The organism is Pelagibacterium sp. 26DY04, assembly GCF_031202305.1.
In the GTDB taxonomy this organism is placed as follows: Bacteria; Pseudomonadota; Alphaproteobacteria; order Rhizobiales; family Devosiaceae; genus Pelagibacterium.
In genome coordinates this window covers 3,007,938-3,121,504 of sequence record NZ_CP101731.1, presented here as the reverse complement: position 1 = coordinate 3,121,504, position 113,567 = coordinate 3,007,938, and the positions used below count along the sequence as shown (strand labels likewise).

Genomic DNA, 113,567 nt, shown 5'->3' with positions numbered 1-113,567 from the left:
AAATCTTCGCGTCCAAGCCCACCTTATGACCGCATCCGTTGATGCACCCTTACGGAGGTTGCGAGAATCCGAGCGATCGGCTCGGCGACGATGGGCGGTATCAACAGAAATGTTTTCGCTTTGTTCACTTTGTTCTTGGTAGGGTCACGTTCGTTGTTTACGCTGGGAGCATGTTGGACGTGGTGCGAATCATGGGGATCGATCCGGGGCTGCGGCGTACCGGGTGGGGCATTATCGAAGCCGAGGGCAATCGGCTGCGTTTTATCGCTTGTGGCGTGCTCACCCCTGCGGTCGATGAGGAACTGGCGTTGCGTCTTGTCCATCTTCATGAAGGATTGATGCGGCTGATCGCTGAGCATCATCCGGTCGAGGCGGCGGTGGAAGAAACCTTCGTCAATGCCGGCGCACGCTCGACCCTTCTTTTGGGCCAGGCGCGTGGCATCGCGGTGATGACCCCGGCCTCCATGGGGCTACCGGTGGGTGAATATTCGGCCAATCTGGTCAAGAAGTCGGTGGTGGGCACGGGGCATGCCGAGAAAAAGCAGATCGAATTGATGGTCAAGACATTGATGCCCGCCGCCAATTTCAAATCGGCCGATGCTGCCGATGCGCTCGCCATTGCCATCTGCCACGCCCACCACCGGCAACACCGCAAGCTGGCCAAGAGCGCATGATCGGAAAGCTCAAGGGGCTCGTCGAAACCATCGGCGAGGATTTCGCGCTCATCGACGTCAATGGCGTCTGCTACGAGGCCCACTGCTCGGGCCGTACACTTCAGGCACTGCCGCGGGTGGGCGAGGCGACGGTGCTGTTTATCGAGATGATCGTGCGCGAGGATCTGATCCGGCTTTACGGCTTTTCGAGCGAAACCGAAAAGCTCTGGTTCAAGCTGCTGATGACCGTGCAGGGTGTGGGTTCGCGCGTCGCGCTTGCCATTCTCTCCACTCTCTCGCCCTCCGACCTCTCCTCGGCTATCGCGCTGCAGGACAAGGCCATGGTTGGCCGCGCCCCCGGCGTGGGCCCCAAGCTCGCCCAACGCATTGTCTCCGAACTCAAGGGCAAGGTGCCGGCGCTTGGTTCGGCCGATGCCGGCGTCATCGGCCTGCAGGCCGCTCTCGGCGAAGGCGTTGCCGGCGGCAACGTTTCCGATGCCGTTTCGGCCCTGGTCAATCTCGGCTACCCCCAGGCCCAGGCCTCCGGCGCCGTTGCGCGTGTGGTGGCGAAAGAGGGTGAGGACACTGCGACCGAGAAGCTGATCCGGCTGGGGCTGCGGGAATTGAGTTCGTGAGTGCTGTCCTTGCGCGAGTGAAAATTCCTTACTATCTTGTGTGGGTAAGGAATAATTGGAGGTTGCTGTGAGCACGGCAACATTGACGTCGAAGGGGCAGATGACCTTGCCAAAGGACGTCCGGGATGCGCTGAACCTCAAGCCCGGCGACAAGGTCGAATTCGTGAAGGAAGACGGGCGGTATGTACTGCGGCCAAGAAATATTCGTGCTTCCGAAATCGCCGGTGTTCTGGGACGGTCTCCAAGGGGGCATGGCATGACGGTTGAAGAAATGGATGAAGCTGTGGCGCTGGTCCTCGAGGAAGACGACGAGCGTATCCGTGCTGGGCGTTGATACCAATGTGCTGGTGCGGTTCCTGGCCGATGACGATGATAGTCAGTCTCCCGCCGCACGCCGATTGCTGACACTCGCCAGCAATCATCCGATCTATGTGAGCATGCTTGTGCTGGCGGAAACTTATACCGTATTGACCCGCGTCAAGAAGTTTCCCGAAGCGCAGGTTCGCGAGGCCATTTGGATGCTGGTCAGCAGCAGCGATTTCGTCGTTGAAAACACGGAAATCGTGATCAGCGCGCTCGAAGACAGCGCGCGGGCCAATTGCGGGGTCGTGGATGCCATGATTGCCGCCCACAATGCCGCTGCCAATTGTACGACAACCGTGACTTTCGATCGTCACGCGCAACGATTGCCCGCCATGACTGCGGTGGGGGATAGAATTTGACCGATTTCACCGACGCCGCCGCCGGGCGTGACGACAACCTCGACGTTTCCCTTCGCCCATCGGGCTTTTCCGAGTTCATCGGGCAGGAAGCGGCGCGGGCCAATCTGCAGGTGTTCATCGAAGCCGCCAGGCAGCGCAAGGCGGCGCTCGATCACGTGCTGTTCGTCGGCCCTCCAGGGCTGGGCAAGACCACGCTGGCGCAGATCATTTCGCGCGAGCTTGGGGTTGGGTTTCGCGCCACGTCCGGCCCGGTGATCGCCAAGGCCGGCGATCTTGCGGCGCTGCTGACCAATCTCGAAGAGCGGGACGTGCTGTTCATCGACGAGATCCACCGGCTCAATCCGGCGGTGGAGGAAATCCTCTATCCGGCGATGGAGGACTTTCAGCTCGACCTCATCATCGGCGAGGGGCCGGCGGCGCGATCGGTGCGGATCGATCTGTCCAAATTCACCCTGGTTGGCGCCACCACGCGCGCCGGGCTGCTGACCACGCCGCTGCGCGACCGCTTCGGCATTCCCGTCCGGCTCAATTTCTATACGCCCGAAGAACTGGTCAGGATCGTCGAGCGCGGCTCGCGGCTGATGGGCATGACCATGACGCCCGATGGCGCCATGGAAGTGGCTCGCCGCTCCCGCGGAACGCCCCGCATCGCTGGGCGCCTGCTGCGCCGGGTCACCGATTTCGCGCTCGTCGAGGGGGCCTCGGAGATCAACCGCGAGATCGCCGACCGCGCGTTGCTGCGCCTCGATGTGGATGCCAAGGGCCTCGATCAGCTCGACCGGCGATATCTCAAGACCATCGCCGAATTCTACGGCGGCGGTCCGGTCGGCATCGAAACCATTTCCGCCGCGCTTTCCGAGCCGCGCGATGCGATCGAGGAGATCGTCGAGCCTTATCTCATTCAGCAAGGCTTCATCCAGCGCACCCCGCGCGGCCGCATGATGACGGCGCTCTCGTTCCAGCACATGGGCTATGCGGTCCCGCAGGGCTTTGTCGGCCTGCAGGCGAGCCTGTTCGAAGAGGACAATGGCGAATGAACGCGCCCAGGCAGATAATCAGCATCGATCTGGGCAGCGGGCGCTTCAATCTGCGCGCCGCCGCGATTGCCTTGCGCGAGGGTCGTGTCCTCGTGCACAGGGCGCAGTGGGACACCCATTGGACGCTGCCCGGCGGTCGTGTCGAAGTAGGCGAAGAAAGCGATGTGGCGCTGGCGCGCGAGATCGAGGAGGAGATGGGCGTTATCGCCCGGATCGGCGCCCTGCGGTTCGTGATGGAGAATTTCTTTTCCTACAACGGCATCTCGTTTCACGAGATGGGTCTTTATTACACCGTCACCTTGCCCGAGGCCTTCCCGTTTCGCGTCGATGGGGAGATCTGTCACGAATGCGTCGACGGAAATGCCCACCTGCAATTCAAATGGGTCGATGCGCGCGAACCGTCTTTGACCGAGATCGGCTTTCAGCCGGAGAGATTGCGCGGGAGGCTGCTCGGTTCGGACGCCGGGCTCACCCACATTACCCACAGGGAAGCGGAGCGGTGACCATTTTCGGCGGCGAGATCGGGTCCGATGGCGTGCATCGCTTTCCGGTGCGCGTCTATTTCGAGGACACCGACTTTTCGACCAATGTCTATCACGCTGCCTATCTCAAATATTTCGAGCGGGCGCGGACCGAATTTTTGCGCGCCCACGGCATTCATCACTCGGAATTGATCAAGGACGGTCTCGCCTTCGCGGTGCGCGAAATGACCATTTCCTACGATCGCCCCGCCCATATCGACGACCTGCTCGAGGTCGCAACCCATATGGCGGAGGCCGGCGGCGCCCGCTTTGTGCTCGAGCAGACGCTGACCCGCGCCGGTGAGGTGATCTGCCGCGCCCGCGTGGTGGCGGTGCTGCTCAACGCTGCCGGCCGCCCCGTGCGGCTGCCGGCGGGGCTCAAAGCCCTGCTGGGCCCGCGTTGAGCGGTTCTTAACCTTTTCTTGACCATAAATGGGGCAAGCGGCGCCGCTTCGCCGCAGCGACCCGATAGTCGGCATTTGTCTCTCACTTTTGACAAATTTGACCGCCAACGCTCGGGTCATTGCTGGCGGCGGGGCACCCATCGGCAAGGACGATTTTCCGAGGAAAGACTGATATGGAAGCAATGGACGCAGTGGGCAGCGCGGCCGCGCATACGGATTTTTCGCCCATCGGCCTGTTCATGATGGCCGACATCGTCGTCAAGTTCGTGATGCTGGGGCTCTTGGCCGCTTCGATCTGGTGCTGGGCCATCATCATCGACAAGTCGATGATGTTCACCCGTACCCGGCGCGACATGAACCAGTTCGAGCGCACCTTCTGGTCCGGCCAGTCGCTCGAGGAGCTTTACCAAACGCTCTCCCAGCGCCCCACCACCGGCCTTGCCTCGGTGTTCGTCGCGGCCATGAAGGAATGGAAGCGCAGCCACGAGCAGAACGCCTCGAGCTATGTGGGCGTACAGGCGCGGCTGGAAAAAGTGCTGGATGTCGCCATCTCGCGCGAAAGCGAAACGCTTGAAAAGCGCCTGTCCTTTTTGGCCACCGTCGGCTCTGCCGCCCCGTTCATCGGTCTGTTCGGAACCGTCTGGGGCATCATGAACGCCTTTTCCTCCATCGCGGCATCGCAAAGCGCCAGCCTGGGCGTCGTCGCCGGCCCCATTGCCGAGGCGCTGTTTGCCACCGCCATCGGCCTTGTCGCGGCCATTCCGGCGGTTATCGCCTACAACAAGCTTTCGGGCGATGCCAACAAGCTCATCGGCCGGCTCGAAGGGTTCGCCGATGAATTCTCGGCCATCCTGGGCCGCCAGCTCGAAGCGCGGAGCCGCAAGTAATGGGCATGGGTGTTGCAGGAGGCGGAGGCGGCGGACGCCGCCGTCGCGGCCAGCGCAATCGCATGATGAGCGAGATCAATGTCACCCCGTTCGTGGACGTGGTGCTGGTGCTTCTCATCGTCTTCATGGTTGCCGCCCCGATGATGACGGCAGGCGTCGCCATCGACCTGCCACAGACGGCGGCCGGAGAACTCGAAGCCACCCGTGAGCCGATCACCGTATCGGTCACCCCTGACGGCGCGGTCTATGTGGGCGAGGACCAGGTGGAAGCGGGCGGGCTCGTCGCCGCCGTGGAGGCTTTGGCCGAAAGCACCGAGGACCGCATCTATGTACGCGGCGACACGGCGGTCAACTATGGCGCCGTCATGCAGGTCATGGGGACGCTGTCGGGGGCAGGGTATACGCGCATCGGGCTGATCACCGAGCAGGCGAACACCGAAAATTCGGGACAATAGCCCATGCGGATCGGGACCACCGTATCGGTTGTCGGCCATGCCGCGGTTCTGGCGCTGACCCTCGTTTCGCTGTCGAGCGTCGAGCGCCTGGACCCCAATATGGACCGCGCCATCACGGTCGATCTGGTCCCGATCGACGAATTCTCCAACATCCGCGTCGGCGATCTCCAGAGCGAAGTGGTCGAAACCGAGACGCCTTCTGCGGTCGAAACCGAGGAACAGGCCGAACTCGCCGAGCGCACGGGCAATACCGAAGAGGACCAGCCCACCCCCGAGGTCACGCCCGAGGAATCACCGGCGCCCACCATCGAATCCGCTCCGGCGCCCGAGCCCGAAGCCGCGCCCGAACCTGAACCCGAGCCAGAGCCAGCTCCCGAGCCGGAGCCTGAACCGGCGCCCGAGCCCGAACCTCAGCCCGAACCGACCCCGCCGCCGGCGCCCACGCCGCGTCCGGAGCCCGAGCCCGCACCCGAACCCACGCCTGAGCCCGAGCCGGCCCCCGCTCCGGAACCGACCCCCGAGCCGGAACCCGAGCCTGAGCCCACCCCAGAACCGGTACCGGAGCCTGAACCGGAGCCCGAGCCCGAGCCGCAGCCGGTCGCACCCGTGCCGCCGCAGGTGACTGCGAGCGTCGAGCAGTTGCGCGAGCGCTTTGCCCAGCAGCAACAGGCGCAGGAGCAGGCCGAGCAGGAAGCTGCCGAGCAGCCGACGCCCCCGACCGACCAGCCGACTGATCCGCTCTCGGATGACCTTGCCGACCGCATCGCGGACCTCATCAACGAGGATACGTCGCGTGGCACCACCACGGGGCAGGGCGGCCAGCAAAGCCTGGGCGAGTCCACCGGAACCGCCGCGACGCTCACCCAGTCCGAGCAGGCGGCGCTGGCCGCCGCCATGCGCCGGTGCTGGACGCCGCCAATCGCGGCCCAGAACACGCCGGGCCTGACCGTGCGCCTCCTGGTCACCTTCAACCAGGATGGCTCTCTGGCCGCCACCCCGCAGATCCTTTCGGCGATGACCGACGATCTGGTGCGGGCCACCGCACTCTCGGCCCAGCGTGCCGTGCAGCAATGCGCGCCCTATACCATCCTGCCGCCCGAAAAATACCAGAGCTGGCGCGAGGTCGACGTCACGTTCGACCCGCGCGAGGTCTAGGAGGGGCGGATGGTGAGCGTGGCCAAAATGCCATATTTCGATGAAAACTCGCCCCTTATCGCCATTCGGTCACGTTTTGACGCTATTGGGCGCAACCTTGATTTCGCCTCTCCGGTTGGTGTCCGGATCGATGGCAACGGCAAACGCCGTGCAACATGGAGACTGACGTGCAGAACACTCTGATCAACCGCCGCGCGGCGCTCAAGCTGGGCTTATCCGGAGCCGCGATGCTTGCAGCGGGCCCGGCGCTCGCCCAGTTGCAGATCACCGTCACCGGCGGCAATTTCACGCCGATGCCGATCGCGGTTCCCAACTTCAATTCCGGCGATCCGGCCTTCGGCGCGGAGGTCGCGCAGGTGGTGCGCAACAATCTCACGGGTTCGGGCCTTTTCCGGCTGGTCGACCCGGCCGGCTATCCGCAGGCCGTGGGCGATCCCAATGCCACGCCGGATTTTGGCGCCTGGCGCACGACGGGCGCCGACGCGGTGGTGATGGCAGATGTCAACAACACCGGTCAGCTCCAGTCTAGCCTTCGCCTCTGGGACACTACGGCGGGCGCACAGGTCACCGGCAAGTCCTATGGCGCGGACGCCAATTCCTGGCGCCGCATCGCCCATATGGCGTCCGATGCCATCTATACCGGGCTCACCGGCGAGACTGGGTATTTCGACTCCCGCGCCGTCTTCGTGGCCGAAAGCGGCCCGCGCGCCAACCGTGTCCGGCGCCTGGCCATCATGGATCAGGACGGCGCCAATATCCGCTATCTCACCGACGGCAGCCAGCAGATCCTCACCCCGCGTCTTTCGCCCGATGGCCAGCTTTGCGCCTATATGGTGCTGGACGGTCCCAATTCCTCGGGCATCTTCATCCTCAACCTGGCGACCGGCCAGACCCAATCGCTGGGCCGGTTCGGCCAGATGAGCTTTGCGCCGCGCTTTTCGCCCGATGGGCGGCGGCTGGTGTTCTCGGTCACCAACGGCGCAGTCACCAACATCTATGGGCTCGATCTGGCGGGCGGGCAGCCCCTGCAGCTCACGACCGGCTCGGCCATCGATACTTCGCCGTCCTATTCGCCCGACGGCCAGCGCCTCACCTTTGAATCCGACCGTGGTGGCCGTCCCCAGATCTACGTCATGCCGGCCGGTGGTGGGGGTGCCGAGCGCATCTCTTATGGCGACGGCTCCTATTCGACCCCCGTCTGGTCGCCCAAGGGCGATCTCATCGCCTTCACGCGTCAGTCCGGCGGTCAGTTCTCGATCGGGATCATGAACCCGGACGGGTCGGGCGAGCGCATCCTTGCCACCTCCTACCATGCCGAAGGGCCGACCTGGGCGCCCAATGGGCGCGTGCTGATGTTCTTCCGCGATCCGGGCGGAAATGACGGCTCCCAGCTCTATTCCATCGACATCTGGGGCCGCAACGAGCGCCGCATTCCCACCGAAGGCTTTGCCTCCGACCCGGCCTGGGGGCCGCTGTTGTCATAGACGAGGTGCAAGGCTGCAACACATTGCAGGCGTCCCGTTGCGGGACGCCTTTTTGCCCGCCACATGCCCCATTTGCGCCCGATTGACGCAAGATTAACCATGCTCAGACACGCGCGATTAAGATAACGCGCTGTAAAACCGCTAACCACGTTTTTTCCGATTCTGGAGCGTTTCGCTATGGGTTCGACCATGCCCCTTCTTCGTTTTGGCAAAGGCCTCCTCATGGCGGTCTTGCTCGTTGCCGTCGCCGCCTGTGCCCGCACCCCGACCACTGGCGTCGGCAATATCGGCACGGGCCCCGGCGGGGTAGGGGGCGGTGGCGCTCCCGGCAGCCAGCAGGAATTCCTCGTCTCGGTCGGCGACCGCGTTTTCTTTGAAACCGATTCCTCGGTTCTGACCGCCGACGGCCAGGCAACGCTCGACAAGCAGGCACAGTGGCTGCAGCAATATCCGCAATACCGCATCGTCATCGAAGGCCATGCGGACGAACGCGGTACGCGTGAATACAACATCGCGCTGGGTGCCCGCCGCGCCACGGCCGTGGTTAACTACCTGGTTTCCCGCGGAATTCCGCAGGATCGGCTCTCGACGGTTTCCTACGGCAAGGAGCGCCCGGTCGCCATCTGCAACGACATTTCGTGCTGGAGCCAGAACCGCCGCGCGGTCACAGTCTTGACAAACTAGCAATCCAGTACGCGCTCGAGCGCTTCGGGAAAAGGTGGGGGGCCACCTTGCCCGGTGAAAGCGTCACGAATCTGGAGGCAATAGCGTCGGGGCCGCGTATATGGTCCCGGCGCTTCTTTTTTGCCAAAAACCTGCTTTAATTGCGCATCCTTAAAGGGTTGATCGCGTTCCCGTCGAAGACGGGACGCAAAAGGAGTAATTTGCCGTGTTAGGACTTTCCAGTGCGCCGGCGAGGCGGTGGCGGCAGGGTGCCGCGATCGCTGCGACAGCCGGACTGCTCACTTTCGCCATGACCGTTGCCGGCCAGGGGCAGGGCAACGATCTTGCCAGCCTGCAGGTGCGACTCAGCCAGCTCGAAGAGCAGCAGCGGGTCAATTCGGGTCAGATCGAAGGGCTTCAGTTCCAGCTCACCCAGCTCCAGAGCCTGCTTGAGCGCATGCAGGAAGATAATGAATTCCGCTTCCAGCAGCTGGAGGGCGGTGGCCTGGGGGAAACTGATGCGGTAACCCCCTCCGGCGGCGAGACGCCTGCCGATCGGTTACCGCAGGAAACGGCTCCGCAGGACCCCCAGACGCAAGGTGATGCCGAGGCGCCTACGGTCATCGATCCCCTAGTGGGCGATGCCGACCTGATGGACGGCACCGAGATGGGCAGCGAGGACAACCTATACGCCCGCGATGTGTTCGGCCCGCAAGGGCCGGAAGGGCAGTCCGAGGAGCCGTCGCAGGATCAGGCTCCGGCAGAAGAAGGCGTGGTCCTTGGTCCGCCGGAAGGTGAACTGGGAACGACCCCACCGTCGCAGCCGCTCGATCTGAGCTTCGACCCCGACGCCACCCCCCTCAACGAGGGTGATGCCAACGCCCAGTATCAAGCCGGCTACGATGCGGTTGTGCGGGGCGAATATGCGTTCGCCGAAAACCAGTTTCGCCAGTTCGTCGAGAGCTTCCCGGACAACCCGCAGGCCCCCGACGCCACCTATTGGCTGGGTGAAACGCTGATCCAGCGCGCCGCCTTCGGGGAAGCGGCCGAGGTGCTGCTGGAAGGGTTCGAGCGGTATCCGACCTCAACCCGGGCCCCCGACCTGCTGCTCAATCTGGGCGTGGCGCTCCACGGAGCGGGCGAATTCGATACCGCCTGCCGCACCTATGGCGAGGTGCTGCGCCGCTATCCCGATTCCACCCAGGCCTTCCGGGACCGGGTGACGGCCGAGCAGGCGCGGGCAGGGTGCTGACAGAGTGCTTCCAGCAAAAGTGGAATCCACTTTTGCTGGAAGCGCGACCAACCAAGGGATGCTGGAGCTTGGGCACCTCGATGACGAGCGAAATTGGCTCTGAGAGCTCCAGCGATCTCGACCCGGCGCGGCTTTTCGCGCCGGTCGCTCACGAAGAAACCATCGGCCTCGCCGTTTCGGGCGGGGCCGATTCACTGGCGCTGATGCTGCTCTATGCCGCCTGGACCGCGCCGGAAAAGCCCAAAGCCATCGTCTATACGCTCGATCACGGGTTAAGGCCCGAGGCGCGTGGCGAAGCCGAAATGGTGGCGCGCGAGGCGACCCGGTTGGGATTGCCCGCCCGGCTTTTGACCTGGGAAGGGCCCAAGCCTTTGTCGGGCAAACAGCAAGCCGCCCGTGCCGCGCGCTATCGCTTGATCGGAGAGGCGATGAAGGCCGATGGCGTGGCCCTGCTGCTCACTGCCCATCATCGCCGCGATCAGGCCGAAACCATGCTCATGCGCCTCGCCCATGGCAGCGGCGTGACCGGGCTCGGCGCCATGCGCAGCTTTTCCTGCGTCGAAGGCGTTGCTGTGTTCCGGCCGTTGCTCGAGATTTCCCCTGATGCGCTTGCCGCCTGTGTGGAGCAGGCCGGCCTTTCACCCGCCCTCGATCCGTCCAATGCCGATCCGGCCTATGAGCGTACGCGCTGGCGCGAGGCGCTGGCGCAGTTGGAGGCTCTGGGGCTGACGGAGGACGGTCTCGCCCGCGCCGCCCGGCGATTGCAGCGTATCGATGCCTTGGCTGACCGGATCACGGATGAATTTCTGGCTGCGCATGTGACACGGGATCGACTGGGTGTTCTTAGGCTCGCCCGCCCGGCGTTGGTAGAGGTCGACCGGGAGATTGCGATCCGGGCCTTGGCCCGCCTGCTTGCCGCCGCGTCGGGCAGCCGGTCCTATGCGCTTGCGCGTATCGAAGCCTTGGCCGAGCGGATCGGTTCGGGCGCAAACTTTGCCGCTACCCTGGGCGGCGCGCGATGCGAGGCCGGCAATGACACCGTGGTTTTCTACCGCGAAGCCGGACGCAAGCCGATTGCGCCGGTTCAACTCGCTCCCGGTGAAACCCATCTATGGGATGGCCGTTTCACCATCACAGCGTCAGTGCCGGCCCGGGTCGAGCCGGCCACGGCCATGACGCGGGAGCGGTTCAAGGCGCTGGCCGGAACGCCGCTGTGGTGCCCGGTTGCGGCCTTGCGCGCCGCCCCACTGATTTGTGATGACCATGGCACCGTTCTGGCGCTCGGTGCGTTGGTCATTCAACCGGGCGTTAGGGTCGGCCGGCCGCCGTTAACCGCTTCAAGCGCTAACTGCGGCAATCGGCCACCACAGTTGCCCGGCGCCCTTGTATCGCCCGAATGAGGGCCTTACATTCGGGCTCGACATTTCCGGCACATGTGTGCCGCGCGGGCTTAGCCGAGCCCGCTGCAACCCCGGGCCTCGGGCCCGACCAGGACAGGATTGATGAACGGCAATTTTCGCAACTTGGCCATCTGGCTGGTGATCCTTTTCATGCTCTTGGGGCTGTTCCAGGTCTTCCAGTCCTCGACCCGCACGGTTTCCACGGTGGAGCGGACCTATAGCCAGTTCGTTTCCGACGTCGACAACGGTCGTGTGCAGGAAGTCACCATCATCGACAACACCGTCCAGGGCCGCACCAATGAAGGCACGCGGTTCGAGGTGACCATCCCCGAAGGCGCCAATATCGTTGAGCGCCTCGAAAACCAGGGCGTGGCGATCACCGCCCGCGCGCCGGAAGGCTCGCCCTTCTGGTCCATCCTGCTTTCGAGCTGGCTGCCCTTCATCGTCCTGATCGCAGTGTGGTTCTTCTTCATCCGCCAGATGCAGGGCGGTGGCCGTGGCGGCGCCATGGGCTTTGGCAAGAGCCGCGCCAAGATGCTCACCGAAGCCTCGGGCAAGGTGACCTTCGAGGATGTGGCGGGCGTCGAAGAAGCCAAGCAGGACCTCGAAGAGATCGTCGAATTTCTCCGCGATCCGGGCAAGTTCCAGCGCCTTGGCGGCCGCATTCCGCGTGGCGTGTTGCTTGTGGGCCCTCCGGGCACCGGTAAGACGCTGCTGGCCCGCTCGGTGGCCGGCGAAGCCAATGTGCCGTTCTTCACCATTTCGGGTTCGGACTTCGTTGAAATGTTCGTTGGCGTCGGCGCTTCGCGCGTCCGCGACATGTTCGAGCAGGCCAAGAAGAACGCCCCGTGCATCATCTTCATCGACGAAATCGACGCCGTCGGCCGCCAGCGTGGCGCTGGCCTGGGCGGTGGCAATGACGAACGCGAGCAGACCCTCAACCAGCTCCTTGTCGAGATGGACGGCTTCGAGGCCAATGAAGGCATCATCCTGATCGCGGCGACCAACCGTCCCGACGTTCTCGATCCCGCCCTTCTGCGCCCCGGCCGCTTCGACCGTCAGGTGGTCGTCCCCAATCCGGACGTCGCCGGCCGCGAACGCATCCTCAAGGTCCACGTCCGCAAGGTGCCGCTGGCCCCCGATGTCGATCTCAAGGTCCTCGCCCGCGGTACGCCCGGTTTCTCGGGCGCCGACCTCATGAATCTCGTCAACGAGGCCGCGCTTCTGGCCGCCCGCCGCAACAAGCGGTTCGTCACCCATGCCGAGTTCGAGGACGCCAAGGACAAGATCCTCATGGGTGCCGAACGGCGCACCATGGCGATGACCGACGAGGAAAAGGCGCTCACCGCCTATCACGAGGCCGGTCACGCGTTGATCAACCTCAAGCTCGCCGGCAAGCTCGATCCGATCCACAAGGCGACGATCATCCCGCGCGGCCGCGCGCTGGGCATGGTGATGACGCTGCCGGAAAAGGACAGCTACTCGTTCTCCCGCGAAAAGGCGGTGGCGCGTCTGGCCATGCTGTTCGGCGGCCGCGAGGCCGAGATCTACAAGTTCGGCCCTGAAAAGGTCACCTCCGGCGCTTCGGGCGACATCCAGATGGCGACCAACCTCGCCCGCTCGATGGTCATGGAATGGGGCATGAGCGAAAAGCTCGGCCGGGTGCGGTACAAGTCGAACGACCAGGAAGTGTTTCTGGGCCATTCGGTCACCCAGTCCCAGCACATGTCTGACGAAACCGCCAAGCTGATCGACGAGGAAGTCCGCAAGCTCATCGAGGACGGCGAAACCGCCGCCCGCAACATGATCCGCGACAATCTCGATCAGTTCGAAACCCTCGCCCAGGCGCTGCTCGAATATGAGACGCTGACCGGTGACGAGCTGCGCGGGCTGATGGACGGCAAGCAGCCGGTCCGCGACATCGACAACGACAACACGCCCAAATCGACCGGCGTGCCCAAGGCGGGCAAGGCGCACAAGAAGCGCAGCGGCGATCAGGGCGAACCCGACGCCGGGCTCGAACCCCAGCCGGGCACCTGATGCAAAGGGCCACTCTCGCGAGTGGCCCTTTTCTTTTGCACCATCATTTAACTTGACTGAATTGATCCAAATAAAGCATGAAGCTGATTAGTTTTCGGGGGAGGGGCCCATCATGTTCAAGCGTCCCAGCGTTGCGCTCATTTCCTTGCTTGCCTTTGCCGCGCCGGTCGCGGCCCAGGATTTTCCGGTCACCATCGAGCACGTTTACGGCACCACGACGATCGAGGAGCAGCCTCAGCGCGTCGTTTCCATCGGCCTGCACGAGCAGGATTTCCTCTACGCCCTGGGCGTTGCCCCGATTGGCGTCAAGGAGTGGTTCGGGGAAAAGCCCTACGCAACCTGGCCCTGGGCCGAGGATGAGCGCGCCGCGCTGGGCGCCGAGCCCGAGGTGATGACCGGAGACGGCATCAATTTCGAATGGGTGCTGGCCCAGGACCCCGATCTGATCGTCGGCATCTATTGGTGGCTGGAACAGGAAGACTATGATCGTCTGTCCGAGATCGCCCCCGTGGTCGCAAGCCCGGCCGGTTACGATGTCTGGGCGGCTCCCTGGCAGGCGGAACTGGCGATCATCGATCAGGCGACGTCGGGCAATACGGAAAAATCGGATGCGATCGTCGCCGAATTCGATGCCCGCTACGCCGAGGTGCGCTCCGCCTATCCTGAACTCGAAGGCATGACCGGCACCAACATCTATCTCGAGGACGACGGCAATTTCACCGCCTGGGGGCCGAACGATCTCGCCAGCAAGTTCCTTGTCGATCTCGGCCTCGTATTCCCGCCCCAGCTCGAAGGGCTGGCCGCGGAGGACAATCGCATAACCATCAGTGCGGAAAACATCGACCTGCTGGAAATGGACGTCGCCGTCTGGCCGGTCGCGGAGGGCTCGGACGTCCAGAGCGTCGTCGAAGCGCTGCCGACCTATCAGTCATTGGCCATCGCGCGGGAAGGCCGCTCGGTGTGGCTGGACGACGGCGACGGCCTCGCCTATGCGGCCATGAGCTGGCAGACCCCCCTGTCGCTGGGCTACCTGCTCGACATCCTCCCCGCCCAACTCGCCGCCGCCGCCGATGGCGATCCGGAGACGCAAGCAGAGTAGGGGGCGCTTCTCGCCACTCTCCTGCTGGCGGGCAGAAATGTTCGATAACGGCAGCGTATGCCCACAGCGTCCAGCGCCACCGTTTCTCGAAGAAGTGTGTCCCCCAATCTCTCCCGCGCCACAGGCAGCGCTGCGGATTGTCGGGTCCAATCCGGCAAACGGCGAACGGAAAGCTGGATGCCCTAAAACGTCGGTTGTTTCGACCATCCGTCACCACCCGTGTCGCCCCGGGCTTGACCCGGGGCAAGGTATGCGCGCCGCTCCCGGCTCTTTCTCCCGCCTCCCCTCGTCACCTTCGTCTCTGGATCAAGTCCGAGAACGAAGACGATGAAGAGGCTGGAGACAAGGAGCGACGAGACTCTTGCCGTAACGCTTGCGCCAATCGCCCTTCTCCCCTTGAGGGAGAAGGTGGATCGCCCAAAGGGCGAGACGGATGAGGGGTGCGCTGAGCCTCAACAATCACCGCCGGTGGCCGCTGATATGCCGAGCCCCCTCATCCAACCGCTTCGCGGCCACCTTCTCCCACCAGGGTACGGGGACACAACGCCAACACCGTGCTTGTTATCCCCAACGTTCCCCCAAGAGCCCCCTTCTCCCCTGGTGGGAGAAGGGCCGGGATGAGGGGTGCGCTGAGGTTGCGTCATCGCAAGAGCCGAGAACGGCGCGCATACCTTGCCCCGGGTCAAGCCCGGGGTGACGCGCTGGGGGTGAGGGTAGGACGCTGCCCAATCTCCGGCCTTCCAGGCTCACCACCGAGGTTTTCAGCAGCCCGACTGCTTATCCCCGCCATCACCCCGCCCCCACCGTCATCCCGGCCTTGAGCCGGGATCCAGTACACTCAGCTCCTGAGCCCCGGCCGTAACGCTCCCCCAAGAGCCCCCTTCTCCTCTGGTGGGAGACTTCGAACCGTCCTTTGGCCAATCGTGCCGGTGGCACGATTGGAGGTGAGAAGGCCATGAGAGCGGAGCCTGCCCCTCGCGAAGGCGGGGGCTCGAATGGCAGGGGATGAGGGGGGCGCTGAGCTTCCACAGACACCGGCGCCAAAAAACTTATCCCCGCCCCCTGCGCTTGTTCCATACTCTCTCTCACGACCCCGCGCACATGGACGCAAGCGCTACGAACGTTTGGGCGGGATCGGTTCGGGTTCCTCACGGGTCGCCGTGGGGGAGGCCCAAAGCGGACAGATGGCCGGATGTGGATAAAAGGTGTGAGCGGACCACCAATCCAATCACTCCCACGTCGCACCGGGGAAACCCGGAGGGGCAGCGAGGGGACGGCCGGGAGGTTGGCAGAAAAAGTGGTTCCCACTTTTTCGGTTCGACCAACCGACCCACTAAAAACTCTCAACAACCCCCAGCCCGAGAAGCCGCCATAAGCCCAAAATCCCGGATGCATGGGGCGATGATCGCTTCATACTAACAAATACAGCACGAGGCGTTCATCGCCCCATGCCGTCTTTCCATCATCAACCGAGGCCCCGGGGCCGTCGGGCGCTCTGCCATGCCTGCAGCGATCACAATAGGTGAACACCCCGATGAGTTTTCTAAACTCCCATTTAACGACCTGTGGAGAACTCTGATGCGAGGGCCACAGGCGGGTGGCTTTGAGGGGATATCAGGCATGCTCACCTTTTTTTCGAAACGCTCGGCTGGCGCGGACACGCAAGCGAAAGTCGATGCCATCAATCGCTCCCAGGCGGTCATCGAATTTGCGCTCGACGGAACGATCCTCACCGCGAACGAAAACTTTCTTGCGGCCATGGGCTACGCTCTCCCGGAAATCGCGGGCAAGCATCACTCCCTGTTCGTTTCTACCGAGCTTGCCGCGAGCGAAGCCTATCGCGCCTTCTGGAAACGGCTTGGCGAGGGGGAGTTCGTGGCCGGTGAATTCCAGCGCATCGCCAAGGGCGGGGGCGAGATCTGGATCCAGGCGAGCTACAATCCCGTTTTCGACCGCTCGGGCAAACCGGTCAAAGTCATCAAGTTCGCAACCGATATCACCGAGCAGAAACTGCGCGCGTCGGACCACGCCGCGCAAATCGCGGCCATCAGCCGGGTACAGGCGGTTATCGAATTCACGCTCGATGGCAATGTGATCACCGCCAACCAGAACTTCCTTTCGACGCTGGGCTATGCGCTCGAGGACATTGTGGGCAAGCACCACGCCATGTTCTGCGATCCCGCCTATGCGGCAAGCCCCGAATATCGGGCTTTTTGGGACCGGCTGCGCCAGGGCGAATTCGCCGCCGGAGAGTTCCGCCGCCGCGACAAGAGCGGAAAGGATGTCTGGATCCAGGCCAGCTACAATCCCGTTCTCGATCCCGCCGGCAAGCCGATCAAGGTCATCAAGTTCGCCACCGATATCACCGAACGCAAGCGTGCCGAAGCCATCATCGAGCACCTGACCCAAAGCCTCGAACGCCTCTCGGAAGGCGATCTGCGCGGGCGGATCGAGCAGACCTTTACCGGCCAGTACGAGGCGCTGCGTCTGGCCTACAACAAGACCCTCGACCAACTCGTCGAAATCGTTTCCCAGCTCAAGTCCACGTCGCGCACGGTCAAGACGGCTACCAGCGAATTGCTCACCGGCGCCAACGATCTGTCCGAGCGCACGACGCGGCAGGCGGCAACGATCGAGGAAACCTCGGCGGCCATGGAGCAGCTCTCCAGCGCCGTTGTCTCGGGCGCCCGCGAAGCCCGTGTCGCCGCCGAAAAGGCAAGGTCGGTCGCCGCCAGCGCCAGCGAGGGCGGCACGGTAATGGCCGAAGCTAATACCGCCATGGAACGCATTTCGGCGTCTTCGGCGCGGATTTCCTCGATCATCGGCATGATCGACGATATCGCCTTCCAGACCAATCTTCTGGCGCTCAATGCCTCGGTGGAAGCGGCGCGGGCCGGGGAGGCAGGCAAGGGTTTTGCCGTGGTGGCCATCGAAGTGCGGCGCCTTGCCCAATCGGCGGCCGAGGCTTCGGCGGAAGTCAAAACCCTCATCGAAACCAGCGCCAGCGAGGTCGCGGGCGGCAGCCGGCTTGTCGAGCAGGCCGCCGGACGCCTGCTCGACATCCTCAAGGGCGCCGAGGAAAGCTCGGTCGTGATCGATGCCATCGCAAGGGTCGCGTCCGAGCAATCGGCTGCTATCGAGGAGGTCAACACCGCCGTGCGGCAGCTCGATGAGATGACCCAGCACAATGCCGCGCTGGTCGAACAGACCAATGCCGCCATCGAACAGACCGAGGGGCAGGCGGGTGAACTCGACCGCATCGCCTCGATCTTTATGCTCGCTGACCGTCCTACTCCGATGCCTCAGCGGCCCCGGCTCGTACCGCAGAGCAGCGGCAATGCCGCGGTTAGTGAGGATTGGGACGAATTCTAACCACATTGCCGGCTCAAATCGGCGCCTCTTGTCATCACATGCCCGCTCCGCTACCGAAAGGCGCGGGACCAAAGAGGAGCCTTTCGTGGCCAAGATCGACACCAAGACCGAAGGACTTGACCTCTACGTTTACGTGGCCAAGACCTTCGCCGACAGCCCCTGGCTCCACTACGGTCTGTGGGAACCGGGCGAAAAGCCCAACATCCCCCGGTTGCGCATGGCCCAGGAGCGGTATGTCGACAAGCTCCTTGCCCTCATCCCGCCCGCTCCGGCCCGCCTTCTCGATATCGGCGGAGGCACGGGGGAAATGGCCAAGCTCCTGCTCGACAAGGGCTATACCGTCGAAATGATCACGCCGAGCCATCTGCAGGCCGAAGTCGCTGCGCAAAAGCTCGGTCCCAACGCCCGCGTTCACGAGACGAAGTTCGAGGATTTCCAGGGAGAGGGGCCATACGATGTGTGCCTGTTCTCCGAGAGCTTCCAATACGTCAAACTCGATATCGCGCTAAAAAAGCTTCAGGATATCCTCGCCCCCAATGGCCGGGTTATCATCGCTGACTGTTTCCGGTCCGAAGGGTACAGGAAAGGTCAGAGACAGCCCGGTGGAGGTCACCGTTATACGCAGTTCGTGGAGGCTGTCGAAAAGGCGGGTTTCCGTTTCGTCGCCAATGAGGATGTGACGCTTGCCGCAGCGCAGAGCATGGCCATCGACCAGAATGTCTATAGGGGCTTTGTGGCTCCCACGGTCGAGCAGGTACGGGCGCTGCTCTCGCACAAACGGCCTGTGCTCTACTGGTTCGCCAAGACGGCCTACAATCTTTTCGTTCCACGCAAGGAGCGCGACAACATCGTTGCCCGCCTCAAGGCCGATTACCGCTCGCCGGAAGTGTTCGCTTCCGCCAATACTTACCGCTTCCTCGCCCTCGAGCGTGCCTGACATCATAAGGCGCCCCATCCCTTTGCCTTTTTTTTGCACATCGGCCGGTATAATTTGGCTCGCTGCTGACGAATCGGAACATTCCCATGGCTCGTAAATATTTCGGTACCGACGGCATTCGCGGTCTGGCCAACGGCTCCAAATTGACGCCCGAACTCGCGCTGCGCGTCGGCATGGCCACGGGCCTGGCCTTCAAGCGCGGCGACTATGCGCACAGGGTGGTGATCGGCAAGGACACGCGCCGGTCCGGCTATATGATCGAGAATGCGCTGACCGCAGGGTTCACCGCCGTGGGCATGGACGTTCTGCTTCTCGGCCCGATGCCGACCCCGGCCGTCGCCATGCTGACCCGTTCGCTTCGCGCCGATGTGGGGGTGATGATTTCGGCTTCGCACAATCCGTTTGACGACAACGGCATCAAGCTGTTCCGTCCCGATGGTTATAAGCTTTCCGACAGTTTCGAAGCCGAAATCGAGAATCTCATTGATGCCGATCTTGCTCCGCGCTTGGCGCGCGGCACCACGATTGGCCGCGCTCGTCGCGTCGAGGAAGCGCGCACGCGCTATGTGGAATACGCCAAGCGCACATTGCCGCGCGATATCGATTTTACGGGCCTGCGGGTCGTCGTCGATTGCGCCAATGGCGCGGCCTACAAGACCGCGCCCGAAGTGCTCTGGGAGCTGGGCGCCGAAGTCATTTCGATCGGGGTGGCGCCCGATGGCTTCAACATCAATGACGGGTGCGGATCGACGTCGCCAGGTGCGCTGATCGAAAAGGTCAAGGAGCTGCGGGCCGATATCGGCATCGCGCTCGATGGTGATGCGGACCGGGTGCTCATCGTCGATGAAAAGGGCAATGAGGTCGATGGCGACCAGCTCATGGCCGTCATCGGCGCCTCCTGGCATGCGCGCGGGCAATTGCTGGGCGGCGGCATCGTTGCTACCGTCATGTCCAATCTCGGCCTGCAGCGCTATCTCGAAGGGCAGGGGCTTTCGCTCGAACGCACCAAGGTGGGTGACCGCTACGTGCTCGAAGCCATGCGCGGCAAGGGCTTCAACGTGGGCGGCGAACAGTCCGGGCATATCATTCTTTCCGACTTCACCACGACCGGGGACGGTCTGGTGGCCGCGCTGCAGCTCCTTGCGGTGGTCAAGCAGGAGGGCAAGCCGGTCTCGGAGGTCTGCCACCGGTTCGATCCGGTGCCGCAATTGCTCCAGAACGTACGTTACCAGCGTGGCAAGCCGCTCGAGGACAAATCGGTGCGCGAGCTGATCGCCAATGCCGAGGCGCGGCTGGGCAAGACCGGCCGGTTGATCATCCGTGAATCGGGAACCGAGCCGGTGATCCGCGTCATGGGCGAAGGTGATGATGCCTCGCTGGTCTCGCAAGTCGTCAATGAAATCGCGACGGCCATCGGCAAGGTTGCCTGACAAGGTTAAGAAATACAGTTAATCGCGCTTTAAGAAACTTCCCTTAGGTTCTCGGTCAATTGTCAGGTTTGATCCGCTTAGGGGAACACAAGCGCATGAAAAAGCTGGTTGGTTTGGCTGCCGTTACAGCAGTCGCATTCCTCACCACGGCGGCCCAGGCCGCCGATCCGGTTTATCCGGAATACATTCCTCCCTATATCCCCCCGGTCGATGAGGGCCTCGGCGGCTCGTTCTACCTGCGCGGCAGCGTCGCCGGCAATTCAAGCTGGGCGGGCGAGGCTGTGCACACTGAAACGGATGATACCTTCGACATCATCGAAAACGGCTGGGGCTACAGCGCCGGCATCGGCGCTGGCTATGAAACCGGCACTGGCCTGCGCTTCGATGCGACCGTCGACTACCTCTCCAATCGCGGCATGACGGCCGACGTCGATGATGGTCTGGGGGATCGCGAACTGGATCTGCGCTCCACCATCGTTCTGGCCAACGCCTATTACGATTTCGGCCTGAGCGACATGGGCCTCACCGCTGCCGGCGGCGCCTTTGGCTATGTGGGCGCAGGCGTTGGCGTTGCGTTCAATGAGTCCCGCGTGGAAGACAATGTCGGCTATGGCGAGTGGGGTTCCAACACGAGCCTGGCTGCTGCCGGCATGGCCGGCGTTGGTTATGATTTCGGCGCGCTCGTTGCCGACCTCGGTTACCGTGGCCTTTATATCAACGAGATCGAGAATACCGATGCTACGCCCAACTACAGGGTTGATGACGCCTGGGTCCACGAAGTCCGGGCCACGCTTCGTTACCGGTTCTGACCGGCGGTCGAGCTGAATATGAGGGCGGCCCCCGCGGCCGCCCTATTGTTTTCTGAGCAGCAGGTAAACCGCGCCGCCGACGATCAGCCCCCAGAACGCGGCGCCGATGCCGAAAAGGGTGAGACCGGAGGCAGCGGTGACGAAGGTGAGGACGGCGGGAAGGCGAAGCTCCTCGTCGGCCACCGCACCGGTGAGCGAGGTTGCCAAAGCACCAATCAACGCCAATCCGGCCACCGCTTCGATGAGGATGGGCGGGGCCGCCGAAATGAAGGCGGCTGCAGCGCCTGCGCCGAGCGCGAAAAGCAGATAGGCGAAGCCGCCGGCAATGGCAGCGACGTAGCGTTTGGATCGATCCGGGTGGGCATCGGGGCCGGCGCAGAGGGCGGCCGTGATCGCGGCAAGATTGATGAGCTGTCCGCCGATCAGAGCACCCAGCGCACTCACGATGCCGGTGGAGACGAACACCGGCCGGACGTCGGGCTCAAATCCGTTCGAGCGCAGGACAGCAAGGCCGGGAATGTTCTGGGACGCCATGGTGACAACAAACAGCGGGATTGCAATTCCGATCACCGCGTCAAGATTGAGAGTGGGAGTCACAAAAACCGGGCTGGGCCAGGGACTGGCCAGCAGATCGGACGGCAGATTGGTGGAAATACCGATCATTACGGCGGCTACGCCGACCGCTGCGGGAACAGCCCAGACCCGTGCGAAACGGAGCAGCAGAGCCCAAACCAGGACGATCGGCAGGGCCAGCATCGGCATTTCGCCGACCGCGCGGACTGGTGCCAAACATAGATTAAATAAGATGCCGGCCAGCATAGCGCTTGCCAGCGGCATGGGAATGGCGGCAACCGCGCGGCTGAAGGTTCTTGAGAAGCCCGCAATCACAACCAGAAGCGCTGCCAGTATAAAGGCACCTACCGCTGCGGAAAAGCCGCCGGTGACACTACCGGTTGCGATGAGCAGTGCCGCCCCCGGGGTCGACCAGGCGATTGCCAGCGGCATTTTCGTTACCGCTCCAAGGACGATACCGACGATCCCCATGCTCAAACTCAGGGCGAAGAGACCGGACGCTGCTTGCTCCTGAGTTGCTCCCACGGCCAGAAAGCCTTGCAGGACAATGGCAAATGAACTGGCCGAGCCGACGATCGATGCCAGGACGCCGGAAAAAATCGGCTGCGCCAGATCGAAGGGACGGGCGGGGGCAGACTGGTTCGGCTGGACGGACATACAGATGCTTTCGAAGCAGGCGGGTGATTATTTCTATAGGTGATCGGAAAGTCCGGGTCACCCGAGGACGGGCAAAGTCGGCAAATTTGCCTTTTCTGCGCCATTTTTACTGGTCTGGCGAGCGCTGGGGGGACGACGGTTTGATCTCAAGTAACTGAATTATAATACTTTCTTTATTGATCACATTTTCGTCATCCTCGGTCACCACTGTTTGATCGTCAAAACAGCGCCGCTCCTGGGTTGAAATGGCCGATCGCGCCGCAGCCCTGCGAAATGGGAACGATTCCCGCCATCGGCCATTTTGTTTGGCGAAAGAAAAGGAGACCACAAATGCGTAAGCTTCTTGCCCTTCTGGCTCTTCCCCTGATGCTGGCCGTTGCCGCATGCGACATGCCGCCTCCGGAAGACGGAACCGCGGCGCCTGCCGACCCGGCTGTGACCACCGATCCGGCGGCTCCGGCCACCCCGGTGCAGTAAGGCGCATCAAAATTTTCCATGAAAGGGGCGCCCGATCGGGCGCCCCTTTTGCATGGCGTCTGGAAGGATTTCCCAATTGAGCGGGACGGCGAGCACCAGCGCCGCGAAAGGCAGGATCGGAGGGCTCGATGCGGCTCGCGCGCTTGCCGTCATCGGCATGCTGATGGTGCATGTGGGGTCGCGCGGACGGGATACACTCGGGGAAACGTTCTACAATCTGCCTCACGGTCGAGCTTCCATCCTTTTTGGTTTCCTGGCCGGCGTCAGCATGGCGCTTTTGTCGGAGGGAGCCGGAAAACGAGGGTTGGCGCGGGCCCGGTTGGGGTGGATGGCGGTGGTTTTTCTGCCGCTCGGACTGGTGCTGCAGCGGCTCGACCATGGCATAGCGGTGATCCTGCATCATTACGCAGCCTTTTATCTCCTGGGCATTCTGATGCTGGCCGTTCCACGTCGATATCTGCCCGCGATTGCGGCTCTGCTTTCGATCGCCGGGCCTCTCATCTATTTCCTGCTCAACGCGCAATGGCCTGATCGCGTCGACCGCGATACGGTGGCGGCTGGCGATAATTTCGTCGAGATCGCAGGTGGACTTCTCGTTACTGGACCCTATCCGCTGGTGACCTGGAGCGCGGCGTTGGTTTGGGGGCTGTGGGTCGGCCGGCTCGATCTGCGCGCACCGTCGACCCAATTGCGACTCGCCACGAGCGGCGCGGGCATTGCATTCGCCGCTGCAGTGCTGGCCATCGTCTGCACACCGCTCCTCGAGCAAGCCGAAACGCCAGCGGATTGGCGATGGCTTTTCGACGGTCGGCCACATAGCCAGATGCCGTTGTGGCTGATCGGGGCGATCGGGAGTGCGGTGGCGGTAACAGGTATCATGCTGATCGCCGTGCGGCGTTTCCCGAAGTGGTTTTCGCCGCTGGTGGCGCTGGGGCAATTGGCGTTGAGTTTTTACGTGGCGCATCTTTTCCTGCTGCACATGTTCGCCGGCGTTTTGAGGCGTGAAAGCGTGGGAGAAGCGATGATCTCGGTCGTCGCGATAAGCGGGGCGGCGATGGTGTTCGCCGTGTTGTGGCGGCGGTATTTCCAGCGCGGTCCTCTCGAAGCGTTGCTGGTTTGGCCGTTTCAACCCGTGCTGACGCCTTCGCCTCCGAGAATCCGGCCCGATCCATAATTCGGTCGCCCGAACCGCCGGTTCGGGGTATTGAGGCCGGATGGACGCCGACCCTCTCGATATCTTTCTCGTTGCCACGCCCGGATTGGAGCACGCGCTTTGCGCCGAGGCCAAAGCGCTGGGCTTTGCCGATCCACGGCCGGTGCGTGGCGGTGTGGATATCGCGGGGAACTGGCCCGATGTCTGGCGTGCCAACCTGCAATTGCGCGGCGCCGGGCGGGTACTGGTGCGGATCGCGAGCTTTCGGGCCAACCATCTTGCACAGTTGGACAAGCGGGCGCGGCAGGTTCCCTGGGGTCAGGTGTTGCGGCCGGACGTTCCGTTCAAGGTGGAAGCAAGCTGCCGGAAATCGAAGATCTATCATTCCGGCGCCGCCGCGCAGCGCATCGAGACGGCTATCGTGGCGGAATTGGGTGCTCCGCTTGCCGTGGACGCCGAGGTTCGGGTGCTGGTGCGGATCGAAAACGATCTTTGCACCATCAGCGTCGATACCTCGGGCGAGGGCTTGTACAGGCGCGGGCACAAGGCGGAAGTGAACAAGGCGCCTATGCGCGAGACGCTTGCGGCGCTGTTTCTGCGAGAATGCGGATATCGCGGCACCGAACCGGTGCTGGACCCCATGTGCGGCTCGGGAACCTTCGTGATCGAAGCAGCCGAAATCGCGCTCGGGTTGCAGCCGGGGCGTTCGCGCGGCTTTGTGTTCGAGAAGCTGACGACGTTCGATGCGGCGCACTGGATGGGGATGCGGGGGAGCCTTCCCAAGACGACGGACCTCATTTTCCACGGCAGCGACCGCGATGCCGGAGCTGTGAGGATGAGTATCGCCAATGCGGAGCGGGCGGGGGTAAGTTTGGTTACCCGTTTTACCCAGACGCCGGTTGAAGCCCTCGAGCGGCCTGAAGGGGAGCCGGGACTGGTGATTGTCAATCCGCCCTACGGGCTGCGGATCGGGGACCGCAAAAAGCTCTATCCGCTCTATGGCGCGCTCGGGCAGGTGCTGCGGACGCGGTTTTCGGGCTGGCGCGTGGGGCTGATCACGGCCGATCCAACGCTGGCGCGGGCGACGGGTCTGCTGTTCGAAACGCCCGGTGAGAGCGTCGACAACAATGGCGTCCGCATCGCCCTTTACCGGACGGGCCGGCTTTAGCTCGCGAGGCCCTACGCCCTTTAGCCGCACCCGTCTTGCATCTGTCGCGGTGAAATGGTTTACGGCAGTCAAAGTCTGGCCGCTCCCGTCGGGGCGGCCTTATTGTTGCAGGTGCTCCCATGATCCGTTTCGAGAATATCGGCAAGCAGAACGGCAAGCAGATCGTTTTCATCGAAGCCTCCGCTGCGCTGCAGAAGGGAGAAAAGATCGGGCTCGTGGGTCCGAACGGGGCGGGCAAGACGACGCTGTTTCGCATGATCACCGGCGAGGAAGCGCCCGATGAGGGGCAGGTCTCGATCGATCGCGGCACGACCATCGGGTATTTTTCCCAGGATGTGGGCGAAATGAGCGGACGCTCTGTGGTGGCGGAAACCATGGACGGCGCCGGACCGGTGGCGGCGCTGATTGCGGAAATGCGGCAGCTCGAAGCCGATATGGGCGATCCCGACAAGGCCGACGAGATGGATGCGATCATTGCGCGGTATGGCGAGGTGCAAGAGCAGTTCGAGGAACTCGACGGATATGCCCTCGATGGTCGCTCGCGCGAGGTTCTGGACGGTCTTGGTTTCTCGCAGGCCATGATGGATGGCGATGTGGGCGCGCTTTCGGGCGGCTGGAAGATGCGCGTGGCGCTGGCCAAGATCCTTCTGGCGCGGCCCGACGTGCTGCTGCTCGACGAGCCGTCCAACCACCTCGATATCGAGAGCCTGATCTGGCTTGAAGAGTTCCTGAAGACCTTTTCCGGCGCGCTTTTGATGACTTCGCACGACCGGGCGTTCATGAACCGGGTGGTCAACAAGATCATCGAGATCGATGCGGGGAACCTCACGTCCTATACCGGCGATTACGAGTTCTATCAGGAACAGCGGGCGATCGCCGATCGCAACCAGCAGGCCCAGTTCGAGCGCCAGCAGGCGATGCTGGCCAAGGAGATCGCCTTCATCGAGCGGTTCAAGGCGCGGGCAAGCCATGCGGCGCAGGTGCAGAGCCGGGTGAAAAAGCTCGACAAGATCGACCGGGTCGAGCCGCCCAAGCGCCAACAAAAGGTGGTGTTCGAATTCCGTCCCGCTCCGCGTTCGGGTGAGGACGTGGCGGTGCTCAAGGGCATTTCGAAGCGGTACGGCGAAAAGATCATCTATGATGGGCTCGACTTCCATGTGCGGCGCAAGGAGCGCTGGGCGATCATGGGGGTGAACGGGGCAGGCAAGTCGACGCTCCTGAAACTGGTGACCGGGGCGGCCGAGCCCGACGCGGGGACCGTCAATCGCGGTCCGAGCGTCAAGATGGCCTATTTCGCCCAGCATGCCATGGATCGGCTGGACGGAGATTTGTCGATCTTCGACATGTTGCAGCATGAATTCCCGCAGGCCGGGCAGGCACCGCTCAGGGCGCTGGCCGGGTGTTTCGGGTTTTCCGGCGACGAGGTGGAAAAGAAGTGCCGGGTGCTTTCGGGCGGGGAAAAGGCGCGACTGGTGATGGCCATGATGCTGTTCGATCCCCCCAATTTCCTGGTGCTGGACGAGCCGACCAACCACCTCGACATCGCGACCAAGGAAATGCTGATCGAGGCGCTGTCGAATTACGAAGGCACGATGTTGTTCGTTTCCCACGATCGGCATTTTCTGAGCGAGCTTTCCAACCGGGTGCTGGAAGTGTCGCCGGAGGGGGTACGGACCTTCGGGGGCGGGTATCGGGAGTATGTGGAGAGCACGGGGCAGGAGGCGCCGGGGCTGCGGCATTAGGGTTTGCTGATTGAGACCGGCGCGCGTGAATGTCGCCGACTCAGCGCCCCTCACCCCAACCCTCTCCCCGGCGGGGAGAGGGAGTCCTGCTGCGGCTCGCTGCGTGATGGCGGAAAGAGATGAGCGCCGGTGCGAGCTTAACCCTCGCCCCTCTGGGGAGAGGGTGGCCGGCAGGCGGGTGAGGGGACAGCGCATGAGAAAACCTCCGACGGCCATGGGCCTCGGTTGATGATGGAAAGACGGCATGGGGCGATGAACGCTCCGCATTGAAATTTTTATATATGAAGCTTCCATCGCCCCATGCATTCGGGATTTTGGGCCTGGTCGTCCTCTCATGCTGGGGCCAATCCCCGCTGGCTTTCACCAGTACACCCTCGGCCTTACCGTGGGCTGGCGCTGGGAACGTTTCTGCCTCCGCTGACGCGACCGCCAACGGACCCGAACCGATCCCGCCCAAACGTTCGTAGCGCTTGCGTCCATGTGCGCGGGGTCGTGAGGGGGAGTATGAGGGAGGTGGAGAGGGCGGGGATAAGTTTTTTGACAAGGCCTCGGGCGTCAAGAATTCAGAGAGGTGGCCCGGTGAATCTGAGATGAAAACGCCTCGCGCTTTCCTCCACTGCAGGCATGTCCTCGGGGATTCGGAATGCGCCGGCGGCCATTTCGGCGAAAAAACCTTCAAAACCGCCCGGTGTCAGTACCGTCAGCATGGTGGCCGGTCCATCGTCCTGGACGCGGAAGGTATGTTCGGTTCCACGCGGAATGAAGATGGTTTCTCCCTCCCGCCTCACGGTTTGTTCCTCGGGCGTCCAGAACAGAACATTGCCGGAAAGGACATAGAACGTCTCGTCCTCGCGTTCATGGATGTGTCGCGGCGGGCCCGAGCCTGCAGGCGACGTGCTTTCAAAGAGTGAAAAGCCGTCAGGGCCGGCCTTGGCGACATGAATGGTATAGCGCGTGTCCAGCCAATCCATCGACTGCGGCGGCTTGAGTGCAGACATCGGAATCCTCCCGCCGATGACGTCCAATCATCATACGCCGACGCGATATTGTCGTCACGCGAGAAGTTGGGTCCTTGCCATTTGGATCACCTTCCTATATCCCCATCCACGGGCCATCCCTCCCCAACGAGGGACGCCCATCTGTAAGGATGGAGCAACATGACAGATATTTCTGCCGCCACGGACGTGGCAAAGCCGGGCGTGCGTCCGGACAATCCCAATTTTTCTTCTGGTCCTTGCGCGAAGCGTCCCGGGTGGACGGTCGAGGCGCTTGCTGGTGCGCTGGTGGGGCGGTCCCATAGGGCCAAGCCGGCCAAGGCGCGGATTCAGCGCGCCATCGAATTGACGCGCGAGCTGCTCGAAGTTCCCGCCGACTATCTCATCGGCATCGTGCCGGCCTCCGACACGGGGGCCGTGGAAATGGCCCTATGGGGCATGCTGGGCGCGCGCGGCGTCGACATGCTGACCTGGGAATCGTTCGGCGCCGGCTGGGTCACCGACGTTCAGAAGCAACTCAAACTCGACGATGTGCGGGTGCTCAAGGCCGAATATGGCGAGCTGCCCGATCTTTCGCAGGTCGATTTTTCGCGCGACGTGGTGTTCACCTGGAACGGCACGACCTCGGGCGTGCGGGTGCCCAATGGCGACTGGATCGCGGCGGACCGCGAGGGGCTGACCATCTGCGACGCCACGTCGGCGGCTTTTGCGCAGAACCTCGATTTCAAAAAGCTCGATGTGGTGACTTTTTCCTGGCAGAAGGCGCTGGGCGGTGAAGCCGCCCATGGCATCCTGATCCTCAGCCCGCGTGCCGTGGAACGGCTCGAAACCTTCACGCCGGCCAACCGGCCGCTTCCGAAAATATTCCGCCTCACCAAGGGCGGCAAGCTCATGGCCGATGTTTTTGAAGGCGCGACCATCAACACGGTTTCGATGATCTGTGTCGAAGACGCCATCGATGCCATGGAATGGGGATTGAAGGTCGGCGGGCTCAAGGCGCTGCAGGCGCGGGCCGATGCCAATGAGAAGGTCATCGCCGACTGGGTGGCCAAGACCGATTGGGTCGATTTCCTCGCCGCCGATCCGGCAGTGCGGTCGAACACTTCGGTGTGTCTCAAGATCGTCGATCCCGAAGTCGTGGCTCTGTCCGACGAGGCGCAGGCCAAGCTTGCCAAGGCGGTGGTTTCGCGGCTGGACAAGGACGGCGTCGCTTACGACATCGGCGGCTATCGCGATGCGCCGACCGGCTTCCGCATCTGGTGCGGCTCGACGGTGGAGACGGCGGATCTCGAAAAGCTCACCCCGTGGCTCGACTGGGCGTTTGCCGAGGAAAAGAAGGCGGCGCTGGCCTAAGGAAAGCCCGGGCGGGAGATCGAGATGGCAAACCAACGTCTCCGCAGCTTTGCTGCCGACACGCTGGCGCTGGTCATCTTCTTTACGGTGGTGAGCGGGCTCAACGAGCGGTTCATCGCCGGAATGAGCTGGCCGGAAGTGGCCACCTCCCGCTCGATCGGCGCGGTGCTCATGGTGCTGACGGCTCGGCCTTATGGCTACTGGCGGGACTGGTTCATGACCATGACCAAACCCGCCACGCCGACCGCCACTCTGCTTATGGACTCCGTAGCGCTGCTCAGCTTCCAGGTGCCGGTTTATGTGCTCATCATCTTTGCCAGTGGGGCAAGGGGCATGGGGATTGCGACCGGAGCCATTGGATTTGCGGTGCTGATGCTGGTCCTCGGACGGCCCTACGGGCTGTGGCTCGATTTCGTGCGCAGGCGGTTCGGATTGAGCGGGCCGGGGCAAAAGCCGATGTCACTGGGCGGATAGACAAACAGTTTCCCGGGCGCCAGGAGCGGCCGGTTATTTCAGAGACATTTTTGAGGGCTGTGGCCCAAATTGAACAAGGAACAGGGATATGCCCAAGGTACTCGTATCGGACAAGATCAGCCCGGCGGCGATCGAGATTTTCAAGGCCAATGGCGTCGAGGTGGATTATCTGCCCGATGTCGGCAAGGACAAGGACAAGCTGGCTGAAATCATCGGCCAGTATGATGGCCTCGCCATCCGGTCGGCGACCAAGGTGACCGAAAAGATCCTCGCCTCGGCGAATAACCTCAAGGTCATCGGGCGCGCCGGCATTGGCGTGGACAATGTCGATATCCCGGCGGCGACCGCCAAGGGCGTGATCGTCATGAACACCCCGTTCGGCAATTCGATCACCACGGCCGAGCACGCCATTTCGATGATGCTGGCGCTGGCCCGGCAGATCCCGGAAGCGGATGCCTCGACGCGCGCTTCGAAGTGGGAAAAGAACCGCTTCATGGGCGTGGAAGTGACCTCCAAGACGCTGGGTCTGATCGGTTGCGGCAATATCGGTTCGATCGTTGCCGACCGCGCCCAGGGGCTCAAGATGAAGGTGATCGCATACGATCCGTTCCTCACGCCCGAACGCGCCATCGATCTGGGTGTCGAGAAGGTGGAACTGGACGAGCTTCTGGCGCGGGCCGATTTCATTACTCTGCACACGCCGCTGATCGATGCGACGCGCAACATCATCAATGCCGAAGCCTTCGCCAAGATGAAGGACGGGGTTCGCATCATCAACTGCGCTCGTGGCGGGCTGATCGACGAAGCGGCGCTGAAAGATGCGCTGGAAGCGGGCAAGGTCGCTGGCGCGGCGCTCGACGTGTTCCTCGAAGAGCCGGCCAAGGACAATCCGCTGTTTGACGTGCCCAACGTCATCTGCACCCCGCATCTGGGCGCTTCGACCACCGAAGCGCAGGAGAATGTGGCGCTGCAGGTGGCCGAGCAGATTTCGGCGTATCTGATGACCGGCGAGATCACCAACGCGCTCAACTTCCCCTCGATCTCGGCGGAAGAGGCGCCCAAGCTGACCCCGTTCGTCAAGCTCGCCGAGCTTTTGGGCTCGTTCGCCGGCCAGCTCACCGAGACGGCCATCAAGGGCATCCGCATCGAGTTCGAGGGCGAGGTTTCCGCGCTCAACACGCGTCCGATGGTGGCGGCGGCGCTCAATGGGGTGCTCAAGCCCTTGCTGGGTGACGTCAACATGGTGTCGGCGCCGGCGCTGGCCAAGGATCGCGGGATCGCGGTGGAAACGGTCAATCGCGAGCAGGTCGGGGCTTATGACAACCTTATCCGGTTGACGGTCGTGACCGAGCGGCAGGAGCGGAGCGTGGCGGGCACGGTCTATGGATCGAGCGCGCCGCGTATCGTCGAGATCAAGGGCATCACGCTCGAAGCGGAGCTGACTCAGCGGATGCTCTATATCACCAATGAGGACAAGCCGGGCTTTATTGGGCGTCTGGGCACGCTGCTCGGCCAGCTCGGGATCAACATCGCCAACTTCAATCTGGGCCGCGTGGAACAGGGCAAGGACGCGATTGCGCTGGTGTCGATCGATAGCGAATTGACCGATGGCGAGCTGACGCAGATCTCCGGGCTCGAAGGGGTCAAGCAGGCTAAACGGCTGGTTTTTACCGTGTAGGTTGACCGGTATTGAATGGTGAAGGGCCGGCAATGTTGCCGGCCTTTTTACTGCGGCTTTAGAATCTGCCTCAAATTCCGCCGGGCGGCATATTCGGCGAGGCCGATGCCGGCGATGATGAAGATGGCGGCGATGAGGTGGAAGGTCTGTAGAGTCTCGCCCAGCATCAACACGGCGAGCAGGGCGCCGAACACCGGGATAAGGTTGATGAACAGGCTGCCGCGATTGGGGCCGATCAGTTCGACGCCCTGGGCATAGGTCATCTGGGCGACGATCGAGGGGAGCAGCGCGACATAGGCGACCACCAGCCAGCCGCGCGGGCTCATGGAAACGGTGGCCGAAACCAGGCCGGAAAGGCCGGTGGAAAACAGCGATTGGTAGATCACCGCCGAGAGGGCGGCGAAAAAGCTGGTGGTGAGGATGAAGGTCATCCAGCCGATCCTGGGCTTGTAGCGCAGCATCAGCGAATGGAGCGCGTAAAGCAGGGAGGCGGCCAGCATCAGCGCATCGCCCAGATTGACGTCGAGCCCGATGAGGCGGGCGGGCGCGCCGTGGGTCGCGACATGGATGACGCCATAGATGGTGAGCACAACGCCCACCATATGGAGCGCCGAGGCGCGGACGCGGAAGATGAGGAAATTGCCCACCATGACGAGCACGGGGATCGCCGCCTGGATCATGGCGACGTTGACGGCGGCGGTGAAGTTGGTCGCGCCGTAGAGCAGGGCATTGAAGCTGGTAAAGCCCACGACGCCGTAAAAGGCCAGCCAGCCCAGCCCGCGGCGGATTTCGGGCCATTCGGCGCGCAGGGAAGGCCAGGCGAAGGGGAGGATGACAAGGAAGGCCACGATCCAGCGCAGGGCGGAAAGCTCGAACGGATCGAGCTCGCCGATAGCGTATTTGCCCGCGATGATGTTGCCGCCCCAGAACAGTGCCGAAAGCGTCAGCAGCAGATAGGGCTGGTTCATGATGCCCGAGGGCCGATCGGTCGCAGGAGAAGGGGGCTGGGTGGTCTTTGTCATATCGGGCCTTGTGCTTTATAGAGCCCGGACTTATCAGCGTTTCGGCCCTTGGCGAAGACCAAAAGCGCCAATGGCCGCCGCGGGGCATTCACCGGCGGAACCTCGGACACGAAAAGGAAAGCTAGCGCAAATGGCGAATGTTGTGGTGGTCGGCTCCCAATGGGGCGACGAGGGCAAGGGCAAGATCGTTGACTGGCTTTCCGAACGCGCCGACGTGGTGGTGCGCTACCAGGGCGGGCACAATGCCGGCCACACGCTGGTGATCGACGGGGTGAGCTACAAGCTTTCGCTGCTGCCCTCAGGGCTGGTGCGGGGCAAGTTCTCGGTGATCGGCAATGGCGTGGTGGTCGATCCGCACCATTTCGTGGCCGAGATCGAAAAGCTGAGCACCCAGGGAGTTTCGATCACACCCGAGGTTCTGCGCGTTGCCGAGAACGCGCCGCTGATCCTGTCGCTGCACCGCGAACTCGATGCGCTGCGCGAGGATTCCAATTCCGGCCTCAAGATCGGCACGACCCGGCGCGGTATCGGGCCGGCCTATGAGGACAAGGTGGGCCGCCGCGCCATCCGGGTGTGCGACCTTTCCGAGCCCGAAACGCTCATGGACAAGATCGAGCGGCTTTTGACGCACCATAACGCGCTGCGGCGCGGCATGGGGGCGGAAGAAATTTCGTCCGAGGCTATCCACGGGGAACTGATGGCGGTGGCCGACAAGATCCTGCCGTTCATGGACCGGGTGTGGGAATTGCTCGACGAGCGGCGGCGGCGTGGGGAGCGCATCCTGTTCGAGGGCGCGCAGGGGGCATTGCTGGACAACGATCACGGCACCTATCCGTTCGTGACATCTTCCAACACGGTCGCGGGACAGGCAGCGCCGGGATCGGGGCTGGGGCCGGCGGCCATCGATTATGTGCTGGGGATCACCAAGGCCTACACCACGCGGGTGGGCGAGGGGCCGTTCCCGACCGAGCAGAACAATGAAATCGGCCAGTTCCTGGGCGAGAAGGGGCATGAATTCGGCGTGGTCACCGGCCGCAAGCGGCGTTGCGGCTGGTTCGATGCGGTGATCGTGCGTCAGACGGTGCGCACTTCGGGCATCCACGGCATCGCGCTCACCAAGCTCGACGTGCTCGACGGGCTCGACGAGATCAAGGTCTGTGTCGCTTATGAACTCGACGGGCAGCGCATCGACCATCTGCCTGCCTCAATGGGGGCACAAAGTCGAGTCAAGCCCATTTATGAAACGCTGGAAGGCTGGAAGGAAACCACCGCCGGCGCCCGGAGTTGGGCGGATCTGCCGGCCCAGGCGATCAAATATGTGCGGCGGGTGGAAGAATTGATCGGGGCCACGGTCGCCATGTTGTCGACAAGCCCGGAACGCGAAGACACGATTTTGGTCCAGGACCCGTTTCAAGATTGAGTTTTCTTGTTTAAAAACAATTTTGTTATACCGCCGGCAGAAAGTGACATTGAGTAGATAATGGCCGACTATCGCGAACTCTTGCGCAAGGCGATCGATGCCCTGCCGGAAAATACCGGTGCCAATCGCCGAGCAGTCTATGAGAAAGCGCGCAGTGCCCTTGTCGCACAATTGCGTGCCATCGAGCCACCACTGCCGGCGCGCGAAATCACCACTCACCGTCTCAATCTCGAAGATTGTATTCGCGAGGTCGAGCACGAAGCGACCGAAAAGCTTCTGGGCCGGTTCCGTGCCGTCGAGGAGGTCGAGCCCGAGCCGATGGCCGAGGCGACCGCCGAGCAGGAAGCCTATGAGGAGGCTTACTCGGACGAGCCGGTTGTCGATGAGCCGGTTGCCGAGGAGCCGCGAGCCGAAGAAGACTATCTGGCCGAGCCCGAGCACGCGCCGGAACTGGAGCCGGAGCCGGAGTTAGACCCGGAAGCCGGACCGGAGCGCGAACCCGAGCCTGAGCTTGAGCCTGAGCCTGAGCTTGAGCCCGACGATTTCGAGGCCCCGCCGGCCGAAGATTTCGAGCCGGAGGCCGAGGGGGAGCGGGTAGAGCCGGAAGAGCCGCGCCTGGACGATGGGGAAACCGACATCGTCGAGCCCGAGCCTGTGTGGTCGCGCGAGGATGAGCAGGTCATTATCGACGAAGACGACCGGTTCGACACTCGCCCCGAGAGCGATGCGTTCGTCGAGCCCGAGCAAGAGGTTGAGCCGGAGCAGCCCGGCGACGATGTTCCGGAGGCCGAGGAGCCCGAGATTGCCTGGGAGCCGACGCCGGAAACGCCCGAGGAGCAAGAGCCTGCGCCATACCGGGCCGGCTCGATCGAAGACATCATCGCATCGGCCGAGCGGGCGGCGCAGTCGGGTGAGAGCCAGCCGGTGGAGCCGGTGTCGCCCCACGAGGACAACCGCGTCATTCCGTTTTCGCCGCTCCCCGAACGGAGCGCCTTCGAGCCCGAGCCGACGCCATCGAGCGAGCGGCATTTCATTCTTTCCGAAGCGCAGGCCGAGCCGCGCAGCACCGTATCGCTGGTCGACATGCACGGGCGCCCGCTGGGCGGGACGGCCGCCCAGCCGTCCGAGCCGGAAACGGCGATGTCGAGCGTACGCGAAGTGGAGCTCGAACCGGGCATCATCAGCCGCCCGGAAATCTCCGACGCCCAGGTGGCCATAGACCGGGCTATCGCCGCGCTCGACCGTGAAGCACGCGGGGAAACCACGGAAACCGCCGATGCGGAACAGGAACCGGCCGAGGAAGCAGCGCCAGCCGGGGAAGCGGGCGAGGAGCGCGGCGAACGGTCCGGCGGCTTCGGGGCCTTTACCATATTCCTCGTGATCTCGGTGCTGCTGCTCGGCGGCGGCGGGGTCGCGGGCTATTGGGCCTGGCGCGAGGGCTATATCGACCTCAACGCGCTTTTCGCCCAGGGCCAGACCGAACCGACCACCGAGGTGGCGGAAGCCGAAGTGCCCGAAACCCCCGAGACCACGCCTCCGGCGGAAACGGAGGCGCAGAACCCTGCGACCAACACCACCCCGGAAGTGCCCTCGGCCAGCGGCGAGGTCAGCGGATCGACCATGCCGGGGGAAGAACTTCCCTTTTCCGAAACCGAAACCCCGAGTCCGGCCCAGGCCGAGCCCGAGGCGACGTTCGAGGATCGGCTGCCGGCGGAAGCCCAATCCCCCATCGAGCCGGATGCGGAAATGCTCGAGGAGCCCGGCATCGCGCTTTCGACCGAAGGCGCGCAATCGCTGCTGCTCGAGGAACAGACCGGCGGTTCGACCGGGGCCGTTCCCTATTCGGGAAGCGTCGAGTGGTCGCGCGGCACCGACGAGCTGGGGCATCCCACGATCATCGCCGACGCCTCCATTCCGGCGCGCAATCTGGAAGTCGAGGTGCTCTTGCGCCGCAATGCGGATGCCAATCTGCCGGCGAGCCATTTGATGGAAGTCAATTTCACGGTTGCCGAGAGCTTTATCGGCGGCTCGATCGCCAATTTACCTGGGGTGTTGCTCAAGGACGAGGAATTGGTGCAGGGCCAGCCGCTGACCGGTGCGTCGGCGCGCATCGTGGGCAATTCGTTCCTGTTCGCGCTTTCGAGCGCCAGCGAGATCGATGTGGAGAACAATATCGAGCTTCTGACCGAGCGGGCCTGGGTGGACCTCGCCATGGTCTATGGAACGGGGCGGCGCGCCATCCTGACGCTGGAAAAAGGCCAGGACGGCGAAGCGATTTTCGAGGACGTGCTGGCTGCCTGGGCGGCGCTCGATGCGGAAGCCGAGGCGCCGGCCCAAGAGGAGGCCGCTCCCGCTGCCGAGGACGCAGCGCCGGCCGTGGACGCGACCGACGCCTAGGCATTTCAGCCTCGTCGCGTTTCCGAACCACAAAGTGATACCGTCCCCGGCCCAAGCCGGGGACATGCTTTTGTGGAACGGTCTAAGCGGCTACGGTCCTGCCGCCTTCAATGCGATAGGTCTTTGCCGCCAGGGCGGCGACATCTTCGGCCTGGTGCGAGACGATGATGGCGTGCCAGCCATTCTCCCGCACCAGCCGCGCTATCAGATCACGAATGGGAATGATGGTCTGCGGGTCCAGCCCGGTGAAGGGCTCGTCCAGCAACAGGATCGGTCGGTTGCGCAGGAGCGTGCGCGCCAGCGCGACGCGCTGTTTCTGGCCGCCCGAGAGGCGATCGGCGCGGCGGGAGGCAAGGCCGGGCAGATCCATGCGGTCGAGGGCTTCGATCACCCGCCGGTCATCGGCACGGGCGCGGCCGCCGAGCCCCAGCGCCACATTGGCGCCGGCCGAAAGGTGATCGAACACATTATCGGCCTGAAAAAGAATCGATACCGGGCGTTCTTCCGGCGGGCGGGCGAGGATCGAAGCGCCATTGAGGCGGATGTCGCCGGAGGCGGGGTCGAGAAAGCCGGCGATCAGATCGAAAAGCGTCGATTTGCCCGCGCCCGATGGACCGACCAGTCCGACGATCTCTCCGGCCTGGATGCTCATCTCGAACGAAAATTCGGTATCACCGCCCGGATAGCGGAAGGTGAGGCGGTCAATCTCGAGCATTGGTCAACCGGTCCACAAGCTTGGGAATGAGGATGAAGGCGGACACCGAGAGCAGCAAGAGAATGGCCGCGATCGCTTCGGCATCATTGGTGCGATAGGCGCCGAAGGCTCGATACATCAGCCAGGGGAGCGTGGAGAACTCGGACGTGCCGAACAGCGAGATGACGCCGAGATCGCCCAGGGAAAAGACGAAGGCGATGGCCAGCGCGTAGCCCACGGGCTGGCCGATCAGCGGCCATTCGATGCGGCGCCATTGGGTGAAGGCGGAAAGGCCGAGGGCGCGGATGACGCGGCGGTGGCGCAGGGCGAGCGCTTCCAGAGGCGGCGCGAGCGTGGCGAAGACGAAAGGCAAGGCCAAAAGCGCGTTGGCGAGGATCAGCACCACCGGGGCAACCCGTATGGGCGGGAGGCCGGTCAACCGGGCAAGGAGGAAAAAGCCCAGCGAGAGCACGACGGCGGGGACGGCGAGATAGGCAAAGACCGGAAAGCCGAGCAGCGCCCGGCCAAGCGTGCCATGGGGCTGGAGGGCGCGGGCCATGCCCAGCGCGATGCCGAGGCCGACCGCCAGGAGGGCGCTGAGGGTGCCGATGACAAGGCTGGTGGTTGTGGCGTGCCAGAAGGCCGGTTGGGCGAGGACGGGGGCGATGGCGGCCAGCCCTTCGCCCAGGACGCCGGCGAGGGGAGCGAGAAAGCCCAAGAGCAGGACGATGAGCAGGACCACCTGAAGGGCGGCGAGCCAGCCCCTCTCGGGCCAATGGATGCCGGCACGGGCGCCGAAAAGCGTGGCGGCGGGGGCGAGGGTGGTCGCGGGGATGATGATCATGGCGCAGATGAGGAGCTGGACAAGGGCGAGATTGACGGCGGCGCCGAGATCGAAATCGAGCCGGACCGCTTCGTAGATGGCGACCTCCAGCGTCTGGTTGGCGGGGCCGCCGCCCAGGGTGAGCACGACGGGAAAGCTGGTAAAGCAGAGAAGGAAGATTGTCGCCGCCACGCCGGGGATGGACGAGGCCAGGGCGGGCAAATCGATGATCGCGAGGCGTTGGAGCGGGTCTAAACCCAGGCTGCGGCCGAGCTTGAGCTTTTCGGGCGGGATGGCGGCGAGCCTGTCGATGAAGATGCGGGCCGAAAAGGCGCCGTTGAGCACCACATGGGCGGTAACGATCCCCCAGAGGCCGAAGATCGAAGAACCGGTTTCGAGCCCGAAGGGGGCGAGCAGGAGATTGACCCAGCCATTTCGGCCCCAGATGGCCAGCAGCCCCGAAACGATCACCAGGGACGGCATGACAAGCGCGGTCGAGAGCAGGCCGATGACCAGGCCGCGGCCGGGAAAGCGCAGCCTGTCGAGCGTCCAGGCGAGGATCAGGCCGGCGAGGATCGAGAGGATGGTGGAGAGGCTGGCCTGGATGGCCGCCATGGCGACGATGCTGCCGATGCCGGCAACGCTGGAACCCGTGCTGGGGAAACGCTGCCCGGCGATCCAGAGGGCGATCAGCAGGGCGGCGATCAGAACGGCGATGGCGGCGGCGATCAGAGCGCCGGCAATGCGGCGGCCGGGACGCCAGGTTGGAGCTGTCCCGGCCACTTGTTCTACCTCAGGTTCGCGAAGGCTTCGTCGATCCAGGCGCGCGTGTTGGCGGTGACCTCGTCGGCATCGAGCAGGAGCGCGGGGGCGGGGTCGATCATCTCGGCAAAGCCGGGATTGAGGCCGCCTTCGGGCTCGAGCACCGGGTACATCCAGTTGGTTTCGGGCAGGGCGGCCTGGGCCTCGGGGGTTACGAGGTAGGCGAGGAACTGCCGGGCCAGCTCCTGGTCGGGGCTGGAGGCGAGAATGCCGGCGACCTCGATCTGGGTGTAATGGCCCTCGTCGAACCTGGCGGCCTTGTAGCGGTCCTCGCCTTCGGCGATCACGTGATAGGCGGGGGAGGTGGTGTAGGAAAGCACCATATCGGCTTCGCCGGCCAGGAACAGATCGTAGGATTCCGACCAGCCGGTGGTGACGGTGAGGACATGGGGGGCGAGGCCCTCCCAGATCTCGGCGGCGCCATCGCCATAGGCGGCCTTGATCCAGAGGATGAGGCCCAGGCCGGGGGTCGAGGAGCGCGGGTCCTGGATGACGATCTTGAAGTCTTCGGGAAGCGCGATCAGCTCTTCGAAATTGGCGGGTGGGGTGGGCAGGGCTTCTGAATCGTAGACGAAGGCGAAATAGCCGTAGTCGACGGGCACGAAGACCTCATCGGTCCATTCGATGGGCAGCTCGAACTCGGGCAGGTCCAGGGTGTGTTCGGTGAAAAGGCCCGTGGCCTTGCCCTCGCCGATGGTGGCGGTATCGAGGCCGAGGACGATATCGGCCTCGGTGGTTTCGCCTTCGAGCTGGACGCGGCGCAGGGCGGAGATGGAGTCCTCGGCGGAAACGAAGTTCAGCGTGCAGGCGCATTGGGCTTCAAAGCCCTCCTTAAGCGCCGGGGCGGGGCCCCAATCGGCGGCGAAGGCATCGTAGGTGTAGATGGTGAGGGTGGGATTATCCTGGGCGGACGCGGGAAGCGCGAGGGCTCCCAGCGCAACCGCACACAGGGCTTTTTTAAGCGAAACGATCATCGATTTCCTCGATTTCGGGCGCAAGCGCCAAGCCTTTGTTGCGGCCATAAATGGACGAGGGGAAAGGTGAGCGTATGGAGGGCGCATTGAGAGCCCTTGCCATCTCGAACTTCCTCCGCCAGCATGACCTGGTTCAGGTTCCATGGGTTTTTCTCAGCCCGTCCTTTCGGACGGACACCCCAGCGAGACGAGGCGAGACTATAGGCGTCCAAGGTTCAGTGCAAGAGAGCGCCGGGGGAGAGGGCCTGCCGCTCCGGTTCAATGGCATGCTGCTCATCGTGGGGGGCGGGAGCGTGGAGCCGGAGATGCTCGAACGGCTCGCGGCGCTTGCGGAGGGCATCGTGGGGGCCGACAGGGGCGGCGATATCGTTCTGGCGGCGGGGCTCGTGCCGGACGCGGTGATTGGCGACATGGATTCGGTGGCCGACAGCGCTCGCTTTTCCGGCCGCACGCGGGTTTTGACGCTGGCCGAGCAGGACACCACCGATTTCGAGAAATGCCTCTATTCGACGCGGGCGCCGATCACCCTGGCCATCGGGATGACCGGCGGGCGGTTCGACCATACGCTGGCGGCGCTGCACGCGGTGGCGCGGTATGCCCATGAGCGGCGGATCATTTTGATCGACGGCCATGATCTGGCCATGGGGGTGGCCGGGTCGATCGCGCTTGACGTTGGGGCCGGGGAGCGGGTGTCGATCTATCCGCTGGGGCGGACGCGGTTTGCGCGCTCGAAGGGGCTGCTCTATCGGCTGGACGGATTGGAAATGGCGCAGGGCGAGGCGATCGGAACCTCGAACCTTGCCACCGAGGATCGGATCGAGATCGAGGTGGCGCCAGGGGTGCAAGACCCCTGGCTGCTGATTTTGGACCGAAAGCTGCTCGACGCCGTGATTTAAGCCTCAGCCTCGGCGGTCACCGGCGTTGCGAGCACCTTGTCGACGCGGCGGCCGTCCATATCGACGATTTCGAGCCGCCAACCGTCGGTTTCGAGAACCTCGCCCGTGGTGGGCAGGTGCTGCAGGCGGTCGATCATGAAACCGGCAAGGGTCTGGTAATCGCGCTTTTCCGGCAGCAGCAGGCCGAGGCGGTCGGCGAGGTCGTCGGCGGTGAGGCTGCCGGCCAGAAGCCAGGAGCCATCCTCGCGCTGAACGGCTTCGTCCGCCTCGCCTTCTTCCAGGTCGGAGCGGAAGACACCGGCGATGGCTTCGAGCAGGTCCGAAGGCGTCACGAGGCCTTCAAAATGCCCGTACTCGTCAAGCACCAAGGCCAGCGGAAAGGCGGCGCGGCGGAGAACGTCGAGCACGTCGAGCGCCCCCATGGTGTCGGGGACGACCTGGGGCTTGCGCAGCAGGCGGCGAAGGCCGGCATGGTCCTCGGGCCGGGCTGCAAGAAACTCCCGAACCACGAGCACCCCGATGATGTTGTCGGTCTCGCCGCTCGACACCGGAACGCGCGAATGCCTGAAGCGGGCTAGCTCGGACCGGATGGTTTCGAAATCGTCGTCGAAATCGATCATCTCCACATCGGTGCGCGGGGTCATGATGCCGCGGGCACGGCGGTCCGACAGACGCAGCACGCCGGCGATCATGCGCTTTTCGTCGCGTTCGATGACGCCGGTTTCGGCCGCTTCGGCAACGATCGACTTGATCTCCTCCTCGGTGACCTGGTCCTCGTTGGAGTCGCTCATTCCCAACAGGCGGAAGATCAGCTTTGTGGAAGCGTCGAGCAGCCAGACGACGGGCGCGGCCACCTTGGAGAGCAGCGCCATGGGCCGGGCGACGAGGCAGGCCATGCGCTCGGCATTGCGCAAGGCGAACTGTTTGGGAACCAGCTCGCCAACGACCACGGAAAGATAGGTGATGACGACCACGACGCCGCCAAAGCCCAAGGCGGATGCCGCAGCGCCGGGCAGGCCGGCGGCTATGAGGATTTCAGTCAGTTGGGCGCCAAGCGTGGCGCCGGAAAACGCACCGGCCACGACGCCGATGAGCGTAATGCCGATCTGCACGGTGGAGAGAAAGCGGCCGGGGTCGTCGGCCAGCTTGACGGCTGCTGAGGCGCCGGGGTGGCCACGGTCGGCCATGGATCTCAGCAAGGGCTTGCTGGACGAGACGATGGCGAGTTCGGACATGGCGAACACGCCGTTGAGCAGGATCAGACCCGCGACGATAGCGATTTCTATCATTTGGCACGGATCGGCTTTTCAGCCGGTCCGATTTTGTCCTTCAGTTGGTTCCGGGGAGCTGCACAATGAGGGCTCGGAGAGGCTGCGTCAATGCGCAGCCTGGGTCCGAGCCGCCTCCTTGACCGCATCCTGAACCTTCTCGAACGCCCGCACTTCGATCTGGCGGATACGCTCGCGGCTGACGTCGTATTCCTGGGCCAACTCCTCGAGTGTCGAGGGATTTTCCTGCAGGCGACGGGCCTTGAAGATGGCACGCTCGCGGTCGTTGAGAACTTCAAGCGCGCCTTCGAGCAGGCCCATGCGTTCGTCGAATTCCTGGCTTTCGCCGAGAATTTCTTCCTGGTCGGGCGCATCGTCGATCAGCCAGTCCTGCCATTGGCTGGAGCCTTCATCGGCGCGCATGGGCGCATTGAGGGAGGCGTCGCCGGTCAGGCGCTGGTTCATGGACACCACATCGTCTTCAGAAACGTTGAGGGTCGTGGCGATCTGCTTGATCTGGTCGGGATGCAGATTGCCGTCCTCAAGCGCGGCGATCTGACCCTTCAAACGGCGCAGGTTGAAGAACAGGCGCTTTTGCGCCGCGGTGGTGCCGATCTTGACGAGCGACCACGAGCGCAACACGTATTCCTGGATCGAAGCGCGGATCCACCACATGGCATAGGTGGCAAGCCGGAAGCCCTTGTCGGGCTCGAAGCGCTTGACCGCCTGCATGAGGCCGACATTGCCTTCCGAAATGACTTCGGAAATGGGCAGGCCGTAGCCGCGATAGCCCATGGCGATCTTGGCCACCAGACGCAGGTGGGACGTGATGAGTTTCTGTGCCGCCTCGGGATCGGCATGCTCCTTGTACCGCTTGGCGAGCATGAATTCCTCGTCAGGGTCGAGCATGGGAAACTTGCGGATTTCCTGAAGATAGCGGTTGAGCCCGCTTTCTGAACTCAGGACAGGTAGATTGGACTGGGCCATTATTGCACCCCCTCTTATCGAACCCCCGGGATATCCCGGCGGGTGAGCTCGCGAAACGCCCTTTCCGGCACGCGCGCGAGACACATTTGGAGAGTAGATATAGGTCGCAATGAGGCGATTACACCCCCGCCCCGCGAATTTTTGCCATTCGCGGGATGCATGGGTCGCCGGGTTCACAGACTACAATGTGTAAGAGGCAAGGGCGGTTGCGAGATTTGCGAGATCGGGCGGCAGCGGGCTCTCAAAGTGCAGCGTTTCGCCGGTCGCCGGATGGGCGAAACCGAGCACGCTTGCATGGAGAGCCTGCCGATTCAGGGCTTTGATGGCCTGTTGGATGGGTTTGGGCACCCGATTAATCTTTGTTGCAAAACCGGCGCCATAGAGCCCGTCGCCCAGCAGCGGGTGCCCGATATGGGCCATGTGCACGCGGATCTGGTGGGTGCGGCCGGTCTCCAGATTGCAGGTGAGCTGGGCCACGGTCCATTTTTCGTCGGCAAAGCGCCCGCTCACCCGATAATGGGTGATCGCCTCGCGCCCGTCGCGGCCCAATACCGATTGCTTGAGCCGGTTGTGCGGATCGCGGCCGATGAGGGTTTCCACGGTGCCGACAAGCGGATTGGGGATGCCCCACGCGAAAGCGGTATAGGCCCGCTCCAATGGGCCGGTCCGGCCATGATCGGCGAACTGGGCGGCGAGGCCATTATGGGCTTGCTCGGTCTTGGCGGCCACCATCACGCCGGAGGTGTCCTTGTCGAGCCGGTGGACGATGCCGGGGCGTTTGACACCGCCAATGCCGCGCAAGGATTGGCCGCAATGGTGGATGAGGGCGTTGACCAGAGTTCCATCCTCATTGCCCGGCGCGGGATGAACGACCATGCCGGCGGGCTTGTCGATGACGATCAGGTGCTCGTCCTCATAGAGGATGGCCAATTGGATGGCTTGCGGTTCGGGCTCGGCTTCGTCCGGCTCGGGGGCGGCAAGGGTGATGGACTCGCCGGCCTTGACGCGATATTTGGGCACATCGTTCGTGGTTCCTCCCACGCTCACCGCGCCTCCCTGGATCAAGTCCTTGATCCGGTTGCGCGAAAAGGCGGGGAAACGGGCCGCTAGAAATGCATCGAGCCGCGTCCCGGCCTCGCTTTCGAGCACCGTGGCGTCATGCCTGTTTCCCTGGAGCCCATCCGCTGCCATGACCCAACCTCAAGCCGATTTCGACAAAGACGAGCCGCTGAGCCCCGAGGCCGAGGCGGTTATGGCGAAAGCGCGGCGGCGGGCCGCAATATCGATGCTCGTCATGCTGATCGGCTTTATGGCGGTTGTGCTGGTGGTTGTCTATCGCCTGGTCACCATGGGGTCGGACGTATCGGACCGCTACGCGCTGCAATCGATCGCATTGCCGGCGGACGCGCAGGTGATTTCGAGCCAGGTGCAGGACGGCTTGCTGACGGTGACCTATGTGGCCGGTGAAGCGCAGGCTATCCGCATTTTCGACGGCGAGACCGGCGAAATGGTGCGCGAGATCGCGATTACCGCTGAATAGCGCTCAGCAATCGGGCACCGCTACGCTGAGGCCGCCCAGGGAAGTTTCCTTATAGCGCTCGTCCATGTCGCGGCCGGTTTGGCGCATGGTCTCGATGCAGGCGTCGAGCGGCACGATATGGCTGCCATCGCCCTGCATGGCGAGAGATGCGGCGGCGACGGCCTTGACCGCGCCCAGCCCGTTGCGTTCGATGCAGGGGACCTGGACTAGGCCTTTCACCGGATCGCAGGTCATCCCCAGGTGGTGTTCGAGAGCGATTTCGGCGGCGTTTTCGATCTGTGCGTTGGTGCCGCCAAGCGCCGCGCAGAGCGCCGCGGCCGCCATGGCGGAGGCCGAGCCCACTTCGGCCTGGCATCCCGCCTCGGCGCCGGAAATCGACGCGTTGTATTTGATCAGCCCACCGATCGCGGCGCCGGTGAGCAGCATATCGGGGATCTTGTCGCGGCTCGCGCCGGGGACGTGGGAAAGATAATAGCGCAGGACGGCTGGGAAGACGCCGGCGGCACCGTTGGTGGGAGCGGTGACGACCTGACCGCCGGCGGCGTTTTCCTCGTTGACCGCCATCGCATAGGCCGAGAGCCAATCGATGGCCGAATGCAGCGGCACGTCATTGGCCCCGATGCGGCGCGAGAGGTTTTCGAAAATGGCGCGGGCACGCCGCTTAACCTTGAGCCCGCCGGGAAGTTCGCCCGTGGCTTCGAGCCCGCGGGTGATGCAGGAATCCATCACATCCCAGATGTGCATCAGACGGTGGGAGAAGGCTTCGCCATCAAGCCGGGCGCATTCGTTGCGGCGCTTCATCTCGGCGATGGAAAGGCCTGACGTCTCGCCCATTTCCAGCATTTCGGCGGCGCTGGCAAAGGGGAAGGGGACATCGTCGGCGGGGGTGGCAGGGAGGTCGCCGGATTCGATTTCGGCCAGGGTTTTGACGAAGCCGCCACCAATCGAGAAATAGGTTTCCGCGACGATGGTTTTACCGTCCGCATCCAGAAGGGCGAAGCGCATGCCGTTGGGGTGAGCGTCGAGCCGCGTCTTGCGGTCGACGATCAGGTCGGCGTCGGGATCGAGCGCGATGGTCCAGCCGGGGGCGGGGGAGATCGTCTTGCGCGAGGCGAGGTCGGAAAGCGCCGCGTCGGCTTTTGCCCGGTCATAGATGTCGGGCGCAAAACCCAGGCAGCCGGCGAGGACGGCGGCATTTGTGCCGTGGCCGACGCCGGTGAAGGCGAGGGAGCCATAAAGCGTGATCTGGAGCCGGGTGCCCTCGCGGGGCGGCAAATCGCGAACGCGGTCGAGAAACCGCGCCGCAGCCAGCATCGGGCCCATGGTATGGGAGGATGACGGACCGACGCTGACTTTGAAGACATCGAAAACCGAGACGAACATGCGGGCCTTCCCCTCGCTCGCGTAGGGTTCGTTGGCGGGTGAGGGAATAGAAAGTTATTGCGCTCGTCAAGCCGGATTTGGTGGTGGCATTCTCACGCTATTGGGATTTATAGGCGGCGAGCTGCGTCTTTGTCGCCTTTTCGCGCCAAATCGTTTCAAACAACGACCGGAAGTGATCGGGGGCGAGGTTGTCGAGCCGGACGAGGACGTAAGGGTAATCGCGATAGTGGTCGGTGATGAAGAACAGATCGGGCTCGACCTCGAGGAGCATGTCGCGCTCGTCCATGCTGGGACGCTGAACGGCGATGATGCCGGGCTCGCGCAGGCGGAGGAGGAATTTGGTGCCGAGCTTGATGGCGGGGGTGCCGTAGCTGGTGGATTCGACCACGCCGGGGAAGGAGAGGGCGATGGCGACGAGCTCTTCCCAGGTCATCGCCGTGCCAGCGGTCAGCGCCGGTAGCGCAGGCGGCCGATCTCGTCGAATTCGGCCTGTTCGCGTTTGGCCTGCTCGTCTTTTTCCCGCTGGTGTTCGCGCGCGTCGAGCAGTTCGACCTTCTTGAGATCCTCGATGGCTTCGGCGAGTTCGTCCTGGGCGGCTTCGAGCTTGCCCTTCATGTCGCCGGCGGAGATCAGAAGATTGTCGCGGCGGGTGATGGCGGCCTTGGCGAAGGTGGAATAGGCGAAGTGCGCGACGTCGGAGATGCCGGTCTTTTTGTGCTCAATCTCGATCTGCTGGTCGAGCTCGGCGGCCATGCGCTCGAAATCGGCGATCATGGTCTCGATCTGGAGAACCTGGCGGCGCTTTTCGTCGACCTGAAACTTCTTCAACCGGATCAGGCTCGCGCTCTTGGACTTCATGACTTGCACTCCTTACTCATCAAGCCAACCTAGCCGTCCGCGCCGCCTGTTTCCAAAATCGTCGCCAGCAGATTGTAGCCGTCGGCGATAGTGGTGCGCTCATCCGAACGCTGGCTCAAAAACGCCTCCAGCGCCGGGTTGAGCGCGATGGCGCGGTCAACCTTGGGATCCGATCCTTTCCGGTAAGCCCCTAGCCGGATCAGTTCCTCCATGTCGGCGAAAACCGACATCAACTCGCGCGCCCTGCTCAGTGTGGGCCGGAAATCCTCCGGCACGCAGCCAGGCATGGTGCGCGACACGGATCGAAGCACATTGACGGCCGGATAGCGTCCCCGCTCGGCAATGGATCGCTCCATGACGATGTGACCATCGAGAATGCCGCGTACGGCGTCCGCAATGGGCTCATTGTGATCATCACCTTCCACCAAAACGGTAAATAGACCGGTAACGGAGCCGGAGTTGACCAGGCCCGGACCGGCCCGTTCCAAGAGGCGCGGCAGTTCGGTGAAGACCGTGGGCGGATAACCCTTGGCGGTGGGCGGCTCGCCGGTGGCCAGCCCGATCTCGCGCTGGGCCATGGCAAAGCGGGTGAGGCTATCCATCATGGCGAGGACGCGCTTGCCCTGATCGCGGTAATATTCGGCAAGGGTGAGGGTGAGATATGCCGCCTGACGGCGCATCAGCGCGGATTCGTCGGAGGTGGCGACGATGACGATGGCCTTCTTCATGCCCTCTTCGCCGAGCTGCTCGGTGATGAATTCCTGCACCTCGCGCCCGCGCTCGCCGATCAGGCCGATGATGGAGACATCCACATCGGTGTTGCGGGCGAGCATGGACATGAGCACCGACTTGCCCACGCCCGAGCCGGCGAAAATGCCCATGCGCTGGCCGTCGCAGCAGGTGGTGAAGGTGTTCAAACACCGCACGCCCAGATCGATGGGGTCGCCGACGCGGCCGCGGGCATGGGCGGGAAGGGGGAGGTTGCGCAGCCCGTATGGCGTGGGGCCGCGCAACAGCGGGGCGCCGCCATCGATGGCCTGGGCTTCGGCGTTGATGACGCGGCCGAGCCAGCTATCGTCGGGATAGACGGCGCCGTCATGGCCGGCAAAGACCGCCTTACAGCCGAGGCGCACGCCTTCCACCGGGCCGAAGGGCAGGCAGAGCGCGTGACCGTCGCGGAAGCCGATGATCTCGCAGGCGAGGTCGGGGCCGTTGGGCGTCTCGATCGAAACGCGTCCGCCCACGCGCAATTCGCGCACCGGGCCGACCACCTCGATCAAAAGGCCCTGCACGGCCCTGACGCGGCCGAACACCTCGATCTCGTCGATCGCCTCGATGTCTGAAATCAACGACTGCACACGGGGCCCTTAAGGAAGCGATTCGCACCTCTGTTGCGCCACATTGGTAACTCATCCTTAAGGTTATGGCGATATTGCCAGAAGTTGAGCAAAATTTTTCGCCGCGCCCTTGCGCGTGCGCTCTTTTCCCCCATAGCTTTGTTTCAGTGAGTCCCAAGAGTCGCTTGAAGGGCTTTCTTAACGTTGTGCATTAAGAAAAGTTCTGCCGATTTATCCTTATATTTCAATGCATTAACACCTTATTCAGTTAATGAAGCTCGCATATTGCCCGACTGAATTAAACTTTGTTAACTAATTACCGGTAGGTTCGAATCGTACCCAGTAGGGTTTGGTTAAGGGTCGCGGATCGATCCGGGCTCGGTCCCAGCAAGGGATGTGTTGGATAAGGGGATTGGCATGCGTGTGCTCTTGATAGAGGACGACAGCGCGACAGCGCAGAGCATCGAGTTGATGCTCAAATCCGAGAGTTTCAATGTGTACACCACCGACCTCGGTGAGGAAGGTGTCGATCTGGGCAAGCTCTATGATTACGACATCATTTTGCTTGACCTCAATCTGCCGGACATGAGCGGGTATGAAGTGCTGCGCACGCTGCGCGTTGCGAAGGTTCAGACCCCGATCCTGATCCTGTCCGGCCTCGCCGGCATCGAGGACAAGGTGCGCGGGCTCGGCTTCGGGGCCGACGACTACATGACCAAGCCGTTCCACAAGGACGAGTTGGTCGCCCGCATCCACGCCATCGTGCGGCGCTCCAAGGGGCACGCCCAGTCGGTCATCAACACCGGCGATCTATCGGTCAACCTCGACACCAAGACGGTCGAGGTGGGTGGCCAGCGCGTGCATCTGACGGGCAAGGAATACCAGATGCTCGAGCTGCTCTCGCTGCGCAAGGGCACGACACTCACCAAGGAAATGTTCCTCAACCATCTCTATGGTGGGATGGACGAGCCGGAACTCAAGATCATCGACGTGTTCATCTGCAAGCTGCGCAAGAAGCTCTCGGTGGCCACGGCCGGCAAGAACTACATCGAAACCGTCTGGGGCCGCGGCTATGTGCTGCGCGAGCCCGACGAAACCGAGATGGCCGAAAGCGCCTGATCGGCGCTTTAGCCAGAGTTTTGCAAGGTCCCGCGCGACAATCCCCGCGCGGGACCTTTCTTATTTCAAGGCACCAGCTTGCGGTAAAGGTGCCAGGTGGCGTGCCCGAGGATGGGCAGGGCGATCGCCAGTCCCACAAAGAGCGGGATCGAGGCAATCAGCAGGATCAATGCGACGACCGCGCCCCAGAGGAGAATGGGAACAGGGTTTTTGCCGAAGGCGCGCAGGGAGGTGCCGATGGCGCGCCCTGGACTTCCGCCCTTGTCGACGAGCAGGGGGAAGGCGATGACCGTGGTGGCCAGAACCACGAGGGCGAAAATCAAGCCAACCAGATTGCCCCAGAACAACAGGCTCCATCCCTGGGCCGTGGTCAGCGTTTCGGTGATCAACCCCATGAGGGTGGTGGGCGGGTCGATGGCGAAGTGGGCCTCGTAAATGGCTCCGGCGGCCGTTATCCAAAGAATGAAGAGAACGGCGAGCAGCAACCCGACCGCAGTCATCGAGCCGATGGCGGGGTGGTGCAGCACCGCCAGGGCATGGCGGGGGTCGTCGTCCTCGCCGCGTTCGCGGCGGCGGCTCAATTCGTAAAGCCCCAGAGCCGCGACCGGCCCGATCAGGGCAAAGCCGGCAGCCAAAGGGTAGAGCAGGGCAAAGGTCGCCCCGCCAGCGCTCCAGACCGCCAGTGCGATGCCGACGAGCGGGTAGATAAGAGCAATAAAGAGATAGTGCGAAGGATGGCGCCAGAAGTCGGCCGTCCCTTTGCCAAGGGCATCAAAGACATCGCCGGGCGTGATGGGGCGGACGGCGATATCGGCGTCGCTGGCATGTGCATAGGCTTGTTCGGGGTACACAGGCATACCTGGCCTCCTCGGTCAAAAGGAGCGCGGGGTGCCGTCACACTTCCCCCAAGGCGCGGGCACACCACGCCGTTCGAGGTATTGCCCAAAAGGGGCTCTACCCAATTTTGATCATAACTCGATTTTACGGAAAACGGGACCGGTTTTCACGCATATGTGTGGAAACGAGAGCGTTTCAGCTCTTCTTCGGCACGTTCCAATTGCTCCAAGTCTTTGCTTGGGCGCGCTTCCGAGCCGCGAAACGCTCGCTAGAGCATTTCCGCTTTTCTCCGAATCGCTTCAATGCTCTAAGTCCTTGTTCTGTCGCGTGTCCGAACCGCAAAACCGTTTCCATCCCCGGTCACGCCGCGGACATGCTTTTGCTGGACACGCTCTAGACATAGGACTGGAATTTGGCTTCCAGCATCGCATGATCGAAGGGTTTGAGCATGTGATCGTTGGCGCCGGCCTTGCGGGCCATGGCGATGTGGCCGATGTCGCGCTCGGTGGTGCAATAGACGACTTTGGGCTTGTCGCCGCCGGAATAACCGCGCAGGGCCTTCAGGAATTCAAGCCCGCTCATGATGGGCATCTGCCAATCGAGAAGGATCACGTCGGGCATTTCACGGGCGCATTTTTCATACGCCTCCTGCCCATCCTCGGCTTCATCGACGATGAAATCCATGGTTTCCAGAATGCGCCGCGCAACTTTGCGGATCACGCTGGAATCATCGACGATCAGGCAGGATTTCATGCTCCATCCCTCTAAAAGACAGGCGGGACGGCGCGAAGTCTAAAGCCATATTGGTTAGCGAATGGGTAATGGCGAGCGGTCACCCATTCACCCCTCGGTTCTCTGGCCACTACGACGAGTTAGAGGCGTACCCGTCAGCCGAACAGGTCGGCTTTCAGTCGATGTCGTGGGGCAGCGGGTCGGCGGTGAAGCGCAGGACGTCGCCGTCGAGGCTGAGATTGAGGCCCATGTGCGAAAGGCGGGCGAGGACGCCGGTGTAGAAGGGCTGGATGCCGCGCGCGTCCACGCTGCCATCCTCGGGGGTTCCGGCGATCAACCCCTGCACGGCATTGGGGATCAGGGTCTTGGGACCGGTGGCGGTGATGGTGAAGCTTTCGCGGCCCGCTTCCCCCTCGACCTCGACGGTCACCGTGCCGCCGCGCGGAACGCCGGCCACCGCGATCAGCAGCATGTTGAGCAGCAGCTTGGCCTTGTTCTTGGGCAGGAGCATGGGCGTGACCTTCCATTCAAGGTCTGCCTTTTCCCCGGCCATAAGAAGCGTCGCTACGCGATCGGCCTCACGGGTGTCGATATCGGTGCCGGCGGTGGAGGAGGCGCCGAAGGCGAGGCGGGCGAATTCGAGCTTGGCGCGGGCCTGGCGCGTCGAGTTCTCGATCAGCTCCTTGGCAAAGCCTTGCATTTCGGCCTGGGACGGATCGGCCAGCACTTCGAGCCCGTTGCCGATGGCGCCAACCGGGTTGATAAGGTCATGGCAAACGCGCGAGCACAGCAATGCGGCAAGATCGGCCGCTTCCAGTTCCACAATGCTCGTCATGGCCTTCTCGCCTTTCGCTCGGTTCGGCGGCTGATGCGCCGCGTCATTGTCACTCGAATCAATGTTCCAGCACTTTATAGTGCAAGTGCGGCAGGGCAACGCAAAGCTGCCCGCCGGAAGGCGGTTGCGCCCAATTTATTGGAGATGGGCGGAGCGGGAGTCCGGCAACTCGTCCCAATTGGCCGCGGCCTGGACCAGGGCATTGGCTGGGGACAGGTCGAAGGCTGCCCGGTTGCCGATTGAATAAAACAGCATCAGCCGCCCGCCGACGATGCGGAAAATCTGCGGATTGCCTTGGGAAAGGTGACCGCGCGCCATGGACATGGCGCAATGGCCGCCGAAAAGCGGAGCGTAAACCTCCGGGGCGCGCGCGAACACATCGCGGTTGGCCGCCGAGGAAAAATACCAGGTGACCCCACTCCATTGCAGTTCGTAAAGCGGGCTGCCCTGGATGGCGGCGTCCTCGGTGAAATAGGCCACAGGATCGTAGCCGGATATGGCGACACCGGTCAGCACGTTGGTGACAATGGCTTTTTCCCGGGCCAGGGCAGGGGCGGCCAGCAGAACGAGAGCGAGGACGCAGAAAGTCGCGTAAGACTTTGTAAGGGTTAAGATTTGTTTACCAATTTGCCGCATTATCGCTTCATGAACCGCTATGCTGTTGGGGGCGGACCGGTCGATTCTAGCGCAGGGGCCGTTTGGCCTTGGTTAACCGGGCACGCATATCGCGATACCGAACGCGAGGGAGCATTAACGTGAGCATCAATCGCCTTTTGGCGGCACTGGTTCTTTCCCTGGGCCTTCTGTCCACGGCCGCGCCGGCTCATGCCCAGGCGCAGCTGCCGGCGCAAGGCCCGGTGCAGACCCAGCAAGGCGGGTCCTTGTCGGAGACCTATTCCAGCGACGAAATTCTCACCGCCGGCCATCAGTTCTTCGGATCGGTGGCCCAGGGCCTGGCATCGGTGATCGAACAGGCCTTCGAACAGTACGGCCAGCCCAACGCCTATATCCTGGGCCAGGAGGGAGGCGGGGCATTGTTCATCGGCGCCAAATATGGCGACGGGACCATGTACACCCGCAATGCCGGCACCCATCAGGTGTTCTGGCAGGGACCGAGCCTGGGGCTCAATATCGGTGCCGACGGCAGCCGGGTGATGATGCTGGTCTATAACCTTCCCGCGGTCGAGGCGATCTACGATCGCTATCCGGGTGTCGAGGGATCGATCTTTGCCGTTGGCGGCATCGGCATGACGGCGCTCAAGCTCAACGATGTCTATGTGGTGCCAATCAGCTCGGGCGTCGGGCTGCGGGCCGGGGTTGCGGTGGGGTATCTCAACTTCACCCGCGAACCCACGTGGAACCCATTCTGAACCCTGCGAGTTCGCACAGAAGCGAAGTCCCAGTGGACGCCATGCCATAGCTGTGAGATGACGGCGCGATTTCGATCGCGTAAAGTTGTCGCCACGGGCTTTGTCAGGCTTCCCGGCGGGGAGAGGCATATGGTCATCGAGAATGCAATGTATCTGGCGCTGGGCTTTCTTGCCGCGACGCTGATTGCAATCGGCATCGGGCCGGCTTTCTGGCGTCGTGCGGTGCGATTGACCAAGCGCCGCATGGAGGCGGTGACGCCGGTGACCCTCGCCGAATTCAGGGCCGACAAGGACAAGCTGCGGGCCGAATTCGCCATTACGTTGCGCAAGCATCAGCTCAAGATCGAGGCGCTGCGCGAGCAGATCGCCCAGCGGGTCGTTGCGCTCGATGCCGCCAATATCGAGCTTGCCGCCCTGCGCAGCGAACGCGACGAGCAGTTCAGCGCCATCGAGAGCCTTACGGCACGCGAGCAGGAACTGGTGGCGCGCATCCGCGATCTCGAACGCGATTCGGCGGCGCTTGCGGCGCGGCTGCGCCAGGCAGATGTCGATCTTACCGATATCGATCCTTCGCTGGTGCCCGAAGCCGTCGAGCCGGTGAGCGCCGAACAATTGACCGGGGACTATCGCGCCGATGTGGAGGATCTTCTGACGGCGCTCAATATTGAGCGGCAGCGCAATTCCTATCTCGAAGACCAGACGCGCATGCTGCTGGCGCGGCTCGAAAAGAAGAAAAAGAGCGGGCTCAAGGACGAGGCTATCGCCATGCTGCGCGATACGCTCGCCAAGAACGACCCCGAAAGCGAGGCGCGGGTGGAATTGCGCCGTGCCGAGGCGCGGATTTCGGGGGCCGAAAGCCGGCTCAATGCCCTGCTTGCCGAAACGGATGCGGCGCCGGCCGGCCCGGCCAAGACCGACGGACAGCCCCGCCTGCTGGCGGAAGACTTTTCCCAACAGGAGCAGTCCGCCCGCATCGAGGCGAGCGTTGCCGGACTGCAGGAGACGATCATGAACGATTGGGAAACCGAACGTCTCGATGCACAGGCGCTGCGCGAGCGGCTGCAGACCATTGCATCGGACGTCTCGAGACTGGTCTATGCGGGCGACGCCGAAGATGAGCCGGAATTGACCGAGAGCCTGTTCGACAAGGTGCGCAAATTCGCCGACGGGTTCGAAGTGGAGGAACTGTCCGCGCCGGCCGACACTACCGGGAGCGGCCCGGTTGCCGACCGCATCCTGGCGCTGCGGGATCGTACCGCTTACTAATTTTTCCACGCGACAGCGAAACGGTGGGACGATATTCCGCCGCCTTGGCTGGGCGCAGTACAGCGGAACCTTGGCGTTTTGCGCCTCGAGGCGTAGATTCTTGCCCAATCCTTATGCACTGCGCGCAATGCGCAGTCATCGATGCGAGGCAATGATGTCATCTACGACTGCAATTTCAGCAAGGCGGCCGCGCGGGCCGTTCTACACATCCTTCGGCTTCCAGGTCCTGGCCGCGCTCGTCATCGGCCTCGTGCTCGGCTTGATCGCGCGCCAGATGGGACCGGGCGCGGATGGGCCCAACTGGCTGACCCAGACGCTTTCGACCGTCGGGTCGAGTTTTGTGTCCCTGCTGCGCACCATCGTGCCGGTGCTGATCTTTACGGCCATCGTGGCCTCGATCGCCAATCTGCGCGAGCTCAACAATGCGGCGCGGCTGGTCTGGCAGACGCTGCTGTGGTTCGCGATCACAGCGCTTATTGCCGTCGTCATCGGCATTGCGCTGGGGCTGATCATCCAGCCGGGGCTCAATACGGCGGTGACGGAAGCTGCGGCGCGGGCGCCCTCGCGTACCGGCTCCTGGCTCGATTTCCTCACCGGGCTGATCCCGGCCAACATCTTCGGGCTGCAGGCTTCGACCTCGCTCAACGATAGCGGAGCATCGACCAGCCTGAGCTTTAACGTGCTCCAGATCCTGGTGATCTCGATCGCCGTGGGCGTCGCCGCGCTCAAGGTGGGCGATGCGGCCGAGCCGTTCCTGGCGCTCAACCGCTCGTTTTTGAAGGTCATCCACAAGCTGCTGTGGTGGATCATCCGCCTGACCCCGATCGCGACCGTGGGCCTGCTGGGCAATGCGGTGGCCGTCTATGGCTGGGATACGCTGGCCCAGCTCGGCTGGTTCGCGGCGGCGATCTATATCGGGCTGGCGCTGGTGCTGCTGATTGTCTATCCGGCGCTGCTGTCGGTGCACGGGCTCAACCCCATCCGCTATTTCCAGGGGGCCTGGCCGGCGATCCAGTTCGCTTTCGTGTCGCGCTCATCGGTCGGCACCATGCCGATCACCGAGCGGGTGACTGAAAAGAACCTGGGCGTGCCGCGTGAATATGCGAGCTTTGCCGTGCCGCTCGGCTCAACCACCAAGATGGACGGTTGCGCCTCGATCTATCCGGCGATCTCGGCGATCTTCGTGGCGCAGTTCTTCGGCATCGATCTCGGGCTGCAGGAATATCTGCTGATCGTCTTCGTCGCCGTGATCGGCTCGGCCGCGACGGCTGGCCTCACCGGCGCTACCGTCATGCTGACGCTGACGCTTTCGACCCTGGGGCTGCCGCTTGAAGGCGTTGGTCTGCTGCTGGCGATCGACCCGATCCTCGACATGGGCCGTACGGCGGTCAACGTCGCCGGGCAGGCGCTGGTGCCCACCATCGTCGCCAAGCGCCAGGGCATCCTGGACCAGGCGGTCTATGATACCACTGAGGATATCGAGGCTCTCGATGCGAGCCCGGCCCCGGCCGCAAGGCCGGTGGCGGCGGAATAAAGGAAAGGGGCCCGATCGGGCCCCTTTTTTGTTTCAGATGCTGCCGACCGTCCGCAGCCGGACCCGGGGATGAACCTCGTTCTGGCTCATCACCACCGTCTGTGGCCGGAAGCGCTCGATGATGGCGCGGACGTGGGGGCGGATATGGGGCGAGGTGATCAGCACGGGGATTTCGCCCATCTGGGCGGCGTTCTCGAAACCGTTCTGGATGCCGGCGATGAATTGCTGGAGTTTGGACGGCGCCATGGCGAGATGGCGTTCCTCGCCTTCACCCACCATGGCTTCCGCGAAATCGCGCTCCCAATTGGGTGAGAGGGTCAGGAGCGGCAGATTGCCATCCATGCCCAGATTGGCGGCGCAGATCTGGCGGGCGAGGCGGGCGCGGACATGCTCGATGATCTGGCTCGTGTTGCGGGCGCTGCCGGCGATTTCGGCGATGCCTTCGAGTATGGTCGGCAGGTCGCGGATCGAGACGCGTTCGGCGAGCAGGCCCTGGAGCACGCGCTGAATGCCGGAGACCGAAATCAGCGAGGGGACGATGTCCTCGACGAGTTTCTGCTGGTCCTTGTCGAGTCCCGAGAGCAGGGACTGGACGTTGGCATAGCTTAGAAGGTCGGCGGTGTTGGCCTTGAGCACTTCGGTCAAATGGGTGGAGATCACCGTCGAGGGGTCGACGATGGTGAGCCCCTGCACCTCGGCTTCGTCGCGCAGAGCGGCATCGATCCAGGTGGCGGGCAGGCCGAACGTGGGCTCGACCGTGTGCTGGCCGGGCAGGGTGATCTTGTTGCCGTAAGGGTCCATGACCATGAGCTGGTTGGCATGGACCTCGCCGTGGCCGGCCTCGACTTCCTTGATCTTGATCTTATAGACGCTGGGCTCGAGCTGCATGTTGTCGAGGATGCGCACCGAAGGCATCACGAAGCCAAGCTCGGTGGCAAGTTGGCGGCGCAGCGCCTTGATCTGCTCGGTCAGCCGATCGGTGCCGGAATCGTCCTCCTTGACGAGGCTCAGCAGCCCGTAGCCGAGTTCGAGCTTGAGTTCATCGATCTTGAGGCTGTCGGTGATCGGCGCTTCGGTGGGGTTCGCGGCTGCCTTGGCGACCTGCTCCACGGCTTGAGCCTTGGCCACTTCGGCCTGCTGCGCCTTCTGCCGCTTGGAGGTGGTCCAGGCGAGATAGCCGACCGCGCCGCCCAGGGTCACGAACGGGATGAGCGGCATGCCGGGGACGAGGGCCATGAGGAACATAACGCCCGAACTCATGCCCAGCGCCACCGGATAGGAGGTGAACTGGGTGGTCAGCGCCTTGTTGGCAGAACCGGTGACGCCGGCCTTGGAGACAAGGATGCCGGCGGCGGTCGAAACGATGAGCGCCGGGATCTGGCTCACCAGGCCATCGCCGATGGTGAGCAGCGTATAATTGTTGGCGGCTTCTCCGATGGGCAGGCCCATCTGCAGCGTACCGATGATGATGCCGGCGATGACGTTGATGAAGGTGATGAGCAGGCCGGCAATGGCGTCGCCGCGCACGAATTTGCTGGCGCCGTCCATGGCGCCGAAGAAGGAGCTTTCGTCCTCGAGGTTCTTGCGGCGGGTGCGGGCTTCGTTTTCGTCGATGAGGCCAGCCGACAGATCGGCGTCGATGGCCATCTGCTTGCCGGGCATGGCGTCGAGGTTGAAGCGCGCCGCGACTTCCGCGATGCGGCCCGAACCCTTGGTGATGACGACGAAATTGACGATCAGCAGGATCGCGAAAACGATGATCCCGATGACGAAATTGCCCTTGGTGATGAAGTTGCCGAAAGCTTCGATCACCTGGCCCGCGGCGTGGACGCCATTGTGGCCTTCGGCCAGGATGAGGCGGGTCGAGGCAAGGTTCAGAGCCAGGCGCAGCATGGCGGAAACCAGCAGCACTGTGGGAAAGGAGGTAAATTCGAGCGGCGTCTGGATGAACAGCGCCGTCATCAGGATCATCACCGAGAAGACGAACGAGATCGTCAAAAGGATATCGAGCAGGATCGCCGGCATGGGCAGAACCAGCACGGCGAGAATGGCCACAACGCCAATCGCCAGCCCGGCGTTGGACTGGCGGATAACCTCGAAGATGTCATTAAGGCGGCCCATCGGAATGCCGGAACGGGCGGGGGCGGTGTCGGTCATGGTCTGCCGGGTGGTTTGCGATGGTGCGGTCTGGCGGGGCGCGGCGGCGCTTCCCACGCCACGGTTCGCGCCCGCAAGGGGCGGAGGCGCGGGCGGGAGGGGCGCCGCTACGCTCATGCGGCGCTAATGCGGGGCTCGCCGGGGGCTGGGATATTGGCGCCCTCATCGGCGTATTGATTGAGCTTGTTGCGCAGCGTTCTGATCGAAATGCCCAGGATATTGGCCGCATGCGTGCGGTTGCCCAGGCAATGGCTGAGCGTATCGAGGATCAGATCGCGCTCGACATCGGCCACCGTGCGTCCCACCATCGAGCGGGAGACCGCTTCGGCGGCCTGGGCGGCCTGGCTGGCGAGGGAGTGGCTGGCGACCGCCTCGGCCAGCCCCGTACCATCGGGCATGCGGATGGCGTCGGGCTCGATGACGTTGCCCTCGGAAAGCAGCACGGCCCGGTGGAGAGTGTTTTCAAGCTCGCGGACATTGCCCTGCCAGGGCGCCTTGAGCAGCTCGTCGCGCGCTGCCTGGGAAAGCACGCGCTGGGTGAGCCCGTTTGCCGCCGAATAGCGGGCGACGAAATGCTCGGCCAAGGCGACGATATCGCCGGGACGTTGCCTCAGGGGCGGGAGCTTGAGGTTGACCACGTTGAGGCGGAACAAAAGGTCCTCGCGGAAGCGCCCTTCCTTGACTTCGACCGCCAGGTCGCGGTTGGAGGTGGCAAGGATGCGGATATTGACCGGCACCGGCCTTGTGCCGCCGACGCGGTCGATCACCCGTTCCTGAATGGCGCGCAGCAGCTTGGCCTGCAGGCGGAAATCCATTTCCGAGATTTCATCGAGCAGAAGCGTGCCGCCATTGGCCTCCTCGAATTTGCCGATGCGGCGCGCGACGGCTCCGGTGAAAGCACCCTTTTCGTGCCCGAACAGTTCGGATTCGAGCAGGTGTTCGGGGATGGCGGCGCAGTTGATGGAGATGAAGGGGCGGCTGGCGCGCTTGGAGCGGGCATGAAGGTATTTGGCCATCACCTCCTTGCCGGTGCCGCTTTCGCCGGTGATGAGCACGGAAGCGTCCGAGCCGGCAATCTGATCGGCGAGTTTCACGACCTTGGCCATGGCCGGATCGCGGTACAGGAGATCGGAATTTTCCCGCGCCACGGCGGCGATCACGGCGGCGATCAGCTCGGCATCGGGGGGGAGGGGGATATATTCCTTGGCGCCGGCGCGGATCGCGTTGACCGCCGCCGCCGCATTGGTCTCGGTGCCGCAGGCGACAACCGGAATGTGGATGCGTTCGGCTTCGAGGGCGGCGATCAGGGCCGGGATATCGACCATCACATCGACCAGCAGCAGATCGGCGCCCTTGCCCGAGCGCAGGGTTGCGAGCGCAACATCGATGGTTGCCGCATGGGCGACCTTGGCGCCGCCATCCATGGCCATCTTGGAGGCCTGGCTGAGTTGTCCCTCGAGAGCACCGATGATGAGTAAGCGCATTGTCTAATTCTCCCCGGAACTAACCGGCTTTGATGATTTCGGTCATGGTGACGCCCAGGCGCCCCTCGACCAGGACGATCTCGCCGCGGGCGACGAGACGGTCGTTGACATAGATGTCGATGGCCTCGCCCACCTGGCGGTCGAGTTCGACCACGGTGCCGATATCCATCTTCAAAAGCTTGGCCACCGGCATCTTGGTGCGGCCCAGGACCACCGAGAGGCGGACGGGAACGTCGAAGACCGCTTCGAGATCGGATGCGGATTTTTCGCCGGCAGCGGTTTCGCCGCTGTCGATGTCCGCAAGCATTTCCTCAAAGGAGATGCCGCCGGGAGCGGTGTGGATGTCGTCGTCGCCATTGGCCATGGATCAGTCTCCCTGCTTGGCGCCGCGGGCCGCGAGATAGGCGGAGATGCGGGTGTTGATTTCACTGGAAATGGCGTTGATGTCGCGCACAAGCCCGCCATCGGCCCATTCGAGACGTCCATCGCCGAGCCGGATGTCGGGATCGCCCAGAACGACGAGGCGACCCGCAAATCCCGAAACCTTCACGCGCTCCTCGGCAATCGTCTTGACCGCGTCGCAGAGATCGGGATGGCAGCGGATCACCAGATGCGGGGCGTTCTCCAGCGAGGCCATGCATTCCCCGATCAGCGCGGCGATTTCGGCCTGGGGCTGGCGGGCTAGCAGGTGCGCGGCCAGCTTGCGGCCCACCGAAGCGGCGAGTTCGACCGATTGGGCGAGGTGCCGCTGTTCGTAGGCTTCGATGGTTCCGACCATCTCGGCAACCTGGACGGCGAGCTTTTCAGCCGATTTGGCGAGAGCGGTGGCCGATTGCGCCTCGACGGCCTTCTGCCCTGCGGCCACGCCCTGGCGATAGCCTTCCTCGCGGGCGGCAGCGAGAAGCTGGTTGAATTCGTCCTCGGGCAGCACCTTGTTGGCGGGCGGCTTGCGGGCGAGATCAAGGTCGAAGGTGAATTTGTGGGCGACGCTCACAGGACCATCTCCTCATCGGCCTTGCCCTTGTTGATGACGATCTCGCCGCGCGCCGCCAGATCCTTGGCGGTGTTGACAAGGCGGGCCTGGGCCTCGTCCACGTCCTTCAATCGCACCGCGCCCATGCCTTCCATGTCGTCGCGCATCATGCCGGCGGCGCGGGCGGACATGTTGGCAAAGAAGAAGTCACGCGCCTGATCCGATGCGCCCTTGAGGGCGAGGGCCATTTCGCGCTTGTCGAAATTCTGCAGGAGCGTCTGGATGGCCGCGGATTCGAGGCGGGTGAGGTCGTCGAAGGTGAACATCAGCGCCTTGATGCGCTCGGCGCTGTCGCGGCTGAGATCTTCGAGCGCGGTCATGAAGCGCGCCTCGGTCTGGCGGTCGAAGGCGTTGAAGATATCGGCCATCTGCTCATGGCTGTCGCGGCGCTGGGTGTGGGAGAGCGTCGACATGAACTCGGTGCGCAGGGTGGATTCGATCTTTTCGAGGATTTCCTTTTGCACCGGATCGATCGAGAGCATGCGCTGGACGACGTCCATGGCCAGTTCTTCGGGCAGGACGGAGAGAACGCGGGAAGCATGATCGGGCGTGATCTTGGTGAGCACCACGGCGATGGTCTGGGGGTACTCGTTCTTGAGATAGCTCGCGAGGATGTCTTCCTGAACGTTGGAAAGCTTTTCCCAGATGTTACGGCCGGCAGGGCCGCGGATTTCCTCCATGATCTGCTCGACCCGATCCTGGGGCAGGAAGGAGAGCAGCAGGCGTTCGGTGGTGTCGGTATTGCCCGCCATGGTGCCGGTGGAGGAGACGCCCATGATGAACTCGGCCAGAAGTTCATCGAGCATTTCCTGGGTGATGGGGCCCAGGCGCACCATGGCGCGCGAGAGCACGCGGATCTCGATCTCGTCGAGCTCTTCGAGGATGGGACGGCCAAAATCGGGGCCGAGCGCCAAAAGTAGGGCAGCGGCCTTTTCGTCGCCGCGCATCTCGCGCTGGGTCGCGTCTGCTCCCACCTGAATTCCCTGCCGCATGGGATCGGTGGTCAGTGAAGCGTTTGAGGGTTCGGTAAGCGCCATAATCGTCCTATGCCGCTTCGCTCAACCAGTCGCGCACGATGAGCGAAGCCTGTTTTGGATTTTCCTCGACGAGTTCGCCGACCATCTTGAGGGCCTTGACCTGGGATTCGCCCAGGGACTTGGCTTGCTCCAGCCAGGCTTCGGTCGCCATTTCCCGGGCGCGGGCAAGGGCCGCGGGGTCTTCCTCGGGCTCCTGATATTCTGCCGGAACGCTGGCGGCGGGGGGCAGGGCAAGGGGTTGAGGTTCGGGCGTGAGCACCTTCTTGACCAGAGGACGCATCACAAAGAGCACCAGCGCCAGGGCGATCAGCAGGGTGACGGCCATTTCGGCAAAGCGCATCAGGTCGGCCTGGGTGAATTCGAACAGACCCGGGGCCTCGGTGCCCGCTTCGATGCCGGGGCGTTCGGCAAACTGCATGTTGACCACTTCGACCTGATCGCCACGCGACTCGTCATAGCCCATGGCCGTGCGCACCAGCGCGGTGATCTGGTCGATCTCTTCCTGACTGCGGGGCTCGTAGGTGGCCGTGCCGGCTTCGTCATAGGTGTAGATGCCGTCAACGACCACGGCGACCGAAAGCCGTTCGATACCGCCGGCCTCGGTGACCTGGGTCTCGGTGGTCGAGGAAATCTCGTAGTTGAGGGTTTCTTCGAGCGAAGACGAGGAATGCTGGGTGCCGCCGGCGCCGTTGGTGCCCTGCTCGCTTGCGCCGGGCAATTCGTTGGCGACGGTCACTTCGCCCGTATTGCCGGGGCCGGTGGACTGGTCGCCCGATTCCACCAACTGGGAGGAGCGCACGACCTGGCCTTCGGGATCGAAAACTTCGGACGTACGGGTGGAGCGGTTGAGATCGAGTTCGGCGGCAACCTGCACGCGGGCCCGGCCCAGGCCGACGACCGAAGCCAGCAGTTCTTCGATGCGGGTGCGCATCCGGCTTTCGATGCCCAGGGTGCGTTCCTCGAGCGCCTGGGCGGTGACGGAGATTTCGCCTTCGCCAGAACCGGAGGCCAGAAGGGTGCCGGAGCTGTCGACGATCGAAACCGAATTGGGCGAAAGTCCCTCGATGGCCGAGGCGACAAGGTGCTGGATGGCACGGATTTCGCCGGACGAAAGCTGGCCGCGGACGGTGAGAACGATGGAAGCGGAAGGCTCCTGGATGTCGCGGCGGAACAGTTCGCGTTCGGGCAGGACAAGGTGCACACGCGCGCTCTGGACGCGTGAAAGCGCGCCGATGGTGCGGGCCAGTTCGCCTTCGAGGGCCCGGATGTGATTGATGTTCTGAACGAAGCTGGTGGCGCCGAGCGTCGATTGGTTGTCGAAGATTTCGTAGCCGACCTGACCGCGGGCCGGCAGGCCATCCTGGGCCAGCGACATGCGGATGGTGGTGATCTGGTCGCGCGGGGCCAGGATCGTCGCGCCCTCGGAGCGGATCTCATAGGGCGTGCCCATGACGCCCAGCGCCTCGATGATGGCCGCCGAATCGTCGAATTCGAGATTGGTGTAGAGCGGGGCGAGCTGGGGAGCGGTCGAGCGGACGATGATGAAGGCGAAAAAGCCGATGAGCATGACGGCGACCACCGCCATGGCGGCAATACGTGCCACGCCGAGCTTGCCCAGCAATTCCCCCAACTGATTCACGCGGCGCCCTCTGCCCGATACGTCTAGATATGCGGGCAAACCAAATCGCCGAGCCCACTGGGCAAAATATGCCTAGCGTATGGTAAACAAGGTGTTAACCGGCTCTATCATAATGCAAAAAACCGGCAAATCCTGCCGGTTTGGGGTGAACGGGGCGTGGATAGGCTGGGGAAAATCTTAACGAAGCGCAGAAACACAAAACCCGTCACGCGGGGCGCGACGGGTTTTGGAGATTGATGCGCATAAAGCGGGGGTGGAGGAGCGTGGCTCAACCTTCCCGGTAGTGCTGAATCCAAGTGGTGCGCAGGCCGGCAAGGCCGTGTTTGTCGATGGCAGCCTGCCAATTGAGGAATTCATCGACACTGAGGGTATAGCGCTCGCAAGCCTCTTCGAGGCTCAGGAGCCCGCCGCGAACGGCGGCCACGACCTCGGCCTTGCGACGGATAACCCAGCGCTTCGTATTGGGCGGCGGAAGATCGGCGATGGTCAGCGGACTGCCATCGGGCCCGATCACGTACTTTACGCGCGGACGCATCTGTACGGTCATTTTACTCTCTACTCAACCTGACCATAACCAGAGTTCACACTAACGCGTGTGGCTTAAAAATTGGCTAAGCGGAAACTTACAACCAGTTAATAAGACATGCAGAATGCCATCGCAAAACGCGAGGCATGCGGGCGCAGTGCGAGCAAAATCAAGGAGATAGGATAAAAGGCTAGGCCGCTTCCGCTTCGGGATTGGGCTCTTGGTTGCCGGGGTCTTCGGGATCGGGGTCCTGGGCGGGCGGCGGCATATCGGCGTGCACGGCGGTGACCGAGGAAAGCGGAATGCGCAGGTCGCCGATGATGAGATAGGGCTCGGTGCCGCTGACATCGACCCCCTCGACGATACCCATCATCTCGGTCGTGACCGGGACATATTGGCCGTTTGTGTTGCGGGCATCGATGGTGATGGTGAAGCGGCCGGAGGTGAGCTTTTCACCGGTGTTGGTGGTGCCGTCCCAGACGATGCGGTCCGTGCCGGCCTTGAGCGACAGGGACTCGGTATAGACGGTGTTGCCGTTGGCGTCCTTGATGGTGACGGTGGTGTTTTCGGCGGGGTTTTCAATGCGGTAGATCCAGCTCGCCGAGCCGTCGACCAGATCGGTGGAAGCGCCCGAGGCGGTGACGGTCTTGCCGACATAGCCCACCGCCTGGGAATTGGTCGAGTTCTGGGATGACTGCATCATCGCCTCAAGGAACTCGTTGGTCTTAAGCTGTTGTTCCACCGAAGTAAATTGCACGAGCTGCTGGGTGAACTGATTGGTGTCGAGCGGTTCGAGCGGGTTCTGGTTCTTGAGCTGGGTGATCAGCAGTTGCAGGAAGGTATCGAAATTGTCGGCAATGGTCTGGCGCGAGGAGCCCAGGCTCGATCCGCTCGAGGTGGTGTTGGAAACTGCGTCGACCATTGTCTAATTCCTCATACCCAAAGGTTGACGGCATCGAGCCGTGCATAGCCCCGCATATACGGATTGGGATCTGCGTTTGTGGTTGTGATCGACGGGTCTGTACCCGCGTTCACAGCAATTGTTGTGCGCCAGGGGGATTTTTCGGGCTCGTCATGGGCATTTCCGCCCCCCTGCTGGAGCGAAAATTCGAGCTCGGTCTTGGCCGAGTCCAACCCCGCATCGGCGAGCGCGCGTTCGAGGGCGCGCTGGTCGCGCTGGAGCAGATCGAGGGTTTCGCTCCGCTCGACAGCGAGACGGGCGACGACGTTGCCGGAGGTGTCGACCTCCATGCGCACGTCGATGCGGCCCAGTTCGGCGGGATTCAATTTGATCTCGAAACGGGAGGTGCCGTTCTGGACGTGGCGGGAAATCTCGGCGGCGATGTGGGGCAGGTTCACCTGCACCTCGGGCCGCTGGTAGAGCGCGCCTTCGGGGCGGATAGCGGAGGAAGTGCCGGGCGTGGGGGCCTGGGACTGGGGCGGGGCGATGGTGAGGCCATCGGGTGTTTCGAGCTCGGGCGCTGTCGGAGCAGTGGAAGCGGCGGTGCCGGTGGCAGCGCTGGATTGCGGCTGGGCGGGGCGGGCATCGGCGGTGGGGGCCGGTTGCTGGCCGTCCCTGACGAGCGAGCGGTCCGATTGCGGCGCGGCGTCCTTGAGGGTGATTTCGGGTGCGGGCTGGGCCGGTTTTTGCTCGGCGGTGGCGGTGGCCTGTTCCTCGATGGTCGCGGCGGCGTTGAGCCTGGTTTCGCTCTCGATATGGCGGATCGAGGTCGCGGCTATGGCCTGTTCGTCGGCGAGCGCGGACTGGATCGCCGCCGCGTGCCCGTCCAGGGTGCGGGCGAGCCCGGTCAGCCGGGTGGCCAGCTCGGGAGCGGTTTCACGCAGATTGTCGGCGACCTCGGCGGAAAGGCCCGCGAGGGCATCGAAGGGCGCCGTCGCGCTCTCGGCGGTGTCGAGGCCGAGGGCGGAGGTGAGATCGGCGAGGGCGGCAAAAGCCGGCGTTTCCGGCAAAGGCAGGGGTGCGCCTCGATCGAGAAGGATTTCGATGCCGGCGAGCAGGTTTTCGAGTTCGTCGAGATCGATTTCGTCCAGCGGGCCGTCCTTGAGCTTTTCCGAAAGACCGGAGAGCTTTTCGAGAAGCGCGGAAAGTTCGGAGGCGAGTTCGATTGCCGCGGGGGTGGCGGTGAGATCGGCCGGCATCGGGTTTGCCGGAGATGCGCCGATGGTCCGGCCGGACGCGGCTGGTTCGTTCACGGCGATGAGGCCGGCGAAATCGGGCGCGGTCGGCGTGCTGGCGGCGAGCTTGCCAATGGGCGCGCCAAGCAGGGGGGCGGATTTGGGGGCGATGGCGATCGGGTTGGTCACTGCCGTCGAACTCTTGGGGTGTACACACTTGGTCAGGAAGGCTTCATGCAAAGAGGGTGCCAAGTGGCTTTGGGAAGAAAACGAAACGCCATCAATAGGTTGGTGGTTGGTATTTGATAGGTGAGGGCGGCAAAAAAGGTGAGTGGGGGCAAAAAATGCCGGGGCGACGGTGGCGTGGGGAAGGTGGGGCAAGAAACTTCTTCGGGATTCGCGGGAGCCTTGCGGGTCTCCGGGTCAGGCCCGAAGACGACGATGGTGGAGGGGTTGGGCAGTTATCAAACGAGAGCAAGCTGAGGGGGCATCCGTTGCAAGGGAGAAGCAGGTGTGTGGGGCGGCGGTGTTGAAGTCTGAAGCCAATGGGCGTAAATAGCCGGTCCTTAGCGCGCCGCCATTGGCGGTTGCGGTTTGTCCGCTGGCCCTTGACCCCAACCGGATGAGAAAAATGGTGAACTCTCTTGGTTTCGACCGCGCGCCGGGCGAAACGCGTGTCGTCGTCGCAATGTCGGGCGGCGTCGATTCTTCCGTCGTTGCCGGACTTCTGGCCCGTGAGGGCTATGAGGTGATCGGCGTTACCCTTCAGCTCTACGACCATGGCGAAGCCACGTTCCGCAAGGGATCGTGCTGCGCGGGGCAGGATATCCACGATGCGCGGCGCGTGTCGGCGACGCTGGGTATTCCGCACTATGTGCTCGATTACGAGGAGCGGTTCCGCAAGGCCGTAATCGAGCCGTTCGCCGAGAGCTATGCGCTGGGCGAGACGCCGATCCCGTGCGTTTCGTGCAACCAGTCGGTCAAGTTCGTGGATTTGATGGAGGTGGCGCGGGATTTGGGGGCAGACTGCCTGGCGACAGGACATTACGTGCGCTCGCGGCTGGTGGACGGCAAGCGGCAGCTCCTGCGCCCGCTCGACGGGAACAAGGACCAGACCTATTTCCTGTTCGCGACGACGGCGGGGCAGCTCGACTTCCTGCGCTTTCCGCTGGGGAACATGACCAAGGACGAAACCCGCGCGCTGGCTCGGGAGATGGGGCTGGCGATCGCGGACAAATCCGACAGCCAGGACATCTGTTTCGTGCCGCGCGGCAGCTATTCGGACGTGATCAAGAAGTTGATGCCGGAGGCCGAAAAGCCCGGAGAGATCGTCGATACCGCCGGCACGGTGCTCGGCCAGCACAAGGGGATCATCCACTATACGGTGGGGCAGCGGCGCGGACTGGGAATCGCCTCGGGCGAACCGCTTTATGTGCTGAGACTCGATGCCAGGACCCAGCGCGTGGTGGTGGGGCCGCGTTCGGCGCTCTCGACCCATACGGTGCGGCTGCGGGACGTCAACTGGCTGGGCCCCAGGCCGCTTGTCGAGATGGCAACCGGCAACGGGCTGGCGCTGGAGGCCAAGGTACGCTCTACCCGCGCGCCGCAGGAGGCCGTGGTGCAGGTGCGCGACGGCGAAGTGTATGTGACGCTGATCGCCGGGGAAACGGGGATCGCGCCGGGGCAGGCGTGCGTGCTCTATTCGGACGACAGCGACGATGCGCAGGTGCTGGGCGGCGGGTTCATTGCCGAAGCGGTGCCGGCGGCGCTGGTGGCTTGAGATGGGGGGGCGGCTGCAAATCGCAATCTTCCGCGCCGGCGCTCACATACATATGCGTGCTCTGCTCCGGTTCTCGAAAATCGCGATTTTCGCCGCGCGTTGACCCGAGCTGACACCCGCCGAGTCCAACCAAGACCAAGACTTGAAAGGCGGGCTGCATGGTAATACCTTTGTGCATTATAGGTACTACTCTGAGGCTCGCTATGGCGACGACGGTGACGGTGAAGGGGCAGGTGACAATCCCTAAGCCGGTGAGGGATTTGCTCGGGATTGAACCGGGCAGCAAGGTTGATTTCGTCCGCGCGCCGGATGGAAACATCGTGCTTCGCCGCGCGGGCAAGGAGCAGAAAAGGCGGTTCGACAAACTGCGGGGTCATGCGGGCGAAGGGCTGGGGACCGACGCCATTTTGGCGCTGACGCGCGGGGAGGCATGATCCTCGTCGACACCAACGTTCTTTTGGACCTAGTGACCGACGACCCCAACTGGGCGGATTGGTCGGCGGCGCAGCTCGAGGCGGCCAGCCTCAATGGTCCATTGTTGATCAACGATACGATCTATGCCGAGCTTTCCGTGCGTTACCAGCGCATCGAGGCGCTCGACGATTTCGTGGCGTTGGCTGGCCTGGAGTTTCTCGAAATGCCGCGTGCGGCGCTGTTTCTGGCGGGAAAAGTGTTCGTGCAATACCGGCGGGCGGGCGGAACACGCAGCGGCGTTTTGCCCGACTTTTTCATCGGGGCGCAGGCGGCGATCTCGAGATTGCCGCTGCTGACGCGGGATCCAAGCCGTTATCGGACATATTTCCCCACCGTTGCTCTGGTCGCGCCGGAGTGATGGCGGTCAGCCTGTGGAAAGCTGCCACAGCGGCGCGCACCTTGCTCCGGGGCAAGCCCGGGGTGACATATTGGGCGCGCGGCGAAGGCGGGGCTTAACCTCTTCTGTGGCTTGCGGATCACGGGGCACCACGAAGATGACGAGACGGAGAGGTGGGCCGACTACAGCCCTGCGTTTTACGCGCCGATCGTCCCGTGAACCATCGCGGCGTGTCGATCGTTTCTTTTGAGCGGGCGGGTGCCCGGTTCGGAGATCGACATGCCGTCAAGCGTGATCAAACGGTCCGAATATGATCCGGAGCGGCAGGTGCTGACGATTTGGTTCGTGCCTTCGGGGCGGGCCTATGATTATCGGGATGTGCCGCCCAAGGTATACGACAGGCTGCGGCAGGCGACGTCGAAAGGGCGGTTCTTCAATGCCCATATCCGCGATCACTACGCCTTTACCCAGCGTGACACGGTTACGGGTTAGCCGATTGCTGGGCGGCCAGGGCTTCGGCTTCGGCGGCGGCCTCGGCGGCTTCCTGGTCGGAGCGGAAATTGCCCGCGTCCCATTCGTTCAATGTCCCGAAAATCGTGGCGCCAATCGTGACGATGGCGACGACGCCGAAGATCAAAAGGACGATGCGGTTGCCCCAATTGGGCTTTACGGGCTCGGTCATTGCAAGCTCCTGGCGGGAAATGATGTCTGGCCCCTGTCATAGTTTCGGCGAAGAAAAAATTCCAAGGATATTGCCGCGCCAATCGTCACACGTGCAAATAGGCGCGGGTGAAGGCGAAGGGCGAGCGTGGACGAGAGACGGGCAGCGGACGACACGGTAGCGCGCGCGGCTCGCGGCGACCGGGCGGCGTTCGCGGCGCTCGTTGCCGAGCACTACGATTTTCTCTACCGCACGGCCTATAAATGGTGCGGCGAGCGGGCCGATGCCGAGGATGTGGCCCAGGACGTCTGCATCAAGCTCGCCACGGCGATTGCAGGGTTCGACGGGCGTTCCGCGTTCACGAGCTGGCTCTATCGCATCGTGCTCAATGCGGTGCGCGACCGCCAGCGGCAGGGCGCGCGGCGCAGCCGGCAGATCGCCGCGCTCAAGCTGGTCAGCGCCGAGGCGGCGCCGGCCGACCAGGAAAGCGCGGCAACCCAGACCCAGATCTGGCGGGCGGTGCGCGCCCTGCCCGAAAAGCAGCGCGATGCGGTGCTGCTGGTCTATGGCGAGGACATGAGCCACGCCGAAGCGGCCGCCATCATGGATGTGAGGGAAGCAACGGTCTCCTGGTATGTGCATGAGGCCAAGAAGGCCCTCAAGGGGTTGGTATGACGACCATGGACGACAAGCTTAGATCAGCGATGAAACCAGCGACCCCGCCGCCCAGCCTCGCGGCGCGCGAGGCGGCGATGGCGGCGGCGATGGCGGCCTTCGATGCGGCGCACGGGCAAAGCAGCGTCGAGGATGAAAAAAATGCGTCTTCCCGCCAAGGATCGTCGGAGGGGGGGCGTCTCAGATCCATTGTTTCCAGATTTAAAGGGAATTGGACAATGGATATGCGCGTTTCACTGGCCGCCGGACTTGCCGCCATCGCCGTGCTGCCGCTCGGCGTGGCGATGATGAACCAGACGGCGTTGAGCCCCATCGACCAGCTTTGGGAGCGGGCGGACTCCTCGGCGTCCGTCGAGGCGCAACCGGCTGCGCGCGAGGCGGACCAGGTGGTGGAAACGCCGGCCGCCGCCGAAGCGGAAAGCCCGATGGAAAGTAGCGATGCAGCGATTGCCCCGGCGCCCATGCCGGCGCCGGCAATCGCCCCGGCGGCTCCGGCCATGGTGCAAAGGCAGATGTCCGAACTGCCCGTGGTTTTGGCCGAGCCCGAGCAGGGGGACCGGTTCGCAGGCTTCGAGGAGGGCGGGGTGCATACGGTTCGCGAGACGCCGGTTTCGACCTTTTCGATCGACGTGGATACCGCTTCCTATGCCTATGTGCGGCGCATGCTGGAGACGGGCCAGGTTCCGCCCGCCGAGGCGATCAGGGTCGAGGAACTGATCAACTATTTCGACTACGATTATCCCTCCCCGCAGGACGATGCGCCGTTCGCGCCAGAGATCAGCGTCACCGACTCGCCGTGGAATCCGGAAAACCGGCTGGTGCATATCGGGATCGAAGGGGAGAGCGTGGACCTCGAGACGGCTCCTCCGGCCAATCTCGTGCTGCTGATCGACACTTCGGGCTCGATGGATGCGCCCGACAAGCTGCCATTGCTCAGGCGGGCCTTTGCCATGCTCGTCAACGAGATGGGCCCCGAGGATACGATTTCGATCGTCACCTATGCGGGGAACGCCGGGGTGGTGCTGGAGCCCACCAAGGGGAGCGAGAAGGCGGAAATCCTCGCCGCGCTCGACAACCTCATGCCGGGCGGATCGACGGCGGGGGCCGAGGGGATCGAAGCGGCCTATCGGCTGGCCGAGCAGGCGATGGTCGAGGGAGGCACCAACCGGGTGCTGCTGGCGACGGACGGGGATTTCAACGTCGGGATAGCCGATCCCGAGGGGCTGGAGCGGCTGATCGAAGACAAGCGCGACGAGGGGATATTCCTCTCCGTGTTCGGGTTCGGCACCGGCAATTACAACGACCAGACCATGCAGAGCCTGGCCCAGGCGGGCAATGGCAACGCCGCCTATATCGACAGCTACACCGAGGCCCGGCGGGTGCTGGTCGAACAGATGGGCGGCACGCTTGTGACCATCGCAAAGGACGTCAAGATCCAGGTGGAATTCAATCCCGAAATGGTCTCGGAATACCGGCTGATCGGCTATGAGACGCGGGCCCTGGCGCGCGAGGATTTCAACAACGACGCGGTCGATGCAGGGGACATCGGGGCCGGACATACGGTGACGGCCATCTATGAGATCACGCCGGTGGGCGCGCGCGGGCTGGTCGATCCGCTGCGTTATGGCAACGAGGCGACCCCGAGCGGGGAAGGGAGCGAATATGGCTGGTTCAAGCTGCGCTACAAGGAATCGGACGCCGAGGCCTCGCAATTGATCGAGGCGCCGATCCCGGTGGGCGAGGTGGCGATGGAGGGGGATATCGCATTCGCGACGGCAGTGGCTGCGTTCGGGCAAAAGCTGCGCGGATCGGATTGGCTGGCGGCGATGGATTGGGACGAGATCGCCGCGCTGGCCCAAGAGGGGAGAGGCGAGGACGCGAACGGCCGGCGGGCCGAGTTCATCGGGCTGGTGAGAACAGCCCAAAGCCTGCTGGAGTGAAAGCGAAAAGGCCCGGGCGATCCCGGGCCTTTTCTTTTGGGGCTGGTCAGTCGATGGGCTTCAGTCCCGCCTCGATCTGGGCCCTCTTGGGCTCGAGGAAGGGCGGCAGGGCGAGGTGTTCGCCCAGGGTTTCCATGGGCTCGTCCACATCGAAGCCGGGGCCGTCAGTGGCGATTTCGAACAGGATGCCATTGGGCTCGCGGAAATAGAGCGAGGTGAAATAATAGCGCTCCACTTCCCCCGAGGTGCGCAGGCCGGCCTGGGCGGCGCGGGCTACCCATTTGTCGAACTGGGCCTTGTCGGGCGTTCTGAACGCAACATGATGGACGCCGCCGGCGCCGGGGCGGGCGAAGGGCAGGTCGGGCTCGACCGCGACGTGCAATTCGGCCGACGCTCCGCCATCGCCCATGGCAAAGACGTGGACCTCGCCCTGCCCGGTGGTGGCCGGATGGGTGCGGACCTTGCGCATGTTCATCACGGTCGTCAGCACCGGCTCGGTGCGGGCGAGATCGGGAACGCTCATGGTGATGGGGCCCAGGCCCTTGATCTGCCGCTCGGCCGGGACGGGGCTCTTGTCCCAGGGATGGGCGCCGCCCGCACGGGTATCGTTGACCAGACGCAGGCGCTGGCCTTCGAAATCCTCGAAATCGAGCGACATGTGACCGGCGCGCTCGGCGATATCGGAGGTTTTGACGTTGTTGGCGTCCAGGTGCTCCTTCCACCAGGCGAGCGAGGATTCACCCTCGACGCGGAAGGCGGTGCGCACGATCGAATGGGTGCCGCGTTGTTCGGGCGGCGTGGGCCAATCAAAGAAGGTGATATCCGAGCCGGGGCTGGCGCGGCCATCGCCGTAGAACAGGTGATAGGCGGTGGTATCGTCCTGATTGACGGTGCGCTTGACCAGCCGCAGGCCGAGAACCTTAGTGTAAAAGCGTAGATTCTCACGTGCGTTGGCGGTGACGGCGGTGAGGTGATGCAGTCCGGTAAGATCGAGGGCCATGATGGTCTCCTGTGTTCGCTGCGATCAAGGTAGATGCTCGGCGGGTTCGGCAAAACGGGGGTAAACCGAATTCATTATTCGGGGACCGTGAACGATCACATTTTTCGAGAAGGAGCTTGTGGTGTATCAAATAAGAACATAACATGAACAAATGGTCCAGCTCAGCCTCACCCGCAAACTCGCGATTCTGTCCGACGCCGCCAAATACGACGCCTCCTGCGCGTCGAGCGGATCGCAAAAACGTTCGGCCAAGGCGACCGGCGGGATCGGCTCGACGGCGCCGGGAAGCGGGATCTGCCACGCCTATGCGCCGGACGGGCGATGCATATCGCTGCTCAAGGTGCTGCTCACCAATTTTTGCGTCTATGACTGCGTTTATTGCGTCAACCGCTCGTCCTCCAATGTGGAGCGGGCGCGGTTTTCGGTCGAGGAGGTGGCAAAGCTCACCCTCGATTTCTACAAGCGCAACTATATCGAAGGGTTGTTCCTCTCCTCGGGGATCATCCGCTCGCCCGACTATACCATGGAAGAGATGGTGCGCGTGGCAAAGAGCCTGCGCGAGGAGCACGGATTCGCCGGCTATATCCATCTCAAGATCATTCCCAATGCGGCGCCTGACCTGCTGGCCGCGGCGGGGCGATATGCGGACAGGCTTTCGACCAATATCGAAATGCCCACCGACCAGGGGCTGGGCCGGTTTGCGCCCGAAAAGCGGCCGGGGGAAATCCGAACGGCCATGGCGCGGGTGAGTCAGGCCCATGAGGCGGCGCAGCCAGAAGCCAAGGCGCGGCACACCCCCGATCGTTTCGCGCCGGCGGGACAATCGACGCAGATGATCGTTGGGGCGGACGCTTCGAGCGACGCGATCATCCTCAACCGCAGCGCGGCGCTCTATGCGGGATATCGGCTCAAGCGCGTCTATTATTCGGCCTTTTCGCCCATACCGGATTCAAGCTCGAAGCTGCCCTTGGTCAAGCCGCCGCTGATGCGCGAGCACCGGCTCTACCAGGCCGATTGGCTGATGCGGTTCTATGGCTTTGAAGTAGGTGAAATCTCGAATGCGACCGAGGGCGGCATGCTTGACCTCACGATCGACCCCAAGCTCGCCTGGGCGCTGAAATCGCGGCACCTGTTTCCGGTCGACGTCAACAGGGCCGACAAGGCGATGCTGTTGCGGGTGCCCGGATTGGGTCTCAAGGCGGTGGAGAAGATTCTTGCGGCGCGCCGGCATCATAGCCTGCGGCTGGAGGATGTGGGTCGGGTGTGCGCAAGCCTTAGGGCGGTGCGGCCGTTCATCGAAACGATCGACTGGACGCCGGGGGCGACGCTCGATGCGGGCGATCTCAAGGCGCGGCTGGCACCCAAGCCCGAGCAGATGAGCCTCTTTTAAATGTACAGGGTCATCGTCCCGACGCGCAATGAACTGGCGCCGTGGCGCGATTGCGTGCGGCCGCTGCTGGCGGCGCGGATATCGCCCGAGGACATCATCTGGCTGCAAGCGGGGGACGCCGATGCGCTTTTGGGCGAGGCGTTCACGCCGCCGCGGGTGCTGGCCGGGGTGCGGGTGTCGCGCCAGTTTATGGAGTATGCGGAAATCGCGCTTTGCCACGCCGATCGAGGGCGGTGCGACCTGCTCTACCGGATCGCGTTTCGGCTGCAGAACGAACGCAAGCTGCTAACGATCGAGACCGATCCCGATATCGTGCTGCTCACCCGGTTCAACAAGGCCGTTAGGCGCGACAGCCACAAGATGACGGCCTTTGTGCGGTTTCGCGCGCTCGATCAAACCAACGAGCGCTTTGCCGCCTGGTTCGAGCCCGAGCATTTCACGCTCGAGCGCACTGCGCCGTTTTTCGCCGAACGGTTCGCCAATATGGAATGGGCGATCCTCACGCCTTACCGCTCGGTTTTCTGGAACAGGGAGCAGTTGATATTCGGGGAGGGGGCGAAAAAGGAGGATGTGCCGGCCCAAGACGGGCTCGAAGACGCGTGGCGCACCTATTTCGCTTCGATCTTCAACCCGGCGCGATTGAAGGTTTCGGCCATGACATCGGAAATGCCGCGCAAATATTGGCGCAACCTGCCCGAGGCCGAAATCATTCCCGATCTGATCCGTTCGGCTCAGCATAGGGAGGCGGAAATGATCAGAACAAAGGCCAGCGCTCCGCCGACCCGGCATCAGCGGCAGACGGCACGGCACAAGAGCGCCGAAGACGAGGCGGTGGAGTTCTCCTCGCTCACCCAGGCGAAAAAGGCGGCGGAAACGTGCACGCGCTGTCCACTTTATGAAAATGCGACCCAGGTCGTGTTCGGCGAAGGCCCGGCCGAAGCGCCGCTGATGATGGTGGGCGAGCAGCCCGGCGACCGCGAGGATATCGAAGGTCATCCTTTTGTCGGGCCGGCGGGGCAATTGCTCGACCAGGTGCTCGATGAAGTGCGGATCGACCGGAAGAAGGTGTTCGTGACCAACGCGGTCAAGCACTTCAAATTTGTGCCGCGCGGCAAGCGAAGACTGCACCAGAAGCCCAATGGCGGGGAGGTATCGGCGTGCCGGTTCTGGCTCGACCATGAGCGGGCGCTGGTCAAGCCCAAGGTGATCGTGGCCCTGGGTGCGACGGCGGCGCAGAGCCTTCTGGGCTCGGGCGCGACGATCGGCAAATTGCGGGGAGTGCCCATCGAACTCGAAGATGGCACCACGGTGTTCGTCACCGTGCACCCCTCGTTCCTGCTGCGCATGCCGGACCGGGCAAAGGCGGCCGACGAACGCGTGGCTTTCGCCCGCGACCTCGAGGCGATCCGCGAGCATATGGAAAGCATCAAAGGGGGGAGCGTTGCGCTTGACAGGGCCCCCGCCGGTCCCTAATAAGCGCCGTGCCGTTCACCCTTGCCGTGGACGGACGGCCATACATGGCCGACCCATTGGGGCGGAGTAGCTCAGCAGGTTAGAGCAGCGGAATCATAATCCGCGTGTCGGGGGTTCAAGTCCCTCCTCCGCTACCAAAAAACTAAACAAAATCAGTAGTTTAGCAATCAGCTTGCTCTTACTAAAGCCTGAAACTAAGCTAGCACAGGTCTAGCTCAGGCCAATTCCTCTCATTGAAATCATTGAGTTTTCTGGATGTGCTAGACCGTGAGGTAGCACATTCTTAGCACGGCTCGGCTACCTCCATGATGCAAGGGGTGCGGGGTTCATGAACTCAAATTTCTCACAGCCATATTCGGTCTATCGTCGCGAAGGCACCACCAAATGGTGGGTGCGATTCTCGATCAAGGGGGAAGGCCAGATCAGGCGTTCGTTGGAAACGGCTGACGAGCAGGAAGCGCGTCATAAAGCCCACGAGATTTGGTATGAGGCGCAATACCGGGCAAAGAACGGACTGAAGGCCAAGCCCAGTTCCTTTGCCAAGGTGGCCGAAGAGTTCATTGCACTAGTCGAGCGCGAAGCCGAACGGGGTGAGCGACCCGCTTATCATGCGCGCGACATTCCTCCGGTGGTGCAGCGTTATTTCATCCCGTATTTCGGCACCAAGGACATCAGCGCGATCACCGAGGCCGACGTTGAGAAATATCTCGAATGGCGCAAGGAGTATTGGCTGACCGGGCCGGGAGCCGAGATCACCCACATCATCTATGAGCGCAACGGCAAGACCATCAAACGGCCATTGCCTGAAAAGCGCATGCCGACGCTCAGCAGACAGAAATCGGAGACCGTGACCCTGCGCCAGCTTTTCCGACAGGCGGTTAAGTGGGGTTATATGAACAACGGGCAGGTGCCCGACATTGCCATCGCCAAACCCGGCCAGCCCAACCATCGGCCCAGCTTTGAGCCGCAGGACTTCAAGAAGTTGATCGAGGTGAGCCTGAAACGACTTTCTGATCCCGATATCCATGAGCATCTGCGTTGGGACCGGACGATCCTGCACTCGCAGATCATGATCGCGGCCTATTCCGGTATGCGGCCAACCGAGATGAAGAACCTCAATTGGGGAGATGTTCTGGGCTATCGTGAGGGACGCAAGCTGCCCATTGGCAAGCGCGATATCCGCTTGCGGGTGCATGGCAAAGCCAAGAGCCGAACCTTTGTGCCACAGGAAGCTGCATTGCCGTGGTTCGACAGGTTATGGGATTTCTGGGTTAAGCACATGGAGAAGCCGCCCAAGGACAGCGATCCGGTCTTTGCGACACGCGAGGGGAAGCGGCTTAGTTCGACCAAGAAGGCTCTGGCCGAACTGCTCAAGGCGTGTGATCTGCTGGTGGATTATCGCGGTGTTCGCCGCACCTCATATTCGTTCCGGCACTATTACATCAGCCAGCAGCTTGCGCATGGCGTGGATGTATTCCCGCTTGCCCGGAACACCGGCACCAGCCCGGATATGATCCACAAGTTCTATGGGCAGGTCACGAACGAGCGCATGAAAGATCATTTGCGGCCCGAATGGAAGGATGCGTGATCGTTGGTGGTCAGAAGTTTGGCCGCTAAAGGTTTCGCCCGCCTTTGATCCACTCAATCGCCCCGAATACCGTAAGGGCTATGACGATTTAGCTGCGTCTGATCTGAACACCGCCTCCATATGCGTGCCGCCAATCGGTCGGCGTCATGCCGGTAGCGTTACGGAAGGCGCGTGAGAAGGCGGCGGGGGAGGCATAGCCGCAGCGGGCCGCCACTTCGGTGATATGGCTCCTTGGTACGGTAAGCAGTTGTTGCGCCTTTTCCAGCCGCAGTCTGCGTATAAGGCGTCCGACTGTTTCATCCCGCTGGATCAGAATGCGATAGAGGCTGGTTCGCGAAATCTCCAGAACGCGCGCAATGGTCCTTGCGTCGAGCATGGGGTCGTGGAGATGATCGCCGATGACTTTGCAGATTGCCGCATACCAGGCGCTCTCGGTATGAGGCAACAATTCGTCCTGAACCCGGCGTTGCTCCTGTATCGTCGCGAGTGCGAAATCGATGAGGCTGGTTAGAGCAGTCTGAGCAGCCGCCGCATCGAAGGTGCGCGCCCGTTGAGCAGTGAGGCGCAACATGCCATCAAGCATCCGGGAAACCGGTGCAGCGGGAAAGGAGAAAGCGCTACGCCTGTGACCATCGACATCGAACCCCAATCGTGCCCGAACCAGGGCCTTGGGCACGGTAATCAAGGCGTAGCGGTGATAGCGGTTGGAGATGCGTACCTTGTCCTGCGGTGAGAGCATGATGAGGCCGCTGGACGGCGTAAGGCTGACGTCGTCATTGTCGGCATGGGAATAAAAGCTTTCGCCATCGAGGATCGAGGCAAGCAGGATGAAATCGCTGATTTCGCCCGACATGTGGGTGTGGGTCGGTTCGCACCAGCCGGCGGTGAACAGAGTGCCCTGACTGCCGGCGATGAAATCGCCCTCGGCCCGATACAGGGATGCGCGCGAGGGATCGGGGATATCGAGAGCGGTGCGGGTGTAATAGCTGCGCCAGACCTCGAAGCGGTCGGGCTCGACAATGGCTTTCGTGTCGAGATGGACGTGGTTGATGTCGATGGGCATCGCCTGTCCTGATGTTGATAACTGTCACTCTAGTCGCGGCTGAACGATGCCTGAGATCGCTCAAAGCGCGGCAACCATACGCGAAAAAACGAATCTTGGAACGTTCTGCAAAGCATTGGAAGCCCCTGCAAAGTCGAAATGTGTTATCGGATCAATCATATCATGTAATTGCAAGGCGGGCCGCACGGGGAGCTGACAGCCTGTACTTGCTTGCAAGGAATTACAAGGGGGCGGAATGCACGGGGCAACTTTCGAAAGCTGGTTGGCGACGGCACGAAAGTCGGGACAAGCATTTCAGGCAATTGCAGGAAAGTGGCTGCTGGCCGCAGTCGTCGCGCTTGTGACCAGCATGGGCTTTGTCGCACCAGCTCAAGCGCAGACGGTTACGGTGACGTGGACAGTCTCTGGTGGTGGAGATGTGGAAGCATTCGAACTCAATACGGGGAACACAATAACAAGCCCGGCAACGGTGACAAACGACACTGTTCATTTTCAACTCTTCCCAGATACCGGATACGCTCTCAGCGCCAGCGACACCTGTGGGGGCTCGTTTAGTGCTAGCGGAAACTTCTGGCAGTTGCCAGACCCACTGAGCACTAACTGTCACGTCGAATTCACTTTCCTTTCTACCGCCGCCCCAACAATTGCCATCGAAGGCGTTCCGGCTATTGTGAACAGTCCCTTTGTGGCGACCTTCACCTTCAGCCAGGACGTGACCGGTGTCGAGCTTGGCGACATCGATGTCGTCAATGGTCTCGCCTCTGGCCTGTTGGGTTCCGGTGACATCTACACGGCAGTTATCACGCCTATCAGCGAGGGGCTGGTAACGATCAACGTCGCTGCGGGCGTGGCTCAAAGTTTGGCTGGCAATGGCAATACAGCAGCCACACCGGTCTCGACCACTTATGACGGCACCGCTCCGATGGTGAATTCCAGCGCGGTCGTTGGGAGCCCCGTGCCGGATGCCACCGCGGTCGATTTCGAGGTAAAATTCTCCGAGCAGGTGAACGGAGTTGATGCGTCGGACTTCACGTTGACTACAACGGGCTCGGCAACGGGGACGATCGCTGGGATTGGTACCACCGATGGCGTGACCTACCATGTCAACGTCACCGATATATCCGGTGTCGGCTCATTACGGCTCGATATGCAGGCCGGTGGCTCGATCACCGACCTGGCTGGCAATGATCTGGGTGGCGCATACACATCAGGTGCACCCTGGGTGCGTGGCGGCTCCACCAACGCCGATCTGTCCGACCTCGTGCCGAGTGACGGCACGCTAAATCCGGTATTCGATCCGGCGGCGCTCCGCTATGCCGTGGCGGTTGACCATGCCACCGACAGCATCACGCTGACACCGACGGTAGCCGATGCCGGCGCGACAATCACGGTTGCCGGGCAGCCGGTTGCCTCGGACAGCGCCAGCCAGCCGATCACGCTAGTCGTGGGTGACACGGCGATCCCCGTGATCATCACGGCAGAGGACGGCACCACGCAGACCTACGCGATAACGGTGACGCGCAGCGAGATTCCAACGACCCTGAGGTTGACGCAATCGGCTGAAAAGTCCCGTCCCGATGATGCCGTAACATTTACCGCTGTGCTATCGGGTGCCAGCAATCCTAATGGCGCTGTCATGTTCACCATTGGAGATGTCGGCCATTCGGCGGCACTTTCCGGTAATGAAGCCTCCCTGGAGGTTTCCGACCTTGCCGTGGGAAGCCATACCGTCGCGGCGCGATATGAGGGTGATACTAATGGCAACGCCGACAGCACCGCAACATCGATCACACACACGGTAGAGCCACTGAATGTCCCGTTTGCGCCGGCCCTCACACTGGAAGTGATGGCCGGCACCAGCGGATCGATCGATCTGACGCAAGGCGCGACGGAAGGACCGTTCACCGGTTCGGCCATCGTGTCTCACCCGGCAATCGAAGCCGGAGAGGCCAGCATTGAGAGTGAAGGTGAATCCCATATGCTGCATTTTGCAGCCGCAGGCTCTTTCGCGGGGACGGTAAGTCTTAGCTACACGCTCTCCAACGCCGACGGCACTTCGGAGCCGGCTATTGTGACCATCACCGTGGTGGCGCGCCCCGACCCCTCGCTCGATCCTGAGGTGAGCGGCCTGATCCGGGCACAGGGAGAGCAGGCCCGCCGCTTTGCCGATACCCAGATCACGAACTTCAATCAGAGGCTCGAACAGCTTCACGATGAAGGTGAGCGGCGCAGCAATTCGATTGGCGTCAATGTCAGGGTCCAGCAGCTGGTCAACAACGCCAACGCTTATGCACCCGAAGAGAATAACCCACAGGACCCGGCGCTCGGTGCTATCGGCCAAGCGGCACCCGCTGGCCAACCCAATGCCGGCTCCGATCCGCAACCCGCACCGGTTGAAGACCTGTTTGGTGATATCGCTTTCTGGAGCGGCGGCTATGTCAATTTCGGCACCAATGACGCTGGCGCGATCAATCTCGACCACACCCTAGTCGGGGCGAGCGCTGGTGTCGATTACCGCTTTACCCCGGAACTGACCGCCGGCTTTGGCCTCGGCTATGGGCGAGATGTGACCGATGTCGGCAACAATGGCACCGAAAGCCGGGCGGAAGCCTACTCGATGGCGCTCTACGGTAGCTATCGACCCATCGAAGGTGTTTTCATCGACGGATTGGCCGGATATAGCGCCATGAGCTTTCACAGCCTGCGCTTCGTCACGGCATCGGGGGATATTGCTTCGGGCAGTCGCAGCGGTGATCAGCTCTTTGCCTCGCTCACGGCGGGTTATGGATACCGCCGAGATGGCCTGTTGATCTCCCCCTATGGTCGTCTGTCGGGTTCCCATTCTACGCTTGATGCCTTTACCGAAGCCGGTGCTGGCATGTGGAACCTCACCTATGGCGAGCAGACCATCGATACGCTCTCAGGCACGTTAGGGTTGCGCTTTGCCTATGACATTCCAACCGATTGGGGCATAATTACCCCGCGTGGCCGGATCGAATATATCCATGACTTCGAAGGATCGAGCCGTGCCAGCCTGGGCTATGTCGATCTCGGCACGATGCCCTATGAACTCGATTTCGAGGGTTTTTCCCGTGATCACGTCTCGCTAGGTTTGGGGATCGAAGCGCAGATTGGCGATGGTTGGACGCTCGGGTTCGACTACAGCACCGCCTTCGGCACCAACGGGGATAGCCAAGACCACACCTTCCACTTGCAGTTGGGAGTGAGGTTTTGAGGACGGTGCAACACGCAACGATTATTCACGCGCGCCTGACAGCGTTGATCGGATTAGTGATGGAGTGCTGCATACATCAGCATGAAACCAAATCCACGGTCGGGCGGTGGTTTTTACCTTAGTCGCCCACAAAATGCGCAGGGCAGGAAGCAAACGGCTTCATGCCTGTCGTTGGTAACAGAATGAGCAAAGGGCCGTTTCTTTGGTCGCTCTTTTGGCCCAAGGCTTTATCCGGGAAGTCAGTTTAGACCAACCCGGAGAACCGAATGAGCATCCTCAAGAACCTCACCCTGACCACGGCACAGCCTATCCGCGCCAATGCTGATCCCGTCGAGCGGGCACGTGACAAGGTGATTTCGGCACTGACCGAACAGAAGGCCATGGCCGAAGCTAAGATCGCTGGCCAGCATTACGCACCCACCCGCATGGTCTGGCGCAAGGATGAGGCCGGTGAACGCGTGCAGGTGCAGACGCCGAAGCGTTTGCGGGCAGGTTGGTTTACCGATGGCAGCGGTCAGACTTTCTTTGCGCTTCGCTATGCGGGCAAGCCCATCGAGTTCGCCAAGGGCAAGAACGCCATTACGGTTGGCGAGCTATCGGCACTTCCCGCGATCCTCGACACGCTGACCGAAGCTGTCCGCGCCGGGGAGCTCGATGAGCAGTTGGCCAAGGCTGCTGCTGAACGTGGCCAGATGCTGCGCAAGGCCAGCTGACAGTTCTTCTCAGAAGAGAACGATGATGCCGCCGAGCAAATCCCGATGGGTGCTGCTGGCGGCATTTCTGTCTCTGGCTGTTCCTGCCCATGCTGATGATCAACAGGGGCAGCGCGATTGCGCGGCTCTGCGATCGACAGTTCTGGAACTGGTTGGTGATTGGTCCAAACACATGCTGTTCGCCAGCCGCGACATGGACCGCGACGGCTGGCTCGATGCCAATGTCGCGCACGCTGCCTTCAAGGATGTGCAGATCGCGGTGATGCATTTCGACTATGCCTATGAGGCCGTGCCGAAGACCCGCGATGCCTGCCGTGAACTGGCTTTCCAGTTCGGCATGGAGGTCAGCACCTACATCGAAGAGGTCATGGCTACAGGCAAGCGCCCAGCGAGGGTCGTGCAGGGGCGAGTAGCCCGATAGCGCACAAAGCTTGCCTGAAACCCGACAACCCTCCCGTTGAGCGCCGCAGGGTATCAGCGAAGCACACAATCGCTTGCTAACGGGCTTGTGTCCTCCTCAAAATCCCTCATCGCCTCTTGGAGACGAGCAAAACCGATGCCTGTGCCGGCCTCTCGCACGTCTCCGTCATTCGCGCTTCCAAAGACCGCCTGTTCGGTGAAGGTCATGATGGTTTTGTCATCTCGGCCTTCGAACTCGACAGTGACGAGCGAGGACGAAACAGGGCGGCCATTGGTCCGCATCGTGTAGGCATAAACGATGCGTTGGCGGGGGTGCACTTCAAGAAAATGCGCCAGCATCACTTGTTCGGTGCCGTCCGGCATGCGCCAGATCATGCTTTCACACCCGTCGACGCGGAAGTCGAAACGATCTTCGATGACCGACCAATCCGGATGACAACTGTTCCAGCGTCGCTTGAGCTCATGGTCGGACCAGAAGCGAAAAGCATGAGCCGGGCTGCCCGGCAGTTCCCGTTCAATGACGAAACTGCGGTGATCGACATTGATACCCATCAGTGATCCTTCTCCTCGGGAACTTCGGCCATGGCAACTGCCAATCTGTCGAAGGCAGCATTCATGTCGCGCTGGCGCTGCTCTATCCAGTTGGTCGTTACATCAAAGGCATCTGGCCGCATGCGATAGGTGCGCACGCGCCCGACTTTCTCGCTAACGACAATGCCCCCGTCTTCGAGCACGCGAAGGTGCTTTAGCACCGCCGGCAATTGAACGTTAGTTGGGGCTGCCAACTGCTTCACGGACGCGGGGCCCCTGGAGAGCTGCTCGATGAAGCCGCGCCGGTAAGGGTCAGCCATAGCCAGGAAATAGCGATCGATGCTTGCTGTCTCGATCATGCCACAGGCTCCCAAAAGCGGGAAGGCATCGCGTCACGATAGGGAAAGAACTCAAAGTAGGGCTGCGCCTCCTTGAGCACACGCCGCACCGATGGCCGCCCCAGCAGGCGCTCGAAGTATTCTCGCGTTCTCGGTCTCTTGGCGCCCAGCGGATGCACGATGAAGCTAAAGAACAACGCCGGCAGCGCCGAACAATCCGCCATGGTGAAGGTCTCGCCCGTGATCCAGCTGCGTCCCTCGATCTTCTTCTCGATCATGTCATAGGCCGTCTCAAGCGTCGCATGCGCCTCCGCAACGCCATGTGGATCGGCGGCGCCTTCGGGGCGAATACGATCGCCGACGATCTTTTGCATCGGCACACTGACATAAAGATCGAAGAAGCGATCCCACAGCCGAACATCGAGCTGGTGTTCCGCTTCGGTCGGTATCAGTTGAACCGGACCGGGATAGTGCTGTTGCAGATACTCGATAATGATGCTGGTTTCGGCGACCACCCTGTTGCCGAGGCTGTCATGCAACACCGGGATCTTGCCTACCGGCCAGCGTTCAATGTGCGCAGCTGCGGCTGTGGGGTTGTAGAAATCGACAAGACTGGGTTCAAAAGTCGTGCCGTTCTCATAAAGGCCGATGAGGACCTTGTGGCAGAAGGAAGCGAGCGGGTGGAGGTAGAGCGTGAGGGCCATTGTTGCATCCATTAGTTTCCAGACAAGGAAACGGTTAAACCATAACGCATGCGAGTTCAATGAAAGTTTCCATTTCAGGAAACCGTGCGACTAACGCGGCGAGGGTGTCACTTTGCTCTTGAGCGAAGTATCAGTGCATGATAGTTGGCCTGAAGGAAAACTATCATACGTGGAGGCTAAAGTGCGCGTTGTCATTTTGAACTTTTTATCTCTCGACGGTGTCTATCAGGGGCCGGGTTCCCCCGATGAAGACCGGTCCGGCGGCTTTGAGCGCGGCGGTTGGTTTGTGCCCTTTGTTGATGCGGCTCTGGAGGAAACGGTGGAGGCATGGGCAGCGACTGCGACCGGATTTCTGTTCGGACGACGGACCTACGAGGAATTTGCCGCTGTCTGGCCCACCATAACCGATCCAGCCGATCGCAACGCGGCTCGGCTCAACAAGCTTCCCAAGTATGTGGCGGCCTCCTCTCCTGTCGATACAACCTGGGGTCCAGCAACGGTCTTGGAACATGACGTTGAAGCCGCAGTCGCCGCGCTCAAACAGGATGGAAGCGGCGAACTGCAGGTGCACGGCAGCGGCCGACTGGGCCGGTCCCTCCTAGCTGCAAATCTCGTCGATGAACTGCGTATCGCGATCGCTCCGGTGATTGTGGGCCAGGGACGAAAACTGTTTGGTGACACGCAAGCACCAGCAGGTTTCAACCTGCTTTCCGAGGAGAGGACGCCTTCCGGTCTCATTATGTGCCGTCTTGAGAACACCGGCGATGGAGCGGCTGGAACATATGTCCGTGGGCAGACCAATCTGTCCGTTTCCAGCGCTGTAGGGAATTGAGAACACGATAATGGTATCAGCCGCCCAGCAAATGCCCGACGATCTCAGCGCGATCTTTCTGGCGCTCGCCGATCCGACCCGTCGTGCTGTCATTGCCCGGCTCGGGCAAGGGCCGGCCAGTGTCAGCGAACTCGCAAGTCCCTTCGACATGGGACTTCCATCGTTCATGAAGCACATCCGGCTTCTTGAAAATAACGGGATGATCCGGACCAAAAAGGCCGGGCGGACCCGCACGTGTGTGATCGACGGTCCGGGTCTTACCAATGCCGAGCGATGGCTTGTCGAGCAGCGGAGAATTTGGGAAGCGCAGGCCGATCGGCTGGAGGCATTTGTAATGCTGGAACAGAAAGTGGAGGCAAACGATGCAGACCGTGACCGCTGAACTCGATCTCGAAGTATCGCGAATTATCAAGGCGCCGCGAGACCGCGTCTGGAATGCATGGGTGGACCCCGACCGACTGGCCCAATGGTGGATTCCGTCCCCCATGACTTGCCGTGTCGTTAGTCTGGACGTTCATCCGGGAGGATCGTTCGTCACCGAGATGAGCGAGAATGGGAAATCGTTCGTGCCGCACCTGTCAGCCTGCTTTCTCGACGTTGTTCCCAAGGAACGCATCGTCTACACGAACGCGCTCACCGGTGGCTGGCGGCCTGCCGCACATGGCTTTGTGACGGCAATCATCACCCTTGCCGACCACCCAGATGGCACACATTACCGCGCACAGGCTCTACACAAGAGCCGTGCAGACCGCGAAAAGCATGAAGAGCTCGGGTTTCACGATGGCTGGGGCACGGTAGTGGCACAACTGGCGGAACTGGTTGAAGCCAAGAACCAATAACGGGGCATCAAATCCTGCGGCGGAACCACCAGCAGCTTCTTTCCCTGACTGGCATAGGCGAGTATTATTGGCCGTGGTGTTGCAGCATCACACGGAGGTGCCATGTCTATCACCGCTCCACCTGAAACATGCATCGGCCATGTCCACCTCAAGGTTGCTGACCTTGATCGCGCTATTGCCTTCTACTCAGAAATTTTGGGTTTCACGTTGACGGCCCGATATGGGGCTGGGGCTGCCTTCCTCGCTGCAGGCAGCTACCATCATCATATCGGCCTCAACACTTGGGAGAGCGCCGATGGCAGCCCGCCACCACCCGGCCATACTGGGCTCTATCATACGGCGTTTCTTTACCCGGATCGCAAGCCTCTGGCTCAAACACTCAAGCGGGCGATCGCAGCTGGTATCCCAATTACTGGGCAGGCTGACCATGGAACGAGCGAAGCTGTTTATTTCCGCGATCCCGATTGCAATGGAGTGGAGATATATTGGGATCGGCCACAGCAAGAGTGGCCCAGAGCACCAGACGGATCGCTCCTGCCGCTTAACGAACCACTCGATATCGATTGTCTCTTGGCTGAGGCATGAGGCTTCCAAGGGCCCCGTTGAAGGGTCGATCTGGACTTGTTCAATTAGCATCGGCGGTTCCACGGCCTCCCATCATCCACCAGCACACGCGCATGGAGCGTCGTGCAGCAGGGCAGCACGGCTTGTCCAAGAGCCCTAGCCCCGCCGTTGAGCGCCGTAGGGCGTCAGCGTATGCAGTTTCCGCTACCACTGGCACCTTTGATGCCGACCACGCGCGCAATCAGCGTGTGGCACCCAGAGAGCTATAGCCATCGGCTATAGCTCTCTGGCGTTACCCAAAGTGCCCGGACGCGCAAATCGCCGTCCTAACGCCTTGGTTCTGCTGACTTCTTTTCCCGAAAAACGGGACTTCTTGGCCTTTGAACCATTTGGCTGCATGTAGGCAACGGAATTGGTGGTGGAGATGCTGCATTGCGGGCAAGGATGACGGATGGACAGAAGATGCTGGCGCGCAACGTTTGGCGTTGGCGAGAAATTCGCCGCATCAGCGCAAGCGAATTGGCCAAGCGTGTGGATTGGTCCGTGGTCGAGATTGAGCAGGTGGAACGGGCCGAGAAGTTCGATCTGTCGCTGGAAGATATAGACAGTCTGGCGATTGCATTACAGATCGCTCCGGTCGATCTCTTCCGCAATGATGTTCATTGAGCCAGTTCGCTTTTGGTGCTGCGTAAAGCGAGCCAGGGCTCGAATGGCCATGTAGTGGTTGTCCTCGATCAGCCAGCGCTCAATGGTCTTCACCAGATTTGCGCTATCTGCCGACTGCTTCTCAACGATTTGGGTCAACTCGCGATAGCGCACCATGTGGTGGGTCGCTTGCCCATGCAGATACATGTCCTGCAAGAGTAGGTGCAGCTGATCGACCGGCGTGACTGCGGTTTGGGGATCGATCGCCTCGCGGTCCTTGAGGACAGGCTGGTCGCCATTGATGTAGACCGTGACGGTGGTGTCGGCCCGGATCAGCAGGGTGGACCTGCCGATATAGATTTTTTCGCCGGGCTTGATGACCAGTTTGAGCAAGGTTGTTTTCTTCTCAGAAGAAGAGGTGACGCCGAAGCGCCACCCCCAAGTGATTAGAACAGCCGCAATACGGCCTGATCGGCCTGTGAGGCCATCGACAGCGCCGAAGACGAGAGCTGCTGGCGGGTTTGCAACGCCAACATATTGGCGGCTTCCTCGTTGGTATCGGCGAGGGTCAAGTTGGCAGCGCCAGTTTGCAGCGTGTTGATGGTGGACTTGGTGAAGTCCTGCCGGGTCTGCACAATGGAAAGATTGGAGCCCAGGTTCGAGGCGATCGACCGGAGCGAGACGAGTGCCTTACCCAAGCTATCGGCAGCATTTTCCAGATCGCCGTCGCTTTGAAAGTCGATCTCTGTTGCCTGTGCCCCACCCGCGAGAATGCCGAGGCTTTCGGCGTCGAGCTTGCTGCCCTCGATGTTGAGTGAGGCAGCCGCATCGCCGGATTTTTCGTTGAACGCGACCTTGAGTTTGTCGCCGTTTAACAAGTTGATGCCGTTGAACGAGGCGTCCTGTGCAAGCTTGCCGATCTGATCGCGGATTTCGTTGAACTGGGACACCAGCTTGGTGCGCACCTCGCTGGACACACCATCGGAAGCAACGCCTGCGGCGGTGAGGGCCGTGGTGCCGTCATTGCCGGTGTTGACGCTCATAGCGGTGAAAGCTGCCGAGGCCGGGTCGCTGTTGTCGACGGTGGCGTCGAGTTTGAGCGTCTTGCTGTCATTGGCCGAGATCAGCAGTTTGCCCGCGTCATCAACCGAGGCCGTAGCCAGCCCCGAAGCGTTAATCGATGCAACAAAGTCCCGCACGGTGGTGTCGCCATCAACCTCAAAGGTGTGGCTGGTGTCTCCCACGCTGATGCGAACAGCAGCCGCGGTTCCATCGGTGGTGGCACCCATCAGCCCGGCAATACCATCTGAACCCGATGCCGACGGCGCGGCAGTGCCCGCAATGGTTTTGTCCAGTGCGGTCTCGCGAACGGATTTCCCTGTGGCATCGCTTTCGCCAGCGGTCGCCAAGGTCTTGTTGAGCTGTGGCTTGGTCTCAGTGGCAGCGTCCCCCAACGCCTGACGCACCGTGGACTGCGCACTTTCAACGAGCTTGGTGATCGCCTTGATGCCGTTATCGGCCTCCTCAATGGTTTTGATGCCGTTCGACATGCTGTCCATGAGATTGTTGAGATCGCCAGCCCGTGCATTGAGCGATGCGGCGGTGAAGAAATTCGTCGGATTGTCGAGCGCCGAATTCACCCGCTTGCCTGACGACAGACGCTCTTGCGTCTTACCCATCAGCTCAGCGGTATTTTGGAGGGAAAGCAGGTTCGAGCGAACTGCCTTGGATAGCGAGATTTCAGACATGTGACTTCCTTCTGGAATGGCCGAGGCAAGTTCTGTCCCCGGAACATCATGAGGCGTAAAAGCATCATATTAAGAAGCCATTAATCCGTGCGTATAATCCTCACAGGCACAATGTGCATGAGAGGCAGAATGACCAATGCTGTGCTGGCCGTGGGCCGAAACATTCGACGGGTTCGGGAACGCAAGGGCGTTTCGCGGGACCAATTGGCCCACGAACTGGACACCACCACCGATCAGGTGAGGCTCTGGGAAACAGGGCAGGTGGATATTGATGTCGACACGCTGGATCGCATCGTTACGGTGCTGCAGATCAAGCACCGCGATCTATTTGATTAGGCGGTCTACTGCGCAATTGTAGGCGTAGTGTCCGTGGATTAATGTGGCGCTTTATGGTGATTGTGCGCCCATGAATGCACGGGAACTGGTAGCTTGGAATATGCGGCGCTTACGAGTGGCTGCTGGGCTATCACAGGAGCATCTTGCCAATGCTGCTGGGGTTGATCGCACCTATGTCAGCCGCCTTGAGCGCAAGATGGAAAACCCATCGATTGGCGTTCTCGAAAAAGTCTCCGAAGCACTGGGCGTGCATATCGGCGAGATGTTCGTCGAGCCTGATCCCGATGACAAAGCGCCCAAGCCACTGAAGGCTGGGCGGCGCGCCAATTCGTAGACTAGGCGCTGCCAACATCTCGTCCAGCCAGCCAGCGAATGGCGGCCATAAGATCAAAAGGGTCGGTAGCACTAGTTGGCATCTTAGACGATTTCTCGCGCTGTGCAGTCTGCGAACTGACTGCGGCCTGTTCTACGAGATATAGGTTGGCCTGCGCCAACGCCCGACGAAGCGCTGATACCGCGTTTGTCTCACTGCCTTCGTAGCCTTTGATCTCAGCATAAATCGCATCACCCATTCCCACGATGACCTCGCACGAAACCACCCGCTGCTTGCTGCGCATTGATGTGAGATAGCTCGGGGATTTCTTGAGCAGCCGCTGCGAAAATTCGCCCTTGGACCGGATTATTCCGGCCTCGTGGAGTTGCTGGTAAGTGTTTTCCAGAAATTCAATGCCTTGTGTCACGCGCGTTCGTCCTGTTGTTGGATTCTGGGCAGCAGCTCGTGAACGGCTGCTGTAGCGGTATTTAGCCGATCGGCTTCAGCAGCTCACAAATGGTCTGCAACAAACGCTGCGCAGGGCAGTGGGCACTCTCTGCGCAAGATCGAGGTCCCATCAAGCTTCGCAATAGCAAAGAAGGGGACATTGCAAATTGCAATGTCCCCCAGCGATGTCCACAAGGTTGATCGGGTTAGGGCGTCAGGACCAAACCTAGCTTGCGTTGTTTGGTGGCTTTTGTCGCCGCTACGCGAGCATCAATGTGTTCCTGCGATTGTTTTGTACCTTTGCGGGCTCTGCTGATAGCAGCCTTGTGCTCTGCGGAGCGCTTCCGCCCACGCTGTGCATCTCCAATTCGCTTCTTCGCATCCTCGCTATGGGTTTCTCCCGGCTGGAGATAGAAGCGCTGACGGCTCTTTTCACGTGTCAGAATGCGAGCCGTCGTTTTGTCCATGACGCCAGCCTTTCTATCCGCCTTGGATCGCCACGACAGAACAAACCCCCTGTCCCTGTGCTTCATCGCCGACACAAGGCGGTTGTGCTTATGCCAGTAGATCAGTTTTTCTAGCTGATCCTTTTTCCAGAGCGCCTGGTATTCGAGGAAGGTGAGGTTAAACGTGATCCCCTGATCCGTTTGATAAGCTTCAGCTCGGCTGTATTGGCCCCAGAGCCATGTGATAATACCTACAGGTAGTGACGCAGCCATATTTTTCTCCTTGTTTTTATTGGCTATGTCTAAATTTAGCAGGCACGACGTCTTGGCGTCACTATTCATGTAAGAAAGAGCATTTATTATATGATCTACTGATCTTCTTCGGAAGAAATGGCTTAAGAAAGAACTATCTATCTATAGATAGATATTCCCTCCCTAAGGCATCCCATCCAAAGAACATCAGGCGAACGACAGCGCCTTTGGCGGCGCGTTTCTTCGCTCGCAAGCTCACTCAGAACCCGCTTGCCAAAAGGCGCTCTCGCAATGGCTTTCGCCCTCGGCTGTTGGCCGTGCCAACGAGCCGGAGGTCTTCACGCACCAGTTCGCTGAAGCTCACTGGCACGTGTCATTGGCCTTCAGCCAATGGAGAGACGCCGTAGGCGTGAGAAATTGAGGGAGAGGGTTCCGCGCGACGACGAACACATGAGCCGAGGCACCAATAGCCAAAAGAACGTGGAATTCGAGTTTTTCTTCCTTGGAAATCAAGGCGCTAGGAAACCCTCATAGCTGGCCCCCATATGGGGTAGCTGAGTGGTCAAACCTGCTCATGATGAATCGGAGTTGCTTGAACGAGCAGTGGACTGGAGCCGCCGTTCGAACTCAGTGCGGGATCTAGGTCAGCTGGTGTCAGCAGGCGAACCCCATGCCGGCTATTCACAGTTTGACGGCGACATCCCGATGCTGCGATTAGTCACGCAGGCCCTACTATGTCGGCTTTGCGACCTACTCTGGTCCTTGTAGTATATTTGGCAGCTCACAAAAAGTGGTCGTACGACCTGACGATGTAAGCGGTGGTGGCCAATAGCAACTCAGTGATGCGAATGATGTGACCAGAAGGCATGAGCCGCTTCTGCCTGCGCTGCGACACCCGTGAGCGAGCGCGAGTGTATTGATCGTGTCGATCCATTGGCCGTTAGTTGTGTGGCGGACCCACGTGATGGTTTCTGTCCGCGCCACGGCTTCGTTGACTCGGAGAATATGGACTAGGTGATGGTTCAATTGCCTCCGGATCAAAGGTTGTCCGAAGGGCAGGTAAGCGCGGTCCGCACTCCACTAAACCTTTGAAGATATGATCCGCAAACGTCTTGATCGGCCGGGCTTCATTCGCCGGAACTGTTTAGGGTATCGATTGCCTCATGCTGCGACAGAAAAACTCGCCCGGTCAGATGCGCGAAAAATTCCGAACGCTTCAAGCGATCCATGACCGGCCCCTTCACTTCGGTGAGGTGAAACACGATGCCCATGTCTTTGAGCCTTTCGTTGATGGCCTCTAGACTCTCGAGAGCCGACATGTCGATGGCATTAACCGCCGGGCACACCAGAATGACGTGACGGGTATCAGGATTGGCAGTGACCTTTTCCAGGATCACGTCTTCAAGAAAACGCGCATTGGCGAAATAAAGGCTTTCATCAACCCGCAAGGAGATGATGTCGGGGCGGGTTTCCACATCGTGACGTAGGACATTGCGGAAGTGTTCGGTGCCCGGCACCCGACCGACGACTGCGGTGTGCGGCTTCGAGGTACGATAGAGAAAGATCAGGATCGAGGCTGCGACGCCGAGGGAGATCCCCATCTCGACACCGAAGATCAGGGTGACGAAGAGGGTTGTCGCAACGGCGGTGAAATCGGCCTTAGAATAGGTGAAGGTCTTTTTCAGGATCGAAAAATCCACCAGCGCCAGGACGGCCACCACGATCGTTGCGGCAAGGGTTGCTTTGGGCAGCAGGGCAAGGAAGGGTGTTAGCAACAGGGTGGCTACGGCAATGCCGATCGCAGTGAAGATACCGGCAGCTGGCGTTGCAGCACCGGCGTCATGATTGACGACCGAGCGGGCAAAGCCCCCGGTGACCGGATAGCCCGATCCGAGTCCGGAAAAGATATTGGCGGCGCCCAAGCCCATTAGCTCCTGATCGGGATCAATACGTTCGCGCTTTTTGGCAGCCAGCGTCTGAGCAACGGAGATGGACTCCACAAAGCCTACGATCGAAATGATGAAGGCCGGGCCGATCAACACGGTGATGAGGTCGATAGAAACGTTTGGAATGGTGAGCAATGGAATGCCTTGCGGCACCTGGCCTACAAGCGCCACACCCTTGCCGCCCAGATCGAACACGGCAGATGCAGCTATGGCGGCGAGCACAACCACTGCTGGTGCGGCCCGTACCAGGAAGGTTGCAATGGCTGACGGCACACCCCAACTCGAGAGTCGTTTTTTCATGTCCAGCCGGACCCAGGCGAGCACGGCCAGCGACGCCATGCCGACTGCGAGCGTATAGAGGTTGATCTGTCCCAGATGCTCAAGGATTGACGCCACAAGCTCGGGCATGGCGTGGCCGTGCGTCTGGATACCGAGCAGGCCGCCCAATTGGCTCGTGGCGATGATCAGCCCGGAGGCTGTGATGAAGCCGGCGATCACGGGGTGAGAGAGGAAGTTGGCAACAAAGCCGAGGCGGAAGAGCCCCATCAGGGCCAAGATCCCGCCGGAGAGCAGTGCAAGAACGATGGCAGCGCTGGCATAATCAGTGGTGCCCTCCGCTGCAATGCGCCCCACCGCCGCCGCCGTCATCAGCGAGACAACGGCAACGGGTCCTACCGCCAGCGACGTGGACGAGCCGAAGATGGCATAACCCAACAGCGGCAAGATCGAGGCGTAGAGGCCGACCTCTGGCGGCAGACCCGCCAGCAAAGCGTAGGCCAGAGACTGTGGGATCAGCATGATCGTGACGATCACCGCTGCGGTGAGGTCACGGCCGAAGCGGTCACGAGAATAGCGTCTGCCCCAATTGAGAATGGGGACGTATTTGGCAATCATGGCTTCGGCCTAACGGTTCAAGGTTGCATAAAGGCTGCCGGCACGGGCACCGGAGCGGCAGTAGCCCAGGACCGGTCCATCCATCTCGGCCATCGCCTGTTCAAACTGGATGATTTGGCCTTCGCCTAGAGGACCGGAGACCGGAATATGGACAGCTTTCAGTCCTGCCTTTTGAGCGGCCGCAGCCACTTCCGAATAGGCGGGCTGCCCTGCCTCTTCGTTATCGGGACGGGCACAGACGATACCGACAAAGCCTTTGGCCTTGATGCCTTCGATATCGGAGGGGTGAACCTGACCGGTCGTTGCGAAGCGGTCGTTAATTGTCTTGATGTTCATGGCAGATATTTCCTTGTTGCGGATCAGGCTTTCTGCGCACTGGCGCGATTGCCAAGCGTATTGCGGGCCAGGCGGGCCAGAACGAGACCGCCGACCATCGCGGCGACAAAAATCAGAGCGTCTGGCTCGCCCAGTCCCAGAGCGGGAATCGAACCACCCGGACAGAAACCGGTGATGCCCCAACCAATGCCGAAGACGGCCGAGCCGGCAAGCAGCGGTGCATCGATGTCTTTGCGCGTGGGTAAGTGAAAGGTCTTGTCAAAGACCGGTGCCGGGCGCTTGAGGATGAAAAAGTAACCGATTGCAGTGACTGCGAGTGCGCCGCCCATCACGAAGGCCAAGGATGGATCCCAGGTTCCTGCGAAGTCGAAGAAGTTGAGAACCTTGGCGGGGTTGGCCATGCCGGACACAGCGATCCCCGTGCCAAAAATCAGTCCAATGAGGCCGGCGACTAAAACTTTCTGCATTACAGCACTCCAAGAACGTGACGGACGATGAATACGGTTGCGGCGGTTGTTGCCATGAAGGTCAGCGTGGCGAGGACCGAGCGGACGGAAAAGCGTGCCATGCCGCATACCCCGTGGCCCGAGGTGCAGCCGCCGCCGAAAGTGACGCCGATGCCAACGATCAGGCCGCCCGCCACGAGCCATTCGACAGGCATGGGGCTATGAAAGCCGATGGCGTCACGACCGGCAAACGCCACGATGAGGGCAGGGGCGAGGATGGCGCCGGCGAGAAATGCAGCGCGCCATGCCCAGTCCGAACCAAGGGGTGGGATTACGCCTGCGACAATACCGGTCATGCCCGCGATGCGGCCATGGAACGCCATGAGCATAACGGCGGCGAGCCCGATCAGCGCGCCGCCGAACAGGGAAACCAGAGGTGTAAATTCCGTCATCAAGACTGCTTTCTGAAGGTGGAGAGATTGAACAGGCGATAGAGCGGGCAAAAGCGCACAAGCGACGTGACGATGAGGACAAGGCCCACGACGATCGATATGATCATCGCTGCCTGACCCCAGCCCAAAACAAGGGGGAGCGCGATGAGAGCCAGGCCGAGAACGATGCGGATGATGCGATCAGGTGTTCCGACATTGAGCATGAGGTGATCCCTTCACTGAAGTGCCCAAAACGACTTGAGATCGCGCTTTCCGGAGGGAAAGCGCTAGACGCAGAAAAGCTCGTACATGGTGGCGATGAACCGCTCGACGCGGGCATCGGCCAGGGAATAAAAGACCTGCTTGCCCTCCTTGCGCCCGACGATCAGGTCGGCGGATCGCAGTTCGGCAAGTTGCTGTGAAAGACCGGGCTGGCGCAGATCGAGGGCATCCTCTAGCTCGCGCACAGAGCGTTCGCCCTCGACCAACGCACAGCAGATCAATAGTCGATCGCGATTGGCCAGCTTTTTCAGGAAGGCCGACGCGTCGTCGGCCTTCTCCTTAATTGCGATGGTTTCTTTGGAAAGTTCTGTAACGCTCATCGTCTCACCATGATGCGCCTTCGAGCGCATTGAGCGGGATTTTCAGATAACGCTTGCCGTTGGTTTCGGGTTCGGGCAGCCGCCCGGCATTGGTGTTGACCTGCAATGCGTGCAGGATCAGCTTGGGCATTGGCAGCGTCTTGTCGCGCGCGTTGCGCACCGCGACGAACTCTGCCTCGGACTTGCATTTCGACATATGGGTATTGGATGCCTTCTGCTCGGCAACCGTCGATTCCCATTTCGGCTCACGCCCGCCGGGTTGATAATCGTGCCCCGTGAAAATGCGTGTCTCGTCCGGTAGCGCGAGAATGTCTTGGATCGACGTCCAAAGAGCCTTGGCGCTGCCGCCGGGGAAATCGGCGCGAGCTGTGCCACTATCGGGCATGAATAGCGTGTCGTGTACAAAAGCCGCATCGCCAATCACATAGGTGATCGAGGCGAGCGTGTGGCCGGGCGAAAACATCACATGGGCATCGATATTGCCGACCTTGAACGTCTCGCCCTCGGCAAACAACTTGTCCCACTGGCTGCCATTGGCCCGAAAGTCGGGCCAATTGTAGATGCCCTTCCAAAGCTTTTGGACCTCGGTCACCTTCTCACCGATCGCGGTCGGAGCGCCGGTCTTGTCCTTGAGATATTGCGCGGCAGAGAAGTGATCCGCATGCGGGTGCGTATCGAGGATCCACTGGACCTCGTATCCCTTCTCGGAAACAAACTTCAAAATCTTGTCGGCCTCGATCGTATTGGTCGCGCCGGACTTTTCATCATAGTCGAGGACCGGATCGACGATCGCGCATTTCTTCGTTTCCGGATCGGCGACCACATACTGGATCGACCATGTCCGTGGCTCGAAAAAGCCGGTCACTTCGGGTTTGGCAGTCATAGACAATTATCCTCAAATTCAGTTTCGGAGCGAGTTCAACCCGCCGTTGACATGCATATAATCTCGCTTGCATTTTTTTGCAAGCGAGATTTTGATAATAATAGTCGAGCTGTTTGAGGGCGCTGCTACGGCACAAGGAGTGTGCTTATGAGAAGCCCCGACGGCACTGACCACTACTAAACGTGCCGACCAGAGTGCGAAAACCACATCACGCGCTTGGCCGGCCCATCGCAGCCTTAGTGGTCTCTCTTCAGAAGGCCATGTATCGGTCACGCAATGTCTGAAAGAACGCGGCTAGCCCTGCATCAGCAGTGTGCCGCCGGGCGTCAGCGTCCTGATCATGCCTTTGAACATCGCATCGCGCAGATCAGGCCCTGCAAACTGAATGAAGATGGCCACAACGAGGTCGAACGCTTCGGCGGGCCACTCATAATTGACGATGTCGACGTGCTGGGTTTCCAGAGAGACGCCGCGGCGACTGGCGAGGTCTTGCGCCTTTCTCAAGGCGACCGAGGAGCTGTCTATGGCCATGACGGCAAGGCCCTGTTCGGCCAGCCCTACGCCATTCCGTCCCTCGCCATCGGCCACGGCGAGCGCGCGCCTGTGCCCTTTGACACGGTCGATGTGGCTCGCCAGAAATGCGTTCGGTGCTTCGCCGAAAACATAGTCTGCGCGATCGTATCGACGGTCCCACTCACTCATTTTCGGCTCTTTCCGTTCAGCCTGCGCAAAGCATGTTGTCGCCCATCGGGCCCTGCGGTAGCAATCAGACGCCGAGTTCTGTGCGGGCCGCTGCCACGGCTTCGCGGAACTGGTCGAGATCGAGGGCGCCGTTGATGAAATAGGGGCCGATGAAATAGGCGGGCGTTCCTGTAATCCCGACCTGTTCGGCTTCAGCAAGGTTGCGGCGCAATTGGTCGAGCAGCGCCTCGCCGTCGCTTTCGATCGTTGCGTCGACGGCATCCATATCGACAGGCGAGGCCAAAAGCGCCTCACGCATCTGCTCTTCGGGAATACGCATGCCCTCGATACCCATCAGGGCGTCATGGGCATCGAGATACTGTCCGTTGCGGTGCGCGGCAAGTGCGGCCTGACCGCCATAGACAGACGCTGCTGTTAGGATTGGCCAGTCCTTGTACATGACCTTGAGTTTGGGATCGCTCTCGCGCAGGGCCTTGAGATGGGGGGCGCTACGTTTGCAGAAGGGGCAATTGTAGTCGAGAAACGCCACCATTGTAACGTTTGTGTCCGGTCCGCCAAAAGTGGGCGTGTCCGGTGTCCCGAAAAGTACATCGAGATTGGGCGGCAGTTGGGTTTCCTGCGCGAAGCCTGGAATGGCATAGGCTGCCAAAGCTGCGGCCGGGGCGAGAAGGGCAAGGCGATAGATGTCGCGACGTGTCATTTGCTTGGGCATAGGCAATCCTGTCATGTGCTAGTGTCACGACGCTCGGCGCGCCACCTTAAGCCAGCCTTAAGGCTGTCATTGTGCAAGCAGATCGATACCGCACCGAACAGGAGTTACCCCGTGCGCATTCTGGTGGTTGAAGACGATGCCATCCTCAACGACGGTCTCTTGACTGGTCTGAACCTTGCCGGCTTTTCGGTCGAAGGCGCGTCCACACTGGATGAGGCACGCGCTGCCCTTACCGCGGGTAGTTTTTCGGCAGTCGTGCTCGATATCATGTTGCCCGACGGGTCAGGCATCGACCTTTTGCGGGAGTTGCGCGCCCGAGCCGACAACCAGGCGGTCCTGCTTCTCACCGCGCGAGACACGGTTTCAGATCGAATTTCCGGGCTCGATGCGGGCGCGGACGACTATCTGGGCAAACCCTTCGATCTTGATGAACTTTCCGCGCGCCTGCGGGCTCTTGTGCGCCGCTCCAATGGGCGCGCCAGCGCGTGTCTGGTCTGGGAGGCCATCACGCTCGATCCCGCCACCATGCAGGTCGAGGTCAAAGAGCAACCGGTCGCGCTGTCGCGTCGCGAGTTTTCGGTTCTTCATGCGCTCATGCAATCGCCCGAGATCATTCAGTCCAAATCCCAGCTCGAAGAAAAGCTCTATGGCTGGCAGGAGGACGTCGAAAGCAACACCATTGAGGTGCACATCCACTATCTGCGACAAAAGATTGGCCGATGCGCCGTCGAGACGATCAGAGGGCTGGGGTATCGTATGGGGCGATGCCCATGACCTCGATCCGGGGGCGCCTCGTTATCATCCTTATGCTCGCAACGAGCCTGGTCTGGCTTTCGGCCGTGGGATGGATCTATTTCAGCACCCGCGCCGAAGTCGAGCGGGTTCTCGACGCGCGGTTGAGCGAAGCAGGGCGCATGGTATCCTCACTCGTCTCCAGTCGCGAGATCATGGTTGCTGACGCGGCCGGTGTCGTCGACGACATGCTGCCTGCGCCATCCCATATCCCCTATGACCGACAATTGTCCTGCCAGCTCTGGTCGTTCGATGGCACCATGGTGGGGCGCTCGGACGGAGCCCCGCAAGAGGCGCTGTCCACCCACGACGACGGGTTTGCCGAAACCCAAATCGATGGAGAGCGCTGGCGCGTCTTTGCCATCTCCGATGCCGAGACCGGTATCCGTGTTCTGGTGGGCGACAGCATCGCTCTGCGCGAACGGCTTGTCGAGGACGTCATCACGGGTTTGATCGTCCCTGCCGGTCTGACGCTGCCGCTGATGGCGGGCCTCATTCTGGTCGCGGTCAATCGGGGCCTTCTGCCACTCGACAGGGTTGCCGGCGATCTCGCGAGGCGACGTGCTGATGAACTCGATGCGATCGAGGATGAGGGCCCGCGTGAGGTGCGGCCTATGCTTGGCGCTCTCAATGCGCTGTTCGCCCGCGTGCGCCAAGCCCGCGAGCGCGAGCGCAATTTCACAGCTTTCGCGGCCCATGAATTGCGCACGCCCCTCACCGGTCTCAAAACCCAGGCCCAGATCGCTATTCGAAGCGAAGACCCTGCCGTTCGGCAAAAGGCACTTGAACAGATCGTTTCGGGCGTCGACCGGACGTCGCGCATGGTGAGCCAGCTTCTCGCTATCGCCGCGGTCGAAGCTGCTGCCGATGCGACGGCGCCGGTCGTCGAGGACGCTGGACAGAGCCTGCGCACGCTTTTGAGCACCATGAGCCTGCCCGAGACCGTCGCGATCACTGGCCTCGATCAGCTTGATGGCGTCGGCCTGTTCATTGCCGCCACCGACTTCGATCTCATCTTTCGCAATCTAGTGGAAAACGCTATCGCCCATTCGCCGCACGACGGCACGATAACCTTTTCCCTCACCCGCAGCGCTGAACATGTCGCCATCTCGGTGCTTGACGAGGGCGCCGGCATGGCCGGCGACGACATCGCTCAGGCCAAGGACCATTTCTTCCGTGGGCGCAACAAGACAGCACTTGGAAGCGGGCTGGGCCTGTCCATAGCTGACGCCGCGGTCAGGCGCGCCAATGGCAGTCTCGACATAGAAAACGCTCGACCCAATGGCCTACGCGTGCTCGTCACGCTTCCTTTAAGCTCCGCTTAAGTTCGCCCGCCCACAGAGCCGGCACCTATCCCATCTGGAGTGCAACTCATGGCCCTACTGCGGTTTCTTTTCGTCCTGCCAGTTCTTTTGCTCGCTACGCTCGGGCAGGCACAGGAGGCCATGCCGCTACGGGTCGACGAGGCCTTCATACTCTCAGCAGATGCAGCGCAGGAAGGTGTCGCGCTGACCTGGCAGATCGAGGAGGGTTATTATCTCTACCGGGACCATATCGAAGTGATCGGTCCCGACGACCAGCCAATCGCGCTGGACCTCCCGCATGGCGAGGTTACGGAGGACCCGACCTTCGGCACCACCGAAACCCTCTGGGATGACTTTACCACGGTCGTGCCGGTCGATGACGCTGATACCCTTTCGATCCGGTATCAGGGATGTATGGACGGCAGCATTTGCTACCCCCCGGTCAACCGCACCCTCGATGTCGCGGCGTTGAGCCTCTCGGACGATCTTGGCTTCGGCATGCTCGCAGGCGGGAACCAGGCCTCCGCTTCTTCGCCGATCACTATCGCGCAGGATACCGGCGGCGCACTGCTTTCCCAACTGGCGGAGCAGGGCGGGGCATTCTTCGTCCTGGGCGGGTTTCTGCTCTTTGGTATTGCGCTGGCTTTCACACCATGCGTCTTTCCCATGTATCCCATTCTGGCGGGTACGCTGACGCGGGCGGGCCAGACACTTTCAACGACACAAGCCCTCCTGATTTCGCTGACCTATGTACTGGGCATGGCCACCGCTTTCGGCCTTCTCGGCCTCGCCGCCGCCTGGTCGGGCCAAAACCTGCAAATGGCGTTGCAGTCTCCCTGGGCGGTTTGGGGCGTTGCGGTCCTGTTCGTTGTTCTCGCAACCTCGATGTTCGGGGCATTTGAATTGCAATTGCCTTCGTCCTGGACGACCGCAATCACGCGACGCTCCGGCGGCGGCGGTGGTTTTACCGGCGCGGGAATTATGGGGTTCCTTTCGGCTCTCATCGTGGGCCCTTGTGTCACTGCGCCTCTGGCCGCCGCGCTCATCTATATTGCACAGACCGGTGATGCGGTTCTGGGAGCGGCGGCGCTGTTTGCCCTGGGCATGGGCAAGGGCATCCCGCTGATCATTTTCGGGACCGTGGGCGGCAAAGCGCTCCCGCGGGCTGGCGCCTGGATGGAGCGCGTCAAGCATGTCTTCGGGTTTGTCTTCATCGCAGCCGCTGTCTGGATGCTCGAGCGAGCGCTTCCCGGAGCTGTGGCGGTGGCTTTATGGGCCGCGCTTGCCGTCGGCATCGCCATCTATGTCTTTTGGCTCATTCCCGCCCTACGGTCAGGGTGGCGATTCGCCGGCGGGGCGCTCGGCGCGTTGGCTCTGGCTTATGGCGGTGTGCTCGGCTTTGGTGCAGCGACGGGCGCCACCAGCCCTCTCGAACCGCTTGCAGGGATCGCGCCCGCGCGTTCGGGGGGTGAGACACGGACACTCACGGTCGCTGGCCTTGATGGGCTCGACGACGCGGTCGCGAGCACCCAAGGTCACAATCGTATCGTCTATTTCACCGCCGATTGGTGTATTTCCTGCGCCGTGATCGAACGCGAGATCTGGGACAGTCCAGAGGCGCTGGCCGGGCTCAACGATACCGCAATCATCAAGGTCGATGTCACAGAGAATAGTCCTAGCGACCAGAGGATCATGCAAGCGCTGCAGGTCTATGGGCCACCCACACTGCTTTATGTCGACGCCAATGCTGCTGAGGTTGAAGGCACACGCCTGATTGGCGAAATCGGCGTAACTGATTTCCGTGAAAAGGCCCTCGAAGCGGGAATGCTGTAATGAATGCAATTGCCCTTGGCCCGCTACTGTTTTCGGCCGAGCGTTTTGCCGCAATTGTCGGCATCGTGGCGTTCTACATCGTCATGGTCGCAGCCGGACGGGTCGTCAAGCGCCCCCTCGGCGATCTCGCTCTGACCATGATCCTGGCCGGAGGTGTCGGGGCACGGTTGGTCCATGTCCTCTTCCACATTGAAAGTTTCGCTCCAGAGCCGCTGCGCATTCTCTACATTTGGCAGGGCGGCTTCAATATCTGGGGCAGCATCCTGGGCCTTCTGGGTGTCGCGCTCTGGAAGGCGCGCCGATTGCCGGTCTTTGCCGGCACTGCGGCTGCGGGCGTTGTCGGGTTCGGCCTGTGGGGATTTATCCTACTGCTCTCCCAGCAGACGTCCGGTGCGCCGCTCCCGCGAACAGCCCTCGAAACCTTAGACGGCGAACGTATCAATCTTGCCCAGTTTCAGGGCGAACCACTCGTCATCAATCTATGGGCCACCTGGTGCCCGCCCTGCGTGCGCGAGATGCCAATGTTTGCCAAGGCAGCACAAGATAATCCCGACATTGCATTCGCCTTCGTCAATCAGGGGGAGGGGCGATCTGAAATCGAACAGTTCCTGACCGCCCAGAACCTCGATCTCGAACACGTCATTCTCGACCCGTACTGGTCGACCTCTGGACACTATGAATCCCGCGGGTTGCCGACAACGCTCTTCATCGACGCCGACGGCACGATTTCGGCCACTTATCCCGGGGAAGTGTCGCCCGAACTGATGAACGAGCAACTGGCGGCATTGCAGTGAGCAAAAAAACTGTAAAGCTGCGGGCAGCCTTAAGCTGGGCATAAGGTAGAAAACCAAACCGTCGGCGAGATCGCCAACAGCAAGAAAGTACCGCTGTGTTGAAAGACAAAGCAAGTTTGCCCAGTCGTCGCTTATTCCTCGCGGGCGCGGCGTCGCTGGCTATGGCAGGATGCGCATCGACCGTTCAGCGGCCGCAGATGGCTCAACCGGTTATGCCGCCGCCAGCGCCACCAACGCCTCCGATGTACTACGCCATGGCTAATGAGCGGTTTCCGATCCCGGAAGTCGACGTGTCGCAGGTCGACCCCAAATGGTGGCGCACCGAAGTCGACTATCCGACAACCGAGAGGGCCGGCACGGTGGTAGTCGATACACCGAACCGATATCTCTATCATGTGGGCTCGGGTGGGCGCGCGACCCGGTATGGTGTGGGTGTTGGCAGAGATGGGTTCTCCTGGGCGGGCCGGGGCAGGCATATTGCCTACAAGCGGGAATGGCCGCGCTGGAATCCTCCCAACGAGATGGTGGCACGCCAGCCTGAACTTGAGCCGGTCAGTATCGCAAACGGCGGCATGGCCCCAGGGCTTGATAACCCCCTCGGCGCCCGCGCGTTGTACATCCACGAGGGCAACCGCGACACAATCTACCGCATTCACGGCAATCCGGAGTTCTGGAGCATCGGTCGGGCAGTTTCGTCAGGCTGTATCCGCATGCTCAATCAGGACGTCATTCACCTTGCCGACAATGTCCGCGATGGCAGCCCGCTCGTCGTGATCGCTGATCCTATGATGGAGCATCTGCTGGTTTAGATCGTATAGTGGTGTCAGTGCCCGAGCCCGGGAACAAGGACAAACCATGGACTGTCCGAGGTATCACAGCCTGAGAACCAGATTGGGACCTTGTTCGCCGACCCCATCAGGGGCCAGCAGCCTTTCGTGGCTGCATCAACAGGCCGGACAGAATACTGCACCGGTCAACGCACCAGAAAGTCAAATTATCTCTTGCAATGCGGGAGCCATCCACAGAAGCAGACTTCAAAAGGCATCTAAAGCGACAACCGAATAGCCAAACTGGTCGCTCAAAACATGCATCGCCGGAGCGATGCATGCCTGTCCGGGTTGGTCAAATCAGATGCGCCATTAGTTCATCCGCGTTGAAGTATTTCTCACCGATCAATGCCGCTGAAGCTTTCGGTGCGCTGTCGAGAGCTTGACGAAGTGCCTTCTCCAGCAGCGGTTTGTGCTCGACGTAGCTGTCCCAGCTTTCGGTCCATTTGCTTGGGTAGAGATACTCGTCCGGATACATCTCGCTGTAGGAGAGCCGGTTGGGGGCAAACGGCACCGCCCCGCACAGGAGACCCTCATAGAGCCCGATACCGAGGGTTTCCTGTAGGCTGGCCGAAAAGACCATTGTGGCCTCGCCCAGCAGCCGGTGGTATTCGCCCTTGGACAGTCGGGTGTCCTGACAGACGCGGAACTCGTAGTCGGGAAACGACGCCGCCAGATCGCGGAAGATCTCGACCTGCTTTTCTGGGGCGAGCCGATGGGGGAACAGCACAAGATTGCGTTTGGGCCGATCCCGGAATGGCGCGAGCGTGGTCTGGAGGTATTCCATCGGCCATCCAGTCCGCAGGATGCGGTCGTCGTCCTTGATGCCCATTTCCGACTTGAAAAGGTTGATGTGGAACTGGGTAGCGAAGCAATTGACGTCGAGTGCATGGAACAGGGAACGTTCGAAATGCCGTGCCCATGTGGTGTCGGGAATGCGCCTGAGGAAGTCGTGCGGATCATAGGAACCGGCATGCCAGAGACCTAAGAGCTTGACCGGCACCCCGAGCAAATCGCTCATATAACGCGTGGTGATCACGCCAGGGTGCCACGCGTCGGTGAACAGGAATCTATCGCCGGGCTCGACCTGCCCCTGGGCGAATAGCTCAGCGATCTGGCCGATCTGCGCAGCCTTGAAGATGTTGGTCTCGGCAAAGTTGAGGAACGCCCCTTCGGTGGTGGTTTGAACCGTGTGGTGGCCTTCCACCACACGGAGATCTTCGGTTGAGCCAGCATCGTTAAGGGCCGTCTTCAGGAGGTTGGGCAAGGTGGTCGCCCATTCGCTCGTATAGCGCTGCTCGTGCTGTTCGAGGCCGATGATATAGACGGTCATCACAGGTCCCCCTGCTTGGCTTCGACCCACTTCAGACCGACCCAGAAGACCAGCGTGCCGATGAGCTTGATGACGATGCCCAGGATCAGCGAAAGCGGATCAAGGATGTCGAGCAGGGCATAGAACACGGCCGTATCCATGGGAACGCTGATGAGCGAGGAGATCACGACACGCTGCGACATCGGGCGCCTGGTCACCGAGTAAATGACCCAATCGGCCAGCTCGGCGATGAGGAACGCCGAGGCACTGGGAATGGCGACCTCTGGGCCGGCCAGCCAGAAGGTGGTTCCGGCCGCAGCGATGATGGCGATCAGCACGAAATGGCCAATTTCCCGCTGGGCAAAGTCGCGCAGAACAAACACGAAGCCCGAGGCAAAGATCGCCGGTGGAATGGCCGAGCCAGCGATGAACCGCGGATCGAACCAGAGCAGCATCATGTTGGCGAAGACGATGGTACCGAAATACCCAAAGGTCCAAATGGGAAGGCGCTTGGGCGACCGAATACCGGCAGAAGTGGTGATGGTGGTCATTGAATTTTCCTTTTTCGAGACGCACCGGTCCTGTCCGCTGAGACAGCAGAGTGAAACGGCGCAGGGGTTTTGGGAGAGCCGCTGATCAGCGGCCGAGGATGCGGCGGCGCTTAGCGGTCGGCGTCGCCGTAGTCTTCGAGCAGCTTTGTGTTCCGGCTCTTGTGCTGGAGCATGTCCAAAAGGACCTGATGCTGGTCGATCATCGTGTGCGAGTTCTCACGCACGAGGATTTCTTGGATGATTTCGGCCAACTCGACGATCCGCGGCGGCAGCCACAGATTGCGGTTGGGGGAGGGGAGACTAAGCCGATGATTGACCAATGCGATCGCCCGACACATCACCCAGACATTGTGCACGGCGATGAGCACGTGCGAGAGCGTGTCCCAAGCCGACTTAGGATCGCCCTTGCGCACATTGAGGTCGCCCAGGTCGAGCCGGTTGGCGAAGGGGCTGGAGACGGGCCAGGGGTGATCGCTGCCGACGTAAATGTCGCCATGCGGCATCTGAGCGATCGTCATCTGCAAACCCTTGCGGTTGAGGGTCGGCACACCCAAGGCCTTCTTGTACTTGCCGGCCATGATGAATGGCGTGGCGCTGTCGAAGGAGACCTGGATGTCCTCGCCGATCGTCTTTTGCAGCCCCGATTGCACGGCACTAAGTGCACACGCCACTTCCGGATGCCCAGTGCCCAGCACGTGAATGGGGGCGCCGTTTCTGAGCAAGCCATTTTCCCGAAGCACGATGAGATTGCGCAGCTGGATCGAAAAATGCAGCCGTGCCGCTCCAGCGATGGCCCACCCGTCAAGGGCGCGCTCACCGTAGATTTTGGGGTCGCTGAACTTGGAAACAGCCTCCAGCCACTCTTCGGACTCCTTGCGGGAGCGCCCCTGACTGACGTTGAGGAGCTTGGTTTTGCCCGGTACGCGATGCTGGATGGCATAAAGGGCGTTCGACTCGGTGAACCTCATGCAGTCGGCCAGAGAGCGCAGCTTGCTCTTGGGATTGGTGATCGAGGAAGTGGGGCCGTCAAGGATGGCTGCACTGTTCATCGCTTCTGAAAATCGGAACATGTCGTGCTGCCGCCGCTCCGTAAGCTTGAGCACCCCGGTGGATGCCTGATAGCCGCCGCTGTCGGCCATCCCGTGGGTGATCGCAGGATTGCGGGTGGCGACCATCGATCGCTCGCTGCCTTCAATCCCATCGGGTGCGGCCTGAAGGAAATGGGTAACGTGAGCAAGGCCACTGCCGCTCAGCAGGTGCAAATCCGCACTGCTGAGCTTGCCGTCGGTTCGCAACGGGGCGGTGCCGTCACTGATGACGCGAGCCATCCAGTCCTGCATCGCAGGACGATAGGCAGCGCCGGTATGGGCGAGAGGGTTTTTCATGATGGGTTCCTCCCGTCCTAAGCAGCGCACTGGTAGGCTTTTTCCAGCGCACGAAGAACTTCGTCGGCCTGGGTCGAGACGATGGGACCGCGCACCACGATGGTGTCGCCGCGAACGTGGCCAAGCATGATGAAGTAGTCCTGGTCGAGCCCTGCGTCGTTGGGAAGCTTGCCGATCACTGCAGGAAGCACCTGAGACGCGGTGCTCGGCGTGGGGAGCAGCCTCAATGGGGCCGAGGGTGCCGCACTGGTCTCGTCTGAGGCGTTCCCATTATTGTTACCTAGCTCGGGCTTCTGCGGGGTATGCGGTTGCCCATTGGGGGGCGTCGCCTCCGATGCGGGGGAGCTGGGGGACGTGGATTGGAAATCGACTTTCGTGGCCGAGCTTGCCTCATGCGCATCGACGAGCTTTTGGAAATAGGACCTGTTGTGCTCCAGAGCGGTGTCGATCACATCGACGACATTGCCCAGGTGAACCGCAATGCCACGGCATTCGCATTCCATGATCAGACCAATTGCGGTCTTGGAGAGGCGGGAAATACGCACATTGGTATCGGCCCGTGCTGCAACCTGTCCGGTGACGAGCCGGATGAGAGCGCTCATCCTGGCGCGTTCGACTGAGGCCGCATTTGCCGCAACCTTCACATCGCTCTCTCCAAGAAGGCCGTCGATATAACCGGGCGACTGTTCAGCAGTCTTAACCCAGCAAACAAAACTAGCCGTCAAGATTAGATCGTGGCGGCGATCGCGAGAGATCAGTGCGGTTTGGACTTGTTCGTCGGTGGTCTTGAGCATCTGACGATAGGCATCCAGTGCCTCGTCGGATTCTGCCTGTTCGCCGATCGCCAGGCCATCGGTGCGCAGCTGTGCCTCATAGGCGTTGCTGAACTCGGCGTGGTGCTCGCTGAGAATGTCGTTCTGAGCGGTGTGGTGTTGAAGTTTGGTCGTCAATGTTTTGCTCCTGGTCAGTGTTGATGTCCAGAAGCATAGGGATTTGGCTGACCCGTCTCGATTAGAACGGGAGGGGCGAAAGGTATTCGATATCAATAACTTAAGAAGAGAACTCGTGGCTACAAAATTGCCATTGCACGTTGAACCAGGGCCGAGTTGCAGGTATAGCAGTCGCCAAACTGGCTACCATCGGCGGCGATGATACAGGCAGTGAGCAGCTTGTTGCGGTTGCGATTGCTGGTCCGACCATGCCTTTGATCAAATTCATCTGCGCCATAGTGGATAAAGAGGTCGAGCTTGATCTGCGGTGAAAGCTTGGCGATTTCCGATTGCAGGTTTTTCGCGGCCATACGGGCGACATCCATGGCCCCCTTCTTCTTCCCCGTCCCGGCGTTATAATGTTTGCGCAGACCCTCCATTTTTAGCGGGGGGCGACGGCGAAAAGAAAAGTCATAGGGGCGATCGAAAGGTGCCACCGGCGACAGAAGGCTTGGCTCTTTGGCGTGGAAGTCCTCGACGATGGCGTTTCGATGATGGGGCTTGATGCTGCGAACGAACTGGGCGGTTTCTTCACTTAGGCCAGCAAAGTCCTGAAGCTCTTCATCTGACCATGTCCGCATATCGGCACGCATGTCATCGAGTGCACGCTGACGGTCAGCTTGCCGCTGCTCGTCTGAAACGCGCCAGCCGTCCTCCAATTTGGCCTCAGGGTTTTTGCTGGCGTATTCGCGAGCGTCGGCGATTTTCGCTAGGGTCGCTTCCATGTCGAAGTGATGTCGGGTGGTCATCTTGTAATAGAACAGCACCCGCCAATCGGCTGTCGTGATTTGATCGACACCCTTTCCTGCAAATTTCTCGGTCGCATGCGCGGCGTAAACGCGATCAAACAGCGCGTGATACTGGGGGATAACGTCATTGCCGACAGGCTGGATGATCTTTGCCCGGTGACGGCGAGCGTAGATGATCGCATCAACGAGTTTGGCTGGTAGGTTCTTTGTGAATGCCTTGGCCATAGTGCCCCCAAATCAAAATACCCGCTACTTCCCAAGCAGAAGACAACATTGGGTGAACGCAGCCCACACATTGCAATTTGAAATGTGTCGTCGCTAAAGCAGCTCGACAGCCGCGCGCATCATGTCGTCGCGCACATCGATATAGCGCTGGGTGGTGGTCAGATTTCGGTGCCCAGCTAGGGTCATGATGACCTTGGGCGACACCCCGGAGTGGGCAAGCTGAGTGATGAACCAGCGACGGCCCGAGTGGGATGATGCACCATCGAGGCCTGCGGCCCGGTAAAGCTGCCCCATCAACTGACAGAGGGTGTTCGGAGAAAACGCCGTGCGCTTCTGCGTTAGCAGCAAGGGCGCATCACCAGCCCGCTGGGCAATATCGGGCAGGGCATCCCGGTAGCGGACGATCTCTTTACGCAGGCGCTCACTCATGAACACGACCCGCTCATGCCCACCCTTGGCGATGCCAGCACGAACCCGAAGCTGTTCCCGAACATCGCCATTGGGCTCGAATACGTCCCGCATGACCAGCCCGGCGATTTCACCAACCCGCAAACCCGCGAGGTGGGACAGCATCAGGGCCATACGATCCCGAGCCGCATGTTTGCGCTGCGCCACCACGGCCAGCAGGCGTTTAAGCTCGGGATCGGTGAGCACTCGGGCTTGGCGCATGAAACCTCATGAAAGGCGTGGATCGGATGCCTTTCATGATGTTGCCGTTGATCCGCCCAAGCGACCAAAGACTTCAATTGCCCAGAACACCAAGGTTCACGGGCGCTTTGGCGATTTCGAGAACCTAAGGAAATGCACATTATGTGAGGTTTGCTCAGAGGAAGCGGCTTGACTTGTTGGGACCGAAAGGACTCGACGAGGTGCCATGGACGCGACGGGAAAATGCATGAGTAGCAAAAAACCACGCAGCGAGCGTGTCCATCAACTCTCGTATCTATCCTGGGATGATCGAGTTGTTCCGTACGGTAAGATTGGGGAAGCGATCGACATCGACTGCAAGATCGGTGCTGACGGTTTCCCACCAGCGGTCAGCCGTTATGGCGTGTTTGTGAAAATCCGAAATCACATTGTCGGTGATGATCGCCGAGCCCGCACCATCAGCAACGGACACCGAGATTCCAATCCCACAATCGCGCGCTAGATTGCCATTGATCAGCACATCGCGCAGATAGGGACCCCAGCCGGCAAGGTAGCCGATGCCAGGATTGTTTTCGACGAGATTACCCGTGACCACTGCATCGGCTTCCGCAGCGATACCATATGGCGATGTGTCAGGATTGACCGGAGAGGACGAGGTGATGTTGCGCACGATATTGCCGGTGCAAGTGGCAACTCGTCCGCCGTCATTGTAGTTGGTCATCGAAATTCCAGCGGCCGCACCATCGATGATGTTGCCAGAGATTACCGATCCGGAAAAAGTGAACTCCGAGAAGATGGCGACCTCACCCGAGCCCATGCATGTGTTGCCGCGAACCTGAGTGTTGTTGGTAGTGTTGAGCCGGATCGCCGAAAAGGCGCAATCGGTAATCACATTGTCCGATACAATCACGCCATCGGCCCGGAAAATATTGACGCCATTCCCGTTCTGGCCGTTGCCGCCATTGGTCCAGTCGATAGCAGCGATGCGGTTGCCGGTAACGATGGCGCCATCGAAGGCATTCTCCCCGCGCCAGATGCGAATGCCTCCATTGCCGCATTCCAAGATGCGGTTGCCCGCGATGTAGGTACTACCGCCATTGTAAATGAATATGCCGGTCAGCTCGCTGCCCGCTACATCGCAATTGACGATGCGCACGGCGCTGTCGAGGGCGGAAATGCCGTTCAATTGCGTATTGCGAACGGCGACGCCTTCGATAGTAACACCTTGAGAGCCGGTAATATGCACCAGACCGCCATGCCAGATATCTCCGTCGCGTCCCATGCCATCGAGCACGATATTTCGGATGGTGACATCGGCCCTTTCGGCAACTTCGAGAAGCGGCCCGTCTCCCGCCTGCACCAGTTCGCTCGCACCGGGGATGCCGACAAGCATGGTGCCGGAAGGAATGCGCAGCCCGCTGACCATGATGCGACCCGCTGGCAGATCAACCCGTCCTGAACTCTGCGCGGCCCTGTCAAGGGCTGCCTGAACTTGTGCAGTTTGGTCGATGCCAGAGGCTGATACAAGATTCGATTGCGCAAGGCCGGGACGCGCCGCAAGAGGGATGGACAGTCCTGCCATACCGGCCGCTGCAAAAAAAAGGCGTCGCGAAATCGTCATTGGAGACCCTCGACGTCGGTTCGATCGCATTGGTCCCTAAGCGGATTGAAGGCGGATTGCCATGTTTGCTGCACATCTTGGTAAATAGTGTGACCTCATACACTCCCAATGAGCGATCATCCGCCTTGTGGTGAAATCGGCGCAGATACTCATATTTGGGAGCATCTTAGGGCCGCCATCCCTTTGTTGTTAAACATGTTGCTAAGTCCTTATTTGATTATCCGTATCCGTTTGGCATGGTGCTTCGTACAAGTTTACGGGGGCAGTGATGACGTACAGGATTTTCAAGAATTTCGACGCCGAGGCCAAAGCGCTGTGGGGTAACCACATCGTCAAGCTCAAGCATGGGCTACACGAGCGGGTGCTGTTTTCCGACGAGAAGTTGGGGGCGATCCTCGACCAGGTCCCTGAGCACCGGATGGCGATCAATACCATGGGGATCGGGACACACGATGCGGGAACCTGGAGTTACTGCAAGCGGGGCGATCTATCCGGGGTCGAGTTGATCAACGCGGTCCAGTCGGGCCGGATATGGATCAACGTCACCAAGATCGCCGAGTTTGTGCCCGAATTTTCCGACCTGCTCGACGAAATGTTTGCCGAGATCGATGACAATGTTCCTAACTTTGGCGTGTTCAGGAGGTCTATGGGGCTCTTGATCTCTTCACCGAACGCGCAAGTCTTCTATCATGCCGACGTGCCGGGACAGGCGCTTTGGCAGATCCGGGGTGAAAAGCGCATCTGGATCTACCCCAATACCGAGCCATTCCTCAAGCCCAAGGCACTTGAAGGGATTATTCGCGGCACGACCGAGGAAGAAATCACCTACCAGCCCTGGTTCGACAAATATGCCGAAGTGATCGACCTTAAGCCCGGCGATATGGCGCATTGGCCGCTCAATGGACCACACCGGGTGGAGAACCGCGACTGTCTCAATATTTCCGTCACCACCGAGCATTGGACCCCCGAAATCCGGCGGCATTTTGCAGTGCAGTATGGGAACGGCATCTTGCGTCAATTCGGCTGGACACCAAAATCGCGTGACCTTTATGGACCCAGCGCCTGGGCCAAGATCGCCCTGACCGCAGCCTGGCGGCTTTCAGGGCAGCAAAAACGCCAGGCCTATAAGCGTCAGATGCGTTTCACCCTCGACAGTTCCGCTCCCGGGCTTTTGGTCCCGTTGGCGATCGGCAATTGATATTCCGGTTCGAACGATCTCGGCGGCAGCGCCATCATACCACATGGGCGCCTAAGGGCGTGGGCCACCAACAGAATGGCGGCGTGGCGCGAGCGGTGGAAAAGGTAGTCATATGATTGAGTTTGCCGAAGCGGCGATGGCTTTGACGGGCATCCTGGCCACGCAGGGCATTGCCGAGGTTCGGTTGCCGTGCAGGGTTGACGTGCTCGACATCGAAGGCATCAGGAGCATTGACGCGGCGGCCTGGAATGCGCTGGCAAGCGGCGCCCTCGAAGACAATCCGTGGCTGACGCCGCAGATGGTGCTGAGCGGGATCGATGCCTATGCAGGCCAATTTCAGGCCCTGGCGCTCTACAAGCGCGATACCGCGGAGCTTATCGGATTCCTGCCCGTTTTGGTCAAAGGGCTGGGCTCGTTTGGGCTGGGCGCGCCGGCGCTCAATCTCTATCAGGTGTCGGGTACTCCGCTTATTTCAGCCCAACATGCCGAACTCGCCATCGCGGGGTTGTTTGGTGCGATCGCGACAATGCGTGGGTTGCCGCAACACTGGATTTTCCCTCATGTTGGGGCGCAGGGTCCATTTCAGGAGCTGGCGCGCGCAGAGGCCGAGCGGCTGGGCTTCGAGACGGGCATGGCTTCGCTCTATGAGCGGCCAATACTTACGCGCAGAGCGCAGGATTTCGCCGTGCATGTCGAAACGGTAATCGGCAAGAAGCGGTCCAAGGACATCGAGCGTAACTGGCGCCGTCTCGAGCGCGAGGGTGAGTTGCGCTTCGAGCGAGTGGATGACCCGGACACTGTGGCCGCGCGGGTTGAGGGCTTTCTGCGTATCGAAGCATCCGGCTGGAAGGGAAAACGGCGGACGGCGTTCCTTTCCGTCCCACGAGATGCGGCGTTTGCCCGAGCGGCCTATGGCGGCTCGCGGAACGGGGTGGGTCTGGCCAGCGTGGACAGCCTCCTATTCGATGGAAAGCCAATCGCCCTGTCCATTAATATTGCTGCCGGAAAGACGCTGTTTACGCCCAAATGCGCCTTCGATGAAACCTACCGCCGCTTCGGGCCGGGGATGCTGCTCGAATATAAGGTTATCGAACGATTCTTCGCCGACGAGACATTCGAGCGCATGGATGCTGCGACCACGGTTGATGGGCATGTGGTGTGCGGACTATGGGGCGAGACGCGCACCATGGGAACGTTGGTGATGGGGCCAAAGGGCGCGTCCACGCGGGGGCTGCTCGCCAGCATCCAGGCCATGGCGCGCGGCAAGCAGATGATCAAGCGCCTGTTGAAGCGCGACTGATAGCGGAATTTGAGCACATGTTTATTGATCTTTTGTCGCGATCGGACGGAGATCGCTTTTCGGCCGATGTCTGCATAGCAGGCGCCGGACCGGCCGGCATCACTCTGGCCCTCGAGCTATCGCGTCGCGGTATCCGGACCGTGCTGCTTGAGAGCGGAGGAATGCAATACGAGAATGCGGTGCAATCGCTCTACGATGGTAACGTTGTCGGACACGCCAACACCGATGTGAGCTATTCGCGATTGAGGCAGTTCGGAGGAACATCCGGACATTGGACAGGATTATGTGCGCCGCTCGATCCGATTGATTTCGAAGCGCGGGAGGGTGTTCCCCATAGTGGTTGGCCCATTACTCGGGCCACGCTGGATCCGTTCTACGAGCGCGCGCAGCCCTATCTTGACCTTGGCCCTTACAAATATTCACAAGCTGAATGGGGTTTTGAATTGAACGGCAGTCCGCTGCCGCTCGACCCATCGCAGGTGATTCCGGCGGTCTTCCAGATGAGTGCCCCAACCCGTTTCGGGGAAAAATATCTTGAGGACGTGGGGTCGGACGAAAATATCACCTGCATTCTTCATGCGAGCGTGACTGACATTGTCCTTGAGGAGGGAACCTCGCGCGTCGCGCGTGTTACCGTCGCCACCCTAGAGGGCAAGACAGCCGAAGTTATGGCTAAGGCCTATGTTCTGGCCTGTGGCGGCATCGAAAATCCGAGAATATTGCTCAATGCCAACAAGCAGCGCCAGGCTGGCTTGGGCAATGACCTTGATTTGGTAGGGCGGTTCTTCATGGACCATCTCAACACCACTACCAGCTCATTGGTATTGTCGGATGATGAAACCGACCTGAGCTTTTACGACCAAGCGACCGAGACGGCGCAACTGCTGATCGGCATGACCTTGCCAGCCGAAGTCAAACGCGCTGAACACTTGCTCAACAACACTGCTTTCATGGCAATTTCCTGGGAAAGCCAGGCCCACAACGACGATTTT

The 113,567-nt window shown here is 61.6% G+C and carries 114 protein-coding genes, 1 tRNA gene and 1 riboswitch (1 of these 116 only partly in view); of the genes, 63 read left to right on the top strand and 52 right to left on the bottom strand.

Annotation, left to right across the window (positions count from 1 at the left end; all coding sequences use genetic code 11):
• Positions 1-170: 170 nt before the first annotated feature.
• From ruvC to NO932_RS15335, 20 genes are all read left to right on the top strand, one after another.
• Entirely contained in the window at positions 171-674 is a 504-nt protein-coding gene (ruvC, locus tag NO932_RS15430) for a crossover junction endodeoxyribonuclease RuvC (RefSeq protein WP_309160145.1), read from the top strand.
• Positions 671-1,288, top strand: a complete 618-nt coding sequence (gene ruvA / locus NO932_RS15425) for a Holliday junction branch migration protein RuvA (RefSeq protein ID WP_309160146.1) — start codon at positions 671-673, stop codon at positions 1,286-1,288. Before ruvC ends, ruvA begins: the two co-directional genes overlap by 4 nt.
• Before the next feature lie 100 nt (positions 1,289-1,388).
• Positions 1,389-1,622 (top strand): AbrB/MazE/SpoVT family DNA-binding domain-containing protein, encoded by a 234-nt coding sequence (locus tag NO932_RS15420; RefSeq protein ID WP_309208196.1) that lies wholly within the window; start codon positions 1,389-1,391, stop codon positions 1,620-1,622.
• Entirely contained in the window at positions 1,609-2,010 is a 402-nt protein-coding gene (locus NO932_RS15415; RefSeq protein ID WP_309160148.1) for a PIN domain-containing protein, read from the top strand. The genes NO932_RS15420 and NO932_RS15415 overlap by 14 nt, the downstream gene beginning before the upstream one ends.
• Positions 2,007-3,047, top strand: coding sequence for a Holliday junction branch migration DNA helicase RuvB (ruvB, locus tag NO932_RS15410; protein ID WP_309208193.1), 1,041 nt, complete (start codon positions 2,007-2,009; stop codon positions 3,045-3,047). The genes NO932_RS15415 and ruvB overlap by 4 nt, the downstream gene beginning before the upstream one ends.
• Positions 3,044-3,550, top strand: coding sequence for an NUDIX domain-containing protein (locus tag NO932_RS15405; protein ID WP_309208191.1), 507 nt, complete (start codon positions 3,044-3,046; stop codon positions 3,548-3,550). Before ruvB ends, NO932_RS15405 begins: the two co-directional genes overlap by 4 nt.
• Complete coding sequence (ybgC, locus tag NO932_RS15400) at positions 3,547-3,972, top strand: tol-pal system-associated acyl-CoA thioesterase (protein ID WP_309208190.1); 426 nt, start codon at positions 3,547-3,549, stop codon at positions 3,970-3,972. The genes NO932_RS15405 and ybgC overlap by 4 nt, the downstream gene beginning before the upstream one ends.
• Positions 3,973-4,154: 182 nt before the next feature.
• Complete coding sequence (tolQ, locus tag NO932_RS15395) at positions 4,155-4,859, top strand: protein TolQ (RefSeq protein WP_309163710.1); 705 nt, start codon at positions 4,155-4,157, stop codon at positions 4,857-4,859.
• Positions 4,859-5,314: a protein TolR gene (gene tolR, locus NO932_RS15390; protein ID WP_309208189.1), complete on the top strand. Its 456-nt coding sequence runs from the start codon at positions 4,859-4,861 to the stop codon at positions 5,312-5,314. Before tolQ ends, tolR begins: the two co-directional genes overlap by 1 nt.
• A gap of 3 nt (positions 5,315-5,317) precedes the next feature.
• Entirely contained in the window at positions 5,318-6,469 is a 1,152-nt protein-coding gene (locus NO932_RS15385; protein ID WP_309208187.1) for a hypothetical protein, read from the top strand.
• A 155-nt stretch (positions 6,470-6,624) separates the two neighbouring features.
• On the top strand, positions 6,625-7,953 hold the full coding sequence (gene tolB, locus NO932_RS15380) for a Tol-Pal system beta propeller repeat protein TolB (RefSeq protein ID WP_375142769.1): 1,329 nt from the start codon (positions 6,625-6,627) through the stop codon (positions 7,951-7,953).
• A 222-nt stretch (positions 7,954-8,175) separates the two neighbouring features.
• Positions 8,176-8,637: a peptidoglycan-associated lipoprotein Pal gene (gene pal, locus NO932_RS15375; RefSeq protein ID WP_375142768.1), complete on the top strand. Its 462-nt coding sequence runs from the start codon at positions 8,176-8,178 to the stop codon at positions 8,635-8,637.
• A gap of 205 nt (positions 8,638-8,842) precedes the next feature.
• Positions 8,843-9,868 (top strand): tol-pal system protein YbgF, encoded by a 1,026-nt coding sequence (gene ybgF, locus NO932_RS15370; RefSeq protein WP_309160156.1) that lies wholly within the window; start codon positions 8,843-8,845, stop codon positions 9,866-9,868.
• An 80-nt stretch (positions 9,869-9,948) separates the two neighbouring features.
• Positions 9,949-11,268 (top strand): tRNA lysidine(34) synthetase TilS, encoded by a 1,320-nt coding sequence (gene tilS, locus NO932_RS15365; RefSeq protein WP_309208185.1) that lies wholly within the window; start codon positions 9,949-9,951, stop codon positions 11,266-11,268.
• A 102-nt stretch (positions 11,269-11,370) separates the two neighbouring features.
• Positions 11,371-13,308, top strand: a complete 1,938-nt coding sequence (gene ftsH / locus NO932_RS15360) for an ATP-dependent zinc metalloprotease FtsH (protein WP_309160158.1) — start codon at positions 11,371-11,373, stop codon at positions 13,306-13,308.
• 112 nt (positions 13,309-13,420) lie between these two features.
• Entirely contained in the window at positions 13,421-14,407 is a 987-nt protein-coding gene (locus tag NO932_RS15355; RefSeq protein WP_309208184.1) for an ABC transporter substrate-binding protein, read from the top strand.
• A gap of 1,620 nt (positions 14,408-16,027) precedes the next feature.
• The gene (locus NO932_RS15350) at positions 16,028-17,779 is read left to right on the top strand and encodes a methyl-accepting chemotaxis protein (protein WP_309208182.1); all 1,752 of its coding nucleotides are present in this window, start codon (positions 16,028-16,030) and stop codon (positions 17,777-17,779) included.
• Positions 17,780-17,864: 85 nt separating this feature from the next.
• Positions 17,865-18,716: a class I SAM-dependent methyltransferase gene (locus tag NO932_RS15345; RefSeq protein ID WP_309208180.1), complete on the top strand. Its 852-nt coding sequence runs from the start codon at positions 17,865-17,867 to the stop codon at positions 18,714-18,716.
• Between the two features lie 86 nt (positions 18,717-18,802).
• On the top strand, positions 18,803-20,146 hold the full coding sequence (gene glmM, locus NO932_RS15340; protein WP_309208178.1) for a phosphoglucosamine mutase: 1,344 nt from the start codon (positions 18,803-18,805) through the stop codon (positions 20,144-20,146).
• A 95-nt stretch (positions 20,147-20,241) separates the two neighbouring features.
• The gene (locus NO932_RS15335; RefSeq protein WP_309208177.1) at positions 20,242-20,955 is read left to right on the top strand and encodes a hypothetical protein; all 714 of its coding nucleotides are present in this window, start codon (positions 20,242-20,244) and stop codon (positions 20,953-20,955) included.
• 42 nt (positions 20,956-20,997) lie between these two features.
• On the opposite strand, the gene NO932_RS15330 is transcribed toward NO932_RS15335, so the two are convergent.
• Positions 20,998-22,185, bottom strand: coding sequence for a benzoate/H(+) symporter BenE family transporter (locus tag NO932_RS15330; RefSeq protein ID WP_309208175.1), 1,188 nt, complete (start codon positions 22,183-22,185; stop codon positions 20,998-21,000).
• A 330-nt stretch (positions 22,186-22,515) separates the two neighbouring features.
• On the opposite strand from NO932_RS15330, the gene NO932_RS15325 reads away from it, so the two are divergent.
• The 4 genes from NO932_RS15325 (at position 22,516) to abc-f (ending at position 26,725) form a co-directional block, all read left to right on the top strand.
• The gene (locus NO932_RS15325; RefSeq protein WP_309208174.1) at positions 22,516-22,662 is read left to right on the top strand and encodes a hypothetical protein; all 147 of its coding nucleotides are present in this window, start codon (positions 22,516-22,518) and stop codon (positions 22,660-22,662) included.
• A 76-nt stretch (positions 22,663-22,738) separates the two neighbouring features.
• Positions 22,739-23,836, top strand: a complete 1,098-nt coding sequence (locus NO932_RS15320; RefSeq protein WP_309208172.1) for a DUF418 domain-containing protein — start codon at positions 22,739-22,741, stop codon at positions 23,834-23,836.
• A gap of 40 nt (positions 23,837-23,876) precedes the next feature.
• Positions 23,877-24,983, top strand: a complete 1,107-nt coding sequence (locus NO932_RS15315) for a THUMP domain-containing protein (protein ID WP_309208171.1) — start codon at positions 23,877-23,879, stop codon at positions 24,981-24,983.
• 119 nt (positions 24,984-25,102) lie between these two features.
• Entirely contained in the window at positions 25,103-26,725 is a 1,623-nt protein-coding gene (gene abc-f, locus NO932_RS15310; RefSeq protein ID WP_309208170.1) for a ribosomal protection-like ABC-F family protein, read from the top strand.
• 563 nt (positions 26,726-27,288) lie between these two features.
• On the opposite strand, the gene NO932_RS15305 is transcribed toward abc-f, so the two are convergent.
• Complete coding sequence (locus NO932_RS15305) at positions 27,289-27,750, bottom strand: cupin domain-containing protein (RefSeq protein WP_309208169.1); 462 nt, start codon at positions 27,748-27,750, stop codon at positions 27,289-27,291.
• A gap of 132 nt (positions 27,751-27,882) precedes the next feature.
• On the opposite strand from NO932_RS15305, the gene NO932_RS15300 reads away from it, so the two are divergent.
• The 3 genes from NO932_RS15300 (at position 27,883) to serA (ending at position 31,225) form a co-directional block, all read left to right on the top strand.
• Positions 27,883-29,073, top strand: a complete 1,191-nt coding sequence (locus NO932_RS15300) for a phosphoserine transaminase (protein WP_309208167.1) — start codon at positions 27,883-27,885, stop codon at positions 29,071-29,073.
• Between the two features lie 24 nt (positions 29,074-29,097).
• Positions 29,098-29,547, top strand: coding sequence for an L-alanine exporter AlaE (alaE, locus tag NO932_RS15295; RefSeq protein WP_309208165.1), 450 nt, complete (start codon positions 29,098-29,100; stop codon positions 29,545-29,547).
• 88 nt (positions 29,548-29,635) lie between these two features.
• A complete protein-coding gene (serA, locus tag NO932_RS15290) occupies positions 29,636-31,225 on the top strand; it encodes a phosphoglycerate dehydrogenase (RefSeq protein WP_309208164.1) in 1,590 nt (529 codons plus the stop codon).
• A gap of 47 nt (positions 31,226-31,272) precedes the next feature.
• Here serA and NO932_RS15285 read toward each other — a convergent pair whose 3' ends face one another.
• Positions 31,273-32,247, bottom strand: coding sequence for a DMT family transporter (locus NO932_RS15285; RefSeq protein ID WP_309208163.1), 975 nt, complete (start codon positions 32,245-32,247; stop codon positions 31,273-31,275).
• 130 nt (positions 32,248-32,377) lie between these two features.
• Between NO932_RS15285 and NO932_RS15280 the strand changes: the two genes are divergently transcribed.
• Together NO932_RS15280 and NO932_RS15275 are read left to right on the top strand one after the other, a co-directional pair.
• Positions 32,378-33,667 carry an adenylosuccinate synthase gene (locus NO932_RS15280; protein ID WP_309208161.1) on the top strand — a complete coding sequence of 430 codons (1,290 nt, stop codon included), beginning with the start codon at positions 32,378-32,380 and terminating at the stop codon, positions 33,665-33,667.
• 60 nt (positions 33,668-33,727) lie between these two features.
• The gene (locus tag NO932_RS15275; protein WP_309208160.1) at positions 33,728-36,064 is read left to right on the top strand and encodes a hypothetical protein; all 2,337 of its coding nucleotides are present in this window, start codon (positions 33,728-33,730) and stop codon (positions 36,062-36,064) included.
• An 82-nt stretch (positions 36,065-36,146) separates the two neighbouring features.
• On the opposite strand, the gene NO932_RS15270 is transcribed toward NO932_RS15275, so the two are convergent.
• Genes NO932_RS15270 through thiB form a run of 3 tightly spaced genes read right to left on the bottom strand, consistent with a single transcriptional unit; the run spans position 36,147 to position 39,374 of the window.
• Entirely contained in the window at positions 36,147-36,779 is a 633-nt protein-coding gene (locus tag NO932_RS15270) for an ATP-binding cassette domain-containing protein (protein WP_309208158.1), read from the bottom strand.
• A complete protein-coding gene (locus tag NO932_RS15265) occupies positions 36,766-38,364 on the bottom strand; it encodes a hypothetical protein (protein WP_309208157.1) in 1,599 nt (532 codons plus the stop codon). Before NO932_RS15265 ends, NO932_RS15270 begins: the two co-directional genes overlap by 14 nt.
• A gap of 5 nt (positions 38,365-38,369) precedes the next feature.
• On the bottom strand, positions 38,370-39,374 hold the full coding sequence (gene thiB, locus NO932_RS15260) for a thiamine ABC transporter substrate binding subunit (RefSeq protein ID WP_309211065.1): 1,005 nt from the start codon (positions 39,372-39,374) through the stop codon (positions 38,370-38,372).
• Positions 39,375-39,468: 94 nt separating this feature from the next.
• A riboswitch (TPP riboswitch) is annotated at positions 39,469-39,569 on the bottom strand.
• Positions 39,570-39,595: 26 nt separating this feature from the next.
• Between thiB and NO932_RS15255 the strand changes: the two genes are divergently transcribed.
• Positions 39,596-40,273 carry a thiamine diphosphokinase gene (locus NO932_RS15255; RefSeq protein WP_309208155.1) on the top strand — a complete coding sequence of 226 codons (678 nt, stop codon included), beginning with the start codon at positions 39,596-39,598 and terminating at the stop codon, positions 40,271-40,273.
• Here the strand turns inward: NO932_RS15255 and NO932_RS15250 are convergent.
• The 3 genes from NO932_RS15250 to NO932_RS15240 form a co-directional block, all read right to left on the bottom strand.
• Positions 40,270-41,562: a hemolysin family protein gene (locus tag NO932_RS15250; protein WP_309208154.1), complete on the bottom strand. Its 1,293-nt coding sequence runs from the start codon at positions 41,560-41,562 to the stop codon at positions 40,270-40,272. The two genes, NO932_RS15255 and NO932_RS15250, sit on opposite strands and share 4 nt — an antisense overlap.
• A gap of 87 nt (positions 41,563-41,649) precedes the next feature.
• A complete protein-coding gene (rpoH, locus tag NO932_RS15245) occupies positions 41,650-42,528 on the bottom strand; it encodes an RNA polymerase sigma factor RpoH (RefSeq protein ID WP_309160179.1) in 879 nt (292 codons plus the stop codon).
• Positions 42,529-42,708: 180 nt separating this feature from the next.
• Positions 42,709-43,719, bottom strand: a complete 1,011-nt coding sequence (locus NO932_RS15240) for an RluA family pseudouridine synthase (protein WP_309208153.1) — start codon at positions 43,717-43,719, stop codon at positions 42,709-42,711.
• Between NO932_RS15240 and NO932_RS15235 the strand changes: the two genes are divergently transcribed.
• Positions 43,718-44,068 (top strand): DUF6476 family protein, encoded by a 351-nt coding sequence (locus NO932_RS15235; RefSeq protein WP_309160181.1) that lies wholly within the window; start codon positions 43,718-43,720, stop codon positions 44,066-44,068. The two genes, NO932_RS15240 and NO932_RS15235, sit on opposite strands and share 2 nt — an antisense overlap.
• A 3-nt stretch (positions 44,069-44,071) precedes the next feature.
• Here the strand turns inward: NO932_RS15235 and NO932_RS15230 are convergent, their stop codons facing one another.
• From NO932_RS15230 to fliI, 4 genes are all read right to left on the bottom strand, one after another.
• A complete protein-coding gene (locus tag NO932_RS15230) occupies positions 44,072-45,451 on the bottom strand; it encodes an L-serine ammonia-lyase (protein ID WP_309208151.1) in 1,380 nt (459 codons plus the stop codon).
• A gap of 97 nt (positions 45,452-45,548) precedes the next feature.
• Entirely contained in the window at positions 45,549-45,884 is a 336-nt protein-coding gene (locus NO932_RS15225; protein ID WP_309208150.1) for an MmcQ/YjbR family DNA-binding protein, read from the bottom strand.
• A 14-nt stretch (positions 45,885-45,898) separates the two neighbouring features.
• On the bottom strand, positions 45,899-46,309 hold the full coding sequence (gene fliJ, locus NO932_RS15220; RefSeq protein WP_309208148.1) for a flagellar export protein FliJ: 411 nt from the start codon (positions 46,307-46,309) through the stop codon (positions 45,899-45,901).
• A 29-nt stretch (positions 46,310-46,338) separates the two neighbouring features.
• Positions 46,339-47,667 (bottom strand): flagellar protein export ATPase FliI, encoded by a 1,329-nt coding sequence (gene fliI, locus NO932_RS15215; RefSeq protein ID WP_309208147.1) that lies wholly within the window; start codon positions 47,665-47,667, stop codon positions 46,339-46,341.
• A gap of 396 nt (positions 47,668-48,063) precedes the next feature.
• On the opposite strand from fliI, the gene ctrA reads away from it, so the two are divergent.
• Entirely contained in the window at positions 48,064-48,765 is a 702-nt protein-coding gene (gene ctrA / locus NO932_RS15210) for a response regulator transcription factor CtrA (RefSeq protein ID WP_309160186.1), read from the top strand.
• Between the two features lie 65 nt (positions 48,766-48,830).
• Here ctrA and NO932_RS15205 read toward each other — a convergent pair whose 3' ends face one another.
• The 4 genes from NO932_RS15205 to NO932_RS15190 form a co-directional block, all read right to left on the bottom strand.
• The gene (locus NO932_RS15205) at positions 48,831-49,622 is read right to left on the bottom strand and encodes a DUF2189 domain-containing protein (RefSeq protein ID WP_309208146.1); all 792 of its coding nucleotides are present in this window, start codon (positions 49,620-49,622) and stop codon (positions 48,831-48,833) included.
• 373 nt (positions 49,623-49,995) lie between these two features.
• A complete protein-coding gene (locus NO932_RS15200) occupies positions 49,996-50,355 on the bottom strand; it encodes a response regulator (protein ID WP_309160188.1) in 360 nt (119 codons plus the stop codon).
• A 154-nt stretch (positions 50,356-50,509) separates the two neighbouring features.
• Positions 50,510-51,169, bottom strand: a complete 660-nt coding sequence (gene chpT / locus NO932_RS15195; RefSeq protein ID WP_309208145.1) for a histidine phosphotransferase ChpT — start codon at positions 51,167-51,169, stop codon at positions 50,510-50,512.
• A 135-nt stretch (positions 51,170-51,304) separates the two neighbouring features.
• Positions 51,305-51,805, bottom strand: coding sequence for a YHS domain-containing (seleno)protein (locus NO932_RS15190; RefSeq protein WP_309208144.1), 501 nt, complete (start codon positions 51,803-51,805; stop codon positions 51,305-51,307).
• A gap of 119 nt (positions 51,806-51,924) precedes the next feature.
• Here NO932_RS15190 and NO932_RS15185 point away from each other — a divergent pair, with 119 nt between their 5' ends.
• The 3 genes from NO932_RS15185 to NO932_RS15175 all read left to right on the top strand — a co-directional run bounded on the left by NO932_RS15185 (position 51,925) and on the right by NO932_RS15175 (position 55,339).
• Positions 51,925-52,539 (top strand): DUF1134 domain-containing protein, encoded by a 615-nt coding sequence (locus tag NO932_RS15185; RefSeq protein ID WP_375142767.1) that lies wholly within the window; start codon positions 51,925-51,927, stop codon positions 52,537-52,539.
• 129 nt (positions 52,540-52,668) lie between these two features.
• Complete coding sequence (locus NO932_RS15180) at positions 52,669-53,805, top strand: hypothetical protein (RefSeq protein WP_309208143.1); 1,137 nt, start codon at positions 52,669-52,671, stop codon at positions 53,803-53,805.
• A gap of 151 nt (positions 53,806-53,956) precedes the next feature.
• Positions 53,957-55,339 (top strand): dicarboxylate/amino acid:cation symporter, encoded by a 1,383-nt coding sequence (locus tag NO932_RS15175; protein ID WP_309208142.1) that lies wholly within the window; start codon positions 53,957-53,959, stop codon positions 55,337-55,339.
• Between the two features lie 33 nt (positions 55,340-55,372).
• Here the strand turns inward: NO932_RS15175 and flhA are convergent, their stop codons facing one another.
• From flhA to NO932_RS15130, 9 genes are all read right to left on the bottom strand, one after another.
• Positions 55,373-57,496, bottom strand: a complete 2,124-nt coding sequence (gene flhA / locus NO932_RS15170) for a flagellar biosynthesis protein FlhA (protein WP_309208140.1) — start codon at positions 57,494-57,496, stop codon at positions 55,373-55,375.
• Between the two features lie 113 nt (positions 57,497-57,609).
• Complete coding sequence (locus tag NO932_RS15165; protein WP_309208138.1) at positions 57,610-58,980, bottom strand: sigma-54 dependent transcriptional regulator; 1,371 nt, start codon at positions 58,978-58,980, stop codon at positions 57,610-57,612.
• 19 nt (positions 58,981-58,999) lie between these two features.
• Positions 59,000-59,287 carry a flagellar motor switch protein FliN gene (gene fliN / locus NO932_RS15160; protein ID WP_309163716.1) on the bottom strand — a complete coding sequence of 96 codons (288 nt, stop codon included), beginning with the start codon at positions 59,285-59,287 and terminating at the stop codon, positions 59,000-59,002.
• Positions 59,288-59,347: 60 nt separating this feature from the next.
• Positions 59,348-59,974, bottom strand: a complete 627-nt coding sequence (locus NO932_RS15155; protein ID WP_309208136.1) for a FliH/SctL family protein — start codon at positions 59,972-59,974, stop codon at positions 59,348-59,350.
• Entirely contained in the window at positions 59,971-61,050 is a 1,080-nt protein-coding gene (gene fliG, locus NO932_RS15150; protein WP_309208134.1) for a flagellar motor switch protein FliG, read from the bottom strand. The genes NO932_RS15155 and fliG overlap by 4 nt, the downstream gene beginning before the upstream one ends.
• 7 nt (positions 61,051-61,057) lie before the next feature.
• Positions 61,058-62,689 carry a flagellar basal-body MS-ring/collar protein FliF gene (gene fliF, locus NO932_RS15145; protein WP_309208133.1) on the bottom strand — a complete coding sequence of 544 codons (1,632 nt, stop codon included), beginning with the start codon at positions 62,687-62,689 and terminating at the stop codon, positions 61,058-61,060.
• Between the two features lie 268 nt (positions 62,690-62,957).
• Positions 62,958-63,236 carry a DUF1153 domain-containing protein gene (locus NO932_RS15140; RefSeq protein ID WP_014131558.1) on the bottom strand — a complete coding sequence of 93 codons (279 nt, stop codon included), beginning with the start codon at positions 63,234-63,236 and terminating at the stop codon, positions 62,958-62,960.
• Positions 63,237-63,405: 169 nt separating this feature from the next.
• Positions 63,406-64,137 carry a flagellar hook assembly protein FlgD gene (locus tag NO932_RS15135; protein WP_309208131.1) on the bottom strand — a complete coding sequence of 244 codons (732 nt, stop codon included), beginning with the start codon at positions 64,135-64,137 and terminating at the stop codon, positions 63,406-63,408.
• Positions 64,138-64,148: 11 nt separating this feature from the next.
• Positions 64,149-65,540: a flagellar hook-length control protein FliK gene (locus tag NO932_RS15130; RefSeq protein WP_309208129.1), complete on the bottom strand. Its 1,392-nt coding sequence runs from the start codon at positions 65,538-65,540 to the stop codon at positions 64,149-64,151.
• A gap of 442 nt (positions 65,541-65,982) precedes the next feature.
• On the opposite strand from NO932_RS15130, the gene mnmA reads away from it, so the two are divergent.
• From mnmA to NO932_RS15110, 4 genes are all read left to right on the top strand, one after another.
• Positions 65,983-67,131: a tRNA 2-thiouridine(34) synthase MnmA gene (gene mnmA / locus NO932_RS15125; protein WP_309208128.1), complete on the top strand. Its 1,149-nt coding sequence runs from the start codon at positions 65,983-65,985 to the stop codon at positions 67,129-67,131.
• Between the two features lie 203 nt (positions 67,132-67,334).
• The gene (locus NO932_RS15120; RefSeq protein ID WP_309208127.1) at positions 67,335-67,565 is read left to right on the top strand and encodes an AbrB/MazE/SpoVT family DNA-binding domain-containing protein; all 231 of its coding nucleotides are present in this window, start codon (positions 67,335-67,337) and stop codon (positions 67,563-67,565) included.
• Positions 67,562-67,963 carry a type II toxin-antitoxin system VapC family toxin gene (locus tag NO932_RS15115; protein WP_309208125.1) on the top strand — a complete coding sequence of 134 codons (402 nt, stop codon included), beginning with the start codon at positions 67,562-67,564 and terminating at the stop codon, positions 67,961-67,963. The genes NO932_RS15120 and NO932_RS15115 overlap by 4 nt, the downstream gene beginning before the upstream one ends.
• Before the next feature lie 258 nt (positions 67,964-68,221).
• On the top strand, positions 68,222-68,434 hold the full coding sequence (locus NO932_RS15110) for a KTSC domain-containing protein (RefSeq protein ID WP_309208124.1): 213 nt from the start codon (positions 68,222-68,224) through the stop codon (positions 68,432-68,434).
• On the opposite strand, the gene NO932_RS15105 is transcribed toward NO932_RS15110, so the two are convergent.
• Positions 68,424-68,624, bottom strand: coding sequence for a hypothetical protein (locus NO932_RS15105; protein ID WP_309160204.1), 201 nt, complete (start codon positions 68,622-68,624; stop codon positions 68,424-68,426). The genes NO932_RS15110 and NO932_RS15105 overlap by 11 nt on opposite strands.
• 126 nt (positions 68,625-68,750) lie before the next feature.
• On the opposite strand from NO932_RS15105, the gene NO932_RS15100 reads away from it, so the two are divergent.
• Entirely contained in the window at positions 68,751-69,278 is a 528-nt protein-coding gene (locus tag NO932_RS15100; RefSeq protein ID WP_309160205.1) for a sigma-70 family RNA polymerase sigma factor, read from the top strand.
• A gap of 218 nt (positions 69,279-69,496) precedes the next feature.
• A complete protein-coding gene (locus NO932_RS15095) occupies positions 69,497-71,218 on the top strand; it encodes a VWA domain-containing protein (RefSeq protein WP_309208123.1) in 1,722 nt (573 codons plus the stop codon).
• 46 nt (positions 71,219-71,264) lie between these two features.
• Here the strand turns inward: NO932_RS15095 and NO932_RS15090 are convergent, their stop codons facing one another.
• Positions 71,265-72,218 (bottom strand): ring-cleaving dioxygenase, encoded by a 954-nt coding sequence (locus NO932_RS15090; protein ID WP_309208122.1) that lies wholly within the window; start codon positions 72,216-72,218, stop codon positions 71,265-71,267.
• Between the two features lie 151 nt (positions 72,219-72,369).
• On the opposite strand from NO932_RS15090, the gene NO932_RS15085 reads away from it, so the two are divergent.
• The 4 genes from NO932_RS15085 to NO932_RS15070 all read left to right on the top strand — a co-directional run bounded on the left by NO932_RS15085 (position 72,370) and on the right by NO932_RS15070 (position 76,669).
• Positions 72,370-73,608 carry a putative DNA modification/repair radical SAM protein gene (locus tag NO932_RS15085; RefSeq protein WP_309208121.1) on the top strand — a complete coding sequence of 413 codons (1,239 nt, stop codon included), beginning with the start codon at positions 72,370-72,372 and terminating at the stop codon, positions 73,606-73,608.
• The gene (locus tag NO932_RS15080; RefSeq protein WP_309208120.1) at positions 73,609-75,081 is read left to right on the top strand and encodes a UdgX family uracil-DNA binding protein; all 1,473 of its coding nucleotides are present in this window, start codon (positions 73,609-73,611) and stop codon (positions 75,079-75,081) included.
• 60 nt (positions 75,082-75,141) lie between these two features.
• Positions 75,142-75,218: transfer RNA gene (locus NO932_RS15075), tRNA-Met, on the top strand.
• 191 nt (positions 75,219-75,409) lie between these two features.
• Entirely contained in the window at positions 75,410-76,669 is a 1,260-nt protein-coding gene (locus tag NO932_RS15070; protein WP_309208119.1) for a site-specific integrase, read from the top strand.
• An 88-nt stretch (positions 76,670-76,757) separates the two neighbouring features.
• Here the strand turns inward: NO932_RS15070 and NO932_RS15065 are convergent, their stop codons facing one another.
• Positions 76,758-77,732, bottom strand: coding sequence for an AraC family transcriptional regulator (locus NO932_RS15065; RefSeq protein ID WP_309208118.1), 975 nt, complete (start codon positions 77,730-77,732; stop codon positions 76,758-76,760).
• A 235-nt stretch (positions 77,733-77,967) separates the two neighbouring features.
• Between NO932_RS15065 and NO932_RS15060 the strand changes: the two genes are divergently transcribed.
• From NO932_RS15060 to NO932_RS15050, 3 genes are all read left to right on the top strand, one after another.
• Positions 77,968-80,967 carry an autotransporter domain-containing protein gene (locus NO932_RS15060; RefSeq protein WP_309208117.1) on the top strand — a complete coding sequence of 1,000 codons (3,000 nt, stop codon included), beginning with the start codon at positions 77,968-77,970 and terminating at the stop codon, positions 80,965-80,967.
• A gap of 266 nt (positions 80,968-81,233) precedes the next feature.
• Positions 81,234-81,680: a DUF6641 family protein gene (locus NO932_RS15055; RefSeq protein WP_309208115.1), complete on the top strand. Its 447-nt coding sequence runs from the start codon at positions 81,234-81,236 to the stop codon at positions 81,678-81,680.
• A gap of 22 nt (positions 81,681-81,702) precedes the next feature.
• Positions 81,703-82,101, top strand: coding sequence for a hypothetical protein (locus NO932_RS15050; protein ID WP_309208114.1), 399 nt, complete (start codon positions 81,703-81,705; stop codon positions 82,099-82,101).
• Between the two features lie 53 nt (positions 82,102-82,154).
• Here NO932_RS15050 and NO932_RS15045 read toward each other — a convergent pair whose 3' ends face one another.
• From NO932_RS15045 to NO932_RS15035, 3 genes are read right to left on the bottom strand one after another with little or no spacing between them, the layout of a single operon-like run.
• Entirely contained in the window at positions 82,155-82,652 is a 498-nt protein-coding gene (locus NO932_RS15045) for an SRPBCC domain-containing protein (RefSeq protein ID WP_309208113.1), read from the bottom strand.
• Positions 82,652-82,990 (bottom strand): metalloregulator ArsR/SmtB family transcription factor, encoded by a 339-nt coding sequence (locus NO932_RS15040; RefSeq protein WP_309208112.1) that lies wholly within the window; start codon positions 82,988-82,990, stop codon positions 82,652-82,654. The genes NO932_RS15045 and NO932_RS15040 overlap by 1 nt, the downstream gene beginning before the upstream one ends.
• On the bottom strand, positions 82,987-83,673 hold the full coding sequence (locus NO932_RS15035; protein WP_309208111.1) for a glutathione S-transferase family protein: 687 nt from the start codon (positions 83,671-83,673) through the stop codon (positions 82,987-82,989). Before NO932_RS15035 ends, NO932_RS15040 begins: the two co-directional genes overlap by 4 nt.
• 181 nt (positions 83,674-83,854) lie before the next feature.
• Here NO932_RS15035 and NO932_RS15030 point away from each other — a divergent pair, with 181 nt between their 5' ends.
• The 5 genes from NO932_RS15030 to NO932_RS15010 all read left to right on the top strand — a co-directional run bounded on the left by NO932_RS15030 (position 83,855) and on the right by NO932_RS15010 (position 86,574).
• Positions 83,855-84,505 (top strand): dihydrofolate reductase family protein, encoded by a 651-nt coding sequence (locus NO932_RS15030; protein ID WP_309208110.1) that lies wholly within the window; start codon positions 83,855-83,857, stop codon positions 84,503-84,505.
• 10 nt (positions 84,506-84,515) lie between these two features.
• Positions 84,516-84,887, top strand: coding sequence for a metalloregulator ArsR/SmtB family transcription factor (locus tag NO932_RS15025; RefSeq protein ID WP_309208109.1), 372 nt, complete (start codon positions 84,516-84,518; stop codon positions 84,885-84,887).
• A complete protein-coding gene (locus NO932_RS15020; RefSeq protein WP_309208108.1) occupies positions 84,868-85,344 on the top strand; it encodes an SRPBCC family protein in 477 nt (158 codons plus the stop codon). The genes NO932_RS15025 and NO932_RS15020 overlap by 20 nt, the downstream gene beginning before the upstream one ends.
• 102 nt (positions 85,345-85,446) lie before the next feature.
• The gene (locus NO932_RS15015) at positions 85,447-85,929 is read left to right on the top strand and encodes a VOC family protein (RefSeq protein ID WP_309208106.1); all 483 of its coding nucleotides are present in this window, start codon (positions 85,447-85,449) and stop codon (positions 85,927-85,929) included.
• Positions 85,930-86,352: 423 nt separating this feature from the next.
• On the top strand, positions 86,353-86,574 hold the full coding sequence (locus NO932_RS15010) for a helix-turn-helix transcriptional regulator (protein WP_309208105.1): 222 nt from the start codon (positions 86,353-86,355) through the stop codon (positions 86,572-86,574).
• Here the strand turns inward: NO932_RS15010 and NO932_RS15005 are convergent.
• Both NO932_RS15005 and NO932_RS15000 read right to left on the bottom strand, forming a co-directional pair.
• Positions 86,530-86,946, bottom strand: a complete 417-nt coding sequence (locus NO932_RS15005; RefSeq protein ID WP_309208104.1) for a flagellar biosynthesis repressor FlbT — start codon at positions 86,944-86,946, stop codon at positions 86,530-86,532. The two genes, NO932_RS15010 and NO932_RS15005, sit on opposite strands and share 45 nt — an antisense overlap.
• Before the next feature lie 53 nt (positions 86,947-86,999).
• Positions 87,000-88,301 (bottom strand): flagellin, encoded by a 1,302-nt coding sequence (locus tag NO932_RS15000; RefSeq protein WP_309208103.1) that lies wholly within the window; start codon positions 88,299-88,301, stop codon positions 87,000-87,002.
• Positions 88,302-88,430: 129 nt separating this feature from the next.
• Here NO932_RS15000 and NO932_RS14995 point away from each other — a divergent pair, with 129 nt between their 5' ends.
• Together NO932_RS14995 and NO932_RS14990 are read left to right on the top strand one after the other, a co-directional pair.
• On the top strand, positions 88,431-88,637 hold the full coding sequence (locus NO932_RS14995; protein WP_309208102.1) for a helix-turn-helix transcriptional regulator: 207 nt from the start codon (positions 88,431-88,433) through the stop codon (positions 88,635-88,637).
• Between the two features lie 70 nt (positions 88,638-88,707).
• Entirely contained in the window at positions 88,708-88,971 is a 264-nt protein-coding gene (locus NO932_RS14990) for a helix-turn-helix transcriptional regulator (protein ID WP_309208101.1), read from the top strand.
• A 1-nt stretch (position 88,972) separates the two neighbouring features.
• Here the strand turns inward: NO932_RS14990 and NO932_RS14985 are convergent, their stop codons facing one another.
• The 11 genes from NO932_RS14985 to NO932_RS14935 all read right to left on the bottom strand — a co-directional run bounded on the left by NO932_RS14985 (position 88,973) and on the right by NO932_RS14935 (position 97,047).
• Positions 88,973-89,377 carry a DUF6626 family protein gene (locus tag NO932_RS14985; RefSeq protein ID WP_309208100.1) on the bottom strand — a complete coding sequence of 135 codons (405 nt, stop codon included), beginning with the start codon at positions 89,375-89,377 and terminating at the stop codon, positions 88,973-88,975.
• 226 nt (positions 89,378-89,603) lie between these two features.
• Entirely contained in the window at positions 89,604-90,116 is a 513-nt protein-coding gene (locus NO932_RS14980) for a hypothetical protein (protein ID WP_309208098.1), read from the bottom strand.
• Between the two features lie 1,106 nt (positions 90,117-91,222).
• The gene (locus tag NO932_RS14975) at positions 91,223-92,935 is read right to left on the bottom strand and encodes a sulfate permease (protein ID WP_309208097.1); all 1,713 of its coding nucleotides are present in this window, start codon (positions 92,933-92,935) and stop codon (positions 91,223-91,225) included.
• 9 nt (positions 92,936-92,944) lie between these two features.
• Positions 92,945-93,271, bottom strand: coding sequence for a TIGR01244 family sulfur transferase (locus NO932_RS14970; protein ID WP_309208096.1), 327 nt, complete (start codon positions 93,269-93,271; stop codon positions 92,945-92,947).
• Positions 93,272-93,294: 23 nt separating this feature from the next.
• Entirely contained in the window at positions 93,295-93,738 is a 444-nt protein-coding gene (locus NO932_RS14965) for a YeeE/YedE family protein (RefSeq protein ID WP_309208095.1), read from the bottom strand.
• Positions 93,738-94,169, bottom strand: coding sequence for a YeeE/YedE thiosulfate transporter family protein (locus NO932_RS14960; protein ID WP_309208094.1), 432 nt, complete (start codon positions 94,167-94,169; stop codon positions 93,738-93,740). Before NO932_RS14960 ends, NO932_RS14965 begins: the two co-directional genes overlap by 1 nt.
• Entirely contained in the window at positions 94,169-94,372 is a 204-nt protein-coding gene (locus tag NO932_RS14955) for a DUF2892 domain-containing protein (RefSeq protein WP_309208093.1), read from the bottom strand. Before NO932_RS14955 ends, NO932_RS14960 begins: the two co-directional genes overlap by 1 nt.
• A 63-nt stretch (positions 94,373-94,435) precedes the next feature.
• Entirely contained in the window at positions 94,436-94,750 is a 315-nt protein-coding gene (locus NO932_RS14950) for a metalloregulator ArsR/SmtB family transcription factor (protein WP_309208092.1), read from the bottom strand.
• Between the two features lie 4 nt (positions 94,751-94,754).
• Entirely contained in the window at positions 94,755-95,633 is an 879-nt protein-coding gene (locus NO932_RS14945) for an MBL fold metallo-hydrolase (protein ID WP_309208091.1), read from the bottom strand.
• 294 nt (positions 95,634-95,927) lie between these two features.
• Positions 95,928-96,335, bottom strand: coding sequence for a class I SAM-dependent methyltransferase (locus tag NO932_RS14940; protein WP_309208089.1), 408 nt, complete (start codon positions 96,333-96,335; stop codon positions 95,928-95,930).
• A gap of 64 nt (positions 96,336-96,399) precedes the next feature.
• Entirely contained in the window at positions 96,400-97,047 is a 648-nt protein-coding gene (locus tag NO932_RS14935; RefSeq protein ID WP_309208088.1) for a DsbA family protein, read from the bottom strand.
• Between the two features lie 111 nt (positions 97,048-97,158).
• Between NO932_RS14935 and NO932_RS14930 the strand changes: the two genes are divergently transcribed.
• The 5 genes from NO932_RS14930 (at position 97,159) to NO932_RS14910 (ending at position 102,579) form a co-directional block, all read left to right on the top strand.
• Positions 97,159-97,821, top strand: a complete 663-nt coding sequence (locus NO932_RS14930) for a response regulator (RefSeq protein ID WP_309208086.1) — start codon at positions 97,159-97,161, stop codon at positions 97,819-97,821.
• The gene (locus tag NO932_RS14925; protein ID WP_309208085.1) at positions 97,818-99,164 is read left to right on the top strand and encodes an ATP-binding protein; all 1,347 of its coding nucleotides are present in this window, start codon (positions 97,818-97,820) and stop codon (positions 99,162-99,164) included. The genes NO932_RS14930 and NO932_RS14925 overlap by 4 nt, the downstream gene beginning before the upstream one ends.
• 48 nt (positions 99,165-99,212) lie before the next feature.
• Entirely contained in the window at positions 99,213-100,976 is a 1,764-nt protein-coding gene (gene dsbD / locus NO932_RS14920; RefSeq protein WP_309208083.1) for a protein-disulfide reductase DsbD, read from the top strand.
• The gene (locus NO932_RS14915) at positions 100,976-101,770 is read left to right on the top strand and encodes a TlpA disulfide reductase family protein (protein WP_309208081.1); all 795 of its coding nucleotides are present in this window, start codon (positions 100,976-100,978) and stop codon (positions 101,768-101,770) included. The genes dsbD and NO932_RS14915 overlap by 1 nt, the downstream gene beginning before the upstream one ends.
• Positions 101,771-101,931: 161 nt before the next feature.
• A complete protein-coding gene (locus tag NO932_RS14910) occupies positions 101,932-102,579 on the top strand; it encodes a L,D-transpeptidase (protein ID WP_309211063.1) in 648 nt (215 codons plus the stop codon).
• A gap of 313 nt (positions 102,580-102,892) precedes the next feature.
• On the opposite strand, the gene NO932_RS14905 is transcribed toward NO932_RS14910, so the two are convergent.
• The 7 genes from NO932_RS14905 to NO932_RS14875 form a co-directional block, all read right to left on the bottom strand.
• Positions 102,893-103,930, bottom strand: coding sequence for a hypothetical protein (locus NO932_RS14905; RefSeq protein WP_309208080.1), 1,038 nt, complete (start codon positions 103,928-103,930; stop codon positions 102,893-102,895).
• A complete protein-coding gene (locus NO932_RS14900) occupies positions 103,930-104,460 on the bottom strand; it encodes a hypothetical protein (RefSeq protein WP_309208078.1) in 531 nt (176 codons plus the stop codon). The genes NO932_RS14905 and NO932_RS14900 overlap by 1 nt, the downstream gene beginning before the upstream one ends.
• 110 nt (positions 104,461-104,570) lie before the next feature.
• On the bottom strand, positions 104,571-105,788 hold the full coding sequence (locus tag NO932_RS14895) for a hypothetical protein (protein ID WP_309208077.1): 1,218 nt from the start codon (positions 105,786-105,788) through the stop codon (positions 104,571-104,573).
• Between the two features lie 74 nt (positions 105,789-105,862).
• Positions 105,863-106,795 carry a hypothetical protein gene (locus NO932_RS14890; RefSeq protein ID WP_309208076.1) on the bottom strand — a complete coding sequence of 311 codons (933 nt, stop codon included), beginning with the start codon at positions 106,793-106,795 and terminating at the stop codon, positions 105,863-105,865.
• 119 nt (positions 106,796-106,914) lie between these two features.
• Positions 106,915-107,808, bottom strand: a complete 894-nt coding sequence (locus tag NO932_RS14885) for a hypothetical protein (RefSeq protein ID WP_309208074.1) — start codon at positions 107,806-107,808, stop codon at positions 106,915-106,917.
• 93 nt (positions 107,809-107,901) lie between these two features.
• Complete coding sequence (locus NO932_RS14880) at positions 107,902-108,477, bottom strand: site-specific integrase (RefSeq protein ID WP_309208073.1); 576 nt, start codon at positions 108,475-108,477, stop codon at positions 107,902-107,904.
• Between the two features lie 274 nt (positions 108,478-108,751).
• A complete protein-coding gene (locus tag NO932_RS14875; protein WP_309208072.1) occupies positions 108,752-110,038 on the bottom strand; it encodes a TIGR03808 family TAT-translocated repetitive protein in 1,287 nt (428 codons plus the stop codon).
• Positions 110,039-110,345: 307 nt separating this feature from the next.
• On the opposite strand from NO932_RS14875, the gene NO932_RS14870 reads away from it, so the two are divergent.
• The 3 genes from NO932_RS14870 to NO932_RS14860 form a co-directional block, all read left to right on the top strand.
• Positions 110,346-111,275 (top strand): hypothetical protein, encoded by a 930-nt coding sequence (locus tag NO932_RS14870; protein ID WP_309208071.1) that lies wholly within the window; start codon positions 110,346-110,348, stop codon positions 111,273-111,275.
• 112 nt (positions 111,276-111,387) lie between these two features.
• A complete protein-coding gene (locus NO932_RS14865) occupies positions 111,388-112,575 on the top strand; it encodes a GNAT family N-acetyltransferase (RefSeq protein ID WP_309208070.1) in 1,188 nt (395 codons plus the stop codon).
• A 17-nt stretch (positions 112,576-112,592) separates the two neighbouring features.
• Positions 112,593-113,567: the 5' portion of a GMC family oxidoreductase gene (locus NO932_RS14860; protein ID WP_309208067.1), read on the top strand. The gene runs 627 nt beyond the window's last position; only the first 975 of its 1,602 coding nucleotides appear in the window; the start codon lies at positions 112,593-112,595; its stop codon lies off the right edge, out of view.

Coding starts and splice junctions, on each gene's coding strand:
- NO932_RS15050 (WP_309208114.1), top strand. CDS start 81,703: ATGATGCCGCCGAGCAAATCCCGATGGGTGCTGCTGGCGGCATTTCTG.
- NO932_RS15235 (WP_309160181.1), top strand. CDS start 43,718: ATGACCCAACCTCAAGCCGATTTCGACAAAGACGAGCCGCTGAGCCCC.
- NO932_RS14990 (WP_309208101.1), top strand. CDS start 88,708: ATGAATGCACGGGAACTGGTAGCTTGGAATATGCGGCGCTTACGAGTG.
- NO932_RS15330 (WP_309208175.1), bottom strand. CDS start 22,185: ATGTCCGTCCAGCCGAACCAGTCTGCCCCCGCCCGTCCCTTCGATCTG.
- NO932_RS15010 (WP_309208105.1), top strand. CDS start 86,353: ATGACGGATGGACAGAAGATGCTGGCGCGCAACGTTTGGCGTTGGCGA.
- NO932_RS15315 (WP_309208171.1), top strand. CDS start 23,877: ATGGACGCCGACCCTCTCGATATCTTTCTCGTTGCCACGCCCGGATTG.
- ruvC (WP_309160145.1), top strand. CDS start 171: ATGTTGGACGTGGTGCGAATCATGGGGATCGATCCGGGGCTGCGGCGT.
- fliJ (WP_309208148.1), bottom strand. CDS start 46,309: ATGAAGTCCAAGAGCGCGAGCCTGATCCGGTTGAAGAAGTTTCAGGTC.
- NO932_RS15040 (WP_309208112.1), bottom strand. CDS start 82,990: ATGATCGAGACAGCAAGCATCGATCGCTATTTCCTGGCTATGGCTGAC.
- NO932_RS14875 (WP_309208072.1), bottom strand. CDS start 110,038: ATGGCAGGACTGTCCATCCCTCTTGCGGCGCGTCCCGGCCTTGCGCAA.
- NO932_RS14865 (WP_309208070.1), top strand. CDS start 111,388: ATGATTGAGTTTGCCGAAGCGGCGATGGCTTTGACGGGCATCCTGGCC.
- tolQ (WP_309163710.1), top strand. CDS start 4,155: ATGGACGCAGTGGGCAGCGCGGCCGCGCATACGGATTTTTCGCCCATC.
- NO932_RS15230 (WP_309208151.1), bottom strand. CDS start 45,451: ATGTTCGTCTCGGTTTTCGATGTCTTCAAAGTCAGCGTCGGTCCGTCA.
- fliN (WP_309163716.1), bottom strand. CDS start 59,287: ATGCTTGCGGACATCGACAGCGGCGAAACCGCTGCCGGCGAAAAATCC.
- NO932_RS15420 (WP_309208196.1), top strand. CDS start 1,389: ATGACCTTGCCAAAGGACGTCCGGGATGCGCTGAACCTCAAGCCCGGC.
- NO932_RS15020 (WP_309208108.1), top strand. CDS start 84,868: ATGCAGACCGTGACCGCTGAACTCGATCTCGAAGTATCGCGAATTATC.
- NO932_RS14900 (WP_309208078.1), bottom strand. CDS start 104,460: ATGACCACCATCACCACTTCTGCCGGTATTCGGTCGCCCAAGCGCCTT.
- NO932_RS15350 (WP_309208182.1), top strand. CDS start 16,028: ATGCTCACCTTTTTTTCGAAACGCTCGGCTGGCGCGGACACGCAAGCG.
- NO932_RS15325 (WP_309208174.1), top strand. CDS start 22,516: ATGCGTAAGCTTCTTGCCCTTCTGGCTCTTCCCCTGATGCTGGCCGTT.
- NO932_RS15205 (WP_309208146.1), bottom strand. CDS start 49,622: ATGCCTGTGTACCCCGAACAAGCCTATGCACATGCCAGCGACGCCGAT.
- alaE (WP_309208165.1), top strand. CDS start 29,098: ATGGCAAACCAACGTCTCCGCAGCTTTGCTGCCGACACGCTGGCGCTG.
- NO932_RS14885 (WP_309208074.1), bottom strand. CDS start 107,808: ATGGCCAAGGCATTCACAAAGAACCTACCAGCCAAACTCGTTGATGCG.
- NO932_RS15105 (WP_309160204.1), bottom strand. CDS start 68,624: ATGACCGAGCCCGTAAAGCCCAATTGGGGCAACCGCATCGTCCTTTTG.
- tilS (WP_309208185.1), top strand. CDS start 9,949: ATGACGAGCGAAATTGGCTCTGAGAGCTCCAGCGATCTCGACCCGGCG.
- NO932_RS14880 (WP_309208073.1), bottom strand. CDS start 108,477: ATGCGCCAAGCCCGAGTGCTCACCGATCCCGAGCTTAAACGCCTGCTG.
- flhA (WP_309208140.1), bottom strand. CDS start 57,496: ATGACCGACACCGCCCCCGCCCGTTCCGGCATTCCGATGGGCCGCCTT.
- pal (WP_375142768.1), top strand. CDS start 8,176: ATGGCGGTCTTGCTCGTTGCCGTCGCCGCCTGTGCCCGCACCCCGACC.
- NO932_RS15080 (WP_309208120.1), top strand. CDS start 73,609: ATGTACAGGGTCATCGTCCCGACGCGCAATGAACTGGCGCCGTGGCGC.
- tolB (WP_375142769.1), top strand. CDS start 6,625: ATGGAGACTGACGTGCAGAACACTCTGATCAACCGCCGCGCGGCGCTC.
- NO932_RS15090 (WP_309208122.1), bottom strand. CDS start 72,218: ATGGCCCTCGATCTTACCGGACTGCATCACCTCACCGCCGTCACCGCC.
- NO932_RS14965 (WP_309208095.1), bottom strand. CDS start 93,738: ATGCAGAAAGTTTTAGTCGCCGGCCTCATTGGACTGATTTTTGGCACG.
- NO932_RS15240 (WP_309208153.1), bottom strand. CDS start 43,719: ATGGCAGCGGATGGGCTCCAGGGAAACAGGCATGACGCCACGGTGCTC.
- NO932_RS15015 (WP_309208106.1), top strand. CDS start 85,447: ATGTCTATCACCGCTCCACCTGAAACATGCATCGGCCATGTCCACCTC.
- NO932_RS15275 (WP_309208160.1), top strand. CDS start 33,728: ATGGCCGACTATCGCGAACTCTTGCGCAAGGCGATCGATGCCCTGCCG.
- NO932_RS14895 (WP_309208077.1), bottom strand. CDS start 105,788: ATGGCTCGCGTCATCAGTGACGGCACCGCCCCGTTGCGAACCGACGGC.
- NO932_RS15225 (WP_309208150.1), bottom strand. CDS start 45,884: ATGACCTGGGAAGAGCTCGTCGCCATCGCCCTCTCCTTCCCCGGCGTG.
- NO932_RS15035 (WP_309208111.1), bottom strand. CDS start 83,673: ATGGCCCTCACGCTCTACCTCCACCCGCTCGCTTCCTTCTGCCACAAG.
- NO932_RS15000 (WP_309208103.1), bottom strand. CDS start 88,301: ATGTCTGAAATCTCGCTATCCAAGGCAGTTCGCTCGAACCTGCTTTCC.
- NO932_RS15025 (WP_309208109.1), top strand. CDS start 84,516: ATGGTATCAGCCGCCCAGCAAATGCCCGACGATCTCAGCGCGATCTTT.
- NO932_RS14940 (WP_309208089.1), bottom strand. CDS start 96,335: ATGAGTGAGTGGGACCGTCGATACGATCGCGCAGACTATGTTTTCGGC.
- NO932_RS14945 (WP_309208091.1), bottom strand. CDS start 95,633: ATGACTGCCAAACCCGAAGTGACCGGCTTTTTCGAGCCACGGACATGG.
- NO932_RS14960 (WP_309208094.1), bottom strand. CDS start 94,169: ATGACGGAATTTACACCTCTGGTTTCCCTGTTCGGCGGCGCGCTGATC.
- NO932_RS15095 (WP_309208123.1), top strand. CDS start 69,497: ATGGATATGCGCGTTTCACTGGCCGCCGGACTTGCCGCCATCGCCGTG.
- NO932_RS15060 (WP_309208117.1), top strand. CDS start 77,968: ATGCACGGGGCAACTTTCGAAAGCTGGTTGGCGACGGCACGAAAGTCG.
- NO932_RS15180 (WP_309208143.1), top strand. CDS start 52,669: ATGGTCATCGAGAATGCAATGTATCTGGCGCTGGGCTTTCTTGCCGCG.
- NO932_RS15270 (WP_309208158.1), bottom strand. CDS start 36,779: ATGCTCGAGATTGACCGCCTCACCTTCCGCTATCCGGGCGGTGATACC.
- NO932_RS15285 (WP_309208163.1), bottom strand. CDS start 32,247: ATGACAAAGACCACCCAGCCCCCTTCTCCTGCGACCGATCGGCCCTCG.
- NO932_RS15385 (WP_309208187.1), top strand. CDS start 5,318: ATGCGGATCGGGACCACCGTATCGGTTGTCGGCCATGCCGCGGTTCTG.
- NO932_RS15190 (WP_309208144.1), bottom strand. CDS start 51,805: ATGCGGCAAATTGGTAAACAAATCTTAACCCTTACAAAGTCTTACGCG.
- NO932_RS14935 (WP_309208088.1), bottom strand. CDS start 97,047: ATGCCCAAGCAAATGACACGTCGCGACATCTATCGCCTTGCCCTTCTC.
- NO932_RS14980 (WP_309208098.1), bottom strand. CDS start 90,116: ATGGCTGCGTCACTACCTGTAGGTATTATCACATGGCTCTGGGGCCAA.
- NO932_RS14870 (WP_309208071.1), top strand. CDS start 110,346: ATGACGTACAGGATTTTCAAGAATTTCGACGCCGAGGCCAAAGCGCTG.
- dsbD (WP_309208083.1), top strand. CDS start 99,213: ATGGCCCTACTGCGGTTTCTTTTCGTCCTGCCAGTTCTTTTGCTCGCT.
- NO932_RS15045 (WP_309208113.1), bottom strand. CDS start 82,652: ATGGGTATCAATGTCGATCACCGCAGTTTCGTCATTGAACGGGAACTG.
- ftsH (WP_309160158.1), top strand. CDS start 11,371: ATGAACGGCAATTTTCGCAACTTGGCCATCTGGCTGGTGATCCTTTTC.
- NO932_RS15065 (WP_309208118.1), bottom strand. CDS start 77,732: ATGCCCATCGACATCAACCACGTCCATCTCGACACGAAAGCCATTGTC.
- NO932_RS14925 (WP_309208085.1), top strand. CDS start 97,818: ATGACCTCGATCCGGGGGCGCCTCGTTATCATCCTTATGCTCGCAACG.
- NO932_RS14970 (WP_309208096.1), bottom strand. CDS start 93,271: ATGAACATCAAGACAATTAACGACCGCTTCGCAACGACCGGTCAGGTT.
- tolR (WP_309208189.1), top strand. CDS start 4,859: ATGGGCATGGGTGTTGCAGGAGGCGGAGGCGGCGGACGCCGCCGTCGC.
- NO932_RS14955 (WP_309208093.1), bottom strand. CDS start 94,372: ATGCTCAATGTCGGAACACCTGATCGCATCATCCGCATCGTTCTCGGC.
- rpoH (WP_309160179.1), bottom strand. CDS start 42,528: ATGGCCCAGTCCAATCTACCTGTCCTGAGTTCAGAAAGCGGGCTCAAC.
- NO932_RS14915 (WP_309208081.1), top strand. CDS start 100,976: ATGAATGCAATTGCCCTTGGCCCGCTACTGTTTTCGGCCGAGCGTTTT.
- NO932_RS15135 (WP_309208131.1), bottom strand. CDS start 64,137: ATGGTCGACGCAGTTTCCAACACCACCTCGAGCGGATCGAGCCTGGGC.
- NO932_RS15200 (WP_309160188.1), bottom strand. CDS start 50,355: ATGAAATCCTGCCTGATCGTCGATGATTCCAGCGTGATCCGCAAAGTT.
- NO932_RS15405 (WP_309208191.1), top strand. CDS start 3,044: ATGAACGCGCCCAGGCAGATAATCAGCATCGATCTGGGCAGCGGGCGC.
- NO932_RS15140 (WP_014131558.1), bottom strand. CDS start 63,236: ATGACCGTACAGATGCGTCCGCGCGTAAAGTACGTGATCGGGCCCGAT.
- NO932_RS14995 (WP_309208102.1), top strand. CDS start 88,431: ATGACCAATGCTGTGCTGGCCGTGGGCCGAAACATTCGACGGGTTCGG.
- NO932_RS14950 (WP_309208092.1), bottom strand. CDS start 94,750: ATGAGCGTTACAGAACTTTCCAAAGAAACCATCGCAATTAAGGAGAAG.
- NO932_RS15165 (WP_309208138.1), bottom strand. CDS start 58,980: ATGCGCTTACTCATCATCGGTGCTCTCGAGGGACAACTCAGCCAGGCC.
- NO932_RS15175 (WP_309208142.1), top strand. CDS start 53,957: ATGATGTCATCTACGACTGCAATTTCAGCAAGGCGGCCGCGCGGGCCG.
- NO932_RS15280 (WP_309208161.1), top strand. CDS start 32,378: ATGGCGAATGTTGTGGTGGTCGGCTCCCAATGGGGCGACGAGGGCAAG.
- NO932_RS14975 (WP_309208097.1), bottom strand. CDS start 92,935: ATGATTGCCAAATACGTCCCCATTCTCAATTGGGGCAGACGCTATTCT.
- NO932_RS15110 (WP_309208124.1), top strand. CDS start 68,222: ATGCCGTCAAGCGTGATCAAACGGTCCGAATATGATCCGGAGCGGCAG.
- NO932_RS15085 (WP_309208121.1), top strand. CDS start 72,370: ATGGTCCAGCTCAGCCTCACCCGCAAACTCGCGATTCTGTCCGACGCC.
- NO932_RS14905 (WP_309208080.1), bottom strand. CDS start 103,930: ATGACCGTCTATATCATCGGCCTCGAACAGCACGAGCAGCGCTATACG.
- mnmA (WP_309208128.1), top strand. CDS start 65,983: ATGGTGAACTCTCTTGGTTTCGACCGCGCGCCGGGCGAAACGCGTGTC.
- glmM (WP_309208178.1), top strand. CDS start 18,803: ATGGCTCGTAAATATTTCGGTACCGACGGCATTCGCGGTCTGGCCAAC.
- abc-f (WP_309208170.1), top strand. CDS start 25,103: ATGATCCGTTTCGAGAATATCGGCAAGCAGAACGGCAAGCAGATCGTT.
- NO932_RS15070 (WP_309208119.1), top strand. CDS start 75,410: ATGAACTCAAATTTCTCACAGCCATATTCGGTCTATCGTCGCGAAGGC.
- fliG (WP_309208134.1), bottom strand. CDS start 61,050: ATGGCGCTTACCGAACCCTCAAACGCTTCACTGACCACCGATCCCATG.
- NO932_RS15115 (WP_309208125.1), top strand. CDS start 67,562: ATGATCCTCGTCGACACCAACGTTCTTTTGGACCTAGTGACCGACGAC.
- NO932_RS14910 (WP_309211063.1), top strand. CDS start 101,932: ATGGCAGGATGCGCATCGACCGTTCAGCGGCCGCAGATGGCTCAACCG.
- NO932_RS15120 (WP_309208127.1), top strand. CDS start 67,335: ATGGCGACGACGGTGACGGTGAAGGGGCAGGTGACAATCCCTAAGCCG.
- ctrA (WP_309160186.1), top strand. CDS start 48,064: ATGCGTGTGCTCTTGATAGAGGACGACAGCGCGACAGCGCAGAGCATC.
- chpT (WP_309208145.1), bottom strand. CDS start 51,169: ATGACGAGCATTGTGGAACTGGAAGCGGCCGATCTTGCCGCATTGCTG.
- NO932_RS15250 (WP_309208154.1), bottom strand. CDS start 41,562: ATGATAGAAATCGCTATCGTCGCGGGTCTGATCCTGCTCAACGGCGTG.
- ruvA (WP_309160146.1), top strand. CDS start 671: ATGATCGGAAAGCTCAAGGGGCTCGTCGAAACCATCGGCGAGGATTTC.
- NO932_RS15300 (WP_309208167.1), top strand. CDS start 27,883: ATGACAGATATTTCTGCCGCCACGGACGTGGCAAAGCCGGGCGTGCGT.
- NO932_RS15055 (WP_309208115.1), top strand. CDS start 81,234: ATGAGCATCCTCAAGAACCTCACCCTGACCACGGCACAGCCTATCCGC.
- serA (WP_309208164.1), top strand. CDS start 29,636: ATGCCCAAGGTACTCGTATCGGACAAGATCAGCCCGGCGGCGATCGAG.
- NO932_RS15355 (WP_309208184.1), top strand. CDS start 13,421: ATGTTCAAGCGTCCCAGCGTTGCGCTCATTTCCTTGCTTGCCTTTGCC.
- NO932_RS15335 (WP_309208177.1), top strand. CDS start 20,242: ATGAAAAAGCTGGTTGGTTTGGCTGCCGTTACAGCAGTCGCATTCCTC.